Origin of the sequence: Spirillospora sp. NPDC048819 (genome assembly GCF_040650055.1) — a bacterium.
Taxonomy (GTDB): domain Bacteria; phylum Actinomycetota; class Actinomycetes; order Streptosporangiales; family Streptosporangiaceae; genus Spirillospora.
This window is the reverse complement of record NZ_JBEZGN010000041.1, coordinates 1-95,985: the sequence shown is the minus strand read 5'-3', so window position 1 is coordinate 95,985 and position 95,985 is coordinate 1. Positions and strand designations below refer to the sequence as shown.

The window sequence follows — 95,985 nt, the reverse complement described above, 5'->3', positions numbered from 1 at the left end:
TCGCCGCCGCCGCGGCCGGGCGGCTGCGCGCCCCCGGCCCCGCGCGGCCCGTCCTGCAGGTCCTCCTCTACCCGGCGCTGGACCTGCGCCGCGACCCCCCGCACCCGCCCGACCCCGACGGGCTGGCATTCCCGCCCTCGGGCGTCGACCGCGCCCTGCGCGCCTACCTGCGCGGCACCGACCCGGCCCGCCCGGACGTGTCGCCCCTGCTGGACCCCGACCCCCGCGGCCTGCCCCCCGCGATCATCGCGACCGCCGAGCACGACCGGCTGCGCCCCCAGGCCGAACACCACGCCGCGCGGCTCGGCGACGCCGGCGTCCCGGTGACCCTCATCCCCGGGACCGGCCTGGACCACGGATTCCTCGGCTGGGGCGCGTTCGCGCGCCGCCCCGCCGAAGCCGTCGCCGAACTCGGCGCCGCCGTCCACCGCGCCCTCCACGGACCACCCCGGTTTCCGGACGGCACACAACTATCGTGACGCAGTCCTTAAAGATGCTTGCCTGAACCGTTTAATCGCCTTGACGTGGGCAATCACTAAGGCACAACCCGGTAGCCGAAACCCGCCCACGGTCGAGGAGGCCACATCGTGTACAGGACACACGAGATGCGGATGACCCAAGCCGCACAGTCCGGGCACGAGGAATGGGCCTGCCCCACCTGCGGCCGCCGCATCCTGCTGCGCTGGCCGCCCCGCTACGACAAGCAGATCATCGAACCCGGCGACGAGAAGGCCTGCCACGTCGGCAGCGCCACCGCCGACACGCCACCCGACGCCGACACGCCACTCGAACCTGGCACCCCGGCCACCCGCACCGCAACGGACATCAGCCAAGCGGACCCCGACGCGGCGAGCACGGAACCGGCGCCCACCCAATGCCGCAGCGGACACCGGTGGCTACGCGAAACCGGCATGGAAACCCACACCACGCCCGCCACCCCACCCTGAAACACCCGGCAGCACCCGGTCACCCGGCAGCCCGGTCAAGGGCGCGCCAGCTCCGCACGCAGCAGATCCAGGCCCATCGGCCCCAGATCAAGCGCCCTGCGGTGAAACTCCTTCAAATCGAACCCCGCACCCGCGCGCCGCCGCGCCGCCTCCCGCGCCTCCAGCCAGATCCGCTCACCCACCTTGTAGGCGATCGCCTGCCCCGGCCGCCCCAGATACCGGTCGATCTCGAACACCGCCGGCGCACCCGACTCCGGACCCATATGGGCCCGCAAGAACTCCAGCCCCAGCTCCGGCGTCCACCGCTCCCCCTCATGAAACCCCGCCCCCCGCGGGATCTCCAGCTCCAGATGCATCCCGATGTCCAAGATCACCCGCGCCGCACGGAACTGCTGCCCGCCCGCCAGCATCCCCAGCCGATGCGCCGGATCCCCGTAATGCCCCAGCTCGTCCATCAGCCGTTCCGCGTACAGGCCCCACCCCTCACAGTGCCCCGGATGCAACTCCCCCGCCACCCGCTGGAAGCGGTTCAAACCCGGATTCAGCGTCGTGACGCCCAACTGCAGATGATGACCCGGCGCACCCTCATGGAACATCGTCGCCGGAACCGTCCACGTCACCACCTCCGCAGACGGATCACGCACCGTCCACCACACCGTCCCCGGACGCGACAGATCCTCCGCCGGCGCCAGATAGTAGACACCCGACTCCACCGGCGGCACCCGGCACTCGATCCTCCGCAACGGCCCCGGAACGTCGAAATGCACCCCGTCCAGATCCTCGATCGCCCGATCGGCCAGCCCCTGAATCCACGCCAGGAACGCCTCCGCCCCCGCGATCCGATAAGCCGGATCGGCGTCCAGCGCCGCCAGCACCACCGGCAGCGGCTCACCCGGCAGAATCCGCTCCGCCGCGTCCGCCATCTCCGACTCGATCCGCGCCAGCTCCTCCCACCCCCACGCGTACGTCTCCTCCAGATCCAGGTCCGTCCCGAGGAAATCCCGCACCCCCAGCCGGTACCGGTCGGCCCCCAGCGCATCCCGCACCGGCGCCCGCCCCGCCAGCTCACCCGTCAGAAACGACGCGAACTCCTCCAGCGCCGCCGACGCCGCCGCCACCGCCGCATCCAGCCGCCCCCGCAGCGGCCCGTCCCCGTACCGCGCCGCCAGCCCCGCCAGATACGCCGGAACATCCCGGCACTCACCCGCATTGCGGACGACCTGCCGCCGCGCCGCCGACCGCCCCGCCCGGCACGCCTCCACCAGCGTCACCCGCAACCCGCCCAGCGCACCCGGCACCGCCCCGACCCGCCCGCAGACCGCCTCCCAATCGGTCTCCGCCCCCTGATCCAGCAACTCCACCGCCGTCCGGATCCGCTGCACCGGCCCGTCGATGGTGTCCAGCACACCGTCGCGCACACCCGCCTCGCCCAGCGCCACGTCCACCCGCAGACGCTCCCGCAGCACCGCCGCCGCCACCCGCCCGCCGCCGCCGGCCGGTACCCGGTCCAGCTCCACCAGCGACCGCCGCGCCAGATCCGCCCGCGCCGACACCCCGTCCGGGCCGTAATCGGTCAACCGCCCGTCCTGCCCCGAGATCCCCATCATCGCCGCCAGGCACGGGTCCAGCGCGGCGAACTCGTCCACATACCGGTCGGCGAACTCATCCAGTGCCGTCATCGCCCCAGGCTACGACCGGCCACCCCAGAAGTGATCATGAGAAAGTGCCAAATCCGCGCACGCACCCTCAGCGCGCCTCCTCAGCGCACCTCCGCCGCCAGCCGCACCCCCCAGCGCCCCCGCAACCGCCCATCCGCGCAATCACCTACCAACAGGCGACCACCACCGGACGGCTACAGCGGCCCGCCGTCACCCGGCCCCGTCCCCGTACCCGACGGCGTCGGCGTCGGCGCCGGGGGAGACGACGGAGACGGCGAAGGCGACGTCGGCGTCCGCGACGGCGAAGGCCGCTCGAACGTCGGCGTCGGCTCCGGCGGCGGAGGCGGCGGCTCCTCCACCTCCGGCTGACACGCGAACAACACCCCCATCAACAACGCCAGCACCAGCAACGCCGCCGCCAACGCCACCGTCGCCGCCACCAGATTCCGCTCCGGCGCACGCTCCCCCACCGGCACCGGACCCGCACCCGGCGGCGGCCCCGGACGCTCCAACGCCGGCTCCCCCGACCCCAGCCAATACGGCTGGAACTGCGGCCCACGCCGACGCCCGCCCCACCACGACCGGCCCGACCCCTGGAACACCACCGGCTCCAGAAACCGCTCCGCCCCCGCACGATCCGCCTCGTACAACGTCGCCACCCACGGCGCCGGCCCATCCGGCTGCGCCGCCACCACCGGCGCCGCATCACCCGGACCCGCACCCGGCCCGGCCGCACCCCCCGGCCCCCAGCCCCGCCCACGCCCCGGCACCGCCGCATTGATCGCCGCACGGAACCGGTCCCGCGCCGCCGCATCCCCCGCGGCACCCCGGTTCAGCACCGCCACACTCGCGCGCCGCCCCTCACCGTCCACCCCCAGGAACACGATCCCGGCAGCGGACTCCGACAAACGCGCAGACAAGCGGAACGGCCCCAGCTGAGCAGGATCACCCGGGGGCAACGGCCTCGACATGGCCGCAACACTAACAACCACGCCCTACCATCGGCTCGAACAACGACCCGCCGCACCCGGCACCCCCGGCCCCCGAACCGATCACCGGCAACGCGCACGTATCCCCGGCGAACGGGTACAAGTGATCGCGTAGGGTCGTAAAGGCGCCCAGCCCGGCACCCAGGCACAGTGAGGGAAACCCACAATGACCATCGCCGCCACCGACGTCGACGAGGCCGCGGCCCTCCTGCAGAACACCCTCGCCGAGGTCAAGAAGGTCATCGTCGGCCAAGACCACATGGTCGAACGCATGATCGTCGCCCTCCTCGCCCGCGGCCACTGCCTCATCGAAGGCGTCCCCGGCGTCGCCAAGACCCTCGCCGTCGGCACCCTCGCCAAAGTCGTCGGCGGCACCTTCGCCCGCCTGCAGTTCACCCCCGACCTCGTCCCCTCCGACATCGTCGGCACCCGCATCTACCACCCCTCCACCGAACAGTTCGACGTCGAACTCGGCCCCGTCTTCGTCAACTTCGTCCTCGCCGACGAGATCAACCGCGCCCCCGCCAAAGTCCAGTCCGCTCTCCTGGAGGTCATGGCCGAACACCAGGTCTCCCTCGGCGGCAACACCTACCCCCTCCCCAGCCCCTTCATCGTCCTGGCCACCCAGAACCCCATCGAATCCGAAGGCGTCTACCCCCTCCCCGAAGCCCAGCGCGACCGCTTCCTCATGAAGATCGACGTCCACCACCCCGCCGCCCACGAAGAACTCCAGATCCTCCAGCGGATGAGCGTCGACCCACCCGAAGCCGCCCAGATCCTCGACACCACGGGCCTCGCCGGACTCCAGCGCGCCGCCGAACAAGTCGCCGTCCACGAACTCATCGCCGACTACATCGTCCGCCTCGTCATGGCCACCCGCGAACCCGAGCAGTACCGCCTGCCCGACCTGCGCGGCGTCATCGACATCGGCGCCAGCCCCCGCGCCACCCTCGGCATCGCCTCCGCCGCCCGCGCCCTCGCCCTGCTGTCCGGACGCGACTACGTCCTGCCCGACGACGTCCGCGCCGTCGCCCGCGACGTCATGTCCCACCGCCTCGTCCTCACCTTCGACGCCCTCGCCGACGGCGTCGACACCGCCGACGTCATCGCCCAGATCGTCACCGCCGTCCCCCCGCCCCGCGTCGTGTGGAACCACGCAGCAGCGGCGGTGACCACCGCATGACCGGCGACCGGCCTCCGCCCCCCACCGGCCGCCCATCGAGCTCGCCGCGGCGCCGGCGCAGCGGCAAACTCGCCCACCTCGCCCCCGAACGCACCCTGCGCCGCCTCCAGCTCCAGGTCACCCGCCGCCTCGACGGCCTCCTCAACGGCGAACACCTCGGCCTGCTCCCCGGCCCCGGCACCGAACTCGCCGAAGCCCGCCTCTACCAGCCCGGCGAAGACGACGTCCGCCACATGGACTGGGCCGTCACCGCCCGCACCACCACGCCCCACGTCCGGGACCTCATCGCCGACCACGAACTCGAAGCCTGGGCCCTGGTCGACCTCACCCCCAGCATGGACTTCGGCACCGGCACCATGATCAAACGCGACCTCGCCGTCGCCGCCCTCGCCGCCGTCGGCTTCCTCACCGTCCGCCTCGGCGACCGCGCCGGCGCCTACCTCCTGCACTCCGACGGCATGCGCCGCTGGCCCGCCCGCACCGGAAAAGCCGCCATGTACGCCCTCCTCCAAGCCGCCCTGGACTCCCAATCCGTCCACGACGGCACCCCACGCAACGCCGACGCCGGCACCGCCCGCACCACCGCCGCCACACCCCACGACCTCGCCGCCGCCATCACCTCCCTCGACCGCGGCCAGACCCGCCGCGGCCTCCGCGTCGTCATCTCCGACTTCCTCGCCCCCGACGGCGGCGACCCCACCCCCGGCCTCGACCCCGCCGACCCCACCGGCCCGGCCGCCGCCCACGGCCGCCCCGACTGGGAACGCCCCCTGCGCCGCCTCGCCGCCCGCCACCAGGTCCTCGCCATCGAGATCATCGACCCCCGCGAACTCGACCTCCCCGACGTCGGCCTCGTCGAGATGACCGACCCCGAGACCGGAACCGCCCACGAGATCGTCCTGAACCGCCGCGTCCGCGAACGGTACGCCGCCGCGGCCGCCGCGCAACGCGACCGCAACCGCGACGCACTGCGCCGCAGCGGCGCCCACCACCTCGTCCTGCGCACCGACCGCGACTGGATCAGCGACATCGCCCGCTTCGCCCTCCGCCAGCGCCGCGCCGCAGGCCGATCCGTCGAGCGGAGCTCGGGGGCTGGAGGACGGTCCGTCAGTACCGCGGGAGCGCGACCATGACCTTCCTGTCACCCGAACGCCTGTGGCTGCTGGGCCTCCTGCCGCTCCTCGCCGCCGCCTACACGCTCCTGCAGCTCCGCCGCCGCACCTACGCGGTCCGCTTCACCAACCTCGCGCTGCTGTCCCAGGTCGCCCCCAAACGACCCGGCTGGCGCCGGCACGTCGCCGCCGTCCTGTTCCTCGTCATGATCGCCCTCATGCTGGTCGGGTTCGCGCGCCCCGCCGACTCCGTCAAAGTCCCCCGCGACCGCGCCACCATCATGGTCGCCGTCGACGTCTCCCTGTCCATGATGGCCAGGGACGTCCCGCCCAGCCGCTTCGAGGCCGCCAAGGCCGCCGCCAAGACCTTCATCGGCGAACTCCCGGCACGCTTCAACGTCGGCGTCGTCGCCTTCGCCGGCAGCGCCAACCTCGTCGCCGCGCCGTCCGCCGACCGCAACGCCGCCGTCGCCTCCATCGACCAGCTCGTCCTCGCCAAGCGCACCGCCATCGGCGAGGCCGTCTTCACCTCCCTGCAGGCCGTCCGGTCCTTCGACGCCGAAGCCCGCCAGGACCCGCCGCCCTCCCACATCGTCCTGCTGTCCGACGGGGACAACACCACCGGACGCACCGTCCAGGAGGCCATCGACGCCAGCCGCGTCGCCCAGATCCCCGTCTCCACCATCGCCTTCGGGACCCCCTACGGCACCGTCGACATCGAGGGCGAGACCACCAGCGTCTCGGTCAACAAGGAGACCCTGCGCGCCCTCGCCGACAGCACCGAAGGCAAGGCCTACGAGGCCGCCGACGCCGACCAGCTCCGCGACGTCTACACCAACATCGGCAGTTCCCTCGGCTTCAAGACCGAGCACCGCGACGTCGCCGCCCGCTACACCGGCATCGCCCTGCTGTTCGCGCTCGGCGCCGCGGGCGCCTCGCTGGCCTGGTTCTCCCGCCTGCCCTGACGGCGGTCCCCGGCGCCGGTACCCGCCGGACGCTGATACGGTCGGCCGACGTGGGGGAACACTACTTCGCCGAACGGCCCGGCGCCGCCGAACGCCGCCGTTCCGTCGACCTCGTCCTGCCCGACCTGCACCTGCGGCTCGACACCGACAGCGGCATGTTCTCCCCCGACCGCGTCGACCCCGGCACCCGCGTCCTCCTCGAAACCGCACCCGCCCCTCCGCAGGCCGGCGACCTCCTCGACCTCGGCTGCGGATACGGCCCGATCGCCCTCACCCTGGCGAAGCGCTCGCCGCAGGCGAGGGTCTGGGGAGTGGATGTCAATCAGCGAGCCTTGGCGCTTGCTGAGAGCAATGCCCAAGCCGCGGGCCTTGACAATGTAAGGTTCTGTCCGGGGGACGAGATCGACCCCGGCCTCCGCTTCGCCGCGATCTGGTCCAACCCCCCGATCCGCATCGGCAAGGCCGCCCTGCACGACCTCCTCCTGGCCTGGCTCCCCCGCCTCTCCCCCGCCGGCGACGCCCACCTCGTCGTCCAGAAGCACCTCGGCTCCGATTCCCTCCAGCGGTGGCTCAACGGCCAGGGCTTCCCCACCGAACGGATCGCCTCCCGGTCCGCCTACCGCGTCCTGCGCGTCGCACCCCGCACGGAAGGCCCCACCCCATGACCACCCCCGGCCCCGCGCAGGAGCGCAGGCAGCTGCGCCCCACCGACGTCAAACGCCTCAACCGCGACTGGCGGCGCCGCACCGGCGCCCGCCTCGGCCTCCTGGTCGAATCGGTCACCCAGCCGTTCAACGTCGGGTCCATCGTCCGCAGTGCCGCCGTGTTCGGCGTCGAACACCTCTGGCTCGCCGGCAACACCACACCCCCCACCCACCGCAACGTCGCCAAAACCGCCCTCGGCACCGACCGCCTCGTCCCCTGGGAACACGCCGGCGGTCCCGCCGAGGCCGCCGCCGCCGTCCGCAAGGAGGGCCTGCGCCTCATCGCCGTCGAACTCACCACCGACGCCGTCCCTCTGCACGAGGCGCCCCTCGACGGCGACGTCTGCCTCGCCGTCGGCGGCGAGGACCACGGCTGCTCCCCCGCCCTCCTCGCCGCAGCCGACGCCGTCACCTACATCCCCCAGATCGGACGCGTCGGCTCCCTCAACGTCGCCGTCGCCACCGCCATCGCCCTCGCCGAGGCCCGCCGCCGCGAATGGAGCGCCTGACCCGGCTACATGGCGCACCCCCCTCGAAATGGGTGTCAGACCGGATGGACGAACGCTCCCCGGCCGTCCATGGTGAAGGTTGGCCAGCCCGTAACCCTGGCGACGAGGGGAGCCCGAGGAACATGACGGTGAACAGCGCGGTCAACGGCGCCCCCGGCGGATACCCGCCGGACGGCGCGCAGGCCCGCCGGGCCCGGGAGCTGCTCCGGCAGGAGCGCCAGACCCGGATCGCGCAGCTCGCCGTCCTGGAGCACGAGGAGGACGGCACGAGCGAGGGCTTCCTCGCCCGCCGCGAAAGCCTGCAGGGCACGCTGGAGGAGATCGACGCCGCCCTCGGCCGCCTCGACGCCGGCACCTACGGCATGTGCGAAGACTGCGGCGAACCCGTCCCCGCGGGCCGCCTGGAGATCCTCCCCTACGCGCGCCGCTGCGTGCAGTGCCAGCAACGACGGCGTTGATGCCCACCCTGACGCCGCCCGGCCCGCACGCGGCCCTCGACCTCGGCAGCAGCCGCATCCGGGCGACGCTGCCCGCCCGCGACGTGCTCGTCGACCGCCCCTCGGCGGTCGGCGGCCCCGCCCCCGCCGGCCGCGCGACCCGCGCCTCCCGGGCCCGCCCCATCGAGCACGGCATGGTGACCGACGCCGGCGCCTGCACCCGGCTGACCCGCCTCACCCTCCTGGAAGCCGACCCCGAACGCGAACTCCGCGAGGTCCTGCTCGCCGTGCCGGCCGCCGCCAGCGGCGCCCAGGCCGACCGCGCGGCCGCCGCCGTCCGCGCCGCCGCCGGCCGCCCCGTCCGCACCATGGAGGCGCCGCTCGCCGCCGCGATCGGCGCCGGCATCGACCCCGCCGACCCCCGGCCCCGCCTGATCCTCGACATCGGCGCGGGCATCGTCGAGGCCGCCGTCATCATGCGGGGCCGCGTCCACGCCGCCAGGTCCATCCAGTACCTGCCCGAACACCGGGCCGGCCACAGCCTGCCCCGCCTCCCCGAGCACGTGCGGGGACAGATCGCGACCGGGATCCGGCACATGCTCACCGACCTGCCGGTCCCGCTGCGCCGCACCGCCCGCGGCGGCGGGCTCCTGCTGACCGGCGGCGGCGCCCGCCTGCCCTCCCTGCCGGGCCGGCTCACCGCCGAGATGGGCATCACCATCGCCATCGCCCGCGACCCCGCACGCGCCACCATCCGCGGCCTCGCCCGCACCTGCCGGTCCCCCGAGACCTGGCGCCTCACCCGCACCTGACCGCACGCCCGGCGCCCCCGAGGCGCTACCATCGGCCCGTGCAGTTCCTCATATACGCGTAGGACGCCCCACGCCGCCGCGAACGCGACGGCGGCACCCGGCGTCCCCGCAAACCGTCCCGAACCGGGGCCTTTCTGAGGAACACCCCTCCCATGACTGCGTCGTACGCGGCCGTCCTGCGCACCCCGCACGCTCTCCGCACCTTCAGCCTGGTCCTGCTGGGACGCCTGTCCTACGGGACGGTCTTCCTGTCCCTGACCCTGGCGTTCACCTCCTCCACGGGCTCCTACGCCAAGGCCGGCGGGCTTATGGCCCTGCTCGGCCTCACCGTCTCCGTCCTGACGCCCCTGCGCGCCGCCCTCATCGACCGGCACGGCCCGCGCCGCGCCCTGCCCCCGATGGCCGCGGGCTACACCGTCGCCCTCGCCGCCCTGGCCGCCCTCACCTGGCGGCCCGGGACCCCCGTCCCGCTCCTGGCGGCCCTGACCATCGCCGCCGGCGTCACCGCTCCCCCGCTCGGCGTGGTCATGCGGACGCTGTGGAGCGGCCTCCTCAAGGACGGACCGCTCCTGCGGCGCGCCTACAGCCTCGACACCGTCGCCGAGGAACTCGTGTTCGTCGCCGGACCGCTCCTGGCGGGGCTGCTGGCCGTGATCGCCTCACCGTCCCTCGGAATCGCCCTCAGCGCCGCCCTGGTCGCCGCCGGCACCCTCGGCCTGATCACCTCCCCCGCGGCGCGCCCACGGCCGCGCGGGCGCCACCGGGGCCCGCGCATGCCCGCGATCCCGGCCGCCCCCGCCATCGCCGCCGCGGCCACCGGCGTCGTCCTGGGCTCGACCGCCCTGCTGGCCGTGGCGTTCAGCCACCGCCACCACCAGCCCGCCGCGGCCGCCTGGGTGGAGGCCGCCCTCGCGGTCGGAAGCACCCTCGGCGGCCTCGTCTACGGCGCGGCCGCCCGGACCCCGCCCGGACGCGGCCGCCTCGCCGCGCTCCTGTTTCCGCTCGGCATCGCCCTGGCCGCCGCGGGCCTCGCGCCGACCCTCACGGTCCTGGCCCTGCTGACGTGCGCCGCCGGGCTCTTCGTCGGCCCCACCCTCACCGCCGCCTACCTGCTCGCCGACGCGTCCGCGCCGCCCGGCGCGCGCACCCGGACGGCGGCCTGGGTGAACACCGCCCTGAACCTCGGCGCGGCCGGCGGCACGGCGGCGACCGGCATGCTCCTGGACGTGCTGCCGCTGCCGGCCTGCTACGCCCTCGCCGCCGCACCGGCCGTCCTCGGCGCCCTCTACCTGCTCGGTTTGCGGAAACGGCAACACGGTTCGCCGAACGAGGCGGTGACGACGCATCATCGGACCATGGACCACACCACCGGCGAAGAATTCTGGGACGCCCGCTACGCCGAACACGACCACCTGTGGAGCGGGGAGCCCAACACCGTCCTCGTGGAGGAGATCACCGGGCTGGAGCCCGGCACCGCCCTGGACCTCGGATGCGGCGAAGGCGCCGACGCCATCTGGCTCGCGAGGCGGGGCTGGCGCGTCACCGCCGCCGACATCTCCCGCGTCGCGCTCGAACGCGCCGCGCGCCACGCCGAGGCGGCCGGCGTCGCCGACCGCGTCGACTGGCGCCGCCACGACCTCGGCGCGTCGTTCCCCGAGGGCGCCTACGACCTGGTCTCCGCCCAGTTCCTGCACTCCCCCGAGGAGGGCATGCCGCGCGAGGAGATCCTGCGCGCCGCCGCCGCGGCCGTCGCACCCGGCGGGACGCTGCTCATCGTCGGGCACGCCGGCCCCCCACCCTGGGACCCCGACGCCCACCCCGGCCTGCACCTGCCCACCGCCGACGAGGTCCTGAAGTCCATGGGCCTCCCGGACGGCGAATGGGAGGTCCTGCGCAGCGGCGAGCACGAACGCGTCCAGACCGCCCCCGACGGACGCGTCATGACGCGCACCGACAACGCCCTCAAGCTCCGGCGCCGCGCGGGCTGACCACCCCCGGCCGGTCCGGGCGGTCAGTTCGGGCGGGCGGTCCGCTCCATCAGGGCGGTGAACTCCTCCAGGGAGATCTTCCCGTCCCGGTTCGCGTCGGCGGCCACGACCACCTCCACCGCGCGCGTGCCGGTGACCTCCTCACCGAGCGCGGCCATGAGGTTCTTCAGCTCGTCCGTCGAGATGTACCCGTCACCGTCGGCGTCCACGAGCTCGAACGTCGCCCGGTAGTCGTTCACGTCCGCCATGCGCGTGCTCCCTCGCTGATCGACTGCCGTGGCGACGCTAGCACCGGACGTTCCGGCCCCGCGCCTTTACGTAGTAAGGTCCAGTCGGGGCGACCGGTCCGCCATAATCGGACGCGTGCGCCGCACGTACGAATTCCTCGATCACCCCGGGCCGATCCCCTTCGCCCACCGGGGCGGCGCGGACGGCCGCCCCGAGAACTCCCTGGCCGCGTTCCAGCGCGCCGTCGACCTCGGCTACCGCTACCTGGAGACCGATGCCCACGCCACCGCGGACGGCGTCGTCGTCGCCTTCCACGACCGCACCCTGGACCGCGTGACCGACCGCACGGGCACCATCGCGCGCCTGCCCTACGCCGAGGTCGCCAAGGCCCGCATCGGCGGCACCGAGCCCATCCCCCGCCTGGAGGAGATCCTCGGCTCGTTCCCCGAGGCCCGCGTCAACATCGACCTGAAGGACGCCCCGGTCATCGGCCCCCTCGCCGCGACGCTGCACCGCGCGAACGCCTGGCACCGGGTGTGCATCACGTCCTTCTCCACCCGCCGGCTGGCGCAGATGCGCGCCCGCCTCCCCCTGTTCACCGACCGCGACGTGTGCACCGCCCTCGATCCGCGCGGCGTGATGGCACTGCGCGCCAAGTCCTACGGCGGCCCCGCCGCCAAGCTCATCCGCCTCGCCGCCACCGGCGTCGCGTGCGCACAGGTCCCCTACGGCCTCGGGCCCGTCCCGTTCGTCACCGAGTCGTTCATCGCCCGCGCCCACGAACTGGGCCTGCAGGTCCACGCCTGGACGGTCAACGACCCCGCCGCCATGGAGCATCTCCTGGACCTCGGCATCGACGGCATCATGACCGACGAGATCGTCGAACTGCGCCGCATCATGATGTCCCGCAACCTCTGGCCGGACGCCGCCACCACCGGCTGACGCGCCGCGTCCGGCCGCCGCGCCGCGTTCCGCGACCGGGAGCCCCGAAGCCGCCCGGTCAGGGGCCGAACCCCGGCGGGCGCGGCGGACCTCCCGGACGGTACTCCGCCGCGATCCGCAGCGGGCCGTGCTGAGGCCGTTCCTCCTGCGGGGCCACCGGGCCGAACTGGGTGAGGTCGAGCCGCCCGGCGCGCAGGCTCTCCAGCAGCTCGAGGTCTTCCGCCGACACGAGGGCGGCCATGATCTTCCCGCGGCGGGTCAGCGCCACGCGCTCCCCCGTGTAGGCGACCCGGTTCACCAGATCGGCGAACTCCTTGCGTGCCTCCGTTACCGGCTTTTCCACGCTGTTCATCGTATAGCGAACTTTCCTGGTCCCTCCTGGCGCGCGGATGTACGCTCCGCATACGTACCTAGCGTACGCTATGTACAGATGATCAAAGGAGGACCCATGTTCGACGCCCCGGAGAACGACCTGCCCCGGCGGGCGGAGACGTATGTCGGAAGGTCCCGGGCCAAGGTCGCGGAGCTGCCCCAGCTGGCGGAGGCGCAGCTGTACGAGCGGCTGCTGGCGCGGCGGATCGTGTTCCTCGGCACCGAGATCGACGACCAGGTCGCCAACCGGGTCAACGCACAGCTGCTGCTGCTCGCGGCGCAGGACGCGCGGCGCGACATCACGATCTACATCAACTCCCCCGGCGGCGTCGTCGACGCCGGGATGGCGATCTACGACATGATGCGGTTCGTCCCGAACGACATCTCCACGGTCGCGATGGGCATGGCCGCCTCCATGGGCCAGACGCTGCTGTGCGCCGGCACCGCGGGCAAGCGCTACGCACTGCGGCACTCGCGGGTGATGATGCACCAGCCGCACGGCGGGATCGGCGGCACCGCGTCCGACATCAAGATCCAGGCGGAGCAGTCGCTGTACCTCAAGCGGACCCTGGCGGAGCTGACGGCGTTCCACACCGGCCGGACGCTGGAGCAGATCGAGGCCGACGGGGACCGCGACGCATGGTTCACGGCGGAGGAGGCGCGCGACTATGGTTTCGTCGACCACGTCATCGACAGCACCGACCGGGTGGGCACATGACGCGCGCGGAAAGGCGCTACCTCGTCCCCGAGTTCGAGGAACAGACGAACTTCGGGCGCAAGGACACCAACCCCTACAACAAGCTGTTCGAGGACCGCATCGTGTTCCTCGGCGCCCCGGTGGACGACACCAGTGCCAATGACGTCACGGCGCAGCTGCTGGCGCTGGAGGGCATGGACGCCGACCGCCCCATCGCCCTGTACATCAACTCGCCGGGCGGGTCGCTGACGGCGATGCTGGCGATCTGCGACACGATGCGCTACGTCGCGCCGCCGATCGAGACGACCTGCGTGGGGCAGGCGGGGGCGGCGGCGGCGGTCCTGCTGGCGGCGGGCTCGCCGGGCCGGCGGGCGGCGCTGACCGGCGCGCGGATCCTGCTGCACGAGCCGGCGATCGAGGTGTCGCGGGGCTACACCACCGACCTGGACATCCAGGCCCGCGAGGTGCTGCGGCTACGGGCGCAGACCGAGGCGATCCTGGCGGAGGCGACCGGGCGCGAACCCGACACCGTGCGCCGGGACCTGGACCGCGCGCGCTTCTTCAGCGCCGCCGAGGCCAAGGACTACGGGCTCATCGACGAGGTGCTCACATCCCGTAACTAGCGTCTGAGCGGGACGTTCCTCACCGGCGGCCCGGTGCGGCCGAAACAGCAGGGTTGGATCACCCTGGGTGCGGGAATCTTGTCATGGTGTTCAGCGTTGGTCAGGGCAAGACCGCAAGCCGTCTGGGAGGCACGTGACGATGGCCGAGCGCGCACTTCGCGGCACCCGACTCGGAGCGACGAGCTACGAGAACGATCGCAACACCGATCTCGCCCCTCGGCAAGAGGTGGACTACACCTGCACCAAGGGCCACCGGTTCACCGTGACGCTCGCAGCCGAGGCCGAGGTGCCGATGACCTGGGAATGCCGCAACTGCGGCGCCACGGCCCTGCGGGTCGACGGGGAACTGCCCCAAACCAAGAAGGGCAAGCCGCCGAGGACCCACTGGGACATGCTCATGGAACGCAGAACGGTCGAGGACCTGGAGGAGGTCCTGGCGGAGCGACTGGAGATCCTGCGGGCTGGGCGCAGGAAGTCGGCGTGAGCATCTGATTTCTTCGAGTGGGACGGGCCCGTACCGGATGCCGGTGCGGGCCCGTCCCATGTCCGGGCGCCCGGAACCCCGGCGCGGGACTCAGCGGCCCGTCCGGGGCAGGACCAGGCCGCTCTCGTAGGCGGCGACGACGGCCTGGACGCGGTCGCGGAGCCCCAGCTTGCGCAGGACGCGGCTGACGTGGGTCTTGACCGTCTCCTCCCCCACGACGAGGCGGGCGGCGATCTCGCCGTTGGTGAGGCCCTCGGCGACCAGGCGCAGCACGTCGGTCTCCCGGGGCGTCAGGGCGTCCAGGACGTGCCGCGTCCCGGACGGGGGGCGGGGCCGCAGCCGGGCGAACTCGCCGATGAGGCGGCGGGTGACGGCCGGCGCGAGCAGCGCCTCGCCGCCGGCGACGACCCGGACGGCGTCGAACAGCCGCTCGGCGGTGACGTCCTTGAGCAGGAACCCGCTGGCGCCGGCGACGAGCGCGTCGTAGACGTGCTCGTCGAGGTCGAACGTGGTCAGGATCAGGACGCGCGGGGCGCCGGGTTCGGCGGTGATGCGGCGGGTGGCCTCGATGCCGTCCATGACGGGCATCCGCACGTCCATCAGCACGACGTCGGGCCGGTGCTCGCGGCAGACGCGGATGGCGGCGGCGCCGTCCGCGGCGGTGGCGACGACGTCCAGGTCGGGCTGGGTGCCCAGCAGGGCGCCGAACCCGGCCCGGGCTACCTCCTGATCGTCGGCCACGGCCACCCGCACCGCCCCGGCGCCCTCCTCGGACGGGACGTTCTCATCGGACATGACGTCTCCCCCGGCCGTCCGCGTTTCCGGTCATGGCGTCTCCCCCGGCCACGGCGGCTCCGCCGCCGGGAGCGTCGCCTCCACCAGGAACCCGCCGGCCGGGCCGGGGCCTGCGCGCAGGTCCCCGCCGACGGCGGCGGCGCGTTCGCGCATGCCGAGGACGCCGTGACCGGCGGGGGCGATCCCGGGCGCCGGTCCGGGCCCGTTGTCGCGGACGCTGACGCGCAGCGCCTCCGGCGTGTATTCGACCTCCACGTCGACGGCGGCTCCGGGGGCGTGCCTGCGGGCGTTGGTCAGGGCCTCCTGGACGATCCGGTACGCGGCGAGCTCCAGCCCCGGGTCGAGGGCGGCGACGCCGCCGCGCAGGATCAGCCGGACGCCGGCGGCGCCGGAGTCGCGGGTCTCGTCGACGAGGTCGAGGAGCTGCCGCAGGCCGGGCTGGGGCAGGCGGGTGGGCTCGGCGCCGGCGTCCTCGCGCAGCACGCCGAGCAGCCGCCGCATCTCGGTGAGGGCGGTCCGGGCGGTGTCGCCGATGGCCAGCAGCCGCTTGGCGCCCTCGTCGGGCATGCCGGGGACGGCGAGGCGGGCCGTCTCCGCCTGAACGGAGATCATCGAGATGTGGTGGGCGACGACGTCGTGGAGTTCGCGGGCGATGCGGGCGCGTTCGCCGCGCGCGGTGTGCTCCAGGAGCGTCTCCTCGAACGCGCGGCGGGAGGCGTCCAGCGCGGCGGCCTCGGCGCGGCGCCGCACGATCACGCGGCGGACGAGCGCGGCCCAGGCGGTGACCAGCGCCGCCAGGGCGGCGACGGCGACGCCGCCGTGCAGGACGCACGCGGCGGCGGCCGCGGCGGTGACCGCGACCGCGGCGGCGGTGATCCGGTCGCGGGCCAGGACGAGCGGCAGCGTCGCGGCCACGTCCACCAGGATCGCCGGCGCCAGCACGGCCCCGGATCCGTGCGTGCGGTACACGGCCTCGGCGGCCCCGGCCGCGGCCAGGCACGCGCCCACCACCGGCCACCGCCCCGGCCGGCGCCCGGCCCCTTCAGCGCTCCGCCCCACGGAGACCATTGTGGCGGTGACGGCGGCGCGGCGGCGTCCCTCCCCAGGGGGACGCCCGGTCCCCCGCCGCCGCCCGCGGTGAACGGCTCCACGGCGTGACGCCCCGGCCCCGCCGCGGTCCGTAGCCTCCCGGTCATGGAAGCAACCATCGAAGTGCGGGGCCTGCGCAAGCGGTACGGGCCGACGCTCGCCGTGGACGACCTTTCGTTCACGGTCGGCCCGGGGCGGGTCACCGGGTTCGTCGGCCCGAACGGCGCCGGCAAGTCCACCACCATGCGGATGATCATGGGGCTGGACCGGCCCGACGCGGGGACGGCGCTCGTCGGCGGGCGACCGTACCGGACGCTGCGCACGCCGCTGTGCCGGCTCGGGGCGATGCTGGACGCGTCGGCGGTGCACCCGGCGCGGCGCGCCCGCGACCACCTGCGGTGGCTCGCGCACGCCAACGGCCTGCCGGGCCGCCGCGTCGACGAGGTCATCGAGCTGGCGGGGCTGGCGAGCGCGGCGCGGCGGCGGGCCGGCGGGTTCTCGCTCGGCATGCGGCAGCGGCTCGGGATCGCGGCGGCGCTGCTCGGCGACCCGCCGGTGCTGATGTTCGACGAGCCGGTGAACGGCCTGGACCCCGAAGGCATCACCTGGATCCGGGGGCTGCTGCGGTCGCTGGCCGCCGAGGGCCGCGCGGTGCTGGTGTCCAGCCATCTGATGAGCGAGCTGGAGGGCGGCGCCGACCATCTGGTGGTGATCGGGCGGGGCCGCGTGATCGCCGACACCGGCGTCGCGGAACTGCTGGCCGCCGCGTCCGGCGGGCGGGTCGAGCTGCGCACCGCCGAGCGGCAGGAGGCCATGACGGTGCTGGCGCGGGCGGGTGCCACCGTCACGGCGACCGGCCGGGACACCGTGACCGTCGCGGGCCCGCCCGCCGAGCAGATCATCGAACTGCTCACCGATGCCGGAGTGGCGTTCACCGGCATCTCCGAGCACCGCGCCACTCTGGAGGAGGCCTACATGGAGCTGACCAGGGACGCAGTGGAGTTCCAGGCCGCGGCCGGGCGGGAGGCCCAGTGACCGCGCCGGTGTCGTACCGCAGCACGGTCGGGGCGCAGGCCCGCGACGGGTTCGGGCGGCTGCTGCTGGCCGAGTGGACCAAGCTCCGCACCGTCCCGCGGTGGGTGCTGACGCTCATGACGGCGGTCGCGCTGACGGTGCTCGTCGCTCTGCTGACGGCCGCGGGGAGCGTGTCGACGGGCACCGGTGAGGGGACCGTCTCTCCGGCCCGTGCGGAGATCTTCGACATGGGGCACTTCACCTACCGGCCGCTGGCCGGGGACGGCACGGTCGTCGCCCGTGTCACGTCCCAGAACGGCGGGGGCGAGTGGGCGAAGGCGGGGCTGATGATCCGGGGCAGCGCCGAGCGCGGTACCCCGTACGCGGCGCTGATGGTGACGCCCGGGCACGGTGTCAGGCTGCAGACCGGCTACCGCGGCGACGGCGCCGGCGGCGGGACGGGGAGCGTGCCGCGCTGGCTCCGTCTGACCCGCTCGGGCACGACCGTGACGGGCTACGAGTCCGCGGACGGACGCGACTGGCGCCGCGTCGGGTCGGTGCGGCTGGAGGGGCTGCCGCGGTCCGCGCAGGCGGGCATGTTCGTCGCCGTCCGGGACGCGATCGAGGTGGAGCGGCGGTTCGGCAGCGAGTCCGTCACCGCGGAGCCGGCCGACACCACGGCGACGTTCGACCACGTGTCGGTGTCCCCGTCGCAGCCGGGCACGGCCTGGCGCGACCGGGGCGCACCGGGCGGTCCCGCCGCCCCGGTGTCCACCGGCCGCACACTGTCCGGCGGGACGTTCACGCTGTCGGGGTTCGGCGACATCGGGCACAACGCGTTCGCCCACGACGCCACCAAGACCATGCTCACCGGCGTCCTCATCGGCCAGACCGCCATCGTCGCGCTGGCGGTGCTGTTCGTGACGGCCGAGTACCGGCGCGGGATGCTGCGCACGACGTTCGCCGCGAGCCCGCGGCGCGGCCGTGTGCTGGCCGCCAAGGCGACCGTGGCGGGGCTGGTGTCGCTGGCGGCGGGGCTGGTCGCGGCGTTCGGCTCGGTACTGCTGGCCGGGCCGCTGATGCGCTCGAACGGGATGGCGCCGCCGCCGCTGGGGGACGCGGCGGTGCTGCGGGCCGTCCTCGGGACGGCGGCGCTGCTCGGCGTGATCGCTGTGTTCAGCCTGGCGGTCGCCGTGATCGTGCGCCGCAGCGCACCGGCGATCACCGTGGTGCTGCTGCTGTTGCTCGTCCCGCAGATCGTGGCGACCGGGCTGCCGCTGTCGGCGGCGCGGTGGCTGGAGCGGCTGACGCCGGCGGCCGGGTTCGCGATCCAGCAGACGGTGACGCGGTTCGACCGGGCGATCGGCCCGTGGGCCGGGTTCGGTGTGCTGTGCGCCTACACGGCGGTGGCGCTGGCCGCCGCGCTGTGGCTGGTCAGGCGGCGGGACGCGTGACGGTGGCGGCCCGCGCGGTGCGCGCGGAGTGGACGAAGCTGCGGACTCTGCCCAGCACGATGTGGCTGCTGCCGGCCCTGGCGGGGATCACGCTGGCCGTCGGCGCGGCGGTGACCGGCGCGGTCGACACCTCCCACTGCCCGACGCCCGCCGGCTGCCGGGAGGACCTGCCCAAGCTGTCGCTGTCGGGCGTCCAGGTCGGGCAGGTCGCCGCGATCGTGCTGGGCGTGCTGGCCGTCGGCGGCGAGTACGCCACCGGGACGATCACAGCGACGCTGGCGGCCGTCCCGCGCCGCGGCACGGTCCTGGCCGCCAAGGCCGCCGTCGTCGCCGGAACCGTCGCCGCCGCGGGGACGGCCGGGGTGCTGGCGTCGCTGGCGGCGGGCCGGGGCATTGCGCCCGGCAACGGGTTCACCGCCGCGAGCGGCTACCCGCCGCTGTCGCTGACGGACGGGCCCACGGCCCGCGCCGCGGCCGGGACCGTCCTTTACCTGGTGCTGGTGGCGCTGCTGGCGCTCGGGGTGGGCACGGCGGTGCGGGAGCAGGCGGCGGCCGTCACGGCCGTCCTGGCGCTGCTGTGGATCGTCCCGATCATCACGCGGCTCATCGGGGACGCGCGGTGGCAGGAGCGCCTGGAAAGGCTGGCGCCGATGTCGGCGGGCCTGGCCGTGCAGTCGACCCGCGACCTGGACCTGCTGCCGATCGGGCCGTGGGCGGGGATGGGCGTCCTGGCCGGGTACGCGGCGGCGGCGCTGCTGGCGGGCGGTGCCCTGTTCGCCCGCCGGGACGCCTGAGAGACCGGGCGGGACGCCCGGAAGGGCCGGGTGGGACGCCTGCGGGCGGGGTTCGGCGTCAGGTCTTGGAGGTCGTGTCGTCGTCGTGGACGACCTCGCCGCGGACCACGGGCCCGGGCGGGGTCTCCACCCGCTCGGGGCCCGGCCGCGCGCCGAAGGGATCGAATCCGGCGCCGCCGACGCCGGGCGGCGGGAACCTCACGCCGCGCGCCTCGGCCGCCCGCATCCGCCGCGCCGCGAACGCCGACATCGCCCGTTTGAGCAGCGGCCGGGTGAACGGCAGCACGAGCACGGCGCCGAGCACGTCGGTGATGAGGCCGGGCAGCATGATCAGCACCCCGCCGGCCATGACCAGCACCGCGTCGCCGAGTTCCCGGTCCTGCAGGACGCCGCTGCGGACGGTGTCGTACAGCGCGCCCCACGCGCGGAGGCCCTCCCGCCGGATGATCCACGCGCCGAGGACGACCTCGGCGGCCAGCAGCCCGACCAGCGGCCAGGCGCCGATCACCTCGCCGACCTGGATCAGGACGTAGATCTCCAGGACCGGCACCAGCACGAACGCCAGGACGATCAGCAGCGGCAGCATGGCTCCATCTTCGGGGTCGTCGAAAGCCTCATCCCGTACAACGCGACACCGCGCCCGTTCGTTACCCACCGGACCCGCGAATCCCCGGACCCGGCGGTCCGGCCGGGCCGCAACTCGGCCGGGCCCGGTTCGGCCGGAGCCCCGATTCGGCCGGGCCGCGGTTCAGCCAGGGCGCGGTTCAGCCGGGGCCCGGTTCGGCCGGCCCGGCGATTCGGCCGGAGCCCCGATTCGGCCGGGCCGCGGTTCAGCCGACCCGGCGGTTCGGCCAGACCACGGTTCGGCCGGACCACGGTTCAGCCAGGGCGCGGTTCAGCCGGGGCCCGGTTCGGCCGGCCCGGCGATTCGGCCGGGGCCGCGGTTCAGCCGGGGCGCGGGGTTCGGTGGGGTCCGGGGTTCAGCGGGGTGGGCGGAGCCTGCCGGCGCGGTCGGATACGCCCCACTGGGTGATGCGCAGCGCCGCCTCGGCCATGACGTCCCGGTTCATCTTGCTGGTGCCGTGGACGCGTTCGACGAACGTGATGGGGACCTCCACGACGCGCAGCCCCTGCCGCAGCGCCCGCAGCGCCAGGTCGATCTGGAAGCAGTAGCCGCGCGAGTCGACGTCATCGAGCCCGATCTTCTCCAGCGTCGCGGCGCGGAACGCGCGGTAGCCGCCGGTGGCGTCGTGCAGCGGGATGCCGAGCATCAGCCGCGCATAGGTGTTGGCGCCGCGCGACAGCGCCTCGCGCCGCTTGGGCCAGTTGCGCACCTCGCCGCCCGGGACCCAGCGGGCCCCGATGACCAGGTCGGCGTCCGCCAGGGCCGCCAGCAGGCGCGGCAGCTCCTCGGGCTGGTGGGAGCCGTCGGCGTCCATCTCGACCATGACGTCGTAGCCGCGCTCGGCGGCCCACCGGAACCCGGCGATGTAGGCCGGGCCGAGACCGTCCTTGCCCTCGCGGTGCAGGACGCTGATCTGCTCGTCCTTGTCGGCCATGGCGTCGGCGACCTCGCCGGTGCCGTCGGGGCTCGCGTCGTCGACCACCAGGACGTCCGCCGCCGGCACCGCCTCGCGTACCCGGCCGGCGATGCCCTCGATGTTGTCCCGCTCGTTGTAGGTCGGGATGATCACGAGCACCCGGCCGAGGTCGGCTGGGATCTCCATCGGTGTCAGTTCCCCTCGTTCTCGCGCGCCGCCGTCCATGCCGCCGCGAAGATCGCGCCGAGCCCGAGCGCCGCGAGCGCCCACTCGGGCGCGGCGCCCAGCCGGTCCGACAGGGTGGTGGCCGTCCGCGCCGGGACGGTCTCGACCTGGATGTCGGGGACGAACTCGCGGGACTTGTCGATCATCCGCCCGTCCGGGGCGACGATCGCGCTGATCCCGCTGGTCGCGGCAACCAAGATCGTACGGCCATGTTCCACCGCGCGCAGCCGCGACATCGCGATCTGCTGCGGCGGCAGGCTCGTCCTGCCGTAGGTGGCGTTGTTGGTCTGCACGACCAGGAGGTTCCCGCGCGCCACGTCGCGGACCTCCTTGTCGTAGGCGACCTCGAAGCAGATGACGTCGCCGATCGTGACCGGGCCGAGCTGCATCACGCCGGAACGGGTGCCCTTGGCGAAGTCGCGCGGGATCCGCTCGAACCGCGTGATCAGCTTGGTGAGGACGTCGCGGAACGGGAGGTACTCCCCGAACGGGACGGGGTGCCGCTTGACGTAGTAGTCGCCCGGCCCGGTCTGCGGGTCCCACACGATGCCGCGGTTCTCGACCTTCTCGCCGTCGGGCGTGTCGGTGAGGGCGCCGACCAGGACGGGGACGCCGACGTCCTTCACCGCGGCGTCGATGGCGGTGTAGGCCTCCGGCTCGGTGTAGGGGTCCAGGTCGCTGGCGTTCTCCGGCCACACCACCAGCTCCGGCTGCGGGACCTTCCCGGCGCGGACCCGCGCGGCCAGCTCGTGGGTGGCCTCGACGTGGTTGTTCAGGACGGCCTTGCGCTGGCCGAGGAAGTCCAGGCCGAGGCGCGGAACGTTGCCCTGGACGACGGCGACGGTCACGGGCCGCCCGGCCGTGGGCGTGGGGATCAGCATCCCGCCCCCGACGACGGCGGCGATCACGGCGAGGGAGGCGGCGACGGGGACCAGGGGACGCCATCCCGCCCGCGTCCCGGGCGCCTGCTCGCCGTCCACGCCGGTCTCGGCGGTCTCGGGGGTCTCGTCCCCCTCGGCGTCGTCCCGGGTGGGGTCGGCGTCGACCCGGTCGGCGTCCGCGGCGGACTCGCCGTCCGGGCGGGCGGTCATGGCGGTGCGGGCGCGGTGGGCGGCGACGGCCGCGTAGGCGAGCAGCCCGCCGATCAGGGCGGTCAGGAACGTGACCAGGGGCGCGCCGCCCAGCGAGGCGTAGGGGGTCAGCGGCGTGGCGGTCTGGCTGAAGGCGAGCCGCGCCCACGGGAATCCGCCGAACGGGACGTGGCCGCGGATCAGCTCTTCGCCGATCCACAGCGCCGCCGTCCACACCGGCCAGCCGGGCAGCCGGGTGACCATGGCGATCCCGGCGCCGAGCGGCAGGAAGTACAGGCCCTGGACGAGGGCGAGCACGATCCACGCGTCCGGGCCGATCTGGACGATGCCCTCCAGGACGGGAATGAAGAACGCGGCGCCGCCGACGAAGCCGAGCCAGGCGCCGGTGCGAGCGGTCAGGCCGCGCAGCGCGAGGGTGAGCAGCGCGACGCCGGCGGGGGCCAGGGGCGTCAGGTCCGCGGGCGGGAAGGCGAGCCACATGACCAGCCCGGCGGCGACGGCCAGCAGCGTGCGCGGCCAGCCCGCGCGGCCGCCGCGGCGCACGCCGTCGCTCAGGCGGGCGGCCCAGCCCGGGCGTATCGCGCCGCCCGGTTCACCGCCCGTGCCCGTGCCGGTGACCGTGCTCTTGGCCGGTGACCGATCCGGGAGGGTCTCCTGGGCCACGTCCCACCTCGTTCCCTCGTTCCCTTCCGGGAACGCTACCGGGCTCGGGCCGTCACGGCGACCACGGCCCTCTGCCGGTCACGGCCCGCGGCGGGTCGCGAGGCGGCGCACACGCAAGAGGCGGCAGGCGGAGGTTGCACACGGAGGCGGCACCCGCGGAATGTGAGGGCGCACACGGATGGGGGCGCGCACACGGAAGAGGGCCCGCGACACCCGTCGGGCCGGAGTCGTCCCACAGGCGGTGAGAACGAGCGTCCGTTTTCTACTGGATGTCCGGGCCCTTCCCGGGTCCAACCCCCCGCGCGATCGGGCGGCTCCGCCCGGGCACGGCTCCGGATCACCGCGCTGGCTCGGGCGGGCGCGGCGTTGACCACTGAGCGTGATCCCCCGTCCCCGTCGTGGCGCGGTGCCCGGCGGCGCCTCGGGCGGCCGATCGGTGAGTCCCGTGCTGGACTGCAGCAAAACTACCGGCTCCAGCCACCTTGTCAACCGCCGCATGTTCTGCGGCGACTCCATGTTCCCCCAGCTCAGCGCCATGATCGCGAGGTGTGCGTTTTCCCGGTCAAAGATCGACGATCACGGGTGCGGCGGGCGGGCGCCCCGCCCGGTTTCAAGGGCCGGGCGGGGCGACCACGACGGTTCCGGTGGCGGTCACCGCGACGATCGGGTCGGGCAGCACCTCGGCCGCCGATTCCCCCTTGTCCGGGCGGCCCCGGCACACCACCCGGGCCTCGAACTCCATCACGCGGCTGCGGGTGCCGGCGCGGGCGAGGACGGCGGTGGTCTCCAGGACGTCGCCCGCGCGGACCGGGGCGCGGAACTGCACGTCGGAGTAGGAGGCGAACAGCCCCTCGTCTCCGTCGGTGCGGACGCACAGCTCCGTCGCCGCGTCCCCGAACAGCCCGAGGACGTAGGCGCCGTCGACCAGGTCGCCCGCGTAGTGGGCGTGGGAGTAGGGGATGTAGCGGCGGTGCGTGACCGCCAGCCCCTCGCGCGGGTCGCTCATGACTCGTCCTCCGGATCGTCGTCGCCCGCCGGGGTCTCGCCGGGGAGCAGGGCGTGCACGAGGTAGCTGGCGACCTCGGCCGGCGTGGTGCCCTTGCCGAAGATCCGGTCGACCCCGAGGTCGGCCTCGGTGACGGTGTCGAACCGGGGGCCGCCGACGACCAGCAGCGGCCGCCCCATGCCGCCGGCCACGGCGGTCGGGTACTCGGCGTGGAACGCGGCGGCCATCTGCTTGGTGTTGTGCAGGTGCGCGTTGCGCTGGGTGACGACCTGCGACACCAGGACCGCGTCGGCGTCCTCGGCCTTGGCGCGCTCGACGAGCTCGGCCACGGTGACCTGGGCGCCCATGTTGACCACCTGGATCTCGCGGTAGTACTCCAGGCCCTTCTCCCCCGCGAATCCCTTGACGTTGAGGATCGCGTCGATGCCGACGGTGTGGGCGTCGGTGCCGATGCAGGCGCCGACGACCACCAGCCGCCGGTTCAGCGCGCCGCGGATCGCCAGGTTCGCCTCCTGGGCGGTCAGCAGCGGGTAGGCGCGTTCCTCGGGGACGGGGATGGAGGCGTAGTCGACGAGGTGCCGCACCTTCCCGTACACGATGAAGAACGTGAAGTCCGGACCCATCGGCTTGGCGTGCACGACGCTGGCGGGGTCCAGGCCCATCTTCCCCGCGAGCTGCAGCGCGGCGGCGTCGGCGCGTTTGCCGGCCGGGACCGGGAGCGTGAACGACATCTGCACCATGCCGTCCCCGGTGGTGTCGCCGTAGGGGCGGATCACCTGCCGGGTGTCGGCGGGCTCGACCGGGGTCTGCGCACCGGTTCCGGGGCTCTGGACCGTCATGCGGGCACCTCCTGCTCAGCGGTGTCGGCGGGGCGGGCGGCGTGCGGGTCCTCGGAGTCGAGGATCTCGATCGCCGGGTTGACGTAGCCGTCGGCGCGGGGGACGACGCCGTCCAGGCCCTTGCCGCCGTCGGGCGGGCGGCGGGTGACGCCGAAGGTGCCCTCGGCGATCGCGGTGAGCAGGCCGTCGTCGCTGACGCGCTCCAGCAGCTCAACCGACTCCGACAGCACCCGCTTGGCGCGCTGGACGAGCATGCCGTCCGGGCGGGGCATGAAGTCCTCGGCGAGTCCGCCGCAGGCGTCGCGGACGTAGCGGACGTTCTCCAGCGCCAGGTCGCGGTCCGAGAGCCAGGGGGTGTGGATGCCCTCGGTCATCATCCCGATCAGGATGATCGACTGGCCGGTCATCACGCCGGCGAGGTTGAAGAAGGCGTCCAGCAGGTAGCCGGCGAAGATGTTGCCGGTCATGTGCTTGGTCGGCGGCATGTACTTCAGCGGCGCGCCGGGGAACAGCTCCCGGACGAGCTGGGCGTGCGCCAGCTCCAGCCGGAACGACTCGGGGATCGCCGGGTTGATCTCGAAGGCGTGGCCGAGGCCGAGCTGGGCGTCGGCCAGGCCCGCCTCGTGCCCGAACCGCTCGTTCAGCAGCTGGCTGACGATCACGGTGTGCGCGGCGTCGACCGCGTCGGCGGTGGTGAGGTAGTTGTCCTCGCCGGTGTTGATCGTGATTCCGGCGCGGGCGTGGATCTGCCGGGAGAAGCGCTGGTCGATGAACGTCCGGCGGGGGTTGATGTCGCGGAAGATGATCCCGTACATGCAGTCGTTGAGCATCATGTCCAGGCGCTCCAGCCCGGCGAGCGTCGCGATCTCCGGCATGCACAGCCCGGACGCGTAGTTCGTCAGCCGCACGTACCGGCCGAGTTCGCGGGAGACCTCGTCCAGCGCGGACCGCATCAGCCGGAAGTTCTCCCGCGTCGCGTAGGTGCCGGCGTAGCCCTCGCGCGTGGCGCCTTCGGGGACGAAGTCCAGCAGCGACTGCCCGGTAGAGCGGATGACCGCGACGACGTCGGCGCCCTCGCGCGCGGCTGCCTGCGCCTGGGGGACGTCCTCGTAGATGTCGCCGGTCGCCACGATCAGGTAGACCAGCGGCCTGGGCGGGTCCGCCGCGTCGGGGGGCGGCAGTTCGGCGAGCAGCCGGTCCCGTTCAACGCGGCGCCGGTCGACGCGGGCGATCCCGCCGCGGGCCGCCTCCCCGGCGGCCTTGCGGGCGTGCGCGGCGTCGGTTCCCGACGGCAGCCGGAACGACACGCGTCCCCGCGCCGCGGCCTGGGCGAGGTCGCCGAGGGAGCCGTGCGGGCCGTTCAGCAGCGCGTCCCAGACCGGCAGGGCCACGCCGTGCTCCAGGCCGACCTGGTCGCGGACGGCGTCGGCGAGGTGGTTGGCCCAGGGGCGCCCCCCGTCGTCGGCGCCGGTGAGGCCGGCCAGCCGCAGCAGGGCCCGCTCAACGGAGACGGTGGTGTGGGAGCGCGCCATGTCGATGATGGGCTCGGCGGCCCGGGCGGCCAGCCGCCGGGCGGTGCGCACCACCTCCGGGTCGAGGTCCAGCTTTCCCTGCGGCGCCATTGCCGTCTCCCCTCACGCAGCCGCCCCTCTCAGGCCGGTTCCATCAATCATCCTTCATACCGGGTCATCTACAGGAGATCTTCCGGCATCAACACCATATTTCACAAGAACTGGCAGGAGATCTCCCTGGCCTGCCTTCGGTGCACAGACTCATCTTCCCCCGGCCGGGCGGTCACCTCACCTTCAGGTGAGGCCCAAGCGGAACCCACCGGTAGCAACGATCCGTAAAGCTACACTCACCGATGGTGACGGTGAACGGCTCTCCGGGAGGGACATGATCGTTTACTGTGCGGCCGCGGCCTGCGCGGTCGCCGTGGTGATCATCACGAGCCGGCTGCTGCGGCGCACGCGCCGGGCCCTGGACGACCCCGACCCCGACGGCCCCACCGCCTCGCACGCCGGCGCGATGCTGTCCGCGCTGTTCCTGCTGGCGTTCGCGATCGCCGTCGTCGTGCCGTGGACGTCGTCGGACGCCGCGCGCTCCAACACCTACGCCGAGAGCCAGGCGATCGCCGAGGCGTCCTGGGCCGCGACGCGGCTGCCCGAGGCGGACGCACGGCACGTCCAGCGGGAGCTGCGCGAGTACGTCGACCTCGTCCGCGGCCCCGAATGGAGGCTCATGGAGAACGGACGGCTCAGCCCCCGCGGCTGGGCGGAACTGGACGGCCTGCGCCGCGACGTCATCGCGGTCGAGGGCGGCACCGACGAGCTCAAGGACGCCCGCGCCACCGTGCTCACCCATCTCGGCGAGATCTCCGCGGCCCGCCGGCAGCGCGCCATGGACGCCCGGACGACGCCGCCCGCCGGGCTGCTCGCCGTCACCGTCGTGACCGGGGCCGCGGTCGTGCTGCTGCCGTTCCTGGCGGGCGCCCGCCCGCGCGGCATGGCGCTGGTCCCGCTGTCGCTGATGGCCGCGCTGCTCGCCGCCGGGACGTACCTGACCGTCGACATCTCGCACGTGTTCAGCGGCGCCCTGGCCGTCGGACCGGAGGCGTTCACGGGCCTGCACGCCGAACTGCGGCGCATCGCCGGAGGTGGCTGAGCGTGCGCCGCCGCCTCGTCCTGCCCGCCGCCCTCGCCGGCGTGTTCGCCCTCCCGCCCGCCGCGCTCGCCGACCCGTCCCCGACGCCGCAGGTCAGCGTGTGCATCGAGGTGGAGATCGGGGTGGACGCCGGGCCCGTCGCCGGCGGCTGCGCGCCCCCGGCCCCGCCGCCGCCCACGTCGGAGGCGCCGACGCCGCCGCCGACCGAGACGCCGCCGGACCCGCCGTCTCCCGAGGCGCCCGAGCCGCCACCGCCCGCGACACCGGCCCCGGAGCCGCCGCCCCCCGAGCCCCGCCCGCGGCCCGCTCCCCCGCCGCCGCCCCGGACGCGGCCGGCCCCGCCGGAGCCGCCGGCGCCGGAGCGGCCCACGCCGAGCGAGGAGCCCGCGGCCCCCCGGGCGGTGAAGGCGCACGAGCCGGCCGAGCGCCGCGACCCGCTGAGCACCTCGCTGGTCCTGGTGGTCATCGCGGTCGTCGTCAGCGCGGGCACCGCGATCGCGTTCGCCCGCTGAACCGCGTTCGCCCGCTGAGCCGCCTTCGCCCGCCGACGATCCCCCGATTCCCCCAGAATCAGGGGCATGACGACGCCGCCGCTCAATGAGGCCGAACAACGGATGTGGGAGACCTTCCCACGGGGCGCATGGGTCGACCTGCGCACGGGCGACCCCGGCAGGGACGACGTCGCCGCCGCCCCGCAGTGGGGCGACGACCGGACGATCCGCGCCGAGGTGATCGCCGCGCTGCTGCTCGGCGCGGTCCCGCCGGACCCGGGCAGGCGCTCCGGGGTCCGGTTGCGCGGCGCCCGGATCCGGGGCCGCCTCGACCTCATCGGCGCCGAGGTCCCCTGCGCGCTGGTGTGCGAGTACTGCCACTTCGACGAGCCGGTCCGGCTGGTCGAGGCGACCGCCCGGACGGTGCGACTGGTGCACTCGTCCCTGCACAGCCTCAACGCGGCGCGGCTGGGCATGGACGGCATCCTCAACCTGCATCTCAGCACCGTCCGCGCCGGCGTCAGGCTCGACCGCGCCAAGATCAACGGTGAGGTGTCGCTGCGCGGCGCCCGGATCGGCCCCGGCGCGGACGGCGTCGCCGTCGCCGCCGACGGCCTGGTCGTGGACGGCGACGTCGACGCCGACGAGGCGTTCCGCGCCGACGGGCCCGTCCTGCTGCGCGGCGGCCGCGTGGAAGGACGGCTGAACCTGAACAACGCCACGATCATGGGTGCGGCCGGCCCCTCGAAGGCCCTGTCGCTCAGCCGCACCACGATCGGCGGCGGCCTCCACGCCACCGCGCTGACCGTCCACGGCGAGACCGCGCTGCGCAGCACACGGGTCCACGGCGAGGTCCTGCTCGATTCGGCGGCCCTGCGCAACCCCGGCGGCGTGGCCCTGGGCGCGGGCGGCCTCACGGTCGAGGGCCCGTTCTTCGCCCGGCGCGGATTCGCGGCCGAGGGCGAGATGCGCATGCCCGGCGCACAGATCCGCACGTTCCTCACCATCGACGGCGCGTCGCTGTCCGCGCCGGACGGCGTCGCGCTGTGGGCCGACCAGGTCACGGTGAACGACATCGACGCCACGGACCTGACCGTGGCGGGCGGCCGGGTCAGCCTGGTCGGCGCACGGGTCGGCAACGACGTCACGCTGACCGGGGCGACCCTCGACGCCGCCCGCGGCGCCCGGCGCGACGGCGAGAGGATCGCGCTGGCCGCCGACAACATCACCGTCGGCGGCACCGTCGACTGCGAGCGGCTGCGGGCCCGCGGCGAGGTCCGCGCCGTCGTGGGCCGCATCGCCGGGCGCTTCAGGCTGACCGGCGCCCGCCTGGAGAAGCCCGGCGGCCGCACCTGCCTGCGGCTGTCCCGGGCCGAGATCGCCGCCGACCTGTTCTGCACGGACCTGCACGCGACGGGAAGGGTCAGGTTGTCGGGCACCAAGGTCGGCGCGCAGGTCGACCTGACCGGCGCCCGGCTCGCCGACCCCGGCGGCATCGCCCTGGACGCCCCCACCCTGCAGGCGGGCGAGCTCGTCCTGCGGCCGTCCGAACCCGTCCAAGGCGAGGTCGTCCTGTCACACGCCCGCGTCGGCGTCCTCCGCGACGACCCGCGGACATGGGCGCCGGCGCTGTCGTTGAACGGCTTCGCCTACGAGAGCCTGGAGCCGCGCCTGCCCGCCCGCGAGCGGCTGCGCTGGCTGGCCCTCGACCCCGAAGGCCACCAGCCCCAGCCCTACGAGCGGCTGGCCGCGCACTACACCGCCCTGGGGCAGCCCGGCGAGGCACGCCGCGTCCTGCTGGCCAAGGAACGCCTCGCCCACCGCGCCGGCACCCCGGCGGGCCGGTTCTGGGGCCTGCTGCAGGAGGCCACCGTCGCCTACGGCTACCAGCCCTGGCGCGCCGCCCTGTGGCTGGCCCTGCTGGTCACGGCGGGCGGCCTGGTGTACGGCGCGCACCCGCCCCGGCCCCTCAAGGCGGACGAGGCCCCGCACTTCAACCCCGTCGTCTACACCCTCGACCTGCTGCTCCCCCTGGTCGACCTGGGACAGCAGCGCGCCTTCGACCCCGCGGGCGGCTACCAGTGGTTCTCCTACGCGCTGGTGGCCGCGGGCTGGATCCTGGTGACGGTGATCGCCGCCGCCGTGGCCCGCGTCCTGTCCCGCCGCTGACCGGGCGCTACTTGCGGCCGACGCCGCCGAACATCAGGAACCGCTCGGGCTTGTCGTCGACCTCGCCGTCCGGGCGCCACACCGGCACGTACACCAGGCCCGGGTCGAGCAGGTCCCAGCCGTCGAAGAACCGCAGGATCTCCGCGTGCGAGCGGGCCACCGCCGGGGAGGTCGCGCGGTCGTAGAGCTTGCCGATCGCCGCGGTCTTGCCCGGTTCCGCCTCGTAGGTCAGGTGCGAGACCACCAGATGGCTGCCGGGGACGCCCGCCTCGCGCAGCGCGGCGACGATCGAGGCGGGGTCCTCCTCCGGCTTCACCAGGTGCAGCGCCGCGACCAGCAGGAACGCGACCGGCCTGGTGAAATCGATCAGGCCGGTCACCCCCTCGTCGGCGAGGATCTCGCGGGGACGGCGCATGTCGGCCTGGACCACCGCCGCACGGTCGTTGCCCGCCAGGATCGTGCGGCTGTGCGCCACCGCGACGTCGTCGTTGTCGACGTAGACCACGCGCGCCTCCGGGTTGACTCCCTGAGCCACCTCGTGCACGTTGCCCTGCGTGGGAATGCCCGACCCGATGTCGATGAACTGGTCGACGCCCGATGCGGCGATCGTGCGGACCGCGCGGCGCAGGAACGCCCGGTTCGCCTGCGCGAGTTCCCGCGCCTGCGGTTCGACCCGCAGCAGCCCGGTCGCCAGATCACGATCTGACGCGAAATTGTGGTCTCCGCCGAGCAGGAAGTCGTACACCCGTGCGACGCTTGGCCTCTGGTTGTCGACCTCAGGGGGGATCCACTCGGAGTCCATTTATCGTCTCTCCCTTGACCGAGGGGTGCCGTCCGCGGCGGAATCAGCGTAACGCGGGTACCGCCAGGCGGCCCCGACGAACGGGACAGTGAAGGACCAATGTCCGAAAGACCCGCGACCCCGGTGACCGTCCTGCTGGCCCCGGACGGCCGGATCACCGGATGGAGCGAGGGCGCCGCGCGCCTGTTCGGCCGCACCGCCGGCGAGGCGCTCGGCACGGCGCTCACCGACCTGCTCGGCCGGCCCGCCGCCGCCGAGCCGCTGACGGCCGCGCTCAAACTCGCCGCCGAGGGCCGGCCGTGGAGCGGCGTCCTGCCGCTGTCGGACGCGGGCCTGTCGGCCTCCTGCGACCCGATGACCGGCGCGGACAGATCCGCGTCCGTCGCGCTGACCGTGGCGCCGCCGTGGGCGGGCGGGCTGGAGCTGCTGAGCGAGGCGGGCCGCCGCATCGGCTCCACCCTGGACCTGCACCGCACCGCCCGCGAGATCGTCGCCGTCACCGTCCCCCGGTTCGCCGACGCCGGCGCCATCTACGTCCTGGAACGGCTCCTCGCCGACGACGACCGGCCCGACGCCGAGGCCGACGGATCGGCGGTCGTGCGGCGCCTGGCGGTGTCGTTCGCCGACGACGACCCCCGCGGCTGGTCCCGCGAGTTCCCCGTCAACGAGGTCATCGTCTACCCGCCGTCCACCCCCTACGCCCGCTGCCTGGCCACCGGCCGCATGGTCGAGTTCGGCGGCGACGCGATCCAGGACGCCCTCGCCCACCGCACGGGCCGCCTCATCGACGGCCTCCTCGACCACGTCTCGCTGCTGGCGGTGCCGCTGGTCGCGCGGGGGCGCACGCTCGGGTTCGCGGTGTTCAGCCGCAAACGCGGCCGGCTGCCGTTCGCCGCCGCCGACGCCGCGCTCGCCGCCGAACTCGCCGCACGCGCCGCGACGTGCATCGACAACGCCCGCCAGTACCGGCGCGAGCACAGCACCGCGACGGCGCTGAAGGCCTCCCTGCTGCCCGCCGCCGTCGCCGTCCCGCCCGGCCTGGAGATCGCGCACCGCTACCTGCCGGCCCGCAGCGGCGTCGGCGGCGACTGGTACGACGTGGTGCCGCTGCCCGGCGACCGGATCGCCGTGGTGATCGGCGACTCGGTCGGCCACGGCGTCACCGCCGCCGCGGCGATGGGGCAGCTGCGGGTCGCCGCGCACACCCTGGCGGGCTGCGAGTTCCCGCCCGGCGAGGTGCTGGAGCGCCTGGACCAGATCGCCCAGGGCCTGGACGCCGCCCAGTTCGCCACCTGCCTGTGCCTGGTGTGCGACCCGGCCACGCTGCGCTGCGAGGTGGCGTGCGCCGGCCACCCGCCGCCGCTGCTGGCGCTGCCCGACGGGACGGCGCTGCACTTCCCCGTCCCGGACGGGCTGCCGCTCGGCGTGTCGGACGAGGCGCACCCGCCCGAGTACGGGCAGGCGCCCGCGGCGATCCCGCCGGGCGCCACCCTCGCCCTCTACACCGACGGCCTGGTCGAGAGCCGGATGCGCAACGTGGACGAGGGCATCGCCCGGCTGGCCTCCGCGCTGGTCGCCTCACAGTCGGCGAGCCTGGAGGACACCGCCGACGGCGTCCTGGCCCTCCTGTCCGACCAGCGGGGCCACGACGACATAGCCCTCCTCCTGATCCGCCCGTCCCCGCGCTGAGCGCTTCCGGCTACAGGCCGGGGATCTGGTGGTTGCGGAAGGCGTCGACGAAGTACTTGTGGTCGTCGCGGACGATCTCGGCGTACTGGGTGCCGAACGCGACCATGGCCTCGACGAACGCGGACTCGTCGGCGCCGATCACCGCGTCGATGGCGTCCTCGACCTGGAAGCCGACCAGGGAGTGGTCGGAGTCGGTGTCGGACACGCAGTGGACCTTGGCCGTGGCGCGGCCCAGGTCGTCCAGGACCGACAGCATCTCCTCCGGCTCGGTGAGGCCGCCCCAGTCCAGGTCCTCCTCGTAGGGGGACAGTTCCTGGACGACGAAGCCGACGCCGTCGATCTGGGTGTGGCCGAGCCACGGGTCGCTGTTGGCCTGCAGCGCGCGGCGCGACACCGCGGTGCGGTGCCCGTGGTGGCGGAAGTACTCGCGGATGCGGGGGTCGTCGACGACGCGGCTGGGGGCGGCGACGTTGCCCTGCTTCATCGACAGGACGACGTCGTTCTCCAGCGCCTGCGTGTTGCCCTCGACCAGGATGTTGTAGGCCGACAGCCCCGCCGAGCCGATGCCGAACCCGGAGGCGCCGACGATGTCCTTGACCTGGTAGGTCAGGCTGCCGAAGCGCTTCTCGGTCGGGATGGTCGTCAGGTACTCCTGGTAGGCGGCCTCCACCTTGGCGCGTTCCGCGTCGCCCAGGCGGCGCACGCCGGACCTGTCGCGGAACCTGCGGTCGGGCCCGTCGACCTCGGTCATGCCCTCCAGCAGGCCGATCCGGGTGCCGCCCATCGCGGCGATCAGCACGTCGCGGATGTACCCGCCGGTGGTGTCGAGCGTCAGCGCGAACTTCTCGTCGCCCTGGTGAGCGGCGAACTTGCGGACCTGGTCGACGTAGGCGCGCACGTACGTCTCGATGAGCCGGCGGATGTCGGCGTCGGAGATCGCCTTCTGCCAGGCCAGCAGCGCCAGGCTCGCGACGAGCCGCTTGACGTCCCAGGTGAAGTGGCCGACGTAGGCCTCGTCGTAGTCGTTGACGTCGAAGACGAACACGCCGTCGTCGTTCATGTAGGTGCCGAAGTTCTGCGCGTGCAGGTCGCCCTGGATCCACACGCGGCCGGTGCGCTCGTCGGCCCACGGGTCCTCGTCGCCGACGATGTCGGCGTAGAACAGGCAGGCGCTGCCGCGGTAGAACGCGAACGGGTCGGAGGCCATCTTGCGGAAGCGGCGGCGGAACTCGGCGGGGCTGCGCTCCATCAGGTCCGAGAACGCGTCGACCAGGACGTCGACGATCTGCGCTTGACGCTCCTTGGGGTCCCGCCCGCGCAGGTCCTCGGTGATGCTCGCCATGCTCGGCTCTCCCTCGATGATCGGGTGGTCCCCGCCGCTGCCGGGGCTTTCCCGGTCATTGTGCCGAATCGTGCCCCGTCCTGGCGGTGAACAACGCGCGAACCGCCGGTTCGGACCGCACCAGGTCCAGCGCGGCCGCGGCGTGCCCGGGGACGTAGCCGTTCCCGATGAGCATGGTGACGTCGGCGGCGAGGCCCTCGGCGCCGAGCGCGGCGGCCGGGAACGACGTCGCCATCGAGAAGAACACGACGGTGCCTCCGGGCGCGGTCGCCAGGATCGCGCCGTGCTCGCAGCCGGGCACGTCCACGCACACGACGGTGACGTCGGCGGGCCCGCCGTGCGCGCCCTCGATCGCCGCCGCGACGGCGACGGGGTCGCGGGCGTCGGCGCGGACGACGGCGTCGGCGAGGCCGGCGGCGGCCAGCCGCTCCTCCTCCGCGGCGGTCGGCACGAGCCCGATCAGCCGGGACGCGCCCGCGCGGCGGGCCGCGGCAAGCGACAGCGAACCGCTCTTGCCGGCCGCGCCGAGCACCGCCACGGCGGGGGCCCTCTCGCGGGAGGCGACGACGCGGTGGGTGAGGGCGGGCGCGCCGCACACGTCCATGACGGCGAGGGCCAGCGGGACGGGCAGGTCGCCGGGCAGCACCGCGGCGATGGAGCGGGCGAACAGGATGGCGTGCCCCCGCGCGGGGACCTGCTCCGACAGCCCGTCCCAGCCGGCCAGGCCGTCGGTGATCGCCAGCGGGGTGAGGGTCAGCGACACGAGCGTGGCGACGCGGTCTCCCGGCTCGAGCCCGAGCGGCGACTCCGGGCCGGTCTCCTCGACGACGCCGACGAGCATGCCGCCCGACCCGGTCACGGGGTTGTGCATCTTGCCGCGCTCGCCGACGATCCGCAGCACCTCGGCGCGGATCGCGTCCGGGTCGCCGCCGTGCGCGGTGTGCAGCTGCCGGTAGGACGCGGCGTCCAGGTTGAGCCGCTCGACCCCGATGCGGACCTCGTCCGGCCGGATCCGCGGGTCGGCGTCCAGCCGCCGCGCCGCCTGCGGCAGTACGCCCGCGGGCTCCAGCACCCGGTGCAGCCCCACCGCCGTGCCGGTGCCGCCGCCGTCGCTCATCGTCGTCCCGTCCTCTCCTTGAACCGGATGGTCTTACGCAAGATATATCGGGTATCACTGGTTCCAACGGAAGTCTTCCCGTAACGTCGGCCCTATACAAGATTTTTATGCGATCAATGAGGCGAGGAGGCGGTCGACGATGACCACTGCCCTGCACCCGGACCAGGACGCGGCCGTCCTTTCCGAAGAGACCGCACGCCAGCCGTACGTCTACCGGCGGCGGCCCCTGGAGGAGCCCGACTGGCGGCGCCTGCCCGGCTGGCGCGACGTCACGCCGGACGAGTGGGAGTCGGCGCAATGGCAGCGCGCCCACTGCGTGAAGAACCTGCGGCAGCTCCGCCGGGTCATGGGCGACCTGCTGGACGAGTCGTTCTACGCCGACCTGGAACGCGACCAGGCCGAGCGCGCGACGATGTCGATGCTGCTGCCGCCGCAGATGCTCAACACCATGGACTCCTCCTCCACCGAGGCGTTCCACGCCGACCCGGTGCGGCGGTACATGCTCCCCGTCTTCAGCGACCGGCGCACAGACTGGCCGTCCCACCCCCACGCCACCCGCGACTCGCTGCACGAGGCCGAGATGTGGGCCGTCGAGGGCCTCACCCACCGCTACCCCACCAAGGTCCTCGCCGAGCTGCTGCCGACGTGCCCGCAGTACTGCGGCCACTGCACCCGCATGGACCTGGTCGGCAACTCCACCCCGAACGTCGACAAGCACAAGTTCACCATCAAGCCGCCGGACCGGCTCGGCGCCATGCTCGACTACCTGCGCCGCACCCCCGGCGTCCGCGACGTCGTCGTCTCGGGCGGCGACGTCGCCAACATGCCGTGGGCGAGGCTGGAGTCGTTCGTCGACTCCCTGCTCGACATCGACAGCATCCGCGACATCCGCCTGGCCAGCAAGGCGCTCATGGGACTGCCGCAGCACTGGCTGCAGGACGACGTCCGCGCCGGCATGGAGCGGCTCGCCGCCAAGGCGCACGAACGCAACGCCCAGATCGCGATCCACACCCACGTCAACGCCGCCCAGTCGGTCACGCCGCTGGTGGCGAAGGCGGCCCGCGCGATGCTCGACACCGGCATCCGCGACGTCCGCAACCAGGGCGTGCTGCTGCGCGGCGTCAACGACTCCCCCGCCGCGCTGCTCGACCTGTCGTTCGCGCTGCTGGACGAGGCCGGGATCATGCCGTACTACCTTTACATGTGCGACATGATCCCCTACAGCGAGCACTGGCGGCTGGCGGTCTGGGAGGCGCAGGAACTGCAGCACGCCATCATGGGCTACCTGCCCGGCTTCGCCACCCCGCGGATCGTGTGCGACGTCCCCTACGTGGGCAAGCGCTGGGTGCACCAGCTCGCCGGCTACGACCGCGAGCGCGGCGTCTCCTACTGGACGAAGAACTACCGCACCGGGCTGGAGGCGTCCGACCCCGACGCGCTGACCAGGCGGTACGAGTACCACGACCCGATCTACACGCTGCCGGAGCGGGGCCGGGAGTGGTGGCGGGAGCAGTCCCGGGCCGCGTGAGACCGCGGCGGGGCTGGCTTCGCGGTGACCCGGCCCGGCGCCTTTACGTTGTAGATCAGGAATGGGACGGATTACCCTCGTGCGGATGACTACCGACCCGACCGCCCGGTTCCCCGCCGGCGCGGCCGTCACCGCCGCCGACCTCGAGGACGACCCGCACCCGCACCTGGCGCGGCTGCGGGCGCACGAGCCCGTCTCCTGGCTCCCGGCGCTGGACGGCTGGCTGGTGACCTCCCGCGACCTGGCGCTGCGGGTGATGCGCGACGCCGCCGCGTTCACCGTCGACGACCCGCGCTTCTCCACCGCGCAGGTCGTCGGGCCGAGCATGCTGTCGCTGGACGGCCCCACCCACACCCGGCACCGCGACCCGTTCGCGCGCCCCTTCCGGCCCGCCCGGACCCGCGAGCGGTTCACCGCGTTCGTGGAGGCCGAGGCCGGCCGGCTCGTCGCCGGTCTCGCGCCCGCGGGCCGCGCCGAACTGCGCGGCGAACTGGCCGGGCCGCTGGCCGTCGCCGTCGTCACCGAGGCGCTGGGCCTGGACGGGGTCGACCCCGCGACCGTCCGGTCCTGGTACGGCGCGTTCGTCGAGGCCGTCTCCGCCATCACCGCGGGCGGCACCGCCCCGGCGCGCGCGGACGAGGCGTACCGCCTGCTCAGCGCGGCCGTCGAGCAGGCGATCACCGCGTCGCGTCCCGGGTCGCTGCTCGCCGAGGCCGCGCAAAACGAAACGCCGCCGGCCGGGCCCCGCCCCCTGGCCACCGCCGAGGTCGTAGCGAACGCGGCGATCCTCATGTTCGGCGGCATCGACACCACCGAAGGCATGATCGCCAACACCGTCCTGCATCTGCTGGGGCATCCCGATCAGCTCCGGCTCGTCCTCGACGACCGGGACCTGCTGCCCGCCGCGATCGAGGAGTCGCTGCGGCTGGAGCCGTCGGCGTCGGTCGTGGACCGCTACGCCACCCGCGACGCCGAACTCGGCGGGACGCCCGTGCGCGAGGGCGACCTCGTCCGGGTGTCGATCGCCGGAGCCAACCGCGACCCGGCCATGTTCGACGACCCGGACCGCTTCGACGTGCGGCGCCACAACGCCGCCGAGCACCTGGCGTTCGCGCACGGCCCGCACTTCTGCTTCGGCGCCCACCTGGCCCGCCTGGAGGCCCGCACGGCCCTCACCGAGCTGCTGGACCGGCTTCCGGGGCTGCGGCTCGACCCGGCCCGGCCCGCGCGGCCGCGCGGCCTGGTGTTCCGCAAGCCGCCGCGCCTGGACGTCCGCTGGGACACCTGACGGCCGGTTCCGGACCGTGCCAAATGTCCCTCTGACCTCGCCTTTATGGGAGCATCTCCGAATGGATGTCGAACGCCGGGTCACGCTGCGCTTCGCCGAGGAAAGCCGCGAAGCCGAGACGCACACCAACCTTTCCGCCGTGCGCCAGGACGGCCGCTGCCTGTGGGTCGCGGGCGACGAGACGGCCACCATCGAGCGGCTGACCGCCGTCGTCGGCGAGGACGGGCGCGTCAACGGCTACGACGGGCACGCCACCGTGAACCTCGCCGACCTGGTCCCGCTGCCCGCCGGCCCCGACGAGGAGGCCGACATCGAGGGCCTGGCGCGCGGCAACGGCTGGCTGTGGGCCATCGGGTCGCACAGCCTCAAGCGCAAGAAGATCAAGCCGGGGCAGAGCGACGCGAAGTCCCGCAAGCGGCTGGCCACCGTCGTGCGCGAGGACAACCGGTTCATCCTGGCCCGCCTCCCCCTGGTCAGCGGCGGCGACGGGCTGCCCGAGGTCGTCCGCGAGGACGGCGGCCGCACCGCGGCCGTGCTCGGCCTGCGCAAGGACTCCATCACCGACCTGCTGGAGGACGACCCGCACCTGGCGCCGTTCCTGTCGATCCCGAGCAAGGACAACGGCATCGACATCGAGGGCATCGCCGCCCACGGGGACCGCCTCTACATCGGCCTGCGCGGGCCGGTGCTGCGCGGCTGGGCCGTCCTCATCGAGATCCGCCCCGGCACCGACCCGAACGACCCGCAGCGGCTGCGGCTGCTCCCGGTCGGGGACGGCGAGGCCCTCTACCGCACCCACTTCATGGACCTCGGCGGCCTCGGCATCCGGGACCTGTGCCCGCACGGCGACGACCTGCTCGTCCTCACCGGGCCGAGCATGGACCTGGACGGGCCGGTGCGGGTCGTGCGGTGGCGGGGCGCGGCCAAGGCCGACGCCCCCGAGATCGTCACCTCTGAGGACCTGGAAGTGCTGGGCGACCTTCCCTACGGCGACGGCGACGACCACGCCGAGGGCATCGCGGTCCTGGACGAGCCGGACGCCGCGGGGCTCGGCGTCCTGGTCGTCTACGACAGCCCGTCCCCCGAGCGGCTGACCGAGGACGGCGGCGTCATCGCCGACGTGGTGCGCCTCGGCGGCTGACGCCCGCGGCCGCCACCCGAATAAGCGCTCGCTTGCGCACTCTGCTTGGATGGGTCGGGTATCCGGCAGGAAGGCAAGACGAGCATGATCGAGTGGTCCGACGAAGACCTGATGATCCGGGACGCGGTGCGCGGCTGGATCGACGCCGAGGTCCGGCCGAACCTGGACGCGCTGGAGTCGGGCGACCTACCGCCGTACGACCTGCTCCGCGGCCTCTACAAGACGTTCGGCATGGACGAGATGGCCCGCGCGTCCTTCCGGGCCCGCAAGGAGCGGGAACGGGGGGACGCGGCGGGCGACGCCGACGCGGACGGCGGCGGGGACGGGGAACGGTCCGGCGGCGGCAACCCGGCGATGTCCATGCTGCCGATCGTCGAGCTGTGCAAGGTCGCCCCCGGCCTGGTCTCGGCGATGGGCGTCAGCTTCGGCCTCGCCGCCGGGACGATCATGAAGCGCGGGACGCCCGAGCAGCGCGAGCGCTGGGCCCTGGACCTGCTCACCCTGGAGAAGGTCGGCGCCTGGGCCATCACCGAGCCCGGCTCCGGATCCGACGCGTTCGGCGGCATGCAGGCCACCGCGAAGAAGGTCGGTGACGAGTACGTCCTCGACGGCAGCAAGACCTTCATCACCAACGGCCCCTACGCCGACACCATCGTCTTCTACTGCAAACTCGACGACGGGCGGGAACCGCGCGACCGCGAGATCCTCACCTTCGTCCTGGACCGGGGCATGGACGGCCTGGACCAGAGCAGGCCGCTGCGCAAGATGGGCCTGCACTCCTCGCCCACCGGCGAGCTGTTCCTCAACGACGTCCGCGCCGGCGCCGACCGGCTCCTGGCGTCCGGCTCCGGCAGCGGCAAGGACTCCGCCAAGCAGAACTTCGTCACCGAGCGCGCCGGCGTCACCGCGATGGCGCTCGGCGTCATCGAGGAGTGCCTGAAGCTGTCGGTCGAGTACGCCAAGACCCGCGAGCTGTGGGGGCAGCGGATCGGCGACTTCCAGCTCATCCAGCTGAAGCTGGCGAAGATGGAGGTCGCGCGGCTCAACGTCCAGAACCTGGTGTTCCGGCACATCGAGATGCAGCGCGCCGGGCGCACCCCCACCCTGGCCGAGGCGTCGGCGATGAAGCTGTACTCCGCGCAGGCCGCCAGCGAGGTCGCGCAGGAGGCCGTGCAGCTGTTCGGCGGCAACGGCTACATGAGCGAGTACCGCGTCGAGCAGCTCGCCCGCGACGCCAAGTCGTTCCAGATCTACGCCGGCACCGACGAGATCCAGATCACCCACATCGCCCGCGACCTCCTGTCGTCGTAGCCGAAGTCCCCGCGAACTTTCGCGGACGGTCCGCCGTCGGAAAGGTGGGGGGCGGGTGAGGGCGATCACCCGTCCCCTGCCGAAGTCCTTTCCTGGACAAGCCGACGATGGGGACTGGATACTCACAGCTATGGACGGTCAGCCCTCATTCCCGGTGAGAGCGTCCGACATGGAACGGGACCGGGTTCTGCGCGTCCTCAGCGACCGCGTGGCCGAGGGCCGGATGTCGAACGAGACGTTCGAGCGCCGCGTCGACCAGGTGCTCCAGGCCCGCAACCGGGCCGAGCTGGCCGACATCGTGCACGACCTGCCGCCCCCCGGCCGGGTCGTCCGCCGCCTGACCGGCATCATCTCCTCGGTGTCGCAGGTGACGGCGCGGGTCGAGGCGGCCTGGCGGGCGCCGCGGCTGCCGCGGTTCATGCTGCCGCCCGGCGACCTCAAGCGCATCGTGGTCGGCCGCGCGCCCGGCTGCCAGTTCATCCTCACCGACCTGACCGTCTCCCGGTTCCACGCCGAGATCTACCGGGCCGACGAGGGCTGGATGATCTCCGACCTCGGGTCGATGAACGGCACCCGGGTCAACGGGTGGCGGCTGACCGGCCCGGCCCGCGTCCGGCCCGGCGACGAGGTCGGCTTCGGCAACTCCAGCTTCATCGCCACCGCCCCCTGAACACGCTGCGTGAACACTCCTCCGGGACCCTCTAGTGTGGCCTGGGGGAAGGAGCCGCCGTGCAGATCGGATTCGCCGTGCCGGTGTCGGGAGCGTGGTCCACGCCGGAGAACCAGGTGCGGGTGGCGCGGCGCGCCGAGGAGCTCGGCTACCACTCCCTGTGGACGCTGCAGCGCGTCCTGAACCCCGCGGCGCCGTCGGACGAGACCTACCGCCGGGTGCCCGACCCGCTGGTGACGCTCGCCTACCTGGCGGGGCACACCGCCCGCGTGCGGCTGGGCGTCGCCGTCCTCAACCTGCCGTTCTACTCGCCGCCGATGCTCGCCAAGCAGGCCGCCACCCTCGACCACGTCAGCGGCGGGCGGCTCGACCTCGGGCTCGGGCTCGGCTGGATGCGCGAGGAGTTCGCCGCGGTCGGCGCGCCGATGGAGCACCGCGGCGCCCGCGCGGAGGAGTTCCTCGCCGCGCTGCGCGCCCTGTGGAGCGGCGGCCCCGGGGAGCCCTCGGAGTTCCACGGCGAGTTCTACGACATCCCGCCGGTCGTCCAGGAGCCGAAGCCGCTGCAGACTCCCGAGATCCCGATCCTGCTGGGCGGCGGCGCCGAGCCCGCGCTGCGGCGCGCCGGGCGGCTGGCGGCGGGATGGGTCAGTTCGAGCCGCGCCGACCTCGGGGCGATCGGACGTTCCATCGGGATCGTCCGGGAGGCCGCGGAGCGGGCCGGGCGGGACCCGTCGGCGCTGCGGTTCGTGTGCCGGGGCGCGGTCCGGGTGCGGCCCGCCGGGCGCGCGGGCCGGCGTCCCCTCACCGGGTCCGCCGAGGAGATACGCGGCGACTTCGAGGACCTCGCCGCCCAAGGGGTGACCGAGGCGTTCGCCGACCTCAACTTCGACCCCGAGGTGAGCGGGCCGGACGCGGACACGGGCGCCGCGATGGACCGCGCGCTGCGGGCCCTGGACGCCTTCGCGCCGGGCGGCTGAGCGGCGTCACAGCGGCGGGCGGCGCGACTCCCAGGGGGTGCTGAGCACGACCGTCGTCCGCGTCGCGACGTTCGCGGCGGCGCGGATCTTCTGCAGCAGGTCCTCCAGCTCGTTCGGCGACCCGACCCGCACCTTGAGGATGTAGCTCTCCTCCCCCGCCACCGAATGGCACGCCTCGATCGCCTGCAGATGGGCGAGCCGGTCGGGCGCGTCGTCCGGGGCGGCCGGATCGATCGGCTTGATCGAGATGAACGCCGTCAGCGGCAGCCCGATCTGGCGGCTGTCCAGCTGCGCCGCGAACCCCGTGATGATTCCGCGCTTCTGCAGCCGCCGGACGCGCTGATGCACGGCCGACACCGACAGGCCGGTCTCCTTCGCCAGGTCGGTGAAACTCATCCGCCCGTCGTCGGCCAGCAGCGCCATGATCTGACGATCGATCTCCTCCACGCGGGAAATCTAGCGTGCCCGGGCCTGTTTCCGGGACCCTTTTCCACGGCGGCCGGCGGCGCGACCCCCCGGCCGGCGCGCGGTGCGATCGGGCGCGCGGTGCGCCGGTGCCATCGGGTGCGCGGTCCGAGGTGTTACCGGCGCGCGGTGCGCAGCGGTCCGCAGCTGCCGCGGACGACCAGTTCGGTCGGCAGCAGGACCGGCCCTCCCCTGCCCCGGCGCGCGGGCTCGCGCAGCAGCGTCTCGCAGGCGCGGTAGCCGATGTCGCGGGCGGGGCGGGCGACGGCGGTGAGCGGCGGGTCGCACAGCTCCGCCCACGCGACGTCGTCGACCATCGCGATCGACACGTCGGCGGGCACCCGCAGGTCCAGCTCGCGGGCCACCAGGACGGCGGCCTCGCCGAGCAGGTGCCCGGCGGCGAGGACGGCGGTGACGTCGTCGCGGCGCTGCAGCAGCCCGGCGGCGGCCGCGTAGGCGGCGTCGCTGGCCGGGCGGGCGGCGACGACCAGGTCCTCCTCCACGGGTACGCCGAGCTGGGCGAGGGTGGCGCGGAACGCGTCCTCCCGCACGCGCGACGGGCTGCCGGGGGCGGCGCCGAGGAACCCGATGCGGCGGTGCCCGAGCCCGGTGAGGTACTCGGTGAGGGACCGCACGCCGCCGGCGTCGTCGGCGAGGACGGCGGGGATCTCCGGCAGCCCCGGCAGGACGCGGCCCGCGAACACGACGCTGGAGCACACGCGGGCGGCGCCGCGCCAGTCGGCCTCGGCGCCGGCGGGCAGCGCGATGACGCCGTCGACGCGCTGCCCGACCAGCCGTTCGACGATCTCGGCCTCGCGGGACGGGTCGCCGTGCGCGGCGTCCACGATGACGTGCTCGCCGAGGGTGCGGGCGCAGGCGAGCACGCCGGCGATCAGCTCGGCGCAGAACGGGTCGGTGACGTCGGGGACGATCAGGCCGATGCCGCCGCTGCGGCGCAGCTTGAGGCCGCGGCCGAGGGCGCTCGGGCGGTAGTCCAGGTCGCGGGCCGCGGCCAGGACGCGCTCGCGGGTGGCGGCGCTGACCGAGCCGGAGCCGGAGAACACCCGCGACACCGTGGCGATCCCGACGCCCGCCGACGCCGCCACGTCCTTGATCGTCGCCGGCCGCCCCGTCATCCGGTCACCGCCCCTCCGCCCGGGTTTTCGATCATCTTCTCACAACCTCCCCTCCCCTGGAAACGTTTCCATAATGTTTACTCCGGGAAGTGCAACATAACCCCTGTTCGCCAGGGGATAATGGAAACGTTTCCATGAAGGGGTTTCGATGGCCAAGATCGTTCTGGACCGGGTCGACAAGGTGTACTCCGGCGGGGTCAAAGCCGTGGACGGCCTCGACCTGGAGATCCGCGACGGCGAGTTCATGGTGCTGGTCGGCCCGTCCGGCTGCGGCAAGTCCACCGCGCTGCGGATGATCGCGGGCCTGGAGGAGATCAGCGGCGGGAAGATCTCCATCGGCGAGCAGGTCGTCAACGACCTCGCTCCCAAGGACCGCGACATCGCGATGGTCTTCCAGAACTACGCCCTCTACCCGCACATGACCGTCGAGCAGAACCTGGCGTTCGGCCTCAAGCTGCGCGGCACGCCGAAGGCGGAGATCAAGCAGAAGGTCCGCGACGCCGCCAAGATGCTCGGGCTGGAGCAGTACCTGGCGCGCAAGCCGGCCGCGCTGTCGGGCGGCCAGCGGCAGCGCGTCGCGATGGGCCGCGCCATCGTCCGCCAGCCGCAGGCGTTCCTGATGGACGAGCCGCTGTCCAACCTGGACGCCAAGCTCCGCGTGTCCATGCGCGCCTCGCTCAGCCAGCTGCACGAGCGGCTCGGCGTCACCACCGTGTACGTCACCCACGACCAGGTCGAGGCCATGACGCTCGGCTCGCGCGTCTGCGTGCTGCGCGACGGCAGGCTGCAGCAGGTCGACACCCCGCAGCGGCTGTTCGACAACCCGGTCAACCTGTTCGTGGCGGGCTTCATCGGCTCCCCCGCGATGAACTTCGTCACCGCCGACCTGACCACCGGCGACGGCGGCGCCCAGGTCGCCTTCGCCGGGTACACGCTGCCGGTGCCGGCCGCGGTGCTCAGCGACCGGCCGGGCCTGCAGAACTACCTCGGCCGCCAGATCGTCCTCGGCATCCGCCCCTCGGACTTCGAGGACGCCGCGCACGCCAAGCCCGAGTGGGCGCCGATGGCGGTCCGCAGCAGCGTCACCGAGGAACTGGGCAGCGAGATCAACGTCATCTTCACCATCGACGCCCCGCCGGTCGAGCACAAGGACACCGCCGACCTGGCCTCCGACGCCGCCGAGGGCGAGGAGGACATGACGATCCCGCTGGTCGACAACAAGGCGCTGTGGACCGCCCGGGTCAACTCCCGCTCGCACGTGCGCCCGGGACAGCACGTGGACCTCGCCGTCGACACCCGCCGGCTGCACTTCTTCGACCCGTCCAGCGGCCTGGCCATCGGGCACCCGGACGCCGTCCTGCGGCACGGCGCGCAGGATTCGGCGTCCCTGCGCAAGTCCGGCTGACCGTCCCCCCGCCTGACGACGGTGCCCACGGCCTCGCAGGCCGTGGGCACCGTCCCTAGCCGGATCCGTGGAGGACCACCCTCACTTCACAGAGCCGGCGAGCACTCCCTGCACGAAGTACCGCTGGAAGGCGAAGAACACCGCCAGCGGCACGATCAGCGACAGGAACGCGCCGGGCGCCAGGACGTCGATGTTGCCGGTGAACTGCCGCATCTGCGACTGCAGCCACTTGGTCATCGGCTGCGCCTCGGTGTCGGCGAACACCAGCGCGACCAGCAGGTCGTTCCACACCCACAGGAACTGGAAGATGCCCAGCGAGGCGATCGCCGGGCCGCCCAGCGGGAAGATCACCCTCCGGAAGATCGTCCACTCCGAGCCGCCGTCCATCCGCGCCGCCTCCAGCAGGTCCCGGGGGATCGCCGCGAAGAAGTTGCGCAACAGGAAGATCGCGAACGGCAGCCCGAACGCGACGTGGAACAGCACCACGCCGGTGACGGACCCGAACATCTGGAACCCGCCGAACTCGATGGCGCCGTACAGCTTGGCGACCGGGATCAGCGCCACCTGGACGGGCACCACCAGCAGCGCCACGACCACCAGGAACAGCCAGTCCCGCCCCGGGAACTCCATCCACGCGAAGGCGTAGGCCGCCAGCGAGGCGATCGCCACCACCAGCAGCGTCGCCGGGACGGTGATCAGGACGGTGTTCCAGAACGAGTCGACGAAGTCGGCCTTGTCCAGCAGCGCCGAGTACGACCCGACGGTCAGCTGCGCCGGCTCGGTGAACACGTTCCACCAGCCGCCGGCGGCGTTGTCCTCGTTGGAGCGCAGCGACGCCACCAGCAGCCCGAGCGTCGGCACCAGCCAGAACAGCGCGATCAGGACCAGGACCACCTGCGCCGCCCCGCCGCCGACGCGGCCGACGATGCGGGCGGCCAGGCCCCGCCGCGGCGCCCCCGCCGCCCCGTTCTCGCCGCCGGCCTCGGACGGCACCTTGGCGGCCTTCTCCGCGGTGCTCATTTGCGCTCCTGCCGAATTCGCCGGACGTTGAACAGCATGGCGGGCGCCACCAGCACGAACAGCAGCACGGCGATGGCGCTGCCGGCGCCCTGGTTGTTGCCGCCGCCGAACGACTCGACCCACATCTCCAGCGCCAGCACGCTGGCGTTCGGATCGCCGCCGCCGATGATGTACACCAGGTCGAACACCTTCAGCACGTTGATGGTCAGCGTGACCAGCACGACCATGAGGACGGGCGCCAGCAGCGGGATCGTCACCCGCCGGAACACCTGCCACTCGGTGGCGCCGTCCACCCGGGCCGCCTCCAGCGCGTCGCGCGGGATGGCGGCCAGCCCCGCGGCGATCAGCACCATCGCGAACCCGGCCCACACCCACAGGTACGACCCGATGATCGCCGGCGTGATCAGGGTGCCGCCGAGCCATTCGGCGCCCCGGTAGGCGGCGGTGAAGTTGTCGGCGGGCAGCCGGATCGTGTACGTCCCGTCGGGCACCTCCGCCATCGTGAACGTGCCGTCGGCGCCGGTGGTGGCGGTGGCGACCACCTTGCCGTCCCGCACCGCCTCGACCGTGATGCCGGGCAGCCCGCTCTCACCCGCGTTGGGGGCGTTGGGCTCCCCGCCGCCGCCCTTGGTGAAGTCGAACCACACCGTCCCGCTCAGCTGCCCCGGCTGGGCGGGCGGCGGCTGCGCGGCCGGCTCGGCGTCCTGCGGCAGGTACTCCGGCTTGACCTTCACCAGCGGAACGAGCGCGCTCTGCCCCGCGGCGAAGGAGTCCACCGTGACCACCCCGCCGGCCTCCGCGCGGACCGGCTGGTCGCCGCCGCGGGGACCGGCGCCGGGGTAGCTCGTGTCCTTCGCGAACGTGTCGTGGATCGCGACCATCGCCGCGTTCGCCACGCCCTTGTCGGGGTCCTGCTGGTACACCAGCCGGAAGATCACGCCGGAGGCGAGGAACGAGATCGCCATCGGCATGAACACCACGAGCTTGAACATCGTCGACCACCGGATCCGCTCGGTGAGGACGGCGAACAGCAGCCCGACGATGGTCACCACGGTCGGCGCCACCACCACCCAGATGGCGGTGTTGCGGACCGCGATGAGATTGTCGCGCCCCTGGAAGACCCCGGTGTAGTTCTCAGCGCCGACGAACGAGTCGCCCGGGGCGTCGAACAGACTGCGGATCACCGAATAGACGATCGGGTAGACCACGAGGAACCCGAGCAGCACCAGCGCCGGCAGCAGGAACGTCAGGGCCAGCCACGACGGCGGGGTCAGCCGCTCGCGTCCCCGGCGCTCGCGGGGCGGGGCGGGGGCGGGTTCGGCGACGGCGGCGGCGCCGCCGGCCGTCACGGCCGGCGGCACCCCCTCATCTTTCGGAGCCTTCATCCAGGTTTCCCTACTTGTACGCCTCGGCGGCCTCGGCCTCCAGCTTCGCCTGGGTGCCCTTGACGTCCGTCGGGTTCTGCACGAACTGGCGCAGCGCCTCCCACTCGCCGTCGCCGGGGGTCGCGCCGAACGCGGCGGGCGCGAGGTCGGACATGTCGTAGCGGGCGGCCTCGCCGGACTGCTGGAGCTGGGCGATCAGCTCCTTGGCGATCGGGTCGGAGTAGGCGTCCGGCGGGACGTTCTTGTTCGGCGTCAGGTAGCCGCCGAGCCCGGCCCAGACCTTGCCGGCCTCGGGTGAGGCGAGGAACTTCATCAGCTCCTGCGCGCCCTTGCCGTCCTTCAGCGCGACGGCGGTGTCGCCGCCGAGGATCGCCGGGGCGGTGTCGCCGGCCTTGGGGAAGGCGAACACCTTGGCGTCGGTGCCGACCTTGGAGTCGGTGGTGGCGATGTTGGCGGCGGCGAAGTCGCCGCCGTAGACCATGGCCGCCTTGTCCTGGCCGAACACCTGCGTGACCGACTCGTCGAACTTGGTCTTGGTCGCGGCCGCGACGCCGCCGTTGAGGAAGTCGGGCTTGCCCCAGATCTGGGCGAGCGTCTCCAGCGCCTTGCCGACCGTCGGGTCGGTCCACTTGATCTCGTGCTTGGCCAGCTTGTCGTAGTTCTCGGGCCCGGCCTGCGAGAGGTAGACGTTCTCGAACCAGTCGGTCAGCGTCCAGGAGTCCTGCGGCCCGGCGGCCAGCGTGAACGGCGTGCTGCCGGAGTTCTGCAGGGTGGTCGAGGCCTTCACCAGCTCGTCCCACGTCTTCGGCGGCTGCACGCCCGCGTCGGAGAACGCCTGCGGCCGGTACCACAGGATCGACTTGTACGCGGCCTTGATCATCACGCCGTAGGCCTTGCCGTCGGCGGAGCCGAGTTCCTTCCAGTACGGCGCGAAGTTCTTGTCGATCTCCGCGACCACGTCCGCCGCGAGGGGCTTGAGCGACCCCTTCTCGGCGTACTGGCGCATCAGGCCCGGCTGCGGCAGGATCGCCACGTCCGGCGGGTTCCCGGCCGAGATGCGCGGGCCGAGGAACGCGTCGGTGTTCTCACCGGTGGAGGCGTAGTTGACCTTCGCCCCGGTCTTCTTCTCGAACGCCTGCAGCACCTTGCGGAAGTTCTCTTCCTCCGGGCCGGTCCACTTGGCCGCGACCTCGATCGTGGTGCCCTTGAGCGCCCCGCCGCCGGCGGGCGTCGACCCGTCGTCGCCGCCGTCGTCGCCGCCGCACGCGGCGGCCGATGACAGGAGAAGTCCCGCCGCTACGGCGGCTCCCGTCATTCGCCTGCTGACCCTCATTCCTCATCCTCCCTGGACGGCCCGGCGTCGTCCGATCCCCAGATCGACGCACCGGACTCGATATCGAAGAAGTGCAGGCGACCGGTGTCGACTCGGATCGTCACCGGGTCGCCGACCTTCACGCGCGTGCGCGGGCTGAACCGCGCGACGAGATCCGTGCGGGGGGCCTCCAGCTTCCCCAGCACGTCGGTGCCCGCGTCGCGGGCGAGCTCCTTGGTGTCCTCGGTGACGACCTGGGACGCCTCGATCGCGAAATGGACGAGCACGTCCGAGCCCATCGCCTCCACCAGGTCCGCGGTGGAGGTCAGCGTGGATCCCTCCGTGGTCTCCACGAGTTCGGAGTCCTCCATGTCCTCGGGGCGGATTCCGACGGCGACGTCGTTGCCGAGGTGCGACGCCAGGGCCGGGCGCTCGGTCAGCACCCGGGCCGGAAGCGTCAGGGTCGTGTCGCCGATCTCCAGGCGCGGGTTCTCCGCGTCCCCGGTCAGCGTGCCCCGCAGCAGGTTCATGGCCGGTGAGCCGATGAACCCGGCGACGAACAGGTTCGCCGGCCTGTCGTAGAGCTCCTGGGGCGGCGCGACCTGCTGCAACTCGCCCTTCTTCATCACCGCGACCCGGTCTCCGAGCGTCATCGCCTCGGTCTGGTCGTGGGTGACGTAGATGGTGGTGACCTCCAGGTCGCGCTGGATCCTGGCGATCTCGGCGCGCATCTGCACGCGGAGCTTGGCGTCCAGGTTGGACAGCGGCTCGTCCATCAGGAACGCCTGCGGCTCGCGGACGATCGCGCGGCCCATCGCGACGCGCTGCCGCTGCCCGCCCGACAGGTTGCGGGGCTTGCGGGACAGGTGCTCGGTGAGGCCGAGGGTCTGCGCGGCGCGGTCGACCCGCTCCCTGATCTCGGCCTTCGGAAGCTTGCGCAGCGACAGCCCGAACCCGATGTTGTCGCGGACCGACAGGTGCGGGTAGAGGGCGTAGCTCTGGAACACCATCGCGACGTCGCGGTCGCGGGCCGGCACCCGGTTCACGACCCGGCCGCCGATCGTGACCTCGCCCTCGGAGATGTCCTCCAGCCCGGCGACCATCCGCAGCGCGGTCGTCTTGCCGCAGCCCGATGGGCCGACCAGGACCAGGAACTCCCCGTCGGCGATGTGGAGGTTCAGGTCGGTCACGGCCCGCGTGCCGTCGGGATATACCTTCCCGACGCTGGTCAGATCGACCTCTGCCACGGCGTCTCCTCTTCTTTACGGCACGGACTCGTCCAGCCGCGGGACCGGTCCCGCGATGCGGAGGGAACATGACTTACCCCCGCGTAACAATGAAGGTGGTACATGGCGGACGACCCGCGCCGCAACACGCACCGTGCCCGCTGACACATTTGGTGCAGAGATCGTTACCGCCCCGTTTTTTCTGCGGATTTATGGCGTCCGAAACGGCGCGGGGGCGCGGACGCAAACCCGTCCTCGCCCCCGCGCCGCCACCCGCGCGCGGAGCGGTCAGTCCACGACCACCAGACCGCGCTCGGTGAGGTTCATCGGCTCGTAGCCGTCCTCGGTGCACACCACGATGTCCTCGATGCGGGCGCCGTGCGGGCCGGGGTAGATGCCCGGCTCGATCGAGAACGCCATGCCCGGCTCGAGCGGCTCGAGGTTGCCCGCGACGATGTAGGGCTCCTCGTGCGACTCCAGCCCGATGCCGTGCCCGGTGCGGTGGAAGAAGTGCCCGCCGTGCCCGGCCGCCGCGATGACGTCGCGTCCGGCGGCGTCCACCGCCTCGGGCGTCGCCCCGGGACGGACGGCCTCGCACGACGCGCGCTGCGCCTCCTCCAGCACCGCGTAGTACTCCCGGTACTCGGCGGGCGGCTCGCCCACGCAGTAGTTGCGGGTCGAGTCCGAGCAGTAGCCGCTCGGCATCGTCCCGCCGATGTCGACCACCACCGGCTCACCGGGCCGGATGACCCGGTCCGACGGCTCGGCGTGCGGGTTCGCGCCGTTCGGGCCGGACCCGACGATGACGAAGTCGACGCGCGCGTGCCCCTCGGCGGTGATCGCGCCGGCGATGTCGCGGGCGACCTCGAGTTCGGTGCGGCCCGCCTTGAGGAGGCCGGGCACGCGGCGGTGCACGCGGTCGATCGCGGCGCCGGCCTCGCGCAGCGCCGCGACCTCGGCGGCGCTCTTGCGCATCCGCAGCTCGCGCAGCACTCCCCCGGCGGCGACCTGCTCGGCGCCCGGCAGCGCGGCGCGGAACCGCAGGGCCATGACCGCCCACATCCGGTCGGCCACGCCCACCGTCCCCACGTCTCCGGGCAGGCGCCCGGCGACCAGCGCGTACGGGTCGGCGGTCTCGTCCCACGGCACCAGCTCGACGCCGAGGGAACCGGCCGGCGACTCCTGCGCCGCAGGCAGCTCCAGCCGCGGCACGACCAGGAACGCCTCGCCTTCGGCCGGGACCACCAGGCAGGTGAGCCGCTCCAGCTCCTTGGCGTCGTACCCGGTGACGTAGCGCAGGTCCGGGCCGGGCGTCAGCAGCACCGCCCCTAGCCCCGCCTTCGCCGCCGCGTCCCGCACCAGGCCGAGCCGCTCGCGCGGATACAACTCCGTTGTCACACCCGTCTCCATTCTCCGGTCCTCTCCAGTGGCCGTACCAGGATCGCAGAGGCGCGTCCGCGCGCCTCTGTCACCGTCCCGTGGGAACATGTGGCCCATGAGCGGGCTGATGCTGCTGGACACGCCGTCGTTGTACTTCCGCGCCTTCTTCGGGGTGCCCGAGTCGGTGACCGCGCCCGACGGCACGCCGGTCAACGCCGTGCGCGGGCTGATCGACATGATCGCGCGGCTCGTCCAGGACCGTTCCCCGGACCGCCTCGTGTGCTGCATGGACGCCGACTGGCGGCCCGCGTTCCGGGTCGAGGCGCTGCCGTCCTACAAGGCGCACCGGGTGGCCGAGGGCGGCGGCGACCAGACGCCCGACGCGCTGGAGGCGCAGCTGCCCGTCATCGACGCGGTGCTGGACGCGTTCGGGCTGGCGCGGGCGGGCGTCCCCGGGTACGAGGCCGACGACGTCATCGGGACCCTGGCGGTGCGGGGCGCGGCGGACGGCCCCGTCGACATCGTGACCGGCGACCGCGACCTGTTCCAGCTCGTCGACGACCGCGCCCCCGTCGCCGTCCTGTACACCGCGCGCGGCATCAGGAACCTGCAGGTGATGGGCGAGAAGGAGATCGCGGCCAAGTACGGCATCCCGGGCCGCGGCTACGGCGACTACGCGACGCTGCGCGGCGACCCCAGCGACGGCCTGCCGGGCGTCCCCGGCGTCGGCGACAAGACGGCCGCGGCGCTGGTCACCCGGTTCGGGTCGGTCGAGGGCATCCTCGCCGCGCTGGACTCCGGCACCGACCAGGGCTTCCCGGCGGGCGCGCGGCGCCGGATGGAGGCCGCGCGCGACTATCTGGCCGCCGCCGAGACGGTGGTGCGGGTCGTCACCGACATCGACGCGCCGGAGCTGGCGGCGCTGGACGACCGGCTCCCCGCCGGCGCGCGCGACCCCGAGGCGCTCATCGAGCTGGCCGACCGCTGGAACCTCGGCAGCCCCGTCAACCGCCTCCTGAACGCCCTCGCCCGGTAACCGGCCCGGGGCCGCTGATCGCCGCTGCAAATTTCGCCAAAAGTGTCAGATGACGCAGACAGGCCGTTCTCAGGCGTGCAGCATCCACAGCGGTGATGGGTTCTCATGGGCACATGAGCGACCGGTACCCGCGGCACTGGGCCTCACCGCCCCACTCCCCCCAACTGCCGCGGGTACCGGTTCACCCGCCCGCCGGAACCGGAGACGCACGACCGTGAGCGAGCACCTGCTGACACGGAGGACGACGCCGCACGGCGGCCCCGGCGCCGCGTTCTGGGACACGCTGGACGACGCGGAGCGCGCGGCGCTGCGCGGTGTCTCGCGGCCGCGCAGGTACCAGCCGAAGATGCCGCTGTGCTACCAGGGCGACGATTCCGATCACCTCATCGTCATCGAGTCCGGCTGGGCCAAGGTGACCTCCTCCAGCGAGGACGGCCGCGAGGTGGTGCTCGCGGTGCGCGGGCCGGGCGACCTGGTCTGCGAGAGCGCCGTGCTCGGCCGCCGGGAGCGGTCGGCGACCGTGACCGCGCTCGGCCCGCTGCGGGCGCTGGTCGTGCCCGCCTCCCGGTTCACCGGCTTCCTGGACGCCCATCCCGGCGTGTGGCTGCTGGTCAGCGGCACGTTCGTGGGCCGGCTCGACGACGCCGACCGCCGGCTGCAGGCGCACGTGTCCGCGCAGGGCGCGCGGCGGCTGGCGATCCTGCTGTCCGACCTGGCCGACCGGTCTGCGGGCCAGGTCCCGCCGGACGCCTCCGGTGGGGTCGTGATCGGCCCGCCGCTGTCCCAGGAGGAACTCGGCAGCTGGATGGACTCCTCCCGCGAGACGGTCGCGCGGGCGCTCGGCACGCTGCGCGGCGAGGGCCTGGTGCGCACCGGGCGGCGGAAGATCGTCGTGGTCGATCCGGCGGGACTGCGGGAGTTCGCGCGGCGGTCCGCGTAGCTCCGCCGCCCGGCGCCTTTACATTGTAGATTTTTAGCGGAGGGGCGGGGTCCGTCCCGTACGCTCGATGCTGTGCCGCGCCGACCGCCGCGACTGGGCAGCGCCCTCTCGCCCACGAGACGGGCCGACGCCGAGGTCCGGGCCGGGCTCGACCGGATCCGGGCCGAGTACTCGGTTCCCGGCCCGTTCCCGGCGGCCGTCCTGGCGGAGGCCGCCGGCCCCGCGGCGCCCGCCGACGGGCGCGCCGACCTGCGCGGCGTCCCGTTCTTCACCCTCGACCCGCCCGGCTCCCTCGACCTCGACCAGGCCATGCATCTGGAACGGCGCGGGTCCGGGCACCGGGTCCGGTACGCCATCGCCGACATGGCCGGGTTCGTCCGGCCGGGCGGCGCCCTCGACGCCGAGGCGCGCGCCCGCGGCGTCACGCTCTACCTGCCCGACGCCAACGCGCCGCTGCATCCGCGCCGCCTGTCGGAGGGCGCCGCGAGCCTGCTGCCGGGCCGGGACCGTCCCGCCGTGGCGTGGACGATCGACGTCGACGAGGCCGGGCGGATCACCGACGTGGACGTCCGCCGCGCCGTCGTCCGCAGCCACGACCGCCTCGACTACGCGGGCGCCCGCCACGACGACGGCGACCCCCGCATCGCGCTGCTCGGCGAGATCGGCGAGCGGCTCATCGCGGCCGAGGCCGCGCGGGGCGGCGTCAGCCTCCCCCTGCCCGAGCAGGAGGTCGTGCACGCCAACGGCGGATGGGCGCTGAAGCTGCGCGGCGACCTCGCGACCGAGGCGTGGAACGCGCAGATCTCGCTGCTGACCGGCCGGGCGGCGGCGCGGATGATGCTGGACGGCGGCGTCGGGCTGCTGCGCACCATGCCGCCCGCGCCCGCCGAGGCCGTCGCGCGGCTGCGGCTGGCCGCACGCGCCCTCGGCGTCGCCTGGCCGGGCGGCTCCTCCTACGGCGACATCGTCCGCGCGCTCGACCCGTCCCTGCCCGGCCACGCCGCGTTCCTGCACGACGCGGCGGGGCTGATGCGCGGCGCCGGCTACACCGCGTTCGACGGGGAGCCGCCCGAGCAGCCGGCGCACGCTGCGGTCGCCGCCCCGTACGCGCACGTCACCGCGCCGATCCGGCGGCTGGCCGACCGGCACGCGACCGAGGTGTGCCTGGCGCTCGCGGCGGGGCGGCCCGTCCCCGGCTGGGTGCGGGAGGCGCTGCCCGGCCTGCCCGAGGTGATGCAGCGGGCGCTGCGCCGCGCCGCCGACATCGATCACGCCTGCGTCGACCTCGTCGAGGCGCTGCTGCTGCGCGACCAGGTCGGGGAGGTCTTCGACGCGGTGGTGGTGGACGTGAGCGCCGACCGTTCCGGCGGGCGCGTCCACCTGGTGACGCCGCCGGTGTTCGGCCGCTGCGACGGGGACGGGCTGCCGCTCGGCGAGCGGGTCAAGGTGCGGCTGGAGGAGGCGGACCCGGCGCGCCGCCACGTCCGCTTCTCCCGGGTGGCGTGATCCTCGAAGGCGGGCGGCCGGTCAGCGGCGGCGGGTGCGGGCGCGGCCGCTCGGGCGCCAGTTCGTGTTCGTCCCGACGCCGGCGAAGTGCAGGGCGATCAGCAGCAGGCCGAGCAACGTCAGAGTGCCGTTGTTGATGGCGTCCGAGGAGATGTCGGCCAGGTCGAACAGCAGGGCGAGGGCGAAGACGGCCGCGGAGGCGATCGCGAGCATGGGGGCCTTCCAATGGGTCGGGGGCATCTCACGCCCCGGGGCTTCCCATCAGATGTCCGTGCACCCGCCGCGCAAACCGCGTCCCCTTTCCGGTCCGCCCGAATCCCGGTGGAACTGCGGTTCGCCGTGTCAGGCGGCGGTGGGACTCAGGCTCTCGCCGAGTTCCTCGGTGACGGCGGCGTTGAGCCGGTAGGCGGCCTTGACCTCGTCGATGACGCGGTCCTGCTCGGCGGCGTCCCAGGGCGCGGCGTCCAGGAGGCCGCGGTAGCGGTCCTTGTACGCCTTGGGCTTGCCGGGGAAGCGGTAGAAGCGGACGCCGTCGTCGCCGGCGGACAGGTCGAGGGTCTTGCGGACCTGGACGCCGATGTACTGCCCGCCGGACAGGTCGCCCATGTAGCGGGTGTAGTGGTGGGCGACGAAGCCGCCCGGCCAGCCGAAGCACACCTCGCTGAGCCGGTCGCAGTAGCGCGCCGTGGTCGGGTTCGGCTCGATCCGGGAGCGCCAGCGGGGGCCGTAGAAGAAGGCCAGGTCCGCCTCCAGGGCGTCACGGCGGCGCAGGCCGGGAAGGTCGAACGGGCCGGCGACGGGGTCGGGCGCCATCCGGTCGGCGGCCGCCTCCAGCAGCTCGTACACGGGGTGCAGCTGCGCCACCAGGACCGCGTACTCCTCGCGGGCGAGACGGCCCTCGACGAGCGCGCTCATGTAGGCCGAGGTCTCGTTGTCGCCGTGGTCGCTCCACGTCGCGGCCCTCAGCCGCGCCGAGAACGACTCCGCCGTCGCGCCCTCGTTTCCAGCACTGTCCATCCGGCCCCTCCTTCATCCGGGACTTAGGCTAGCCTTACCTAAGTCACCTGGGAAGGTGTTGCGGTGATGTTTCCCGACGTGACGTCGGCTACTTTACCGACGGCCCGTCGGGAACGTCCAGTCACGTGCTCAGCGCGGCGCCTCGTGCGCCGCCGCGCGGGCTTCCTCGGTCATGCGGACGACCTCGTGGCGGACCTGGGGACGTTCGGTGAGGCGCTCGCTGAAGGGGATCCGGACGGGATGCTCGGCGCCGCCGTCGGTGACGGCGAAGTCGATGCCGTCGGCGTCCATCCCGGTCATCCGGGCCGCGGTCGCGCCGGGCCGGCCGGCCAGCGCCCGGCAGATCGTGAGGCAGTCGGCCGCGTGGTCCTCGTTCATGTGCCGCATGATCTGCCGCACGACCTCGCCGGTGAAGGCGCCCTCATCGGTCATGGTTCGTCCTTTCCTGCTGGAGCGGGCTCAACGGACAGGCCCTTGTAGACGTGGAGGGCGTTGCCGCCGAGGACGAGCGAGACGGTCTCCTCGTCCAGGCCGAGGGCGGCGACGGCGCGGGCGTTGCGCGCGACGCCGGGCACGCCCGGCCAGTCCGTGCCGAAGACGAACTTGCGGGCGAGGCGCCGCAGGTCGTGCCGCGCGTAGTACTCGGGGAGCCGCCGCGGCGGCAGCCCCGACAGCTCGATCCACACGTTGTCGCGCGACAGGGCGAGGAACGCCGCGGCGTCGTACCACCAGCCGCGCCCGCCGTGCGCGAGGACGAACGTCAGGCCGGGGAACAGCCGCAGCACGTCGTCGACCGCCGTCGGGTCGGCGTACCGGTTGGCCGAGCCGGGGAACGAGCTCGTCCCGCAGTGGACGACGACGGGAACGCCCGCGTCGCGGCACACCTGGTAGGCGGGGTACAGGTCCGGGTCGGCGACGCTGAACCCGCCGTGCACCGGGTGCAGTTTCAGCGCGGCCGCGCCGAACGCCAGCTGCCGCTCGACCTCGGCCCCGATCGGGTAGTGCAGGTGCGGGTTGACGTTGGCGACCGGCCTGAACCGGCGCGGGTTGTGCTTCACCAGCGGGAGCAGGTCCTCGATGGGCTGCATGCCGGTCGTCTTGGGGCTGTACTCGCAGAGCAGGAGGGCGACGTCGACGCCCTCGCCCTCGAAGTAGGCGTCGACCCGCTCCGGGACGAGGGTGCCGTCGGCGTCGTAGAGGTCCGGCCACGGGTGGGCGGAGCCGAACTCGTCGGCCCACTGCCGCCACGCCGGGGGCAGGGTCGGCAGCCGGGCCGCGTGCACGTGCGCGTCGATCAGCGGACGCCCGTCGAGCATGAACGCCTCCCTCTCAGGGCCGGATCCGGGTGAGCTCGGCGGCGTAGCGGTGGCCGTTGGCGACGTACATGGCGACCGCCTCCTTGTGCCACCGCTCGTCGATGCCGCCGGGCCTGACGCGCGCGGGGACGCCGAGGGCGGTGTGCTCGGGCGGGACGGCGGCGTCCTCGGTCAGGACGGCCCCGGCGCCCACGACGCCGCGGGTCCCGACGCGCGCGCGGTTGAGCACGACCGACCCGGAGCCGATGAGGCAGCGGTCCTCGATGACGCAGCCCTCCAGGTGGACGTTGTGGCCGATCACGCAGTCCGCGCCGATGACGGTCGGCCACGGCGCCGTGGTGTGCACGACGGTGCCGTCCTGGACGGACGTGCGGGCGCCGACGCCGATCGTGCCGTAGTCGCCGCGCAGGACGGCGCCCGGCCACACGGTGGCCTCCTCCCCCAGGGTCACCGACCCGATGACGGTCGCCCCGGGGTGGACGTACGCGGACGGATGGATGTCGGGTACCTGGTCTCCCAGCGCGTAGACGGCCATGCGGCGGAGCCTACCCGCCGCGGTTCAGGCGACGTCCGCGGAGTCCTGCTCGTCCAGCCAGGCCACGATGCCCTCCAGCGCGCCACGGCAGCCTCCGCAGCCGGTGCCCGCCCTCGTCTCGCGGGCGACGTCGTCGGCGGTGCGGGCGCCGGCCTGCCAGCACGCGCGGATCCGCCCCTTGCTGACGTCGTTGCACTGGCAGACGGTCGCCGCGTCCGGCATGCGCAGCGGCGATCCGGCCTCGGCGGCGCCGGCGGCGCCCGGGAACAGCAGGCCGAGCCGCTCGGCGGGCAGCGGCGCGGCGCGGTCGTAGAGCTGGGTGAGCGTCCCGGCCGCGGAGGTCTCGCCGACCAGGATCGCGCCGATCAGCCGCCCGTCCCGGATGACCGCCTTCTTGTAGGTGCCGCGCGCGGCGTCGGTGAACCGGACGACCTCGACGCCGTCGTCGTCGTCGCCGAAGTGCGTCTCGCCCATCGAGGCCAACTCGATCCCGGCGGCCTTGAGCCGGGTGATCTGCCGGGCGCCGGTGAACCGCGCCGCGGGGTCGGTGCCGGCGAGCAGCCCGGCGAGCACGCCGGCCTGCTCCCACGCGGGCGCGACGAGGCCGTACACCTCGTCGCGGTGCTCGGAGCACTCGCCGATGGCGCGGACGGACGGGTCGGTGACCGAGCGCAGCTCGTCGTCGACGATCACGGCGCGGCCGATCGCCAGGCCCGCGTCGCGGGCGAGGCCCACCTCGGGGCGGACGCCGCACGACAGGATGACCAGGTCGGTGCCGATGACCTCCGTCCCGCCGCCGGGCAGGGCCAGCTCGACGCCGGTGACCGCGCCGCCGGCGGTGCGCAGGGCGGCGACGTCGGCCTGCATGCGGGTGGCGATGCCGAGGCTCGCCAGGGTCCGGGCCAGGACCTTCCCGGCGGCCGGGTCGAGCTGGCGCTCCATGAGGTGCCCGGCCAGGTGCAGGACGGTCACGTCCAGGCCGCGGCCCATCAGCCCGCGGGCGGCCTCGATGCCGAGGAGCCCGCCGCCGACGACGACCGCGCTGCGCGCCGAGTCGGCCAGCTCGGAGATGCGGCGGCAGTCGTCCAGGGTGCGGAACACCAGCGCGCCGCGGGGCAGCCCGTCCCGCAGGCCGGGCATCGGCGGGATGAACGCGGTGCTGCCGGTCGCGAGGACGAGGGTCTCGTACGGGGTGACGGTCCCGTCCGCGGCGTGGACGGCCTTCGCCGCGCGGTCGACGCGGGTGACCTCGACGCCGAGCCGGGCGTCCACGCCGTGGGAGGCGTACCAGGCGGCGTCGACGAGGCCGATGTGGTCGGGCCGCGTCATCCCGGCGAGGACGTTCGACAGCAGCACCCGGTTGTAGGGGGGCTGCGGCTCCGCGCCGAACACCGTCACGGGCGTGCGGCGGTCGCGGGCGCGCAGCTCGCCCACGAACCGCGCCCCGGCCATGCCGTTTCCGACGACGACGATGCCCGCCCGGCCTCCCGCCCCCGCTGCGGCGCTCATCGCTTCACCTCCAGCGGGAGCGGCTTGATCTGGTCGCGCTCGACCTCGAACGCGATGCTCGGGTCGGGGGTCTTCGGGGCGTTGACGAACGAGACGAACCGGCGGAGCCGGTCGGGGTCGTCGAGGGTGTCGCGCCATTCGTCGGAGTAGGCGGCGACGTGGCGCTCCATGGCGGCGTCGAGGTCGGCGCAGATGCCGAGCCGGTCGTCCACGATGACCTCCCGGAGGTAGTCCAGGCCGCCGTCGAGGGACTCCAGCCACGTCGCGGTGCGCTGCAGCCGGTCGGCGGTGCGGATGTAGAACATCAGGAACCGGTCGATGCAGGTGATCAGCTGCTCGTCGGTGAGGTCGGTGGCGAACAGGTCGGCGTGGCGGGGCCGCATGCCGCCGTTCCCGGCGAGGTAGAGGTTCCAGCCGTTCTCGGTGGCGATGACGCCGAAGTCCTTGCTCTGCGCCTCGGCGCATTCGCGGGCGCATCCGGACACGGCCGACTTCAGCTTGTGCGGGGCGCGCAGCCCCCGGTAGCGCAGTTCGAGGCGGATCGCCATGGCGGCAGAGTCCTGAACCCCGTAGCGGCACCAGGTGGACCCGACGCACGACTTCACCGTCCGCAGCGCCTTGCCGTAGGCGTGCCCGGACTCGAACCCGGCCTCGACGAGGCGCCGCCAGATCTCGGGGAGCTGCTCGACGCGGGCGCCGAACATGTCGATCCGCTGCCCGCCGGTGATCTTGGTGTAGAGGCCGAAGTCGCGGGCGACCTCGCCGATCACGATGAGCTTCTCGGGGGTGATCTCGCCGCCGGGGACGCGCGGGACGACCGAGTACGTGCCGTTCTTCTGCAGGTTGGCGAGGAAGTGGTCGTTGGTGTCCTGCAGCGCCGCCTGCTCGCCCTCCAGGATGTGGCCGTTGCCGAGGCTGGCCAGGATGGACGCGACGGCGGGCCGGCAGATGTCGCAGCCGCGGCCCGTCCCGTGCTCCTGGACGAGCTGGGTGAAGCTGGTGACCCGCCCGCCGCGGACGATGTCGAACAGCTCGGCGCGGCTGTAGTCGAAGTGCTCGCAGATGGCCTTGCTGACCTCGATCCCGGCGGCGGTCAGCTCCGCGTCCAGGATCCGCTTGACCAGCGGGACGCAGCTTCCGCAGCTAGTCCCGGCCCTGGTGCAGTCCTTGACGCCGGGCACGTCGGTGAGGGAGTGCTCGGAGATCGCGCAGCGGATGCCCTCGGCGGTGACGTTGTTGCAGGAGCAGATGACGGTCGCGCCGGGCAGGTCGCCGCCCGCCGTCTCGGTTCCGCCGAACAGCATCTGCTCCGGGGCGCCCGGCAGGGTCCCGCCGACGTAGGCGCGCAGCGTCGCGTACGACTCGGCGTCGCCGACGAGGACGCCGCCGAGGAGGGTCTGCGCGTCGTCGCTGACGACGAGCCTCTTGTAGACGCCGGCGACGGGGTCGGTGTAAGTGACGCCGAGGGCGCCTTCGGGGCCGGCGAACGGGTCGCCGAAGCTGGCGACGTCCACGCCCATGAGCTTGAGCTTGGTCGACATGTCGGCGCCCTCGAACACGGCGGTGCCGCCGTCCGACAGCAGCCGGTCGGCGACGACCTCGGCCATGGAGAAGCACGGCCCGACCAGCCCGTACACGGCGCCGCCGACGAGGGCGCACTCGCCGATCGCCCAGATGGCCGGGTCCTCGGTGCGGCACGAGGCGTCCACGGCGATCCCTCCGCGCTCCCCCACCGGGAGGCCGCAGCCGCGGGCCAGTTCGTCGCGCGGCCGGATGCCGGCGGAGAACACGACCACCTCGGCGTCGATGACCGAGCCGTCGGCGAGCGCGACCCGGCGGACCGCTCCGTCCTCCCCCGCCTCCAGGGCGCGCATGGGGACGCCCGTGTGGACGGCCATGCCGAGTCCCTCGATGTGGCGGCGCAGCATCGCGCCGCCTCCCTCGTCGAGCTGGCGCGGCATCAGCCAGGGCGCCACCTCCACGACGCCGCTGCGCAGCCCGAGGCCCTGGATCGCGCGGGCCGCCTCCAGGCCGAGCAGGCCGCCGCCGACGACCGCGCCGGTCGCCTTCCCCCGCGCGTACTCGCGGATCGCGTCCAGGTCGTCGATGGTGCGGTACACGAACACGCCGGGCAGGTCGCGGCCCTCGACCGGCGGGACGAACGGCGCCGACCCGGTCGCCAGGACCAGTGCGTCGTAGCCGGCAACGCGTCCCGCGGACGTGGTGACGGTCCGGGCGCCGCGGTCGATCGCGGTGACCCGCTCCCCGGTGACGACCGCGACCTCGCCGCCGTGCGCGGGGTAGGCGAGGTCGGCGCCCTCCAGGTGCGTCGTCAGCGCGACGCGGTCGTAGGCCGTGCGCGTCTCCTCGCCGATGACGGTGATCGTCCATGTTCCGGCCGTGTCGCGTTCGCGCAGGGCCTCCACCAGGCGGTGCGAGGCCGGGCCGTGGCCGGCCACGACCAGCCGCTTGTCCGGTTTGCTGTCGGCTCCCATGGGCCCGATACTCGGCGGCCCGTATTTCCCGTTCGGATCCCGGACGTCACCCGCACGTTAACTGCGCCTCACGCCCGCCGCGTCCGGGAGATTGGGCGGGCGCACAGACTTCGCCGGTCGGTGCGGGCAACCCGTTCCTTTCGCGGAGGTGACACGAGAGGATCCAAAAGATGAAAAAGTATCCGAAATCACAGCATCAACGACATATCCGGAGGCGGCAGTGCGAAGGATCATCGGCGTCCCGCTCATCGCGCTCGGCACGTTCCTGCTGGCCGCCGGCCTCCTCGTGTACTTCTACGTCGGCCCCACGCTGATCGGCGCGCCCGTCGACGTCTACCAGGTGACACGGCTGCAGGCCGACAACGCCACCTACCTCGACGCGTCGTCGGTCACGCTGCGCACCGGCGCCACGGTGGTGGCGACCAACACCGTCCGCGGTGACGTGAAGGCGTCGAGTGACGACATCGCCGTCTGGGACAGCGGCACGATCGTCCAGGACGTGGGGCGCGGCAACACGATCGAGATCCAGAAGGCGCGGTACGCCTTCGACCGCACCACCGGGCAGCTGAAGAACTGCTGCGGCGCGGCGGTGCAGGGCGACACGAACGCCCGCATGGACGGCATCGGGCTGTCCTGGCCGCTGGAGGTCCGCAAGGAGGGCCTGGAGCTGCTCGACACCGGCACCCTCCGCGCCTGGCCGGTCACCTTCGACGGCGAGCAGCGCGTCGACGGGCTGAACACCTACCGGTACGTCCAGCACATCCCCGAGACCAAGGTCGCCGGTGAGCTGCCCGCCCTGCCCGCCGAGCTGTTCGGGCGCCCGAAGGGCGATCCGGCCGTCGAGACGGACCGCTACTACCGGGTGGACGCCACGTACTGGGTCGACCCGAGGACCGGCGCCCCGATCGACCAGCAGCGGCACGTGGTGACGACGCTGCGGCCCAAGGAGGGGCCGGGCAGTCTCGTGGTGGCGGACCTCGACCTGCGGATGACGCCGGAGTCGCGCGAGGACCTGCGCGCCAAGTCCGACGAGGGCGCCTCGCAGATACGGCTGCTGGAGACCGTCGTCCCCCTGACCGGCGTCGGGGCGGGCCTGCCGATCATCGTGGCCGGGCTGATCCTGACCTTCGCGGGCGGCCGCCGTCCCGGCCGGCGCGGAAACCGCCGCGCCCCGGCTCCGGCGGCGCGCCGCTGACGGCGGCTGACCCGGCGCGCCGCGTCCGGGCGTCCGGGGTCATGCGGGGGTGAGGACGAGCGCCGCGTCGTGGCCGCCGAAGCCGAACGAGTTCGACAGCACGGGGGCCATGGGCGCGATCGCGCGCACCTCGCCGTGCACGACGTCGATCAGCGCCGTGTCGGCGTCGGGGGCGGCGAAGTTCGCGGTCGGCGGCACCAGCCCGGCGGCGCCGCACAGCAGCGCGACCATCGCCTCCAGCGCGCCGCCCGCGCCGAGGATGTGCCCGGTGACGCCCTTGACGGCGGTGACGGGCGGGGCGTGGCCGCCGAAGCAGCGGCCGATCGCCAGGGCCTCGGCGGCGTCGTTGCCGGGGGTGCCGGTGGCGTGCGCGCTGATGTGCCCGATGTCGCGCGGTTCCAGGCCCGCGTCGGCGAGCGCGGCGGCCATGCAGCGGGCGGCGACGCGGCCGTCCGGCCGGGGGCTCACGAGGTGGGTGGCGTCGGTGCCGCAGGCGTAACCGCTGATCTCGCCGTACACGCGGGCGCCGCGGGCGGCGGCGTGGTCGGCCCGCTCCAGGGTGAGGAACGCGGCGGCCTCCCCCACCACGAACCCGTCGCGGTCGGCGTCGAACGGGCGGCCGGCCGTGTGCGGGGAGGGGTCGCGGCGGGCGAGGGTGCCGATGCGGGCGAACGCGGCCATCGTGAACGGCGTCAGGATCGCGTCGACGCCGCCGGCGACGGCGGCGTCGATCCGGCCCGCCCTGATGGCGAGGACGGCCTCGCCGATCGCGGTGGCGCCGCTGGCGCAGCCGGTCGAGTAGGTGAGGCAGGGCCCCTCGAAGCCGTGCCGGATGGACACGTTCGCGGCCGTCGCGTTCGGCATGATCTTCGGGACGGCGGGCACGGGCACCCGGTCGAGCGTCCCGGCGTGCTCGTGGCCGCCGAGCGCGACCACGGAGGCGAGGTTGGCCGCGGCGGTCCCCACGTACACCCCGCACCGTCCGGCGGCGCCGCGGCCGGGGCCGGCGTCCGCCCCGGCGCCGGCCCCGGCGTCCCGTGCGGCGTCGGCCACCGCGTCGTCGGCGGCGGCGACGCCGAGCCTGGTCATGCGGTCGAGGCGGCGGCGCTCGGGCCGGGTGAAGTAGCGGTCCTCCTCCAGCGGCGGGGCGGGGCAGCCGTACGACACCGAGGTCCCGGCCTCTAACAGCTCGGGGACGTGGACGGCCTGCGACTTGCCCGCGAGGACGGTCGCGAACACCTCCTCGGGGGTGCCGCCCGCCGGGCTCTTCACGCCGAACCCGGTCACCACCACCCGGGGCGTTCCATCGGCACGGCGCGCAGGGGTCATCCGTCACCTCGCGGTGTGGGGGAATGCGGGGTTCGGAAGCTAGCGTGCGGGCGCCCGCCGGGACTTGCCGCGCCGGGCACATTCTCCGGGCGGTTTTTGTCACGACGACACCGTCCGCCCCAGGGGTATCGGGTGTTTCGTCCCTCACTCGTCCCCGTCGTGCACGATGGAGGGGTGACGAGCGTTGCGGAGAGCCGGCCGGCCGGTGGCGGGGAGGGGACGCGGCTGCGGATGCTGGCCGACGTCGTCTCGGACGGCGAGGTGGTGGTGCTGAGCGGCGCGGGCCTGTCGACCGAGTCGGGAATCCCGGACTACCGGGGTGAGACGGGGCGCCGGCGGCGGGCCGAGCCGATGACCTACCAGGAGTTCACCGGGTCGGCCGCGGCGCGCCGCCGGTACTGGGCGCGCAGCCATCTGGGCTGGCGGCACATCGCCGCGGCCCGCCCGAACGCCGGGCACCGCGCGGTGGCGGAGCTGCAGGGGCGCGGCCTGGTCGCGGGGATCATCACCCAGAACGTCGACGGGCTGCAGCAGGCCGCGGGGGCGGAGGGCGTCGTCGAGCTGCACGGCGCACTGGACCGGGTGCTGTGCCTGTCGTGCGGCGAGCGGACGCCGCGCGGGCGGCTGGACGCGCGGCTGCGGGCCGCGAACCCGGGCTGGGACGCGCGGGCGGCGGCGGACGCGCAGGTCAACCCCGACGGCGACGCCGTGCTCGGCGACGGCGAGATCGAGGCGTTCCGGGTGGTGGACTGCGAGCGGTGCGGCGGCCCCCTCAAACCCGATGTGATCTTCTTCGGGGAGAACGTGCCGCCGGACCGCGTCCGGGACTGCTACGCGCTGACCGAGCGCGCGGGCGCGCTGCTGGTGCTCGGGTCGTCGCTGACGGTGCTGTCGGGGTACCGGTTCGTCCGGCACGCGGCCCGGCACGGCATTCCCGTCGCGATCGTCAACCGGGGCGCGACCAGGGGCGACGAGCACGCGCTGATCACGATGGACGCGCCCCTCGGGGCGACGCTGGACGCGCTGCTGGCCGAACTCGGCCCGTAGGGAAGGCGCGGTCAGACAGCGGCGCGGTCAGACGGGGGCGGGGTCAGCCGCCGGGGAGCACGGAGGTCGCGGCGGGCGCGGGAGACCGCCGCCGGTCCGGGCCGCCGGGCGGGGGCGCGCCGGTGACGACGGGCGCTTCGGGCAGGGTGTCGACGGTGACGAAGCCGGTGTTCTCCAGCCGTTTCAGCTGGCCGTTGAGGAAGGCCTGGACCTGCTGGGCGTACGCGCGCATCACGGTGTTGCGGGTGCTGGCGCGGACCGCGGCGGCCCGCGCGTACAGCTGTCCCTGCGCCGTCCGCATCCGCGCCACGGCGGTCTTGTCGTAGTCGGTGCCGGACTTCCCGCTGATCTCCGACATCCAGCTCGTCTGCTCGGCGGTCGGCCGGTTCGGCAGCGGGACGTTCAGCTTGGCGGCCATCCGGCGGTTGACCTCGTCGAACCGGATGTGCCGTGTCGCGATCTGGCCCAGGTTCTTGCGGGTGGCCTCCTGGGAGCCGCGGCGCGCGGCGGCCCGGCCGACCGGGATCTCCCACAGCGCGGCCTGCCTGAGCTGCACGAGGAGGAGGCGGTCGGCGGCGGTGAGCAGCCCCCCTTCGGCCTTGACGGCGCCCTGGTCCGCGCCGCCCGCCCCGCCGCCGTCGGCCGCGGCGGGCCCGGCCGGGCGGACGCCCCCGTCGGTCGTCTGGCGGCCCACGGGGGTGCAGCCGCCCAGGATCAGCGCCGCGGCCAGCCCGCACGCCGCCGCGGCGGTGGCCGGTCGGGGTCCTCGCATGCGCCGCCGTCCTTTTCGGTGGAGGGACGCCCCGGTCGGGGAGGGAAGCGTCACCTGAGCGGTACGCACCCCGCGGCGGCGGGGGTTCATCCGGACGGCCGGTTCTCCGGCGGCGGGGCGGGTCAGGTCCAGCCGAGCTGGACCAGGGTGGGGACGGGGGGTTCGCCGCCGGCCTCGGTGAAGGCGCGCAGCGCGGCGACCAGTGCGTGCCGCTGGCCGGGCGGCATGCGGGAGACGACCTCGGCGATGCCGGCGCGGCGGCGGGCGGTGACGTCGTCGACGATGGCCCGGCCGGCGCCGGTGAGCTGGATGCGGACCTCGCGCCCGCTGTGCGGGCTGGCCTGCCGGTCCACCAGCCCGGCCGAGGCCAGCCGGTCCACCATCCGCATCGCGGTGGAGGGGTTGACCTCCAGCAGCCCGGCAAGCGTGACGAGCTTGGACGGCCCCTGCGAGGACAGCACGACGAGCAGCCGGAACTGCGGCAGGGTCACGGCGTCCTCGACGGCGGCCAGGGAGCGCACGGAGATCGCCACCAGGAGCCGGGACGCGGTCAGGACCGCCGAGGTGACCTCGTCGACGCCGTCGTCGTCGTCATCCGCACGCTGGCTCATGACGACTTTCTACAGGGCCGCGGCGGTGGCGCGCCAACGTGCCCGGGGCGGTCACGGGCGCTCCCCCGGGAGCAGGCCGGCGAGGACTTCGGCGAGGTGGCGGGGCCGGGCGGCGGTGCCGGACTCGATCTGCGTCCGGCAGGAGAACCCGTCGGCGAGGACGGTCACGTCGGGGCCGGCGTCGCGCACGGCGGGCCAGACTCCCTGCTCGGCGACGGCGGTGGACACCTCGTAGTGCCCGCGCTCGAAGCCGAAGTTGCCGGCGAGGCCGCAGCAGCCGGCGTCGAGGGTCTCCACGTCCACGCCGGCGCGGGACAGGACGCGTTCGTCGGCGCCGAACCCCATGACGGCGTGCTGGTGGCAGTGCGGCTGGGCGATCGCGCGGACGCGGGGGGTGTCGAGCCCGGCGACTACGCCGTGGGAGGCGCCGGGCGAGGCGCCGCCCGTCTCGGCCTGGTGCTCGTCGAGGAGTTCGGCGAGGGTCCTGGTGTGGTCGCGGAGCCGCTTGACGTCGTCCTCGGCGGCGTCGCCCTCCATCAGCTCGGGCGCGTCGGCGCGGAACACGGCGGTGCAGCTGGGTTCCAGCCCGACCACCGGGACGCCGTCGCGCAGCCGCGGCGCGAGCGCCCGGACGGTGCGGCGCAGCACGCGGGCGGCGACGCCGAGCTGCCCGGTGGAGATCCACGTCAGGCCGCAGCACAGCGCGGCGGGCGGAACCTCGACGCGGTGGCCGGACGCCTCCAGGACGCGGACGGCGTCCTTGGCGATGTGCGGGTGGAAGTTGTCGGTGAACGTGTCGGGCCACAGCACCACCCGCTTCCCCTCACGCCGCGGCGGGCGGCGCCTGAACCAGTCGGTGAACCGTTCGGGCGCGAAGCGCGGCATGTCGCGGCGCGGGTCGATCCCGCCGAGCCGCTTGGCCGCCGCGCCCAGGACGGGCAGGTGCAGGGCCGTGTTGGCGGCGCCCGGCGCGAACGCGGCGATCCTGGCCCACAGCGGCAGCCAGCCCATCGTGTAGTGGGAGGGCGGGCGCAGGCGGCCCGCGTAGTGGTGGGCGAGGAACTCGGCCTTGTAGGTGGCCATGTCCACGTTGACGGGGCAGTCGCTGCGGCATCCCTTGCACGCCAGGCACAGGTCGAGGGCGTTCAGGACGTCCTCGGACCGCCACCCGCCGGTGATGACGGCCGCGCCGCCGGGGCCGGGCACCGACGGGTTCGGCACGCCGCCGCCGGGCATGCCGCGCATCATCTCCATCAGGATGCGGGCCCGCCCGCGGGTGGAGTGCTCCTCCTCCCCGGTCGCGCGGTAGCTCGGGCACATCACGCCGCCCGACGACGCCCGGCATTTGCCGATCCCGACGCAGCGTGCCGCGGCGTGGGTGAAGCGGTGGCCGTCGTCGGGGTAGGAGAAGTGCGTGTCCGGCTCGGCCGGGTCATAGGCGAGATGGTCGAGGTCGTCGTCCAGCCGGTGCGGGTGGACGATCTTGCCGGGGTTCATCCGGTTCCCGGGGTCGAAGACCGCCTTGAACCGCTCGAACAGCCGGACGACGTCGCCGCCGAACATCAGCGGCAGCAGCTCGGCGCGGGACTGCCCGTCGCCGTGCTCGCCCGACAGCGACCCGCCGTAGGAGACGACGAGCCGCGCCGCGCGCTCGATGAACCTGCGGTAGTTCCCGGCGCCCTTCTCGTCCTCCAGGTCGAACGGGATGCGGGTGTGCACGCAGCCCTGCCCGAAGTGCCCGTACAGGGACACGGGCCCGTAGCCGAACTCGCGGATGAGGGCCCGCAGGTCGCGCAGGTAGTCGCCGAGCCGGTCCGGCGGGACGGCGGAGTCCTCCCACCCCTCGTGGGTGTCGGGCCGGCCGGGCGGGTAGGCGGTCGCGCCGAGCCCGGCCTCGCGGACCTTCCAGATCCGCTCCTCCTCTTCGGGGTCGTGGACGAAGGTGCAGCGGGGCCGCAGCGGCCCGGCCTCCATGTGCTCGATGAAGGCGCGGGCGCGGCGGTCGGCCTCGTCCTCGGTGTCGCCGCCGAACCGGACCATGAGCCAGCCCGCGCCTTCGGGCATGTCCTGGATGACGCGCGGCCCGGCCAGGTGGTGCCACTGGGCCAGCCGCAGGAGCCTTTCGTCCATGCCCTCCAGGGCGAGCGGCTCCCACGGCAGGGCGCGGGGCACGGCGTCGCCGGCGTCGGTGATGTCGTCGTAGCCGAGGACGGCGAGCGACTGGTGCGCCGGGACGGGGAACAGCCGGACCTCGGCGCGCAGGACGGTGACGAGCGTGCCCTCCGACCCGACGAGGGCGCGGGCCACGTCGAAGTTCTTCTCCGGCAGCAGCGAGTCGAGGTTGTAGCCGGACACGCGCCGCGGGATGCCGGGGTAGCGGGTGCGGATCAGCTCCATGCCGTCGTCGCGCAGCCCGCGCAGGGCCCGGTAGATCTCGGCGCGGCGGCCGCCCTCCGCTCGGATGCGCTCGTACTCCTCGTCGGAGGTCTCGCCCACCCACATGCGCAGCCCGTCGTAGGTCAGCACCTCCAGCCGGACGACGGAGTCGGCCGTCTTCCCGTACGCCTGCGCCGACGCGCCGCAGGAGTTGTTGCCGATCATCCCGCCGATGGTGCAGGTGTCGTGGGTGGACGGCTTGGGCCCGACCATCAGGCCGTGCCCGGCCAGCCCGGCGTTCAGGTCGTCCAGGCACGCGCCGGGTTCCACGACGGCGCGGCAGGCGCCGGCGTCGACGGAGATCAGCGCGCGGCAGTACTTGGACCAGTCGATGACGACGGCGTCGTTGACGCACTGCCCGGCCAGGCTCGTCCCGCCGCCGCGCGACAGGACGGGCACGTCGTGCTCGGCGCAGACCCGGACGGCCTCGGCGCCGGCCTCGACCGTCCGCGGCACCACCACCCCGATGGGCGGCTGCCGGTAGTTGGACGCGTCGTGGGCGTAGGCGGCGCGGGATCCGGCGTCGAACCGGATCTCGCCGTCCACGCGGGCGGCCAGGGCGCGCCGGAGCGCGTCCCCGCCGCGGGCCGCGTTCCCCGTTCTCGTCCGTCGTCCGTGCCGGGTGCCTTCCGCCGAAACAGCCATGGCGGAACGCTTACCCGAGCCCGGCCCTTCAACCGCGGTGCCGCTCCCCGCATGTTCCCGTGCGGACGCCGCCGCGGGTCAGCCGGTCCTCTCCCGGACGAGCGCGCCGAGGTTCATGCGGGCCATGCCGCGCAGGCCGGGGCGCTGCGCCAGGTGGGCGACCACGAGCACGGCGAGCGCCGACCAGGCGAACGTGGCGGGCCGGATCTCGGTGTGGAAGGACATCAGGTCGCTGTTGAACGCGCCGAGGAACGCGCCGGTGGCGATCCTCCCGATGATCAGGCCGGGGACGGCGCCCGCCGTCACGACGAGGAGGTTCTCGGCGGTGACGAGGCGGGCCAGGCGCCGACGGCCGACGCCGGAGGCGCGCAGCGTGGCCAGTTCCGTGCCGCGTTCGGCGAGGTTCACCGACAGGGTCGCGAACAGGACGGTGAAGGCCAGCAGCCCGCCGAAGGCGAGCATGACCGCGACGAACACGTAGAACAGGTTCATGTACTCGTCCATGGTCTTCTCGAGCGCCTGGGAGTCGGTGTAGGCGACGACGCCGGGACGGGCCGACAGGGCGCGCTCGGCGGCGGCGCGGTCGGCGCCCGGGTCGAACCGGACGAGCACCGAGTCGGGCCGGGCGGACGGCGCCCACTTGGCGACCTGGCCGAGCGTCGCGTAGGCGTAGGTGCCGAGCGGCTCGTCCACGAAGCCGGCGACGGTCGTGGTGACGGTCCGGCCTCCGGCGAGGCGCAACCCGATGCGGTCGCCGGCGTCCACGCCGAGCCGGTCGCGCAGCGCCGCGCCGATCAGCGCGCCGCCGACCGGCAGGGACCGCTCGCCGCCGCCGGGGGTGAGGAACCGGTGCATCCGCGTGCCGGCGGGCAGCCCGACGACGGTGGTGGCGTAGCCCCGGTCGCCGGCGGTGATCGTGACGGGCAGGTGCGCGGACGGTTCGGCGGCCCGCACGCCCTGGGTGCCCGAGATCGCGGCCAGGGCGGCGGCGTCGAGGGGGCGGCCGAGAGCGAGTTCGGCGTCCTGGCGCTGGATCTGGTCGAACTGCCGGGACACGGTCGCCTGCGAGGAGTCGAGCATCCCCCACGACACGAGGATGAGCACGAGCGCCAGGACCACGCCGGCCATGGTGTAGAGGGTGCGGCGGAACTGGCGGGCGGGGCCGCGCAGCACCAGCCACGCCCCGGCGGGCAGCCGCCCCGCGGCGGGCACGGACCGCTCCAGGCGGGCGAGCAGGCCCGCTCCCCCGGTGGACGGGACGCTTCCGCGCATCGCCTCGGCGGGCGGGACGCGGGCCGCCGACACCGCGGGCGCCAGCGCCGCGAGGGCGCCCGCGACCAGCCCGAACAGCAGCCCGAAGAGCATGGTGGTGGCGCGGACGGTCACCGTCGTCTCGGGCAGCCCGATGGCGTCGCCGTACAGGCGGGTGACCGACCCGGCCAGCGCGAGCCCGGCGGCGACGCCGAGGAGCGCCCCGGCGAACCCGACGGCGACGCCGGTGGCCAGGTAGTGCGCCACGACCGTGCGGCGGCGGAACCCGCTGGCGCGCAGCGTCCCGATGATGACGCGGTCGCGCGCCACGCGGCGGGTCAGCACGACGTAGACGGCCACGCCGGCGGCGGCGAGGAACAGCAGCGGGAACATCACGGCCAGCTGGGAGAACCCCTTGATGTCCTGCGCGAGGGTGGCGTTGCTGGGCTGCTCGGCGCGGGTGATCGCGGCGCCCGCGCCGTGTTCCCGGGCGGCGGCGGTGAGGGCCGCGTCCAGGCGCGCGGCGTGGTCGCGTCCGGCGGCGGTGTAGTGGACGGCCACCTCGTTGGGCGTGTCCGTGCCGGCGATCCGGCGGGCGAGCGGCTCGGGGACGTACAGGACGCCGAACGACCCGGGCGCGGGCAGGATGTCCTGCCGGCTGGGTGCGGGCCAGAGGTACTCGGGCGAGGACGCGGTGCCGCGCACGCCGAGGGTCCGCCAGGCCCGCCCGTCCCACACCGACACGTTCGCGCCCGGTTCCAGGCCGGCGTCCTCGGCGAGGTGCTTGTCGGCGAGGACGCCGGACGGCGCGGCGGGGTCCAGGTACCGGCCCCGCAGCACCTCGACCTTGTTCACGTCCGGCTGCGATCCGGCGGGGAACCCGACGACGCGGCCGACGAAGGTGTTCCCGCCGGGCGTCCGCATCGGCACGTCGGCGACGGTGCGGGCGGCGACGGCCTCGACGCCGGGCCGGGACCGGGCCTGCGCGGCGATCGCGGCGGTGTCGCCGCCCGACAGCGTCAGGTCCGCGAACCGGTACTTTGCGAACAGGTCCTGGTATCCGGAGTCCAGGTTCTTGTAGGCGTCGTAGGACGCGCCGAACAGCGCGACGCCGAGCATCACCAGCACCACGACCGACACCAGCTGGGCGGGGCGGCGGCGCAGGTCGCGGCGCAGTTTGACGTTGAGGGTGCTCACCAGGACACCTCGTCGGCGGTGGCGGGCTCCGCGGTGGTGGTCACCTCCACGACGCGGCCGGAGCGCATCCGCACGACGCGGTGCGCGATGGCGGCGATCGCGGCGTTGTGGGTGACGACCAGGACCGTGCGGCCCTGCCGGTTGAGGTCCTGCAGGACGCGCAGGACGCCGCGTCCGGTCTCCAGGTCCAGCGCGCCGGTCGGCTCGTCGCACAGGAGCAGCCGGGGCTCCTTGGCGATCGCGCGGGCGATCGCGACGCGCTGCTGCTCGCCTCCCGACAGCTGCGCCGGGAAGTGGCCGCCGCGGTCGGCGAGCCCGACGGCCTCCAGCGCGGCGGCGGACCGCTCCCGGTCGCCGCGGCCGGTGAGCTCGGCGACGAGCCGGACGTTCTCCAGCGCGGTCAGCGACGGGACGAGGTTGAAGAACTGGAACACGAAGCCGACGGTGTCGCGCCGGTAGGCGGTGCGGGCGTCCTCGTCCAGGCCGGAGATGTCGCGGCCGCCCGCGACGACGTCCCCGGCGGTGGCGGGCTCGATCCCCCCGACGAGGTTGAGCAGGGTCGTCTTGCCGGATCCGGACGGGCCGAGCAGCACGACGAACTCGCCGCGCCGCACCTCCAGGTCCACCTCGCGCAGCGCGCGCACCTCGGCGTGGCCGGCGCCGTAGGTCTTGCCGGCACCGCGCAGCAGCACGGCCGGAGCGCCGGCACGGGCCTCGTCGTCCTCCCGGACGGTCGCCCGCCCGCGGTCATGACGCGTCATCGTCGTCTCCTTCATCCGCGTGGTCCCCGGGCGCACCGGGCGCGCCGGGCGCGCGCAGGAGTGCGAGCAGCCCGGTCATCGGCGCGGTCATATCGGTCCCGGGATCGATCAGCACGTGCAGCAGCAGCCCGTCGACCAGGGCGGCGAGCACCACGGCGAGGCCCGCGGGGTCGGCGTCGGCGCGCAGCAGCCCGGCCGCGCGGTTCTCGGCGAGGCGAGTCGACAGCAGTTCCCGGAACATCCGGATCTGCCGAACGCTCTCCTCGCGCAGCTCGTCGTCGCGCAGGCCGTGCATCAGCGCCTCCACCAGCACGCGCTGCCCGGCGGAGCCGGGGCCGCGGTCGATGAGGACGCGGACCGCGTCGGCGACGCCGTCCAGCACGTCCGGCTTCTGGAGGATCGCCTCGACGGGGCCCGCGAGCTCCAGCTCCACGGCGTGCATCACCGCGGCCCGCCGGAGCGCGTCCACCGAGCCGAAGTAGTAGTGCACGAGCGCGTTGTTGGCCCGCGCCCGCTCCGCCACGACACGCGAGGTCACGCCGGACCAGCCGCTCTCGGCCATCACCGCGACGGCCGCCTCCAGCAGCCGGATCCGCGTCGGAACCCCGTCGTCCGCCATGCCCGTCCCCCGCTCATTGGTCAACCGCTTTAAGCGACTGCTTAATCGGAGCGTACGCCCGATCTTTGCACCATGCAACGGTCGGGATGTGAGACGGACCCCGAAAAGGCGGAACGTCCCCGCGCCTGGCCTGTTCGGCGGCGCGGGGACGTTCCGGGCGGTGCGGGTTAAGCGTCGCGGCGTTTGAGGAGGAACGCGGCAAGGGCGAGGAGCGCGAACGTCCAGAGGGCGAACACGCCGTACCCCTGCCAGGGCGTCAGCAGGTCGTCCTCGCCCTGCTGGGCCTTGGTGATCAGGTAGCCGGCCTCCGAGGGCAGGTAGGAGTAGACGTAGTCGCCGATCTTGCCGGGCAGCAGCATGGCGAGGGGCGCCAGCACGAGCACGAACCCGATCACGCCGGTGATGGCGCCGGCGGTGTGCCGCACGATCGCGCCGATGGCCAGGGCGAACAGCCCGAGCATCGCCAGGTAGAGGCCGCCGCCGACGACGGCGCGCAGCACGCCGTCGCCGCCGAGCGACACCTCCATCTTGTCGCCGATGAGGGCCGCGCCGATGAAGAACGACGTGAACGACACCGCGAGGCCGACGACGAGGACGACCGCGGCGAACACCAGGGCCTTGGCCCACAGCATCGGCAGCCGCCGCGGCACCGCCAGCAGGCTGGCGCGGATCATGCCGGTGGAGTACTCCGAGGCGATCACCAGGACGCCGAGGACGCAGACGGTCAGCTGGCCGAGGAAGAACCCGCTGCCGAGGATGAAGCTGACCGGGTCCGCGGCGACCGACGCGTGGTCGGCGGCGGTCATGTTGTCCCACTGCGCCATGGTCAGGCCCACCAGCAGGGTGGTGAACCCCAGGCTGACGAGGACGAGCAGCATCAGCGTCCACAGTGTGGAGCGGACCGTGCGGATCTTCGTCCATTCGGCGAGCAGGAGCCGTCCGAAGCCGGGCCGCGGGTGCGCGGCGGGGCCGCCGGCGGGCTGCGCGGCGGGCTCGGTGGCGGCGGCGGTCATCGGGTCTCCCCCTTCTCGGCGGGACCGGCGGCGAGATCGGCGCCGGGCGGGATCGCGCCGGGGGCGGCCCCGCCGGCGGCGCCGTACTCGACGCTCTCGCGGGTCAGTTCCATGAACGCGGCCTCCAGTGAGCCGCGGATCGGGGTGAGCTCGTGCAGGACGGCTCCCTCGGCGGCGGCGAGTTCCCCGACGCGGGGCGCCTCCATGTTGGTGACGGTGAGCAGGGAGTCGCCGTCGGGCCGCACCTTGGCGCCCTCGGCGGCGAGGACGCCGGCGAGCCGCCCGGCGTCGGGGCTGCGGACGGTCACCATCTTCTCGGTGCTGCGCTCGACGAACTCCTCGGTGGAGCAGTCGGCGATGAGCCTGCCGCGCCCGATGACGATGAGGTGCTCGGCGGTGACGGCCATCTCGTTCATGAGGTGGCTGGAGACGAACACTGTCCGCCCCTCGGACGCGAGCCGCTGCATGAGGGTGCGGATCCAGACGATGCCCTCGGGGTCGAGGCCGTTGACGGGCTCGTCCAGGATCAGCACCGACGGGTCGCCGAGGAGCGCGGCGGCGATGCCGAGCCGCTGCCCCATGCCCAGCGAGAAGCCGCCGGCGCGCTTGCGGGCGACGCCGGTGAGGCCGACGAGCTCGACGACCTCGTCGACGCGCTTCTTGCCGATGCCCTGCGTCTGGGCGAGGGCCAGCAGGTGGTTGTGGGCGCTGCGGCCGGTGTGGACGGCCTTGGCCTCCAGCAGGGCGCCGACGGAGCGCAGCGGGGCGGGCAGGTCGCGGTAGTGGACGCCGTGGATGCGGGCGTCGCCGCGGTCCGGCCGGTCGAGGCCGAGCAGCAGCCGCATGGTGGTCGACTTCCCGGCGCCGTTCGGGCCGAGGAACCCGGTCACCCGTCCGGGGGCGACGGTGAAGGAAAGATCGTCCACGGCGGTCTTGTCGCCGTAGCGTTTGGTGAGGTTCTCCGCCTCGATCATGCACACATCCTGGCTGTTTCACTGATGAAAACCGTGATCGGGATCACGGTAGCGTCCCGGGCACCGGGGGCGGTTCCTCCCTGGGGTGGATCCGCCTCCGACTTTCGCAGGGGTGCGGTGGTCCTGTCGAACGGGGTTGCCCGGGTCAGGACGCGGGAACCATGCCCGCGGCCCCCGGTAGGGTCGGGATCATGTCGCCTCCCACGTCCGCGCCCGCGCACGCGTCCGGTGAGTTCACCGTCGCCGGCCGGTCCGTCCACCGCCTCGGGTACGGCGCGATGCGCCTGACCGGCCCGGGCGTGTGGGGGCCGCCGCGCGACCGGGCGGAGGCGGTGCGGGTGCTGCGCCGCGCCGTCCACCTGGGGGTGGACTTCATCGACACCGCCGACTCCTACGGCCCGTTCCACAGCGAGGAGATCATCCGGGAGGCGCTGCACCCCTATCCGGACGGCCTGCTGATCGCGACCAAGGCGGGTTTCGTGCGGACGGGCCCGAACCGGTGGCACACGCTGGGCCGTCCCGCCTATCTGCGCCAGCAGGTGGAGATGAGCCTGCGGCGCCTGGGCGTGGAGCGGATCGGGCTGTTCCAGCTGCACCGTATCGACCCGGAGGTGCCGCTCGCCGACCAGATCGGCGAGCTGGCGGCGCTGCGCGACGAGGGCAAGATCGCCTCGATCGGGCTGTCGGAGGTGAGCGTGCGGGAGATCGAGGACGCCCGCCGCACGGCGGAGATCGTCACGGTGCAGAACCGGTACAACCTGACCGACCGCGGGTCCGAGGACGTCCTGGAGCACTGCGAGGCGCAGGGCATCGGGTTCATCCCGTGGTTCCCGATCGCGGCGGGCCGGCTGGCCGGGCCGGGCGGGCCGGTGGAGGAGATCGCCCGCGCCGCCGGCGTCACGCCGGCGCAGGTGAGCCTGGCGTGGCTGCTGGCGCGCTCCCCGGTGATGCTGCCGATCCCCGGCACGTCCAGCGTGGCGCATCTGGAGGAGAACGTCGCCGCCGCGGGCGCCGCCCTCGGCGGCGAGCAGATCGCCGCGCTGAACGCCCTCGCCTCCTGACGCCGCGTCTCCGGAGACGCGCGGGCGCCCTCCCGCCGCGGCGGGAGGGCGCCGTCCGGCGGTGCGGTCAGGCCGCGGCGACGCCGTCGGCGGCGTTGACGTCCTTGTGGAAGCGCTTGTGGACGTACAGGCGCTCGCCGAGCGTCTCGCAGCGCCACCACAGGCCGCTCGGCGGCCCGATGCGGGTGTTGCGCGGCAGCTCGCGCAGGACCTCGTTGACCGGCGTCATGCGCAGCCGCCCGGACCGGCACACGAGGATGCGCCGGTCGGTGACGACGACGACCCGGTAGGCGTTGCTGAAGATGATGATCCAGTAGGACAGCAGGGCGAAGTACTGGCTGGTGGTCTGGGCGCCGAACACCGCCTGGACGTTCTCGCCTTCTTGGAGGACGTGGGCCGCGTTGGCGCGCATCTTGTCGCGGATGGCCACGGTCGGGACCTTTCTCGTGAATCACGTGGGCGCCACGGTGCTCGCTCGTCCCACGGCCCTCAATGGTGATCGGGCGCACCGATTGTGACACCGATCACCACCGGTTGTGACGATTTCCCGACTTTGGGGCACCTCTGCCCGCCTCGCCGGTTATTGACCATTTGCCAATAACTGGGCGAGGATGGCCGCGCAGGATCCGACCCGCCGGGAGGCCCCGTGCCCGCCACACCGCAGATGCCCGCACCGGAACGCCTCGCCGACCGGCTCGCCGACCGCGACGTGCTGCGCGCCATCGCCGCCGAGCCGCTCATCGGCCTCGGCGCCGGCCGCGCCCTGCTGATGCAGCTCGCGCACCCGCGGGTGGCCCGCGGCGTCGCCGAGCACAGCGACTTCGCCGACCGTCCCCTCGCCCGGCTGTTCGGCACGCTGGACTTCCTGCTGATCGTCACCTACGGGACGCCGGACGAGGTCGCGCGGATCGCCGCGAAGGTCCGCGGCATCCACACCACCGTCCGCGGCGACGGCTACACCGGCAACGACCCCGACCTGCAGATGTGGGTGAACGCGACCCTCATCGACTCGGCCCTGCACGTCTACGAGCACGTCATGCGGCCCGGCGACGACGAGCCCGACCTGGCCGGGGAGTACTACCGCCAGTCCCGCGTCGTGGCCGAGGTCCTCGGCTGCCCGCTGGAGTCGCAGCCCGCCGACCTGGCCGCGTTCCGCGCCTACATGGACGAGACGCTCGCCGGGCTGGAGGTGACCGACACCGCCCGCGAGGTCGCCGCCGCCGTCCTGTGGCCCCGCAAGCTGCGCCCGCTGGCCCCCGCCATGGCCGTGTTCCGCCTGCTCACCGCTGCGCTGCTGCCCGAGACGCTGCGCGAGCAGTACGGGCTGCCGTGGACCCACAACCGCCGCCGCGTCTCAGACCTGCTGCTGCGCACGGCCACCGACCTGCACCACCTGACGCCCGGCCCGCTGCGGCGCCCGCCCCAGCCGCTCCTGGTCAAACTGGCGAGCCACCGCGTCAACCGGACGCTGTCGGCCCGCCGCTCCCGCAGCCGCGTCCACGCCTGACCCATCGCCCCGGAGGTCCGCCGATGCTGGGCGTCTACGCCGACCTGCCCTGGTCGTACGCGGCCGGGGCGGGCATCGCGCTTGCCGCGGCGCACCAGCTCGGCGGCGCCGGTCCCGAGCCGCGTCCCGCCCGCGGCGTGACCGGCCGGTACTTCATGCTCGCGATGACCTACAGCGTCGTCGTGTTCGTCCCGGCGAGCCTGCTGGTGGCGCACGCCCACCCGCAGTGGGCGACGCTGCACCACCGCGACGACGTCCCCCTGTGGCCGCTGGCGGCGGCGGAGATCGCGCTCACCGCCGCGGGCTTCCTGGCGGCCCGGTTCCTGCTGGCGGCGGGACGGTCCCGGTGGGCGGCCTGCCAGGTCCTCTTCGCGTGCCTGGTGATGTGCCTGGCCGTCGTCCACGGCCCCGGCGGCGACGGGTGGAAGAGGTTCCTGTCGGCCGACCCCGCCGCGTTCGCGGACTTCCCGGCGTTCGTCCGCGCCGGCGACGCGGCGGCGATCGCCGGGCACGCCGCCGTCTTCCTCACCTCCGGCCTCGCGGTCACCCTCTACGTCACCGGCGCGGTCACCCTCGGCGCGCTCGGGCTGATCATGGGCGTGCTGCACCAGTTCGGGCTGACCGACGCCGCCGCCGACGGCCCCGGCCCGCTGCGCGCCGGCCTCGCCGCGGCCGTCACCGGCGCCGGCATCGCCGCCGTCGCCGCGCTGATCTCGCTGCTGGTGCACGGCATCGGGTGGGTCGCGCTCGCCGCCGTCGTGCCCGTCCTGTGGGCGGCGGTCGCCGCCCGCGGCGCCTTCGCCTCCCTCGTCATCGCCGACCTGGCGCTGCCCGCCGATCACCCCACCGACGAGTAGGCGACGACGCCGCGGCGCATGGCGTCCATGGCGCGGCGGGCGGTCTTGCGGATGTGGCTGTTCGGCGGGGCGGCGTCGGCGACCTGGCCGAGCAGGTCCAGGAGCTGCTTGACGGCGCGGACGAAGTCGCCCGCGGTCAGGTCGCTTTCGAGGAGGACCTCGTCGAGGTCGTCGCCCTTGGCCCACCGGTACGCCGTCCACGCGAAACCCAGGTCGGGCTCGCGGAGGAACGAGACCCGGTTGTCGTGCTCGACGGCCTCCAGCACGCCCCACAGCCGCACCATGGCCGCGAGGGCGTCCTGCGCGGGGCCCGCGGGCGTGCGAGGCGGCGCGGCGTCGTCGGGCTGCCGCGACTCGTACACCAGCGCGGACACGCACGCGGCCAGCTCGGCGTGGCCGAGCTTCTCCCACAGGCCCTCGCGGAGGCTCTCGGCGGTCAGCAGGTCCAGCTCGTTGTAGATGCGGCCGAGGCGGCGGCCCTCCGCGGTGACCGAGTCGCCCTCCAGGTACCCGAGCTGCTGCAGGACGGCACAGACCCGGTCGAACGTCCGCGCGATGACCTGGGAGCGGCCCTCGACGCGGCGGCGCAGCTGCTCGGTCTCGCGGTCCAGGCGGTGGTACCGCTCGGCCCACCGGGCGTGCTCCTCCCGCTGGTCGCAGCCGTGCACCGGGTGGCGGCGCAGGTCGGCGCGCAGCCGGGTGATCTCGGCGTCGTCGGCGGCGGCGGAGTCGGCCCGGGACCGCTTGCCGGCCCGCACGTCGTCGGGGACCTTGGTGCGCAGCGTGGACGCCAGGTCGCGGCGGTCCTGCGGGTTGCGGGGGCTGAACGATTTGGGGATCTTGACCCGCTCGACGGGTTCGACGGCGCGGGGGAAGTCCTGGATCGACAGCCGCTGCACCGACCGGTTCACCGTCAGCACGAGCGGCGCGGGCCCGTCGGAGCGGCGCCCGACACCGGGGTCCAGGACGACGGCGAGGCCGGAGCGCCGCCCCGACGGCACGATGATCACGTCCCCGGGCCGCAGATGCTCCAGCGACTTCGCGGCCTCGGCGCGGCGGGCGCCGGCCCGCTCCCGCGACAGCTCGGCCTCGCGGTCCGACAGCCGCCGCCGCATCGCCGCGTACTCCATGAAGTCGCCGAGGTGGCACTCGGCGGCCTTGGCGTACCCGGCGAGGGCCTCCTCGTTCTTGTGCACCTGCCGGGCCAGGCCGACGACGGCGCGGTCGGCCTGGAACTGCGCGAACGACTCCTCCAGCAGCGTGCGGGCGCGTTCGATGCCGACGGCGCCGACGAGGTTGACGGCCATGTTGTACGACGGCCGGAAGCTGGAGTTCAGCGGGTAGGTGCGGGTGCCGGCGAGGCCCGCCACCGACGCCGGCTCCACGCTCGGCCCCCACACCACGACGGCGTGGCCCTCCACGTCGATGCCGCGGCGCCCGGCGCGGCCCGTCAGCTGCGTGTACTCGCCGGGGGTGAGGTCGACGTGCGCCTCGCCGTTCCACTTGTCGAGCTTCTCGATCACGACGGTGCGGGCGGGCATGTTGATGCCGAGCGCGAGCGTCTCCGTCGCGAACACCGCCTTGATCACCCCGCGGGTGAACAGCTCCTCGACGATCTCCTTGAACGTCGGCAGCATCCCGGCGTGGTGGGCGGCGACGCCGCGTTCGAGGGCGGCGAGGAAGTCGCCGTACCCGAGGATCCGCAGGTCCTCCGCGGCGATGTCGGCGGTGCGCAGCTCGGCGTGCGCGCGGATCTCCTCGGCCTCCTCCTTGGAGGTGAGCCGGATCCCGGCGTGCAGGCACTGCAGGACGGCGGCGTCGCAGCCGGCGCGGCTGAAGATGAACGTGATCGCCGGGAGCAGCCCGGCGCGTTCAAGCCGCTCGATCACGTCGGGCCGCGCCGGGGGCCGGAACCGCTGCGGCCGGGCCGTGCGGCGGCGCCCGGTGCGCCGCCCCTGGTTGACCTTGGCGCGCCGGACCTCCTCCACCGCCATGCGGGTGAGCTGCGGGTTCAGCCGGGCCTGCCGGTCCCCGCCCTTGCCGGTGTCGACGAACAGGTCGTACAGGCGGGTGCCGACCAGCATGTGCTGGAACAGCGGGACGGGACGGTGCTCGTCGACGATCACCGAGGTGTCCCCGCGGACCTCCTGCAGCCATTCGCCGAACTCCTCGGCGTTGCTGACCGTCGCCGACAGCGCCGCGATCCGCACCGACTCGGGAACGTGGATGATCACTTCTTCCCAGACGGCGCCGCGGAACCGGTCGGCGAGGTAATGCACCTCGTCCATCACCACGAACGCCAGCCCGGCGAGGGTGTGCGACCCCGCGTACAGCATGTTGCGCAGGACCTCGGTCGTCATCACGACGATCGGCGCCTCGCCGTTGACGCTGTTGTCGCCGGTGAGCAGCCCCACCTTCTCGGGCCCGTAGCGTTTGACGAGGTCGGCGTACTTCTGGTTCGACAGCGCCTTGATCGGCGTGGTGTAGAAGCACTTGGTGCCGCCGGTGAGGGCGAGGTGCACGGCGAACTCCCCCACCACCGTCTTTCCCGATCCGGTGGGCGCGGCGACCAGGACGCCGCTGCCGTCCTCCAGCGCCCGGCACGCCTCGATCTGGAACGGGTCCAGCTCGAAGTCGTACAGGGTGCGGAAGTCCAGCAGGGCCGGGCCGCTGCCCGCGGTGCGCTCGCGGTAGGCGGCGTACCGCTGGGCCGGAGTCTGTCCGGCCGACGTCGTGTCGGGGGAGGTCATGCCTTCGAGCCTACGGTTTCGAGCGGCCCGATTCCCAATCAGTTCCCCGCGGCCGGCCGGACGGCGCGCACGCTCAGCCGGTCCGGCCGCCCTTCTCCAGCTCCGCGTCGATCTTGTCCAGGTCCAGCGGGGACGCCTCGTCGTCGGCCAGCCCCTCGTACGGGTCGGGTTCGCGGGCCTTGCGGCGGTCGTGCACGAACGCGATCAGTTCGGCGACCTCGAACAGCACGATCGTCGGCAGCGCCAGCGCCAGCATCGTGAACGGGTCCTGGCTGGGGGTGGCGATCGCGGCGAACACGAACACCCCGAAGATCAGCATCCGCCGCGACTTGCGGATCCGCTCGTGGGTGAGGACCCCGACGAGGTTCAGCATCACCACGAACAGCGGCAGCTCGAACGTCAGCCCGAAGATGAACAGCATCGCCTGGGCGTAGCCGAGATAGTCCTGGACGCCGACCAGGACGGTCGTGTCGCCCGGCGCGAGCCCGATGAAGATCTGCAGGCCCTTGTCCATCGTCAGGTACGCCAGCGCGGCGCCGAGGCCGAACAGCGGCACCGCCGCCGCCAGGAACGTGTACGTCCAGCGGCGCTCCTTGTTGTACAGGCCCGGCGCGACGAACGCCCAGATCTGGTACAGCCACACCGGCGACGACAGCACCGCCCCGACCATCAGCGAGACCTTCAGCCGGACGAAGAACCCGTCGAAGATCCCGTGCACGACCAGGTCGCACTTGCCCTCCAGGCAGTGCTCGGCCGGGATGCGCGTGTACGGCTGCTTGAGGAAGTCCCAGATCGGCTCGAAAAGGATCCACCCGACGATCGCGCCGAGCACGAGGCCCAGGATCGCCTTGATCAGCCGGTTGCGCAGCTCACGGAGATGCTCCAAGAGGGGCATGCGACCGTCGGGGGCGGTGTCGCTCCTGCTCAGCTTCATCGTCGGCATTCAGGCTCGGGGGCGGGCGGCGGTCGCTGGCGGGCGCGGTCAGCCGCCCTTGTGGACCCGGCCGGGGTCCGACACCGGCACGCCCTGGATCGGCTCGCCGGCCGCGAGCTCGCCGCGGGGACGCTGGGCGTCACCGGCCGCGTCGTCCCGCGGGGCGTCCTGCCCGGCCTGCGCGGACCCGGAGGCCTTGGCGGCCCTGCCGTCCGTCTCGCCGTCATCGTCGTCGTGCAGGCCCTTGGTCTCCGCCTTCAGGATCCGCGCCGACTTGCCCAGCGACCGCGCGAGCGTCGGGAGCTTCGCCGATCCGAACAGCAGCAGGACGACTGCCAGGATGATCAGAATCTCGGTGGTGCCAAGTCCAGCCATGACATTCCTCTTCAGCAGGGGAGGCGCTCAGGACGATCGTACGCCGTCTTCGGGTGATTGTGACGTACGCGATTCCTCCATCCGGGAGACTTCATCGCGCAGCACCGACTGTTTCGGTTCCAGCCGCCGCCTGGTCCTCTCCAGCTCACGCCCGAACCGCCGCACGCCCAGCCACACCTTGAACGCGCACCAGGCGAGCACGGCCAGGCCGAGGAAGCCCAGCGACACCGACACCGCAACCCACGCCACACCGCCACGGTAGCCGATCGGCTCACGCCATGCCGTAGCGGGCCAGTGCCCGCACCGCGTCCTCCCGGATCCCCGACGCCAGCCGCGCGGGCGCCACGACCCGCCCCTGGTCGCCGAGCCGCAGCGCCAGGCCCCGCACCCACCGGGTGTCGGGCGTGCGCAGCACCACCCGCAGCCGCCCCTCCCCCAGCTCCTCGACGCTCTCGCACGGGTAGTAGTCGGCGACCCACCGGCCCCGCGGCGTCAGCTCCAGCGTCACCGCCTCGTCCTGCGGCGACGGGCGGAACAGGCCCGCGTCCACGTCGATCGGCTCGGCGTCGTCCGGCACGCTCGCGGGCACGTCCAGCACCGCCAGGTCGGCGATCCGGTCCAGCTTGAACAGCCGCACCGCCTCCGCCCGCCGGCACCACCCCTCCAGATACGTGTTGCCCTCCACGACCAGCAGCCGCATCGGGTCCACGTCGCGTTCGGTGTTCTCGTCCCGCGCCGGGACGTAGTACGTCAGGTGCACGCGGCGGCCCCGCGCGATCGCGTCCCGCAGCGTGCCGAGGCCGCTGCGCCCGGGGTCGGCGGACCCGCCGTACGCGTCGACCTCCACCGCGACCTGGCTGGACACCGCCGCCGCCGCGCCCGCCGCGCTCTCCAGCTTGGCGATCACCCGGCTGAGCGCGTCCCGGTCGTCCAGGCCCGGGATGCCCGCCAGCATCCGCAGCGCCACCAGCAGCGCCGACGCCTCGTCCACCTTCAGCCGCAGCGGCCGCGCGATCGACTCCGCCTCCGCCACCGTGATCTCCCCGCCCTCGTAGGACAGGTCGATCGGGCAGTACGGATCGGGCGCCCGCAGCTCCACGCACCACAGCAGGTTCAGGTCGTCGATCAGCTGCTTCTCCGTCACCCCGAACGCGGCGGCCGCCTCCCCCAGCGCCACCGAATCGCGGTTCACCACGTACGGGACCAGAGCCAGCAGCCGCCCCAGCCGGTCCGTCGACGTCGTCGCCGGGCCCTTCGCGACGCCCCTGCCGGTCGCCTTCGCGGTCACCGCCCGTTCACCGTCCCGTCCATCTCGGCCGCCCCCTGCTGCGCCGCCAGCACCGACTTCAGATGCTGGATCACCGCCTCCCGCAGGTCGGGCGGATCCAGCACCACCACGTCGCCCGCGAACCGCGCCAGATACGGCGCGAACCGGTCCGCGTCACGGAACGTCAGCGTCGCCTCGTCCCACTCCCCGTCACCGGGCCCGTCCTGCGCGGGCCGCACGTCCCTGGCCCACCGCCGCGGCCCCTGCGCCGCACCCGCCCGCAGCAGCACCGACGCCGGGCGCGGCTCGCTCACCGGCTCGCCCCAGTCGAACGCGATGCGCCGCACGTCCACCCCGTCCGGGACGGTCACCGACCCGGCCGGCCCGTCCGCCGCCACGTCCCCGACGATCCGGCTCAGCCGGAACACCCGCTGCTCGTCGCGGTCCCGGTCGAAGCCCACCGCGTACCAGCGGCCCCGCCGGCTCACCACGCCCCACGGCTCCAGATGCCGCCGCGCCACCGACGTCCGCCCGATCCCCTGGTAGTCGAACGCGACCGGCCGCCCGTCCCGCACCGCCTCCCACAGCGCCGGGAACGCCGGATCCTGGGTGTCGACGCGCGGCTCGATGCCCACCGCCGCCGGCGCGTCGGTCTCCACCCCCGCCGCCCGCAGCTTCAAAAGCGCCCCGGAGGCCGCCTCCGCCATGCTGGCCCGCTGCCACACCCGCGCCGCCAGCCCCAGCACCGCCGCCTCGTCCGGCGTCAGATGGATCTCGGGAAGCTCGTAGGCCTGCGGCGGGATCCGGTACCCGATCTCCTCGCCGCCGCCGCCCTGCTGGTCGCTGCCCACCTCCAGCGGGACGCCCAGCTCGCGCAGCTCCTCCTTGTCCCGCTCGAACATCCGCTTGAACGCCTCGTCGGAGTCCGGATAGCCGGGCACCGCACGGCGGATCTGCTCGGCCGTCAGATAGCGCCGGGTGGCGAGCAGGCAGACCACCAGATTGAGCAGGCGCTCGGTCTTGCGCCGCGACACTTCGTCACCACCTCTCCGCTTCATCGGCCCCTGAACCGCGCTCGGCGGGTCCGTCCGGCCACGGCCGCGTCCCGCCGTTCAGGACGCTACCGTTTCCCGGTGTGATCCGATGGCGCAAAGGCACAGTTGAGGACATCCGCCGCGAATGGCCCGGGGCGGTCGAGCTGAACGTCTCGATCGGGGGCGACGGCACGCACCGCGCCCTGGCCTACCCCGCCCTCGTGGGACGTCCCGAACCCGGCGACACCGTCCTGCTCAACACTACGGCCTTGGCGATGGGCCTCGGCACCGGCGGCTACGCCATGGTCGTCGCCGTCCCCGACCGGCTCCCGCCCGACCCGGCCGGCCCCGGCCACCTCGTCAAGGCCCGCTACACGCCCCTCCAGGCCACCGTCCTCGGCGCCGACGAGCAGGACTCCCCCCACCACGACGTCCTCCGCGACGCCGACTCACTCGACGGCATGCCCGTCGTCGTCGCCGACCTGCACTCCGCACTCCCGCCGATCCTCGCCGCGCTCCTGGCCGAGCGGCCCTCCGCCCGCGTCGTGTACGTCATGCCGGACGGAGGGGCGCTGCCCGCCTGGTTCTCCATGTCCATCGCCCGCCTCAAGGACGCCGGCGTCCTCGCCGCCACCGTCACCGCCGGGCAGGCCTTCGGCGGCGACCTCGAAGCCGTCACCGTCCACACCGGCCTCCTCGCCGCCCGCCTCATCCTGGGCGCCGACGCCGCCGTCCTCGCCCAGGGCCCCGGGAACCTCGGGACGGGCACCCGGTGGGGCTTCTCGGGCGTCACGGCCGGGGAGGCCGTCAACGCCGCGTCCGTCCTCGGCGGCCGGCCCGTCGGATCCCTGCGCGTCAGCGAAGGCGACCGGCGCGAACGCCACATCGGCGTCTCCCACCACTCGCTCACCGCCTACGGCCGCGTCGCCCTCGCCGCCGCCGACATCCCCGTCCCCGAACTCGGCGGCCCCTTCGGCGCCCGCGTCGCCGCCGCCGCCGCGCCCCTCGGCGACCGCCACCGCCTCGTCCCCGTCCCCGTCGACGGCCTCCGCGAGATCCTCGGCGCCGCCGAGAAGGACTGGGGCGTGCGGCTGTCCACCATGGGCCGCCGCCTCGACGAGGACCTCCCCTACTTCCTCACCGCCGCCGCCGCGGGCCGCCACACCGCAGCCCTCCTCGGCTGACGCCTCAGACGGCCGCGGGCTCCCCCGCGCCCGCGGCCTCCCCGGCCGTGTAGGCCGAGGCGAACGTGAAGGCGCTCGGGGACGGGCCCTCCTCGCGGAGCAGCGCCAGGCGCTCCAGGCCCTCCTCGACGGTCGGGATGTACCCGGCCGGGACCCACCACAGGACGGCGTGCGCGTCCACATGCCGCCGGAACCACTCCCGGCGGCGCCGCATCGTCTCCAGGTGCGCGCTGCGGTAGACGAAGTCCCACAGCGCCTCGGACGACTCCCACACCGAGAAATTGATGATCACGTCCTCGCCGGCGGGACGCATCCCGGTGGCGTCGGGCTCGCCCTCCTCCGTCAGCCGCCACACGAACCCGGGGGCCGCATCGGCGAGCGCGTTGACGGGTTCGAGCATCGCGACGAAGTCCGCCATCCGCGGATCGTCCAGCGGGAAGTTGAGCGCGGCGACGTTGAACTGGGCGAGATGGTGCGCGCGGGCACGTCCGTGTTCGGTCATGGGCTTCACCCCACCACGCCCCCCGCTTCTATGTCAACGCTCATTGTTTTTAGAGATTTCGGCCACCGTGCAACACCAGCCCGGCCGCGGATCCATCCGCACACTGACCTGCGAAGACCCCTCCACGAGCCCCTCCAGGAGCGCCAGATTCATCCCGCACACCAGCGGCGGAAACGCCTCGGCCACCACATCGAACGGGCAATTGCGCATCCGCAGGACCTCACCGCCCTCATCCGGAACGGGGTCATAACCGCGGGCGGACAACACCTCCGCCAACTCCCCCAGATCTCCGCAGGGCCCGCCCGGCCCCCGCAGCGCCCGGCCGCGCCGCCGCGCCGCGTCCCGCACCTCCGCGTCCAGCCCCGCCGCCTCCGCCGCCTCCGCCAGCAGCCCCGCAGCCGTCCGGTAGTCACGCGCCGGCACCGACACGGCCCGCTCCCCCGCCGACCGCCGGTACACCTTCGCCGGACGCCCCGCACCCGGCCCCGAACGCCCCGTCAGCCGCCTGCTCCCCGCCTCCAGCAGCCCCGCGTCCACCAGCTTGTCCAGGTGAAACGCCGCCAGCGTCCGCGCGACCCCCGCCGCCTCCGCCGCCTCGTTCCGCCCCACCTCGCGGCCCCGGCCCGCCACGAACTCGTACAGCCGCCGCCGCACCGGATCCTGCAGCAACGCGATCGCGTCGATGTCCTCCACCCCGCCATTCTAAGAACAACGAGGACTCCGCTTAGAAGCGGACTCCGCCCAGGAGAGGACTCAGCTCAGCGGGGGCGCCGCTCAGGGGAGGAGTCCGCTCAGGAGAGCGCGGACGTCACCGTCAGTGCGCGCCCAGCAGATCCACCACGAACACCAGCGTGTCGCTCCCCTTGATCCCGAACTGCGCCAGGCCCTTCTCCCCGTACCCCAGCGACGGAGGCACCACCAGCAGCACGCGGCTCCCCACCCGCTGCCCGACCAGACCCTGGTCCCAGCCCTTCATCACCTGGCCCGTCCCGATCGTCACCGCCGCCGGATGCCCCTCCGACCACGACGAGTTGAACGCCTTCCCGTCACGCCAGAAATACCCCGCGTACTGCAACGCCAGCAGCTGACCCTTCTTCACCGCCGGGCCGCCGCCCCGCACCAGCGTCCGCACCTGCAGCCTCTTCGGCGCCGCCGCCCGCGGCACCGTCACCCGAGGCACCTGCCCCGCCGACGCGTCCGCCACCTTCGGCAGCCCCGGATCATCCAGCGGCGCCTGCCTGTCCCCACGCGGCCCCGCCGTCCGCGCATACACCGCACGCACGTCCAGCACGTACACCAGCGTGTCGTCCCCGCCCACCTGATGCTTCGGGTCGCCCTTCTCCCCGAAACCGTCCTCCGGCGGAATCCGCGCCACCACACGCGACCCCGGACGCGCCCCCTCCAACGCCTTCGTCAGCCCCGGCACCAGCTGACCCGTCGGAAACGCACCCGGCTGCCCCTTCGAATAACTGCTCGCCAGCAGCTTCCGCTCGGACTTGCTCCACCGGTAACCCACATAGTCGGCCACCACCAGATCACCCTTGCGGGCCGCCGCGCCCTCCCCCTCCTTGACGGTCTCCACCGCCAGAGAGTCGCCCGGCTCACCCTCCGGGAACTCCACCTCCGGCAACTTCCCGAAATCCCCGCGCACCGTGACGTCCAAACCGCCACCGGAACACGCGGACAACACCAACGGCGCTGCGAACACGGCGACCACGGGCAACAACCGGACACGACGACGCATACGGGGGTCCTTCGAGGGGTGGTGAGCGCTACTGCGCGCTCACCCTACCGCCCAGGTGACCGGCCGGTAGCCCCCGGCGCACGCGTGTCGCACCCGCCCCTACATACCGGCGATCAGCTTGTCCACCCGCTCGTCCACCGACCGGAACGGGTCCTTGCACAACACCGTCCGCTGCGCCTGATCATTCAACTTCAGATGCACCCAGTCCACCGTGAAATCACGCCGCTTCTCCTGCGCCTTCCGGATGAACTCACCCCGCAGCCGCGCCCGCGTCGTCTGCGGCGGAACCGACTTCGCCTCGAAGATGTCCAGATCCCGCGTCACCCGGTCCACCGCACCCCGCTTCTCCAGCAGGTAGTACAGCCCCCGCTCACGATGCACGTCGTGATACGTCAGATCCAGCTGCGCCACACGCGGCGACGACAACGGCAGATCGTACTTCCGCCGATACCGCTCGATCAGCTGGTACTTCGCCACCCAGTCGATCTCCCGCGCCACCAGATCCAGCTCGCCCGTCTCCACCGCCCGCAGCGTCCGCTCCCACAGCTCCAGCACCCGCTTCGCCGTCGCGTCCCCGCCGCGCGCGTCCACGAAATCGCGCGCCTTCCCGTAATACTCCTTCTGAATCTCCAGCGAACTCGCCTCCCGGCCGTTCGCCAGCCGCACCTTCCGCCGCCCCGTCATGTCATGACTGACCTCACGGATCGCCCGGATCGGATTCTCCAGCGTCAGATCGCGCATCACCACGCCCGCCTCGATCATCCGCAACACCAGATCCGTCGCGCCCACCTTCAGCAGCATCGTCGTCTCACTCATGTTCGAGTCCCCGACGATCACATGCAGCCGCCGGAACCGCTCCGCATCCGCATGCGGCTCATCCCGCGTATTGATGATCGGACGCGAACGCGTCGTCGCCGACGACACACCCTCCCAAATGTGCTCCGCCCGCTGCGACACGCAATACACCGCCCCACGCGGCGTCTGCAGCACCTTCCCCGCACCGCAGATGATCTGCCGCGTCACCAGATACGGAATCAGCACATCCGCCAGCCGGCCGAACTCCCCATGCCGCCCCACCAGATAATTCTCATGGCAGCCGTACGAGTTCCCCGCCGAATCCGTGTTGTTCTTGAACAGATAAATGTCGCCGGCGATGCCCTCCTCGCGGAGCCGCCGCTCGGCGTCCACCAGCAGACCCTCCAGGATCCGCTCACCCGCCTTGTCATGCGTCACCAGATCCACGACGCTGTCGCACTCCGGCGTCGCGTACTCCGGGTGACTCCCCACGTCCAGGTAGAGCCGCGCCCCATTACGCAGGAACACGTTGCTGCTACGACCCCACGACACCACCCTCCGGAACAGATAGCGCGCCACCTCGTCCGGTGACAACCGCCGCTGCCCCCGGAAGGTACAGGTGACGCCGTACTCGTTCTCAAGCCCGAAGATGCGCCTGTCCACACCATGACCCTATGCGGCCGAGCCCCGACTTGGCAGTCTCTCCAGCCCACCGTTTCCCCCGGACCCACGCCCGCCGCACACGCGACAGGCCCGCCACGGCAAGGGCGGCCACCGCCACCCCGCCACGACGGGCCCGTACCCGGCCGGGACCCCGCCAACAGGCGACGCCCCGACCTGCCGATCAGTCCTCGTCCCCCCCGGCGTCCTCCGCCGGCTTCGCAGGCTTCGACGGCTTCGACGCCGGCCCCGAACCGGTGTCCGCACCCGACCCGGCGTCGGCCCCGGCGTCCTCCCCGCCCGAAGACCCCCCGGACGCGCCCTCGTCCGCCGCCGACAGCAGATCACCGATCCGCGCCGCCGCCAGCCGCTTGAACAGCCGGTGCTCACGATTGCGATCCAGCACCGCGACCTCCAGCGACGTCGCCTCCAGATGCCGGTCCGAATCCTGCGCCTCCAGCGCCCGCACCGCCGTCCGCAACGCGCCCGCCAGCGACGAACCCTCCCGGTAGCCGTCCTTCAACGACTCCGCCACCGCGTCCGCCTGCCCGCCCATCGCCACATAACCGTGCTCGTCCGCCACCGAACCGTCGAACGTCAGCCGGTAGATCTGATCCGTCTCCGCGTCATCGCCCACCTCCGCGACGACCAGCTCCACCTCGTACGGCTTGTTCGTCTCCGTGAAGATCGTCCCCAGCGACTGCGCGTACACGTTCGCCAGACCCCGCGCCGTCACGTCCCGGCGGTCGTACTGATACCCGTTGATGTCCGCGTACCGCACCCCGCCCAGCCGCAGATTCTCGAACTCGTTGTACTTCCCCACCGCCGCGAACGCGATCCGGTCATAGATCTCACTGATCTTGTGCAGCGCCCGCGACGGATTGTCCGCCACGAACAGGATGCCGTCGTCATACTGCAGCACCACGACACTACGGCCACGCGCGATCCCTTTACGCGCATAGTCCGCCTTGTCCTTCATCTGCTGTTCGGGCGAAACGTAGAACGGCATGGACACCGGTCAGGATCCCTTCTATCGCAGCGGGGCGGTAGGCCCGCCCGGCGAGTCGTAACGTCCATCGACGACGGCCTGCGCCAACGCGCCCACCTCGTCCTCGCCCAGCCGGCGATACCCCTCCGACGTCACCGACGCCACCACCGGAAAGATCCGGCGCGTCAGATCGGGCCCACCCGTCGCCGAATCGTCATCGGCCGCGTCGTACAGCGCCTGCACGCACACCAGCCCCGCGTCCTCCGCCGACAACTCCGGCCGGTACAGCTTCTTCAACGCACCCCGCGCGAACACCGACCCCGAGCCGACCGAGTAGAAGTCCCGCTCCTCATACCGGCCGCCCGCCGGGTCATAGGAGAAGATCCGCCCCTCGTCCCGCTCCTCGTCATAGCCCGCGAACAGCGGCACCACCGCCAGCCCCTGCATCGCCATCGCCAGGTTCTGCCGCACCATCGTCGCCAGCCGGTTCGCCTTGCCCTCCACCGACAGCGTCCGGCCCTCACGCTTCTCGTAATGCTCCAGCTCCACCTGGAACAACCGCACCATCTCGATGCCGATCCCCGCCGTCCCCGCGATCGCGATCGCCGAGAACTCATCCGCCCGGAACACCTTCTCGATGTCCCGCTGCGCGATCACATTCCCCGCCGTCGCCCGCCGGTCCCCCGCCATCACCACCCCGCCGGGGAAACTCACCGCCACGATCGTCGTCCCGTGCGGGATCTCATCCCCCACCCGCGACGCCGGCGGCGTCCGCCTGCCCGGCAGCGACTCCGGCGAGTACGACCCCAGGAACTCCGTGAACGACGACATGTCCGGGCTCGCGAACAACCCCGGCAGACGCCCGGTGTGCGATTCGTGGGACGCCACGCGACTCCCTTCCCTTCGACCATGGCGCCGGCTCCTCACAACCCCACCGGCGCGGACGACTACGACCCTACTGTTCAAGGTCGCCCACGCGCATGCCGCATGATCCCCCGCCGAGTCCGCCCACGGCGAACCCCGGCCGCGATCACCGACGTCACTCCACCCAGACCGGCCCCACCCGAAGGATGCCGAGCTCCGGATTCGCCTTGCGATGCCGCCCGTCCGCCTCCCAATGCGCCGTCCAGCCGCCCGGCGGCACCTTCGCAGGGTCCATGTCCGGGACGGTGAACGAAAGGCGCGCACCGCCATCAGGGGTCGGGACGGTCTTGACCAGGCCGCCCGTCAGGTAGTCCGCCGCACGACGGAGCGCGACCGGATCGTCGCGAAGCTGCCCCATGCCGCTGTTGCAGCCCGTGCATGCGATACCGCGCACCGCACCTGTCGCATGGTCATGGTCGACGTGCTTCGCCGGAAAGTCGGAGCAGACGGCGCAGAGGCCGACCTGCATTTTCAGCAGCCAGTCGGCGTCCTCATCGTTGATCCCGTACTTCTGCCGAAGGTGGTAGTGCCGCGCCGATCCCAGCGAGTCCGACCTCGTCCGCCAGCCCGGGTCCGAACGCACCCGCTCCGGCCCGCCCAAGACCCGGGCACCGATTTCGCGCTCCAGCCACCGCGCTTGCGAACCCTCCAGCTCCAGGTACTCCGCCGCGAGCCGCAGTCGCTCCGGGTCGTCCTCGAACTGGCCGAGACCGCCGTTGCACTTGAAGCACAGGACGCGGCGGACGAGCCCGGTCATATGGTCGTGGTCGACGTGCTTCGGCTCGGCGCGGAGGCAGATGACGCAGATGCCGCCCTGCTCGGCGATCATCTGCCGGACCTGGTCCTCGGTGACGCCGTAGCGCAGCTTCAGGAGGTAGTTTCGAACGCTCCCGTGGTTGCGCTCCCTGCTCTCGTTCTTGATCAGGTTGTGGCACGGCCGGCAGTAACCGGTGATCCCGGATTCCTCGGAACGGTTACGGCCGAACTCGTCGACAGGCTTTACCTTCTCGCACCTTGGGCAGTACTTCATTCCCTCAGGAACTTGACGCCGCCTCTGATAGGCCTTGACCTGCTTGCCCAACCTTGCCTGCTTCTGTCGATATGAGCGGCTATTGCGCAGACCGAAGCAAGCCTTGCAGTAGTACGCCAGTCCATCCTTGGACGCCTTGAGCTTCCAGAAGTCTGTGGTCGGCTTGCTTTCGCCACAGTCCGGACATTTTTTCGAAGACATGGGCGAGACCATACCGGTCTCGCCCATGTCTTTGGGACCTCTTCGGATTTCTATTCAGAGTCGGAGCATTCCTCTTGTTGGCGATTCCGACATGTCCGGTTTAAGGTGATTATTCCCCACCTTTTTGGACAAATCCGCGGACGAAATCTTCCGCGTTTTCTTCCAATACTTCGTCGATTTCGTCGAGAATCGAATCGACGTCGTCGGTGAGCTTTTCCTGGCGCTCCTGCACGTCCTCGGTGGTCGTGGCCTCGGTCTCCTCGACCTCTTCCGTGCGCCGGGGGGTCTGCTTCTGACCGCCGGTGTCCTTCGTGGCCATCTCGTACCTCCGCTCTGCCGGTCCTTCCGACCCTATCTCCGATCTTCAACGGCTAGCGGATCTTGGAAACCCGTTTCGCCGTCTCCACCCCGGGGGCCGGGGGACTTGCTCGGGTTATCGCCCGTTGACCCGCCACTGAAACAGGCATACCGGTCACGAAACCGAGATGTCGCCTGTTGGTGCAGGTCAGCCGGGCGATAAGGGCGTCGATAGTCACACTATCCAATGGGCGCGCGAATGAGCCCGGACGGCGCTCGTGCGTCGTCCGGGCTCAGACGGGCGTGTGTCAGCTCTGGCCGGTCAGGGTGGCCACGAGGTCGGCCGCCGTCCGGCAGCGGTCCAGGAGCGGCCCTACGTGCTGCTTGGTGCCGCGCAGGGGCTCCAGGGTGGGGACGCGCTGGAGCGACTCGCGGCCCGGCACGTCGAAGATGACCGAGTCCCAGGAGGCCGCCGCGACGGAGTCGGCGTACTGGCGCAGGCAGCGGCCGCGGAAGTAGGCGCGGGTGTCCTCCGGCGGATCGTCGATGGCGGCGTCCACGACGGATTCGGTGACGAGGCGCTCGATGCGGCCGCGGTCCACGAGCCGGTTGTAGAGGCCCTTGTCGGGGCGGATGTCAGCGTACTGCAGGTCTATGAGCTGCAGGCGGGAGTGGGACCAGTCGAGGTTGTCGCGGGTGCGGTAGCCCTCCAGGAGGGCGAGTTTGGCGACCCAGTCGAGTTCGCGGGAGAGCTGCATGGGGTCGTCGCCGAGGCGGTGGAGGACCGATTCCCAGCGGTCGAGGACGTCGGTGGTCATTTCGTCGACGTCGGAGCCGAAGCGGTCCTCGACGTACTTGCGGGACTGCTCGAGGTACTCCATCTGGAGCTGGACGGCGGTCATCTTGCGGCCGTCGCGGAGGGTGAGCAGGTGCTTGCAGGACGGGTCGTGGGAGACGGCGCGGAGTGCGGCGACGGGCATGTCGACGGACAGGTCGACGGTGAGGAAGCCGTCTTCGATCATGGCGAGGACGAGGGAGGTGGTGCCGAGCTTGAGGTAGGTGGACAGCTCGGCCATGTTGGCGTCGCCGATGATGACGTGGAGGCGGCGGTATTTCTCGGGGTCGGCGTGGGGCTCGTCGCGGGTGTTGATGATGGGGCGCTTGAGGGTGGTCTCGAGGCCTACTTCGACTTCGAAGAAGTCGGCGCGCTGGCTGATCTGGAAGCCGTCGCCTCGGCCGTCGACGCCGATGCCGACGCGGCCGGCGCCGCAGACGACCTGGCGGGAGACGAAGAAGGGGGTGAGGTGGCGGACGATGTCGGCGAAGGGTGTTTCGCGGCGCATGAGGTAGTTCTCATGGCAGCCGTAGGAGGCGCCCTTGTTGTCGGTGTTGTTCTTGTAGAGCTGGATGGGGTGGGTGCCGGGGACCATGGCGGCGCGCTGTGCGGCGTCGGCCATGACCCGTTCTCCGGCCTTGTCCCAGATGACGGCGTCGCGGGGGTTGGTGCATTCGGGTGCGGAGTACTCGGGGTGGGCGTGGTCGACGTAGAGGCGTGCGCCGTTGGTGAGGATGACGTTGGCGAGGCCGAGGTCTTCGTCGGTGAGCTGGGTGGGGTCGGCGACTTCGCGGGCGAGGTCGAATCCCCGGGCGTCGCGGAGTGGGTTCTCCTCTTCGAAGTCCCAGCGCGCTCTGCGGGCTCGTGCCGCAGAGGCCGCGAGGTAGGCGTTGACGACCTGGGAGGAGGTCACCATCGCGTTGGCCCCTGGCTGCCCGGGTACGGAGATGCCGTACTCGGTCTCGATGCCCATCACCCGCCGAACACTCATATCGTCGAGCCTATCGGGGTGTGGGGGGTGGAGCCATGGGGCCGGGTGTTCGCGGGGGGTGTGGCGGGGCGTGCGGACGCGGCGGCCTCCCGTCTGGGCAACGCCCCGCTCGGCCTCGTCGCGCTCGCCGTCGGCCTGTGGGTGATCCGCGAGTCGCGGGACGAGG

91 protein-coding genes are annotated in these 95,985 nt (G+C 73.3%); 37 read left to right on the top strand and 54 right to left on the bottom strand.

All coding sequences use genetic code 11. The features are described from left to right. Positions 1 to 479, top strand: a 479-nt coding sequence (locus AB0C35_RS38415; RefSeq protein WP_358467094.1) for an alpha/beta hydrolase fold domain-containing protein, incomplete at its 5' end; no start/stop codon positions are given. 108 nt (positions 480 to 587) lie between these two features. Continuing rightward, on the top strand, positions 588 to 947 hold the full coding sequence (locus AB0C35_RS38410) for a hypothetical protein (RefSeq protein WP_358467092.1): 360 nt from the start codon (positions 588 to 590) through the stop codon (positions 945 to 947). A gap of 35 nt (positions 948 to 982) precedes the next feature. On the opposite strand, the gene AB0C35_RS38405 is transcribed toward AB0C35_RS38410, so the two are convergent. After that, a complete protein-coding gene (locus AB0C35_RS38405; RefSeq protein WP_358467090.1) occupies positions 983 to 2,626 on the bottom strand; it encodes a DUF885 domain-containing protein in 1,644 nt (547 codons plus the stop codon). A gap of 189 nt (positions 2,627 to 2,815) precedes the next feature. After that, complete coding sequence (locus AB0C35_RS38400; protein ID WP_358467088.1) at positions 2,816 to 2,977, bottom strand: hypothetical protein; 162 nt, start codon at positions 2,975 to 2,977, stop codon at positions 2,816 to 2,818. A 783-nt stretch (positions 2,978 to 3,760) separates the two neighbouring features. Here AB0C35_RS38400 and AB0C35_RS38395 point away from each other — a divergent pair. The 8 genes from AB0C35_RS38395 (at position 3,761) to AB0C35_RS38360 (ending at position 11,304) form a co-directional block, all read left to right on the top strand. Continuing rightward, entirely contained in the window at positions 3,761 to 4,777 is a 1,017-nt protein-coding gene (locus tag AB0C35_RS38395; RefSeq protein WP_358467086.1) for an AAA family ATPase, read from the top strand. Further along, positions 4,774 to 5,910: a DUF58 domain-containing protein gene (locus AB0C35_RS38390; protein WP_358467084.1), complete on the top strand. Its 1,137-nt coding sequence runs from the start codon at positions 4,774 to 4,776 to the stop codon at positions 5,908 to 5,910. Before AB0C35_RS38395 ends, AB0C35_RS38390 begins: the two co-directional genes overlap by 4 nt. Then, positions 5,907 to 6,854, top strand: a complete 948-nt coding sequence (locus tag AB0C35_RS38385; RefSeq protein WP_358467082.1) for a VWA domain-containing protein — start codon at positions 5,907 to 5,909, stop codon at positions 6,852 to 6,854. The genes AB0C35_RS38390 and AB0C35_RS38385 overlap by 4 nt, the downstream gene beginning before the upstream one ends. Positions 6,855 to 6,904: 50 nt before the next feature. Next, positions 6,905 to 7,519, top strand: a complete 615-nt coding sequence (locus AB0C35_RS38380; protein ID WP_358467080.1) for a methyltransferase — start codon at positions 6,905 to 6,907, stop codon at positions 7,517 to 7,519. Continuing rightward, positions 7,516 to 8,067 (top strand): TrmH family RNA methyltransferase, encoded by a 552-nt coding sequence (locus AB0C35_RS38375; RefSeq protein WP_358467078.1) that lies wholly within the window; start codon positions 7,516 to 7,518, stop codon positions 8,065 to 8,067. Before AB0C35_RS38380 ends, AB0C35_RS38375 begins: the two co-directional genes overlap by 4 nt. Before the next feature lie 122 nt (positions 8,068 to 8,189). Beyond that, positions 8,190 to 8,525 (top strand): TraR/DksA C4-type zinc finger protein, encoded by a 336-nt coding sequence (locus AB0C35_RS38370; RefSeq protein WP_358467076.1) that lies wholly within the window; start codon positions 8,190 to 8,192, stop codon positions 8,523 to 8,525. Beyond that, a complete protein-coding gene (locus AB0C35_RS38365) occupies positions 8,525 to 9,316 on the top strand; it encodes a rod shape-determining protein (protein ID WP_358467074.1) in 792 nt (263 codons plus the stop codon). The genes AB0C35_RS38370 and AB0C35_RS38365 overlap by 1 nt, the downstream gene beginning before the upstream one ends. Before the next feature lie 152 nt (positions 9,317 to 9,468). Beyond that, a complete protein-coding gene (locus AB0C35_RS38360; protein ID WP_358467072.1) occupies positions 9,469 to 11,304 on the top strand; it encodes an MFS transporter in 1,836 nt (611 codons plus the stop codon). Positions 11,305 to 11,327: 23 nt separating this feature from the next. On the opposite strand, the gene AB0C35_RS38355 is transcribed toward AB0C35_RS38360, so the two are convergent. Then, entirely contained in the window at positions 11,328 to 11,552 is a 225-nt protein-coding gene (locus tag AB0C35_RS38355) for an EF-hand domain-containing protein (RefSeq protein WP_358467070.1), read from the bottom strand. A gap of 115 nt (positions 11,553 to 11,667) precedes the next feature. On the opposite strand from AB0C35_RS38355, the gene AB0C35_RS38350 reads away from it, so the two are divergent. Beyond that, a complete protein-coding gene (locus tag AB0C35_RS38350) occupies positions 11,668 to 12,474 on the top strand; it encodes a glycerophosphodiester phosphodiesterase (RefSeq protein WP_358467068.1) in 807 nt (268 codons plus the stop codon). Between the two features lie 58 nt (positions 12,475 to 12,532). On the opposite strand, the gene AB0C35_RS38345 is transcribed toward AB0C35_RS38350, so the two are convergent. After that, positions 12,533 to 12,826 carry a type II toxin-antitoxin system Phd/YefM family antitoxin gene (locus AB0C35_RS38345; protein WP_358467066.1) on the bottom strand — a complete coding sequence of 98 codons (294 nt, stop codon included), beginning with the start codon at positions 12,824 to 12,826 and terminating at the stop codon, positions 12,533 to 12,535. A 96-nt stretch (positions 12,827 to 12,922) separates the two neighbouring features. On the opposite strand from AB0C35_RS38345, the gene AB0C35_RS38340 reads away from it, so the two are divergent. From AB0C35_RS38340 to AB0C35_RS38330, 3 genes are all read left to right on the top strand, one after another. Then, the gene (locus AB0C35_RS38340) at positions 12,923 to 13,564 is read left to right on the top strand and encodes an ATP-dependent Clp protease proteolytic subunit (protein ID WP_358467064.1); all 642 of its coding nucleotides are present in this window, start codon (positions 12,923 to 12,925) and stop codon (positions 13,562 to 13,564) included. Further along, entirely contained in the window at positions 13,561 to 14,166 is a 606-nt protein-coding gene (locus tag AB0C35_RS38335) for an ATP-dependent Clp protease proteolytic subunit (RefSeq protein ID WP_358467062.1), read from the top strand. Before AB0C35_RS38340 ends, AB0C35_RS38335 begins: the two co-directional genes overlap by 4 nt. A gap of 139 nt (positions 14,167 to 14,305) precedes the next feature. Beyond that, positions 14,306 to 14,650, top strand: a complete 345-nt coding sequence (locus AB0C35_RS38330) for an RNA polymerase-binding protein RbpA (protein ID WP_067638127.1) — start codon at positions 14,306 to 14,308, stop codon at positions 14,648 to 14,650. A 90-nt stretch (positions 14,651 to 14,740) separates the two neighbouring features. Here AB0C35_RS38330 and AB0C35_RS38325 read toward each other — a convergent pair whose 3' ends face one another. Together AB0C35_RS38325 and AB0C35_RS38320 are read right to left on the bottom strand one after the other, a co-directional pair. Beyond that, on the bottom strand, positions 14,741 to 15,445 hold the full coding sequence (locus AB0C35_RS38325) for a response regulator transcription factor (protein ID WP_358467060.1): 705 nt from the start codon (positions 15,443 to 15,445) through the stop codon (positions 14,741 to 14,743). 30 nt (positions 15,446 to 15,475) lie between these two features. Then, the gene (locus tag AB0C35_RS38320) at positions 15,476 to 16,504 is read right to left on the bottom strand and encodes a sensor histidine kinase (RefSeq protein ID WP_358467058.1); all 1,029 of its coding nucleotides are present in this window, start codon (positions 16,502 to 16,504) and stop codon (positions 15,476 to 15,478) included. A gap of 135 nt (positions 16,505 to 16,639) precedes the next feature. Between AB0C35_RS38320 and AB0C35_RS38315 the strand changes: the two genes are divergently transcribed. The 3 genes from AB0C35_RS38315 to AB0C35_RS38305 are packed head-to-tail and all read left to right on the top strand — an operon-like array spanning position 16,640 to position 19,796. Continuing rightward, entirely contained in the window at positions 16,640 to 17,569 is a 930-nt protein-coding gene (locus tag AB0C35_RS38315; protein ID WP_358467056.1) for an ATP-binding cassette domain-containing protein, read from the top strand. Then, positions 17,566 to 19,002 carry an ABC transporter permease subunit gene (locus AB0C35_RS38310; protein ID WP_358467054.1) on the top strand — a complete coding sequence of 479 codons (1,437 nt, stop codon included), beginning with the start codon at positions 17,566 to 17,568 and terminating at the stop codon, positions 19,000 to 19,002. The genes AB0C35_RS38315 and AB0C35_RS38310 overlap by 4 nt, the downstream gene beginning before the upstream one ends. Then, positions 18,999 to 19,796, top strand: a complete 798-nt coding sequence (locus AB0C35_RS38305) for an ABC transporter permease subunit (protein ID WP_358467052.1) — start codon at positions 18,999 to 19,001, stop codon at positions 19,794 to 19,796. The genes AB0C35_RS38310 and AB0C35_RS38305 overlap by 4 nt, the downstream gene beginning before the upstream one ends. A gap of 58 nt (positions 19,797 to 19,854) precedes the next feature. Here the strand turns inward: AB0C35_RS38305 and AB0C35_RS38300 are convergent, their stop codons facing one another. The 6 genes from AB0C35_RS38300 to AB0C35_RS38275 all read right to left on the bottom strand — a co-directional run bounded on the left by AB0C35_RS38300 (position 19,855) and on the right by AB0C35_RS38275 (position 26,783). Further along, positions 19,855 to 20,382: an FxsA family protein gene (locus AB0C35_RS38300; RefSeq protein ID WP_358467050.1), complete on the bottom strand. Its 528-nt coding sequence runs from the start codon at positions 20,380 to 20,382 to the stop codon at positions 19,855 to 19,857. 394 nt (positions 20,383 to 20,776) lie between these two features. Beyond that, entirely contained in the window at positions 20,777 to 21,523 is a 747-nt protein-coding gene (locus AB0C35_RS38295) for a polyprenol monophosphomannose synthase (RefSeq protein ID WP_358467048.1), read from the bottom strand. A 5-nt stretch (positions 21,524 to 21,528) separates the two neighbouring features. Continuing rightward, positions 21,529 to 23,316, bottom strand: coding sequence for an apolipoprotein N-acyltransferase (gene lnt, locus AB0C35_RS38290; protein WP_358467046.1), 1,788 nt, complete (start codon positions 23,314 to 23,316; stop codon positions 21,529 to 21,531). Between the two features lie 610 nt (positions 23,317 to 23,926). Then, on the bottom strand, positions 23,927 to 24,322 hold the full coding sequence (locus AB0C35_RS38285; RefSeq protein WP_358467044.1) for a hotdog fold domain-containing protein: 396 nt from the start codon (positions 24,320 to 24,322) through the stop codon (positions 23,927 to 23,929). Next, a complete protein-coding gene (locus AB0C35_RS38280) occupies positions 24,319 to 25,161 on the bottom strand; it encodes an OAM dimerization domain-containing protein (RefSeq protein WP_358467042.1) in 843 nt (280 codons plus the stop codon). Before AB0C35_RS38280 ends, AB0C35_RS38285 begins: the two co-directional genes overlap by 4 nt. After that, on the bottom strand, positions 25,158 to 26,783 hold the full coding sequence (locus tag AB0C35_RS38275; RefSeq protein WP_358467040.1) for a lysine 5,6-aminomutase subunit alpha: 1,626 nt from the start codon (positions 26,781 to 26,783) through the stop codon (positions 25,158 to 25,160). Before AB0C35_RS38275 ends, AB0C35_RS38280 begins: the two co-directional genes overlap by 4 nt. A 274-nt stretch (positions 26,784 to 27,057) precedes the next feature. Here AB0C35_RS38275 and AB0C35_RS38270 point away from each other — a divergent pair, with 274 nt between their 5' ends. The 3 genes from AB0C35_RS38270 to AB0C35_RS38260 all read left to right on the top strand — a co-directional run bounded on the left by AB0C35_RS38270 (position 27,058) and on the right by AB0C35_RS38260 (position 30,485). Continuing rightward, positions 27,058 to 27,825, top strand: a complete 768-nt coding sequence (locus AB0C35_RS38270; RefSeq protein WP_358467038.1) for a hypothetical protein — start codon at positions 27,058 to 27,060, stop codon at positions 27,823 to 27,825. A gap of 2 nt (positions 27,826 to 27,827) precedes the next feature. Continuing rightward, positions 27,828 to 28,337, top strand: coding sequence for a hypothetical protein (locus AB0C35_RS38265; protein ID WP_358467036.1), 510 nt, complete (start codon positions 27,828 to 27,830; stop codon positions 28,335 to 28,337). Between the two features lie 66 nt (positions 28,338 to 28,403). Continuing rightward, positions 28,404 to 30,485, top strand: a complete 2,082-nt coding sequence (locus tag AB0C35_RS38260) for a hypothetical protein (RefSeq protein WP_358467034.1) — start codon at positions 28,404 to 28,406, stop codon at positions 30,483 to 30,485. Between the two features lie 7 nt (positions 30,486 to 30,492). Here AB0C35_RS38260 and AB0C35_RS38255 read toward each other — a convergent pair whose 3' ends face one another. Then, entirely contained in the window at positions 30,493 to 31,287 is a 795-nt protein-coding gene (locus tag AB0C35_RS38255) for an SAM-dependent methyltransferase (protein WP_358467032.1), read from the bottom strand. 99 nt (positions 31,288 to 31,386) lie between these two features. Here AB0C35_RS38255 and AB0C35_RS38250 point away from each other — a divergent pair, with 99 nt between their 5' ends. Continuing rightward, entirely contained in the window at positions 31,387 to 32,976 is a 1,590-nt protein-coding gene (locus AB0C35_RS38250) for a SpoIIE family protein phosphatase (protein ID WP_358467030.1), read from the top strand. 10 nt (positions 32,977 to 32,986) lie between these two features. Here the strand turns inward: AB0C35_RS38250 and AB0C35_RS38245 are convergent, their stop codons facing one another. Together AB0C35_RS38245 and AB0C35_RS38240 are read right to left on the bottom strand one after the other, a co-directional pair. Beyond that, on the bottom strand, positions 32,987 to 34,318 hold the full coding sequence (locus AB0C35_RS38245) for a DUF2252 domain-containing protein (protein WP_358467028.1): 1,332 nt from the start codon (positions 34,316 to 34,318) through the stop codon (positions 32,987 to 32,989). 55 nt (positions 34,319 to 34,373) lie between these two features. Then, positions 34,374 to 35,435, bottom strand: coding sequence for an L-erythro-3,5-diaminohexanoate dehydrogenase (locus AB0C35_RS38240; RefSeq protein WP_358467026.1), 1,062 nt, complete (start codon positions 35,433 to 35,435; stop codon positions 34,374 to 34,376). 139 nt (positions 35,436 to 35,574) lie between these two features. Between AB0C35_RS38240 and AB0C35_RS38235 the strand changes: the two genes are divergently transcribed. The 6 genes from AB0C35_RS38235 to AB0C35_RS38210 all read left to right on the top strand — a co-directional run bounded on the left by AB0C35_RS38235 (position 35,575) and on the right by AB0C35_RS38210 (position 42,350). Further along, entirely contained in the window at positions 35,575 to 36,963 is a 1,389-nt protein-coding gene (locus AB0C35_RS38235; RefSeq protein WP_358467024.1) for a lysine 2,3-aminomutase, read from the top strand. Positions 36,964 to 37,048: 85 nt separating this feature from the next. Next, positions 37,049 to 38,251, top strand: a complete 1,203-nt coding sequence (locus tag AB0C35_RS38230; RefSeq protein ID WP_358467022.1) for a cytochrome P450 — start codon at positions 37,049 to 37,051, stop codon at positions 38,249 to 38,251. Positions 38,252 to 38,312: 61 nt separating this feature from the next. Then, positions 38,313 to 39,392, top strand: coding sequence for a DUF3616 domain-containing protein (locus tag AB0C35_RS38225; protein WP_358467020.1), 1,080 nt, complete (start codon positions 38,313 to 38,315; stop codon positions 39,390 to 39,392). 84 nt (positions 39,393 to 39,476) lie between these two features. Continuing rightward, positions 39,477 to 40,703, top strand: a complete 1,227-nt coding sequence (locus AB0C35_RS38220) for an acyl-CoA dehydrogenase family protein (RefSeq protein ID WP_358467018.1) — start codon at positions 39,477 to 39,479, stop codon at positions 40,701 to 40,703. Positions 40,704 to 40,833: 130 nt separating this feature from the next. Beyond that, positions 40,834 to 41,373 carry a DUF1707 and FHA domain-containing protein gene (locus AB0C35_RS38215; protein ID WP_358467016.1) on the top strand — a complete coding sequence of 180 codons (540 nt, stop codon included), beginning with the start codon at positions 40,834 to 40,836 and terminating at the stop codon, positions 41,371 to 41,373. A 59-nt stretch (positions 41,374 to 41,432) separates the two neighbouring features. Next, positions 41,433 to 42,350 carry a TIGR03619 family F420-dependent LLM class oxidoreductase gene (locus AB0C35_RS38210; protein WP_358467014.1) on the top strand — a complete coding sequence of 306 codons (918 nt, stop codon included), beginning with the start codon at positions 41,433 to 41,435 and terminating at the stop codon, positions 42,348 to 42,350. 6 nt (positions 42,351 to 42,356) lie between these two features. Here the strand turns inward: AB0C35_RS38210 and AB0C35_RS38205 are convergent, their stop codons facing one another. Next, entirely contained in the window at positions 42,357 to 42,797 is a 441-nt protein-coding gene (locus AB0C35_RS38205; RefSeq protein ID WP_358467012.1) for an Lrp/AsnC family transcriptional regulator, read from the bottom strand. 134 nt (positions 42,798 to 42,931) lie between these two features. After that, entirely contained in the window at positions 42,932 to 43,951 is a 1,020-nt protein-coding gene (locus AB0C35_RS38200) for a LacI family DNA-binding transcriptional regulator (RefSeq protein ID WP_358467010.1), read from the bottom strand. 148 nt (positions 43,952 to 44,099) lie between these two features. Between AB0C35_RS38200 and ugpC (AB0C35_RS38195) the strand changes: the two genes are divergently transcribed. After that, positions 44,100 to 45,356 (top strand): sn-glycerol-3-phosphate ABC transporter ATP-binding protein UgpC, encoded by a 1,257-nt coding sequence (gene ugpC, locus AB0C35_RS38195; RefSeq protein ID WP_358467008.1) that lies wholly within the window; start codon positions 44,100 to 44,102, stop codon positions 45,354 to 45,356. 81 nt (positions 45,357 to 45,437) lie between these two features. Here the strand turns inward: ugpC (AB0C35_RS38195) and AB0C35_RS38190 are convergent, their stop codons facing one another. From AB0C35_RS38190 to AB0C35_RS38170, 5 genes are all read right to left on the bottom strand, one after another. Further along, entirely contained in the window at positions 45,438 to 46,376 is a 939-nt protein-coding gene (locus tag AB0C35_RS38190; RefSeq protein WP_358467006.1) for a carbohydrate ABC transporter permease, read from the bottom strand. Further along, positions 46,373 to 47,761 (bottom strand): ABC transporter permease subunit, encoded by a 1,389-nt coding sequence (locus tag AB0C35_RS38185; protein WP_358467004.1) that lies wholly within the window; start codon positions 47,759 to 47,761, stop codon positions 46,373 to 46,375. Before AB0C35_RS38185 ends, AB0C35_RS38190 begins: the two co-directional genes overlap by 4 nt. 10 nt (positions 47,762 to 47,771) lie before the next feature. Beyond that, positions 47,772 to 49,094, bottom strand: coding sequence for an ABC transporter substrate-binding protein (locus AB0C35_RS38180; RefSeq protein WP_358467002.1), 1,323 nt, complete (start codon positions 49,092 to 49,094; stop codon positions 47,772 to 47,774). Next, positions 49,091 to 50,320 carry a sn-glycerol-3-phosphate ABC transporter ATP-binding protein UgpC gene (gene ugpC / locus AB0C35_RS38175; protein ID WP_358467000.1) on the bottom strand — a complete coding sequence of 410 codons (1,230 nt, stop codon included), beginning with the start codon at positions 50,318 to 50,320 and terminating at the stop codon, positions 49,091 to 49,093. The genes AB0C35_RS38180 and ugpC (AB0C35_RS38175) overlap by 4 nt, the downstream gene beginning before the upstream one ends. 267 nt (positions 50,321 to 50,587) lie before the next feature. Continuing rightward, entirely contained in the window at positions 50,588 to 51,697 is a 1,110-nt protein-coding gene (locus AB0C35_RS38170; RefSeq protein ID WP_358466998.1) for a Xaa-Pro peptidase family protein, read from the bottom strand. Between the two features lie 97 nt (positions 51,698 to 51,794). On the opposite strand from AB0C35_RS38170, the gene AB0C35_RS38165 reads away from it, so the two are divergent. The 3 genes from AB0C35_RS38165 (at position 51,795) to AB0C35_RS38155 (ending at position 55,161) form a co-directional block, all read left to right on the top strand. After that, the gene (locus tag AB0C35_RS38165) at positions 51,795 to 52,715 is read left to right on the top strand and encodes a 5'-3' exonuclease (RefSeq protein WP_358466996.1); all 921 of its coding nucleotides are present in this window, start codon (positions 51,795 to 51,797) and stop codon (positions 52,713 to 52,715) included. Between the two features lie 214 nt (positions 52,716 to 52,929). After that, a complete protein-coding gene (locus AB0C35_RS38160) occupies positions 52,930 to 53,655 on the top strand; it encodes a Crp/Fnr family transcriptional regulator (protein ID WP_358466994.1) in 726 nt (241 codons plus the stop codon). Positions 53,656 to 53,727: 72 nt separating this feature from the next. Next, complete coding sequence (locus AB0C35_RS38155; RefSeq protein ID WP_358466992.1) at positions 53,728 to 55,161, top strand: RNB domain-containing ribonuclease; 1,434 nt, start codon at positions 53,728 to 53,730, stop codon at positions 55,159 to 55,161. 21 nt (positions 55,162 to 55,182) lie between these two features. Here AB0C35_RS38155 and AB0C35_RS38150 read toward each other — a convergent pair whose 3' ends face one another. From AB0C35_RS38150 to nirB, 7 genes are all read right to left on the bottom strand, one after another. Beyond that, a complete protein-coding gene (locus AB0C35_RS38150; RefSeq protein ID WP_358466990.1) occupies positions 55,183 to 55,374 on the bottom strand; it encodes a hypothetical protein in 192 nt (63 codons plus the stop codon). Between the two features lie 129 nt (positions 55,375 to 55,503). Next, complete coding sequence (locus tag AB0C35_RS38145) at positions 55,504 to 56,178, bottom strand: biliverdin-producing heme oxygenase (protein WP_358466988.1); 675 nt, start codon at positions 56,176 to 56,178, stop codon at positions 55,504 to 55,506. A gap of 129 nt (positions 56,179 to 56,307) precedes the next feature. Further along, a complete protein-coding gene (locus AB0C35_RS38140) occupies positions 56,308 to 56,610 on the bottom strand; it encodes a DUF2470 domain-containing protein (RefSeq protein ID WP_358466986.1) in 303 nt (100 codons plus the stop codon). Beyond that, positions 56,607 to 57,494: an amidohydrolase family protein gene (locus AB0C35_RS38135; protein WP_358466984.1), complete on the bottom strand. Its 888-nt coding sequence runs from the start codon at positions 57,492 to 57,494 to the stop codon at positions 56,607 to 56,609. Before AB0C35_RS38135 ends, AB0C35_RS38140 begins: the two co-directional genes overlap by 4 nt. Positions 57,495 to 57,507: 13 nt before the next feature. Next, positions 57,508 to 58,029 (bottom strand): gamma carbonic anhydrase family protein, encoded by a 522-nt coding sequence (locus AB0C35_RS38130; protein WP_358466982.1) that lies wholly within the window; start codon positions 58,027 to 58,029, stop codon positions 57,508 to 57,510. A 24-nt stretch (positions 58,030 to 58,053) separates the two neighbouring features. Further along, entirely contained in the window at positions 58,054 to 59,538 is a 1,485-nt protein-coding gene (locus tag AB0C35_RS38125) for an FAD-dependent oxidoreductase (protein ID WP_358466980.1), read from the bottom strand. Continuing rightward, complete coding sequence (nirB, locus tag AB0C35_RS38120; protein ID WP_358466978.1) at positions 59,535 to 62,033, bottom strand: nitrite reductase large subunit NirB; 2,499 nt, start codon at positions 62,031 to 62,033, stop codon at positions 59,535 to 59,537. Before nirB ends, AB0C35_RS38125 begins: the two co-directional genes overlap by 4 nt. A 220-nt stretch (positions 62,034 to 62,253) precedes the next feature. On the opposite strand from nirB, the gene AB0C35_RS38115 reads away from it, so the two are divergent. Beyond that, positions 62,254 to 63,228 (top strand): DUF3068 domain-containing protein, encoded by a 975-nt coding sequence (locus AB0C35_RS38115; protein ID WP_358466976.1) that lies wholly within the window; start codon positions 62,254 to 62,256, stop codon positions 63,226 to 63,228. A gap of 39 nt (positions 63,229 to 63,267) precedes the next feature. Here the strand turns inward: AB0C35_RS38115 and AB0C35_RS38110 are convergent, their stop codons facing one another. Next, complete coding sequence (locus AB0C35_RS38110) at positions 63,268 to 64,557, bottom strand: beta-ketoacyl-[acyl-carrier-protein] synthase family protein (RefSeq protein WP_358466974.1); 1,290 nt, start codon at positions 64,555 to 64,557, stop codon at positions 63,268 to 63,270. Positions 64,558 to 64,731: 174 nt separating this feature from the next. Between AB0C35_RS38110 and AB0C35_RS38105 the strand changes: the two genes are divergently transcribed. Then, positions 64,732 to 65,604, top strand: coding sequence for an NAD-dependent protein deacetylase (locus AB0C35_RS38105; protein WP_358466972.1), 873 nt, complete (start codon positions 64,732 to 64,734; stop codon positions 65,602 to 65,604). A 43-nt stretch (positions 65,605 to 65,647) separates the two neighbouring features. Here AB0C35_RS38105 and AB0C35_RS38100 read toward each other — a convergent pair whose 3' ends face one another. The 8 genes from AB0C35_RS38100 to AB0C35_RS38065 form a co-directional block, all read right to left on the bottom strand. Continuing rightward, the gene (locus AB0C35_RS38100) at positions 65,648 to 66,376 is read right to left on the bottom strand and encodes a DUF4142 domain-containing protein (protein ID WP_358466970.1); all 729 of its coding nucleotides are present in this window, start codon (positions 66,374 to 66,376) and stop codon (positions 65,648 to 65,650) included. A 122-nt stretch (positions 66,377 to 66,498) separates the two neighbouring features. Then, entirely contained in the window at positions 66,499 to 66,987 is a 489-nt protein-coding gene (locus AB0C35_RS38095; protein ID WP_358466968.1) for a MarR family transcriptional regulator, read from the bottom strand. A 51-nt stretch (positions 66,988 to 67,038) separates the two neighbouring features. Further along, entirely contained in the window at positions 67,039 to 70,068 is a 3,030-nt protein-coding gene (locus tag AB0C35_RS38090) for an FAD-linked oxidase C-terminal domain-containing protein (RefSeq protein ID WP_358466966.1), read from the bottom strand. Between the two features lie 78 nt (positions 70,069 to 70,146). After that, positions 70,147 to 72,516 carry an FtsX-like permease family protein gene (locus AB0C35_RS38085; protein WP_358466965.1) on the bottom strand — a complete coding sequence of 790 codons (2,370 nt, stop codon included), beginning with the start codon at positions 72,514 to 72,516 and terminating at the stop codon, positions 70,147 to 70,149. Further along, positions 72,513 to 73,277, bottom strand: a complete 765-nt coding sequence (locus AB0C35_RS38080) for an ABC transporter ATP-binding protein (RefSeq protein ID WP_358466963.1) — start codon at positions 73,275 to 73,277, stop codon at positions 72,513 to 72,515. Before AB0C35_RS38080 ends, AB0C35_RS38085 begins: the two co-directional genes overlap by 4 nt. After that, on the bottom strand, positions 73,264 to 73,920 hold the full coding sequence (locus AB0C35_RS38075) for a TetR/AcrR family transcriptional regulator (RefSeq protein WP_358466961.1): 657 nt from the start codon (positions 73,918 to 73,920) through the stop codon (positions 73,264 to 73,266). The genes AB0C35_RS38080 and AB0C35_RS38075 overlap by 14 nt, the downstream gene beginning before the upstream one ends. A 143-nt stretch (positions 73,921 to 74,063) precedes the next feature. Continuing rightward, positions 74,064 to 74,909 (bottom strand): ABC transporter permease subunit, encoded by an 846-nt coding sequence (locus tag AB0C35_RS38070; protein WP_358466959.1) that lies wholly within the window; start codon positions 74,907 to 74,909, stop codon positions 74,064 to 74,066. Beyond that, a complete protein-coding gene (locus tag AB0C35_RS38065) occupies positions 74,906 to 75,883 on the bottom strand; it encodes an ATP-binding cassette domain-containing protein (protein WP_358466957.1) in 978 nt (325 codons plus the stop codon). Before AB0C35_RS38065 ends, AB0C35_RS38070 begins: the two co-directional genes overlap by 4 nt. Before the next feature lie 191 nt (positions 75,884 to 76,074). Here AB0C35_RS38065 and AB0C35_RS38060 point away from each other — a divergent pair, with 191 nt between their 5' ends. Beyond that, positions 76,075 to 76,944, top strand: coding sequence for an aldo/keto reductase (locus AB0C35_RS38060; RefSeq protein WP_358466955.1), 870 nt, complete (start codon positions 76,075 to 76,077; stop codon positions 76,942 to 76,944). Between the two features lie 67 nt (positions 76,945 to 77,011). On the opposite strand, the gene AB0C35_RS38055 is transcribed toward AB0C35_RS38060, so the two are convergent. Continuing rightward, positions 77,012 to 77,374: a hypothetical protein gene (locus tag AB0C35_RS38055; protein WP_358466953.1), complete on the bottom strand. Its 363-nt coding sequence runs from the start codon at positions 77,372 to 77,374 to the stop codon at positions 77,012 to 77,014. 216 nt (positions 77,375 to 77,590) lie between these two features. On the opposite strand from AB0C35_RS38055, the gene AB0C35_RS38050 reads away from it, so the two are divergent. After that, positions 77,591 to 78,451 carry an oxygenase MpaB family protein gene (locus AB0C35_RS38050; protein WP_358466951.1) on the top strand — a complete coding sequence of 287 codons (861 nt, stop codon included), beginning with the start codon at positions 77,591 to 77,593 and terminating at the stop codon, positions 78,449 to 78,451. 23 nt (positions 78,452 to 78,474) lie between these two features. Then, a complete protein-coding gene (locus tag AB0C35_RS38045; protein WP_358466949.1) occupies positions 78,475 to 79,308 on the top strand; it encodes a hypothetical protein in 834 nt (277 codons plus the stop codon). On the opposite strand, the gene AB0C35_RS38040 is transcribed toward AB0C35_RS38045, so the two are convergent. From AB0C35_RS38040 to AB0C35_RS38015, 6 genes are all read right to left on the bottom strand, one after another. Next, positions 79,290 to 82,058 (bottom strand): DEAD/DEAH box helicase, encoded by a 2,769-nt coding sequence (locus AB0C35_RS38040; protein WP_358466947.1) that lies wholly within the window; start codon positions 82,056 to 82,058, stop codon positions 79,290 to 79,292. The two genes, AB0C35_RS38045 and AB0C35_RS38040, sit on opposite strands and share 19 nt — an antisense overlap. 73 nt (positions 82,059 to 82,131) lie before the next feature. Then, complete coding sequence (gene tatC, locus AB0C35_RS38035; RefSeq protein WP_358466945.1) at positions 82,132 to 82,992, bottom strand: twin-arginine translocase subunit TatC; 861 nt, start codon at positions 82,990 to 82,992, stop codon at positions 82,132 to 82,134. A gap of 48 nt (positions 82,993 to 83,040) precedes the next feature. Further along, on the bottom strand, positions 83,041 to 83,367 hold the full coding sequence (gene tatA, locus AB0C35_RS38030; RefSeq protein WP_358466943.1) for a Sec-independent protein translocase subunit TatA: 327 nt from the start codon (positions 83,365 to 83,367) through the stop codon (positions 83,041 to 83,043). 27 nt (positions 83,368 to 83,394) lie between these two features. Next, positions 83,395 to 83,616, bottom strand: a complete 222-nt coding sequence (locus tag AB0C35_RS38025; protein ID WP_358466941.1) for a hypothetical protein — start codon at positions 83,614 to 83,616, stop codon at positions 83,395 to 83,397. Between the two features lie 22 nt (positions 83,617 to 83,638). Further along, positions 83,639 to 84,655, bottom strand: coding sequence for a WYL domain-containing protein (locus tag AB0C35_RS38020; RefSeq protein ID WP_358466939.1), 1,017 nt, complete (start codon positions 84,653 to 84,655; stop codon positions 83,639 to 83,641). Then, positions 84,652 to 85,668, bottom strand: coding sequence for a WYL domain-containing protein (locus AB0C35_RS38015; protein ID WP_358466937.1), 1,017 nt, complete (start codon positions 85,666 to 85,668; stop codon positions 84,652 to 84,654). Before AB0C35_RS38015 ends, AB0C35_RS38020 begins: the two co-directional genes overlap by 4 nt. Before the next feature lie 101 nt (positions 85,669 to 85,769). Here AB0C35_RS38015 and AB0C35_RS38010 point away from each other — a divergent pair, with 101 nt between their 5' ends. Next, positions 85,770 to 86,852: a DUF3866 family protein gene (locus AB0C35_RS38010; RefSeq protein WP_358466935.1), complete on the top strand. Its 1,083-nt coding sequence runs from the start codon at positions 85,770 to 85,772 to the stop codon at positions 86,850 to 86,852. Positions 86,853 to 86,856: 4 nt separating this feature from the next. On the opposite strand, the gene AB0C35_RS38005 is transcribed toward AB0C35_RS38010, so the two are convergent. The 9 genes from AB0C35_RS38005 to dop all read right to left on the bottom strand — a co-directional run bounded on the left by AB0C35_RS38005 (position 86,857) and on the right by dop (position 95,819). Further along, the gene (locus AB0C35_RS38005) at positions 86,857 to 87,354 is read right to left on the bottom strand and encodes a DUF3291 domain-containing protein (protein WP_358466933.1); all 498 of its coding nucleotides are present in this window, start codon (positions 87,352 to 87,354) and stop codon (positions 86,857 to 86,859) included. A gap of 33 nt (positions 87,355 to 87,387) precedes the next feature. Continuing rightward, positions 87,388 to 88,047, bottom strand: a complete 660-nt coding sequence (locus AB0C35_RS38000) for a transcriptional regulator (protein WP_358466931.1) — start codon at positions 88,045 to 88,047, stop codon at positions 87,388 to 87,390. 121 nt (positions 88,048 to 88,168) lie between these two features. After that, positions 88,169 to 88,975 carry an FKBP-type peptidyl-prolyl cis-trans isomerase gene (locus AB0C35_RS37995; RefSeq protein WP_358466929.1) on the bottom strand — a complete coding sequence of 269 codons (807 nt, stop codon included), beginning with the start codon at positions 88,973 to 88,975 and terminating at the stop codon, positions 88,169 to 88,171. Positions 88,976 to 89,197: 222 nt separating this feature from the next. Beyond that, complete coding sequence (gene pafA / locus AB0C35_RS37990; protein ID WP_358466927.1) at positions 89,198 to 90,556, bottom strand: Pup--protein ligase; 1,359 nt, start codon at positions 90,554 to 90,556, stop codon at positions 89,198 to 89,200. A 181-nt stretch (positions 90,557 to 90,737) separates the two neighbouring features. Further along, positions 90,738 to 91,562, bottom strand: coding sequence for a proteasome subunit alpha (prcA, locus tag AB0C35_RS37985; protein WP_358466925.1), 825 nt, complete (start codon positions 91,560 to 91,562; stop codon positions 90,738 to 90,740). Positions 91,563 to 91,583: 21 nt separating this feature from the next. Next, a complete protein-coding gene (gene prcB / locus AB0C35_RS37980) occupies positions 91,584 to 92,372 on the bottom strand; it encodes a proteasome subunit beta (protein ID WP_358467096.1) in 789 nt (262 codons plus the stop codon). Positions 92,373 to 92,580: 208 nt separating this feature from the next. Further along, positions 92,581 to 93,723, bottom strand: a complete 1,143-nt coding sequence (locus tag AB0C35_RS37975) for an endonuclease VII domain-containing protein (RefSeq protein ID WP_358466923.1) — start codon at positions 93,721 to 93,723, stop codon at positions 92,581 to 92,583. A gap of 82 nt (positions 93,724 to 93,805) precedes the next feature. After that, positions 93,806 to 94,015: a ubiquitin-like protein Pup gene (locus AB0C35_RS37970; RefSeq protein ID WP_358466921.1), complete on the bottom strand. Its 210-nt coding sequence runs from the start codon at positions 94,013 to 94,015 to the stop codon at positions 93,806 to 93,808. A gap of 286 nt (positions 94,016 to 94,301) precedes the next feature. Continuing rightward, positions 94,302 to 95,819 carry a depupylase/deamidase Dop gene (gene dop / locus AB0C35_RS37965; protein WP_358466919.1) on the bottom strand — a complete coding sequence of 506 codons (1,518 nt, stop codon included), beginning with the start codon at positions 95,817 to 95,819 and terminating at the stop codon, positions 94,302 to 94,304. Positions 95,820 to 95,985: the final 166 nt, after the last annotated feature.

Bases quoted from the DNA above. Each gene is read 5' to 3' on its own strand.
- AB0C35_RS38405 (WP_358467090.1), bottom strand. From the start codon at position 2,626: ATGACGGCACTGGATGAGTTCGCCGACCGGTATGTGGACGAGTTCGCC.
- AB0C35_RS38395 (WP_358467086.1), top strand. From the start codon at position 3,761: ATGACCATCGCCGCCACCGACGTCGACGAGGCCGCGGCCCTCCTGCAG.
- AB0C35_RS38390 (WP_358467084.1), top strand. From the start codon at position 4,774: ATGACCGGCGACCGGCCTCCGCCCCCCACCGGCCGCCCATCGAGCTCG.
- AB0C35_RS38385 (WP_358467082.1), top strand. From the start codon at position 5,907: ATGACCTTCCTGTCACCCGAACGCCTGTGGCTGCTGGGCCTCCTGCCG.
- AB0C35_RS38375 (WP_358467078.1), top strand. From the start codon at position 7,516: ATGACCACCCCCGGCCCCGCGCAGGAGCGCAGGCAGCTGCGCCCCACC.
- AB0C35_RS38370 (WP_358467076.1), top strand. From the start codon at position 8,190: ATGACGGTGAACAGCGCGGTCAACGGCGCCCCCGGCGGATACCCGCCG.
- AB0C35_RS38365 (WP_358467074.1), top strand. From the start codon at position 8,525: ATGCCCACCCTGACGCCGCCCGGCCCGCACGCGGCCCTCGACCTCGGC.
- AB0C35_RS38360 (WP_358467072.1), top strand. From the start codon at position 9,469: ATGACTGCGTCGTACGCGGCCGTCCTGCGCACCCCGCACGCTCTCCGC.
- AB0C35_RS38355 (WP_358467070.1), bottom strand. From the start codon at position 11,552: ATGGCGGACGTGAACGACTACCGGGCGACGTTCGAGCTCGTGGACGCC.
- AB0C35_RS38345 (WP_358467066.1), bottom strand. From the start codon at position 12,826: ATGAACAGCGTGGAAAAGCCGGTAACGGAGGCACGCAAGGAGTTCGCC.
- AB0C35_RS38340 (WP_358467064.1), top strand. From the start codon at position 12,923: ATGTTCGACGCCCCGGAGAACGACCTGCCCCGGCGGGCGGAGACGTAT.
- AB0C35_RS38335 (WP_358467062.1), top strand. From the start codon at position 13,561: ATGACGCGCGCGGAAAGGCGCTACCTCGTCCCCGAGTTCGAGGAACAG.
- AB0C35_RS38330 (WP_067638127.1), top strand. From the start codon at position 14,306: ATGGCCGAGCGCGCACTTCGCGGCACCCGACTCGGAGCGACGAGCTAC.
- AB0C35_RS38325 (WP_358467060.1), bottom strand. From the start codon at position 15,445: ATGTCCGATGAGAACGTCCCGTCCGAGGAGGGCGCCGGGGCGGTGCGG.
- AB0C35_RS38315 (WP_358467056.1), top strand. From the start codon at position 16,640: ATGGAAGCAACCATCGAAGTGCGGGGCCTGCGCAAGCGGTACGGGCCG.
- AB0C35_RS38300 (WP_358467050.1), bottom strand. From the start codon at position 20,382: ATGCTGCCGCTGCTGATCGTCCTGGCGTTCGTGCTGGTGCCGGTCCTG.
- AB0C35_RS38295 (WP_358467048.1), bottom strand. From the start codon at position 21,523: ATGGAGATCCCAGCCGACCTCGGCCGGGTGCTCGTGATCATCCCGACC.
- AB0C35_RS38285 (WP_358467044.1), bottom strand. From the start codon at position 24,322: ATGAGCGACCCGCGCGAGGGGCTGGCGGTCACGCACCGCCGCTACATC.
- AB0C35_RS38280 (WP_358467042.1), bottom strand. From the start codon at position 25,161: ATGACGGTCCAGAGCCCCGGAACCGGTGCGCAGACCCCGGTCGAGCCC.
- AB0C35_RS38275 (WP_358467040.1), bottom strand. From the start codon at position 26,783: ATGGCGCCGCAGGGAAAGCTGGACCTCGACCCGGAGGTGGTGCGCACC.
- AB0C35_RS38270 (WP_358467038.1), top strand. From the start codon at position 27,058: ATGATCGTTTACTGTGCGGCCGCGGCCTGCGCGGTCGCCGTGGTGATC.
- AB0C35_RS38260 (WP_358467034.1), top strand. From the start codon at position 28,404: ATGACGACGCCGCCGCTCAATGAGGCCGAACAACGGATGTGGGAGACC.
- AB0C35_RS38255 (WP_358467032.1), bottom strand. From the start codon at position 31,287: ATGGACTCCGAGTGGATCCCCCCTGAGGTCGACAACCAGAGGCCAAGC.
- AB0C35_RS38250 (WP_358467030.1), top strand. From the start codon at position 31,387: ATGTCCGAAAGACCCGCGACCCCGGTGACCGTCCTGCTGGCCCCGGAC.
- AB0C35_RS38245 (WP_358467028.1), bottom strand. From the start codon at position 34,318: ATGGCGAGCATCACCGAGGACCTGCGCGGGCGGGACCCCAAGGAGCGT.
- AB0C35_RS38240 (WP_358467026.1), bottom strand. From the start codon at position 35,435: ATGAGCGACGGCGGCGGCACCGGCACGGCGGTGGGGCTGCACCGGGTG.
- AB0C35_RS38235 (WP_358467024.1), top strand. From the start codon at position 35,575: ATGACCACTGCCCTGCACCCGGACCAGGACGCGGCCGTCCTTTCCGAA.
- AB0C35_RS38230 (WP_358467022.1), top strand. From the start codon at position 37,049: ATGACTACCGACCCGACCGCCCGGTTCCCCGCCGGCGCGGCCGTCACC.
- AB0C35_RS38225 (WP_358467020.1), top strand. From the start codon at position 38,313: ATGGATGTCGAACGCCGGGTCACGCTGCGCTTCGCCGAGGAAAGCCGC.
- AB0C35_RS38220 (WP_358467018.1), top strand. From the start codon at position 39,477: ATGATCGAGTGGTCCGACGAAGACCTGATGATCCGGGACGCGGTGCGC.
- AB0C35_RS38215 (WP_358467016.1), top strand. From the start codon at position 40,834: ATGGACGGTCAGCCCTCATTCCCGGTGAGAGCGTCCGACATGGAACGG.
- AB0C35_RS38200 (WP_358467010.1), bottom strand. From the start codon at position 43,951: ATGACGGGGCGGCCGGCGACGATCAAGGACGTGGCGGCGTCGGCGGGC.
- ugpC (WP_358467008.1), top strand. From the start codon at position 44,100: ATGGCCAAGATCGTTCTGGACCGGGTCGACAAGGTGTACTCCGGCGGG.
- AB0C35_RS38190 (WP_358467006.1), bottom strand. From the start codon at position 46,376: ATGAGCACCGCGGAGAAGGCCGCCAAGGTGCCGTCCGAGGCCGGCGGC.
- AB0C35_RS38185 (WP_358467004.1), bottom strand. From the start codon at position 47,761: ATGAAGGCTCCGAAAGATGAGGGGGTGCCGCCGGCCGTGACGGCCGGC.
- AB0C35_RS38180 (WP_358467002.1), bottom strand. From the start codon at position 49,094: ATGAGGGTCAGCAGGCGAATGACGGGAGCCGCCGTAGCGGCGGGACTT.
- AB0C35_RS38165 (WP_358466996.1), top strand. From the start codon at position 51,795: ATGAGCGGGCTGATGCTGCTGGACACGCCGTCGTTGTACTTCCGCGCC.
- AB0C35_RS38150 (WP_358466990.1), bottom strand. From the start codon at position 55,374: ATGCTCGCGATCGCCTCCGCGGCCGTCTTCGCCCTCGCCCTGCTGTTC.
- AB0C35_RS38145 (WP_358466988.1), bottom strand. From the start codon at position 56,178: ATGGACAGTGCTGGAAACGAGGGCGCGACGGCGGAGTCGTTCTCGGCG.
- AB0C35_RS38140 (WP_358466986.1), bottom strand. From the start codon at position 56,610: ATGACCGATGAGGGCGCCTTCACCGGCGAGGTCGTGCGGCAGATCATG.
- AB0C35_RS38135 (WP_358466984.1), bottom strand. From the start codon at position 57,494: ATGCTCGACGGGCGTCCGCTGATCGACGCGCACGTGCACGCGGCCCGG.
- AB0C35_RS38130 (WP_358466982.1), bottom strand. From the start codon at position 58,029: ATGGCCGTCTACGCGCTGGGAGACCAGGTACCCGACATCCATCCGTCC.
- AB0C35_RS38125 (WP_358466980.1), bottom strand. From the start codon at position 59,538: ATGAGCGCCGCAGCGGGGGCGGGAGGCCGGGCGGGCATCGTCGTCGTC.
- nirB (WP_358466978.1), bottom strand. From the start codon at position 62,033: ATGGGAGCCGACAGCAAACCGGACAAGCGGCTGGTCGTGGCCGGCCAC.
- AB0C35_RS38110 (WP_358466974.1), bottom strand. From the start codon at position 64,557: ATGACCCCTGCGCGCCGTGCCGATGGAACGCCCCGGGTGGTGGTGACC.
- AB0C35_RS38100 (WP_358466970.1), bottom strand. From the start codon at position 66,376: ATGCGAGGACCCCGACCGGCCACCGCCGCGGCGGCGTGCGGGCTGGCC.
- AB0C35_RS38095 (WP_358466968.1), bottom strand. From the start codon at position 66,987: ATGAGCCAGCGTGCGGATGACGACGACGACGGCGTCGACGAGGTCACC.
- AB0C35_RS38090 (WP_358466966.1), bottom strand. From the start codon at position 70,068: ATGGCTGTTTCGGCGGAAGGCACCCGGCACGGACGACGGACGAGAACG.
- AB0C35_RS38080 (WP_358466963.1), bottom strand. From the start codon at position 73,277: ATGACGCGTCATGACCGCGGGCGGGCGACCGTCCGGGAGGACGACGAG.
- AB0C35_RS38070 (WP_358466959.1), bottom strand. From the start codon at position 74,909: ATGACCGCCGCCGCCACCGAGCCCGCCGCGCAGCCCGCCGGCGGCCCC.
- AB0C35_RS38065 (WP_358466957.1), bottom strand. From the start codon at position 75,883: ATGATCGAGGCGGAGAACCTCACCAAACGCTACGGCGACAAGACCGCC.
- AB0C35_RS38060 (WP_358466955.1), top strand. From the start codon at position 76,075: ATGTCGCCTCCCACGTCCGCGCCCGCGCACGCGTCCGGTGAGTTCACC.
- AB0C35_RS38045 (WP_358466949.1), top strand. From the start codon at position 78,475: ATGCTGGGCGTCTACGCCGACCTGCCCTGGTCGTACGCGGCCGGGGCG.
- AB0C35_RS38040 (WP_358466947.1), bottom strand. From the start codon at position 82,058: ATGACCTCCCCCGACACGACGTCGGCCGGACAGACTCCGGCCCAGCGG.
- tatC (WP_358466945.1), bottom strand. From the start codon at position 82,992: ATGAAGCTGAGCAGGAGCGACACCGCCCCCGACGGTCGCATGCCCCTC.
- tatA (WP_358466943.1), bottom strand. From the start codon at position 83,367: ATGGCTGGACTTGGCACCACCGAGATTCTGATCATCCTGGCAGTCGTC.
- AB0C35_RS38005 (WP_358466933.1), bottom strand. From the start codon at position 87,354: ATGACCGAACACGGACGTGCCCGCGCGCACCATCTCGCCCAGTTCAAC.
- prcA (WP_358466925.1), bottom strand. From the start codon at position 91,562: ATGCCGTTCTACGTTTCGCCCGAACAGCAGATGAAGGACAAGGCGGAC.
- prcB (WP_358467096.1), bottom strand. From the start codon at position 92,372: ATGTCGTCGTTCACGGAGTTCCTGGGGTCGTACTCGCCGGAGTCGCTG.
- AB0C35_RS37975 (WP_358466923.1), bottom strand. From the start codon at position 93,723: ATGGGCGAGACCGGTATGGTCTCGCCCATGTCTTCGAAAAAATGTCCG.
- AB0C35_RS37970 (WP_358466921.1), bottom strand. From the start codon at position 94,015: ATGGCCACGAAGGACACCGGCGGTCAGAAGCAGACCCCCCGGCGCACG.
- dop (WP_358466919.1), bottom strand. From the start codon at position 95,819: ATGAGTGTTCGGCGGGTGATGGGCATCGAGACCGAGTACGGCATCTCC.